Origin of the sequence: Klenkia brasiliensis (genome assembly GCF_900100695.1) — a bacterium.
Taxonomy (GTDB): Bacteria; Actinomycetota; Actinomycetes; order Mycobacteriales; family Geodermatophilaceae; genus Klenkia; species Klenkia brasiliensis.
Genome location: NZ_FNCF01000005.1, coordinates 56,533 through 169,963, shown reverse-complemented (window position 1 = coordinate 169,963; position 113,431 = coordinate 56,533). Strand labels below are relative to the sequence as shown.

107 protein-coding genes, 3 tRNA genes and 1 pseudogene (1 of these 111 cut by a window edge) are annotated in these 113,431 nt (G+C 75.6%); 47 read left to right on the top strand and 64 right to left on the bottom strand.

What is annotated here, in order from left to right; translation table 11 throughout:
- Positions 1-27: 27 nt before the first annotated feature.
- From atpE to BLT39_RS16010, 6 genes are all read right to left on the bottom strand, one after another.
- On the bottom strand, positions 28-264 hold the full coding sequence (gene atpE, locus BLT39_RS16035) for an ATP synthase F0 subunit C (RefSeq protein ID WP_091065686.1): 237 nt from the start codon (positions 262-264) through the stop codon (positions 28-30).
- Positions 265-358: 94 nt separating this feature from the next.
- A complete protein-coding gene (atpB, locus tag BLT39_RS16030; RefSeq protein ID WP_091065683.1) occupies positions 359-1,192 on the bottom strand; it encodes a F0F1 ATP synthase subunit A in 834 nt (277 codons plus the stop codon).
- Positions 1,189-1,572 (bottom strand): AtpZ/AtpI family protein, encoded by a 384-nt coding sequence (locus BLT39_RS16025; protein ID WP_091065681.1) that lies wholly within the window; start codon positions 1,570-1,572, stop codon positions 1,189-1,191. The genes atpB and BLT39_RS16025 overlap by 4 nt, the downstream gene beginning before the upstream one ends.
- A gap of 14 nt (positions 1,573-1,586) precedes the next feature.
- A complete protein-coding gene (locus BLT39_RS16020) occupies positions 1,587-2,108 on the bottom strand; it encodes a Cg1360 family ATP-synthase-associated protein (RefSeq protein WP_242658475.1) in 522 nt (173 codons plus the stop codon).
- Complete coding sequence (locus BLT39_RS16015) at positions 2,105-3,361, bottom strand: glycosyltransferase family 4 protein (RefSeq protein ID WP_091065677.1); 1,257 nt, start codon at positions 3,359-3,361, stop codon at positions 2,105-2,107. The genes BLT39_RS16020 and BLT39_RS16015 overlap by 4 nt, the downstream gene beginning before the upstream one ends.
- 80 nt (positions 3,362-3,441) lie before the next feature.
- The gene (locus BLT39_RS16010) at positions 3,442-4,083 is read right to left on the bottom strand and encodes an L-threonylcarbamoyladenylate synthase (RefSeq protein WP_091065674.1); all 642 of its coding nucleotides are present in this window, start codon (positions 4,081-4,083) and stop codon (positions 3,442-3,444) included.
- Between the two features lie 34 nt (positions 4,084-4,117).
- On the opposite strand from BLT39_RS16010, the gene BLT39_RS16005 reads away from it, so the two are divergent.
- A complete protein-coding gene (locus tag BLT39_RS16005) occupies positions 4,118-4,888 on the top strand; it encodes an endo alpha-1,4 polygalactosaminidase (RefSeq protein WP_207508055.1) in 771 nt (256 codons plus the stop codon).
- Here the strand turns inward: BLT39_RS16005 and prmC are convergent.
- The 9 genes from prmC to argS form a co-directional block, all read right to left on the bottom strand.
- Complete coding sequence (gene prmC, locus BLT39_RS16000; protein WP_278247003.1) at positions 4,864-5,706, bottom strand: peptide chain release factor N(5)-glutamine methyltransferase; 843 nt, start codon at positions 5,704-5,706, stop codon at positions 4,864-4,866. The genes BLT39_RS16005 and prmC overlap by 25 nt on opposite strands.
- 14 nt (positions 5,707-5,720) lie before the next feature.
- Complete coding sequence (gene prfA / locus BLT39_RS15995; RefSeq protein ID WP_242658473.1) at positions 5,721-6,791, bottom strand: peptide chain release factor 1; 1,071 nt, start codon at positions 6,789-6,791, stop codon at positions 5,721-5,723.
- 85 nt (positions 6,792-6,876) lie between these two features.
- Positions 6,877-7,101, bottom strand: coding sequence for a 50S ribosomal protein L31 (gene rpmE, locus BLT39_RS15990; RefSeq protein ID WP_091065667.1), 225 nt, complete (start codon positions 7,099-7,101; stop codon positions 6,877-6,879).
- A gap of 135 nt (positions 7,102-7,236) precedes the next feature.
- A complete protein-coding gene (gene rho, locus BLT39_RS15985) occupies positions 7,237-9,645 on the bottom strand; it encodes a transcription termination factor Rho (protein ID WP_091065663.1) in 2,409 nt (802 codons plus the stop codon).
- Between the two features lie 253 nt (positions 9,646-9,898).
- A complete protein-coding gene (gene thrB / locus BLT39_RS15980; RefSeq protein WP_091065661.1) occupies positions 9,899-10,825 on the bottom strand; it encodes a homoserine kinase in 927 nt (308 codons plus the stop codon).
- Positions 10,822-11,886 carry a threonine synthase gene (gene thrC / locus BLT39_RS15975; protein WP_091065657.1) on the bottom strand — a complete coding sequence of 355 codons (1,065 nt, stop codon included), beginning with the start codon at positions 11,884-11,886 and terminating at the stop codon, positions 10,822-10,824. Before thrC ends, thrB begins: the two co-directional genes overlap by 4 nt.
- Positions 11,883-13,178, bottom strand: a complete 1,296-nt coding sequence (locus BLT39_RS15970; RefSeq protein ID WP_091065653.1) for a homoserine dehydrogenase — start codon at positions 13,176-13,178, stop codon at positions 11,883-11,885. The genes thrC and BLT39_RS15970 overlap by 4 nt, the downstream gene beginning before the upstream one ends.
- Positions 13,175-14,656, bottom strand: coding sequence for a diaminopimelate decarboxylase (lysA, locus tag BLT39_RS15965; RefSeq protein ID WP_091065650.1), 1,482 nt, complete (start codon positions 14,654-14,656; stop codon positions 13,175-13,177). Before lysA ends, BLT39_RS15970 begins: the two co-directional genes overlap by 4 nt.
- On the bottom strand, positions 14,653-16,314 hold the full coding sequence (gene argS / locus BLT39_RS15960) for an arginine--tRNA ligase (RefSeq protein ID WP_091066272.1): 1,662 nt from the start codon (positions 16,312-16,314) through the stop codon (positions 14,653-14,655). Before argS ends, lysA begins: the two co-directional genes overlap by 4 nt.
- A gap of 194 nt (positions 16,315-16,508) precedes the next feature.
- On the opposite strand from argS, the gene BLT39_RS23375 reads away from it, so the two are divergent.
- From BLT39_RS23375 to BLT39_RS15930, 6 genes are all read left to right on the top strand, one after another.
- Positions 16,509-17,450 (top strand): DUF3105 domain-containing protein, encoded by a 942-nt coding sequence (locus tag BLT39_RS23375; RefSeq protein ID WP_278247000.1) that lies wholly within the window; start codon positions 16,509-16,511, stop codon positions 17,448-17,450.
- A gap of 66 nt (positions 17,451-17,516) precedes the next feature.
- On the top strand, positions 17,517-18,203 hold the full coding sequence (locus BLT39_RS15950) for a DUF305 domain-containing protein (RefSeq protein WP_091066264.1): 687 nt from the start codon (positions 17,517-17,519) through the stop codon (positions 18,201-18,203).
- Between the two features lie 38 nt (positions 18,204-18,241).
- A tRNA-Arg gene (locus BLT39_RS15945) sits at positions 18,242-18,313 on the top strand.
- A gap of 72 nt (positions 18,314-18,385) precedes the next feature.
- Entirely contained in the window at positions 18,386-18,889 is a 504-nt protein-coding gene (locus BLT39_RS15940) for an SRPBCC family protein (RefSeq protein WP_091065647.1), read from the top strand.
- Positions 18,886-20,088, top strand: coding sequence for an MFS transporter (locus BLT39_RS15935; RefSeq protein WP_207508053.1), 1,203 nt, complete (start codon positions 18,886-18,888; stop codon positions 20,086-20,088). The genes BLT39_RS15940 and BLT39_RS15935 overlap by 4 nt, the downstream gene beginning before the upstream one ends.
- A gap of 70 nt (positions 20,089-20,158) precedes the next feature.
- Entirely contained in the window at positions 20,159-20,953 is a 795-nt protein-coding gene (locus BLT39_RS15930; RefSeq protein ID WP_091065643.1) for a lysophospholipid acyltransferase family protein, read from the top strand.
- Here BLT39_RS15930 and BLT39_RS15925 read toward each other — a convergent pair.
- From BLT39_RS15925 to BLT39_RS15915, 3 genes are read right to left on the bottom strand one after another with little or no spacing between them, the layout of a single operon-like run.
- Positions 20,925-22,556, bottom strand: a complete 1,632-nt coding sequence (locus tag BLT39_RS15925; RefSeq protein ID WP_091065639.1) for an ABC-F family ATP-binding cassette domain-containing protein — start codon at positions 22,554-22,556, stop codon at positions 20,925-20,927. The two genes, BLT39_RS15930 and BLT39_RS15925, sit on opposite strands and share 29 nt — an antisense overlap.
- Positions 22,553-23,572: an adenylate/guanylate cyclase domain-containing protein gene (locus BLT39_RS15920; protein ID WP_091065634.1), complete on the bottom strand. Its 1,020-nt coding sequence runs from the start codon at positions 23,570-23,572 to the stop codon at positions 22,553-22,555. Before BLT39_RS15920 ends, BLT39_RS15925 begins: the two co-directional genes overlap by 4 nt.
- Positions 23,573-23,627: 55 nt before the next feature.
- Positions 23,628-24,086, bottom strand: coding sequence for a universal stress protein (locus BLT39_RS15915; protein ID WP_091065631.1), 459 nt, complete (start codon positions 24,084-24,086; stop codon positions 23,628-23,630).
- Positions 24,087-24,172: 86 nt separating this feature from the next.
- Between BLT39_RS15915 and BLT39_RS15910 the strand changes: the two genes are divergently transcribed.
- From BLT39_RS15910 to BLT39_RS15875, 8 genes are all read left to right on the top strand, one after another.
- Entirely contained in the window at positions 24,173-25,159 is a 987-nt protein-coding gene (locus BLT39_RS15910) for an ABC transporter ATP-binding protein (protein ID WP_341349872.1), read from the top strand.
- Entirely contained in the window at positions 25,156-25,944 is a 789-nt protein-coding gene (locus BLT39_RS15905) for an ABC transporter permease (protein WP_091065627.1), read from the top strand. The genes BLT39_RS15910 and BLT39_RS15905 overlap by 4 nt, the downstream gene beginning before the upstream one ends.
- Positions 25,945-26,016: 72 nt before the next feature.
- On the top strand, positions 26,017-26,868 hold the full coding sequence (locus BLT39_RS15900; protein WP_091065624.1) for an ankyrin repeat domain-containing protein: 852 nt from the start codon (positions 26,017-26,019) through the stop codon (positions 26,866-26,868).
- Between the two features lie 151 nt (positions 26,869-27,019).
- Positions 27,020-30,853, top strand: coding sequence for a multifunctional oxoglutarate decarboxylase/oxoglutarate dehydrogenase thiamine pyrophosphate-binding subunit/dihydrolipoyllysine-residue succinyltransferase subunit (locus BLT39_RS15895; RefSeq protein ID WP_242658472.1), 3,834 nt, complete (start codon positions 27,020-27,022; stop codon positions 30,851-30,853).
- Positions 30,854-30,859: 6 nt separating this feature from the next.
- The gene (locus BLT39_RS15890; protein WP_091065618.1) at positions 30,860-31,048 is read left to right on the top strand and encodes a DUF6104 family protein; all 189 of its coding nucleotides are present in this window, start codon (positions 30,860-30,862) and stop codon (positions 31,046-31,048) included.
- A gap of 26 nt (positions 31,049-31,074) precedes the next feature.
- A complete protein-coding gene (locus BLT39_RS15885) occupies positions 31,075-32,406 on the top strand; it encodes an MFS transporter (protein ID WP_091065614.1) in 1,332 nt (443 codons plus the stop codon).
- A complete protein-coding gene (locus BLT39_RS15880; protein WP_091065611.1) occupies positions 32,393-33,847 on the top strand; it encodes a pyridoxal phosphate-dependent decarboxylase family protein in 1,455 nt (484 codons plus the stop codon). The genes BLT39_RS15885 and BLT39_RS15880 overlap by 14 nt, the downstream gene beginning before the upstream one ends.
- Before the next feature lie 92 nt (positions 33,848-33,939).
- Positions 33,940-34,644: a metal-dependent hydrolase gene (locus tag BLT39_RS15875; RefSeq protein ID WP_091065606.1), complete on the top strand. Its 705-nt coding sequence runs from the start codon at positions 33,940-33,942 to the stop codon at positions 34,642-34,644.
- Between the two features lie 3 nt (positions 34,645-34,647).
- Here the strand turns inward: BLT39_RS15875 and BLT39_RS15870 are convergent, their stop codons facing one another.
- A complete protein-coding gene (locus BLT39_RS15870; protein ID WP_091065604.1) occupies positions 34,648-35,823 on the bottom strand; it encodes an NAD(P)-dependent malic enzyme in 1,176 nt (391 codons plus the stop codon).
- A gap of 63 nt (positions 35,824-35,886) precedes the next feature.
- The gene (locus tag BLT39_RS15865; RefSeq protein WP_242658471.1) at positions 35,887-36,252 is read right to left on the bottom strand and encodes a S26 family signal peptidase; all 366 of its coding nucleotides are present in this window, start codon (positions 36,250-36,252) and stop codon (positions 35,887-35,889) included.
- 52 nt (positions 36,253-36,304) lie between these two features.
- Between BLT39_RS15865 and sodN the strand changes: the two genes are divergently transcribed.
- The 5 genes from sodN (at position 36,305) to BLT39_RS15840 (ending at position 39,528) form a co-directional block, all read left to right on the top strand.
- Positions 36,305-36,709: a superoxide dismutase, Ni gene (gene sodN / locus BLT39_RS15860; protein ID WP_091065598.1), complete on the top strand. Its 405-nt coding sequence runs from the start codon at positions 36,305-36,307 to the stop codon at positions 36,707-36,709.
- A 77-nt stretch (positions 36,710-36,786) separates the two neighbouring features.
- Complete coding sequence (locus BLT39_RS15855; RefSeq protein ID WP_091065594.1) at positions 36,787-37,470, top strand: phosphatidylserine decarboxylase; 684 nt, start codon at positions 36,787-36,789, stop codon at positions 37,468-37,470.
- Positions 37,467-38,273, top strand: coding sequence for a CDP-diacylglycerol--serine O-phosphatidyltransferase (gene pssA, locus BLT39_RS15850; protein WP_091065591.1), 807 nt, complete (start codon positions 37,467-37,469; stop codon positions 38,271-38,273). Before BLT39_RS15855 ends, pssA begins: the two co-directional genes overlap by 4 nt.
- Positions 38,270-38,752 (top strand): GNAT family N-acetyltransferase, encoded by a 483-nt coding sequence (locus BLT39_RS15845; RefSeq protein WP_091065587.1) that lies wholly within the window; start codon positions 38,270-38,272, stop codon positions 38,750-38,752. The genes pssA and BLT39_RS15845 overlap by 4 nt, the downstream gene beginning before the upstream one ends.
- Complete coding sequence (locus BLT39_RS15840; RefSeq protein WP_091065584.1) at positions 38,749-39,528, top strand: HAD-IIA family hydrolase; 780 nt, start codon at positions 38,749-38,751, stop codon at positions 39,526-39,528. Before BLT39_RS15845 ends, BLT39_RS15840 begins: the two co-directional genes overlap by 4 nt.
- Positions 39,529-39,531: 3 nt before the next feature.
- Here the strand turns inward: BLT39_RS15840 and BLT39_RS22525 are convergent, their stop codons facing one another.
- A complete protein-coding gene (locus BLT39_RS22525; RefSeq protein WP_165640292.1) occupies positions 39,532-40,008 on the bottom strand; it encodes a hypothetical protein in 477 nt (158 codons plus the stop codon).
- A 69-nt stretch (positions 40,009-40,077) separates the two neighbouring features.
- Between BLT39_RS22525 and BLT39_RS15830 the strand changes: the two genes are divergently transcribed.
- Together BLT39_RS15830 and BLT39_RS15825 are read left to right on the top strand one after the other, a co-directional pair.
- The gene (locus BLT39_RS15830) at positions 40,078-41,052 is read left to right on the top strand and encodes a diacylglycerol/lipid kinase family protein (RefSeq protein ID WP_091065580.1); all 975 of its coding nucleotides are present in this window, start codon (positions 40,078-40,080) and stop codon (positions 41,050-41,052) included.
- A 312-nt stretch (positions 41,053-41,364) separates the two neighbouring features.
- Positions 41,365-41,616, top strand: a complete 252-nt coding sequence (locus tag BLT39_RS15825; RefSeq protein ID WP_091065577.1) for a WhiB family transcriptional regulator — start codon at positions 41,365-41,367, stop codon at positions 41,614-41,616.
- A 69-nt stretch (positions 41,617-41,685) separates the two neighbouring features.
- On the opposite strand, the gene BLT39_RS15820 is transcribed toward BLT39_RS15825, so the two are convergent.
- Genes BLT39_RS15820 through BLT39_RS15810 form a run of 3 tightly spaced genes read right to left on the bottom strand, consistent with a single transcriptional unit; the run spans position 41,686 to position 44,513 of the window.
- Positions 41,686-43,176, bottom strand: a complete 1,491-nt coding sequence (locus tag BLT39_RS15820) for a sensor histidine kinase (protein WP_091065574.1) — start codon at positions 43,174-43,176, stop codon at positions 41,686-41,688.
- 8 nt (positions 43,177-43,184) lie between these two features.
- Complete coding sequence (locus BLT39_RS15815; RefSeq protein ID WP_091065570.1) at positions 43,185-43,445, bottom strand: biotin/lipoyl-binding carrier protein; 261 nt, start codon at positions 43,443-43,445, stop codon at positions 43,185-43,187.
- A 36-nt stretch (positions 43,446-43,481) separates the two neighbouring features.
- A complete protein-coding gene (locus tag BLT39_RS15810) occupies positions 43,482-44,513 on the bottom strand; it encodes a biotin carboxylase N-terminal domain-containing protein (RefSeq protein ID WP_091065567.1) in 1,032 nt (343 codons plus the stop codon).
- Between the two features lie 165 nt (positions 44,514-44,678).
- On the opposite strand from BLT39_RS15810, the gene BLT39_RS23530 reads away from it, so the two are divergent.
- On the top strand, positions 44,679-44,753 hold the full coding sequence (locus BLT39_RS23530) for a 50S ribosomal protein bL37 (RefSeq protein ID WP_369299104.1): 75 nt from the start codon (positions 44,679-44,681) through the stop codon (positions 44,751-44,753).
- Positions 44,754-44,798: 45 nt separating this feature from the next.
- Here the strand turns inward: BLT39_RS23530 and rsrA are convergent, their stop codons facing one another.
- A complete protein-coding gene (rsrA, locus tag BLT39_RS15805; protein ID WP_207508051.1) occupies positions 44,799-45,125 on the bottom strand; it encodes a mycothiol system anti-sigma-R factor in 327 nt (108 codons plus the stop codon).
- On the bottom strand, positions 45,122-45,817 hold the full coding sequence (locus tag BLT39_RS15800; RefSeq protein ID WP_278246999.1) for a sigma-70 family RNA polymerase sigma factor: 696 nt from the start codon (positions 45,815-45,817) through the stop codon (positions 45,122-45,124). The genes rsrA and BLT39_RS15800 overlap by 4 nt, the downstream gene beginning before the upstream one ends.
- A gap of 204 nt (positions 45,818-46,021) precedes the next feature.
- On the opposite strand from BLT39_RS15800, the gene ybaK reads away from it, so the two are divergent.
- Positions 46,022-46,498, top strand: a complete 477-nt coding sequence (ybaK, locus tag BLT39_RS15795; protein ID WP_091065561.1) for a Cys-tRNA(Pro) deacylase — start codon at positions 46,022-46,024, stop codon at positions 46,496-46,498.
- Positions 46,499-46,502: 4 nt separating this feature from the next.
- Here ybaK and BLT39_RS15790 read toward each other — a convergent pair whose 3' ends face one another.
- Both BLT39_RS15790 and BLT39_RS15785 read right to left on the bottom strand, forming a co-directional pair.
- The gene (locus BLT39_RS15790) at positions 46,503-48,032 is read right to left on the bottom strand and encodes a fused MFS/spermidine synthase (protein ID WP_091065558.1); all 1,530 of its coding nucleotides are present in this window, start codon (positions 48,030-48,032) and stop codon (positions 46,503-46,505) included.
- Position 48,033: 1 nt separating this feature from the next.
- Complete coding sequence (locus tag BLT39_RS15785) at positions 48,034-48,819, bottom strand: SOS response-associated peptidase (protein ID WP_242658470.1); 786 nt, start codon at positions 48,817-48,819, stop codon at positions 48,034-48,036.
- A gap of 93 nt (positions 48,820-48,912) precedes the next feature.
- On the opposite strand from BLT39_RS15785, the gene BLT39_RS15780 reads away from it, so the two are divergent.
- The 4 genes from BLT39_RS15780 (at position 48,913) to BLT39_RS15765 (ending at position 54,598) form a co-directional block, all read left to right on the top strand.
- A complete protein-coding gene (locus tag BLT39_RS15780; protein WP_091065550.1) occupies positions 48,913-50,337 on the top strand; it encodes an NAD-dependent succinate-semialdehyde dehydrogenase in 1,425 nt (474 codons plus the stop codon).
- Between the two features lie 48 nt (positions 50,338-50,385).
- Positions 50,386-51,663: a 3-phosphoshikimate 1-carboxyvinyltransferase gene (gene aroA / locus BLT39_RS15775; RefSeq protein WP_242658469.1), complete on the top strand. Its 1,278-nt coding sequence runs from the start codon at positions 50,386-50,388 to the stop codon at positions 51,661-51,663.
- 13 nt (positions 51,664-51,676) lie between these two features.
- On the top strand, positions 51,677-52,681 hold the full coding sequence (gene rsgA, locus BLT39_RS15770) for a ribosome small subunit-dependent GTPase A (protein ID WP_091065542.1): 1,005 nt from the start codon (positions 51,677-51,679) through the stop codon (positions 52,679-52,681).
- Positions 52,682-52,747: 66 nt separating this feature from the next.
- The gene (locus tag BLT39_RS15765) at positions 52,748-54,598 is read left to right on the top strand and encodes a putative bifunctional diguanylate cyclase/phosphodiesterase (RefSeq protein ID WP_091065539.1); all 1,851 of its coding nucleotides are present in this window, start codon (positions 52,748-52,750) and stop codon (positions 54,596-54,598) included.
- On the opposite strand, the gene BLT39_RS15760 is transcribed toward BLT39_RS15765, so the two are convergent.
- Complete coding sequence (locus tag BLT39_RS15760; protein ID WP_207508049.1) at positions 54,523-55,071, bottom strand: DUF2087 domain-containing protein; 549 nt, start codon at positions 55,069-55,071, stop codon at positions 54,523-54,525. The two genes, BLT39_RS15765 and BLT39_RS15760, sit on opposite strands and share 76 nt — an antisense overlap.
- Positions 55,072-55,113: 42 nt before the next feature.
- On the opposite strand from BLT39_RS15760, the gene hisN reads away from it, so the two are divergent.
- Positions 55,114-55,914, top strand: a complete 801-nt coding sequence (gene hisN, locus BLT39_RS15755; protein ID WP_341349871.1) for a histidinol-phosphatase — start codon at positions 55,114-55,116, stop codon at positions 55,912-55,914.
- On the opposite strand, the gene BLT39_RS22520 is transcribed toward hisN, so the two are convergent.
- The 4 genes from BLT39_RS22520 to BLT39_RS15740 form a co-directional block, all read right to left on the bottom strand.
- The gene (locus tag BLT39_RS22520) at positions 55,915-56,088 is read right to left on the bottom strand and encodes a hypothetical protein (RefSeq protein ID WP_165640291.1); all 174 of its coding nucleotides are present in this window, start codon (positions 56,086-56,088) and stop codon (positions 55,915-55,917) included.
- An 83-nt stretch (positions 56,089-56,171) separates the two neighbouring features.
- Positions 56,172-56,681, bottom strand: a complete 510-nt coding sequence (locus BLT39_RS15750) for an XdhC family protein (RefSeq protein ID WP_091065534.1) — start codon at positions 56,679-56,681, stop codon at positions 56,172-56,174.
- Positions 56,678-57,670: an aldo/keto reductase gene (locus BLT39_RS15745; protein ID WP_091065532.1), complete on the bottom strand. Its 993-nt coding sequence runs from the start codon at positions 57,668-57,670 to the stop codon at positions 56,678-56,680. Before BLT39_RS15745 ends, BLT39_RS15750 begins: the two co-directional genes overlap by 4 nt.
- Positions 57,667-58,458: an aldo/keto reductase gene (locus BLT39_RS15740; RefSeq protein ID WP_242658468.1), complete on the bottom strand. Its 792-nt coding sequence runs from the start codon at positions 58,456-58,458 to the stop codon at positions 57,667-57,669. The genes BLT39_RS15745 and BLT39_RS15740 overlap by 4 nt, the downstream gene beginning before the upstream one ends.
- A 100-nt stretch (positions 58,459-58,558) precedes the next feature.
- On the opposite strand from BLT39_RS15740, the gene BLT39_RS15735 reads away from it, so the two are divergent.
- The 5 genes and pseudogenes from BLT39_RS15735 to nhaA form a co-directional block, all read left to right on the top strand.
- Positions 58,559-59,971 (top strand): cystathionine beta-synthase, encoded by a 1,413-nt coding sequence (locus BLT39_RS15735; RefSeq protein WP_091065528.1) that lies wholly within the window; start codon positions 58,559-58,561, stop codon positions 59,969-59,971.
- Entirely contained in the window at positions 59,968-61,107 is a 1,140-nt protein-coding gene (locus BLT39_RS15730; RefSeq protein WP_091065523.1) for a cystathionine gamma-synthase, read from the top strand. Before BLT39_RS15735 ends, BLT39_RS15730 begins: the two co-directional genes overlap by 4 nt.
- A 75-nt stretch (positions 61,108-61,182) precedes the next feature.
- Positions 61,183-61,983 carry an IclR family transcriptional regulator domain-containing protein gene (locus tag BLT39_RS15725; protein ID WP_091065520.1) on the top strand — a complete coding sequence of 267 codons (801 nt, stop codon included), beginning with the start codon at positions 61,183-61,185 and terminating at the stop codon, positions 61,981-61,983.
- Between the two features lie 42 nt (positions 61,984-62,025).
- A complete protein-coding gene (locus tag BLT39_RS15720; protein WP_242658467.1) occupies positions 62,026-62,520 on the top strand; it encodes a VOC family protein in 495 nt (164 codons plus the stop codon).
- 94 nt (positions 62,521-62,614) lie between these two features.
- A pseudogene (gene nhaA, locus BLT39_RS15715) lies at positions 62,615-63,760 on the top strand (Na+/H+ antiporter NhaA); the annotation flags it as partial.
- Between the two features lie 24 nt (positions 63,761-63,784).
- Here nhaA and BLT39_RS23080 read toward each other — a convergent pair.
- Genes BLT39_RS23080 through BLT39_RS15685 form a run of 6 tightly spaced genes read right to left on the bottom strand, consistent with a single transcriptional unit; the run spans position 63,785 to position 69,107 of the window.
- Positions 63,785-64,441 (bottom strand): DsbA family protein, encoded by a 657-nt coding sequence (locus tag BLT39_RS23080; protein ID WP_242658466.1) that lies wholly within the window; start codon positions 64,439-64,441, stop codon positions 63,785-63,787.
- Between the two features lie 23 nt (positions 64,442-64,464).
- Positions 64,465-65,469 (bottom strand): branched-chain amino acid ABC transporter permease, encoded by a 1,005-nt coding sequence (locus tag BLT39_RS15705; RefSeq protein WP_091065515.1) that lies wholly within the window; start codon positions 65,467-65,469, stop codon positions 64,465-64,467.
- Complete coding sequence (locus tag BLT39_RS15700) at positions 65,466-66,335, bottom strand: branched-chain amino acid ABC transporter permease (protein WP_091065512.1); 870 nt, start codon at positions 66,333-66,335, stop codon at positions 65,466-65,468. The genes BLT39_RS15705 and BLT39_RS15700 overlap by 4 nt, the downstream gene beginning before the upstream one ends.
- Positions 66,332-67,039, bottom strand: a complete 708-nt coding sequence (locus tag BLT39_RS23370; RefSeq protein WP_207508047.1) for an ABC transporter ATP-binding protein — start codon at positions 67,037-67,039, stop codon at positions 66,332-66,334. The genes BLT39_RS15700 and BLT39_RS23370 overlap by 4 nt, the downstream gene beginning before the upstream one ends.
- Complete coding sequence (locus tag BLT39_RS15690; protein ID WP_091065510.1) at positions 67,036-67,794, bottom strand: ABC transporter ATP-binding protein; 759 nt, start codon at positions 67,792-67,794, stop codon at positions 67,036-67,038. The genes BLT39_RS23370 and BLT39_RS15690 overlap by 4 nt, the downstream gene beginning before the upstream one ends.
- Positions 67,794-69,107, bottom strand: coding sequence for an ABC transporter substrate-binding protein (locus tag BLT39_RS15685; RefSeq protein ID WP_207508045.1), 1,314 nt, complete (start codon positions 69,105-69,107; stop codon positions 67,794-67,796). Before BLT39_RS15685 ends, BLT39_RS15690 begins: the two co-directional genes overlap by 1 nt.
- A gap of 241 nt (positions 69,108-69,348) precedes the next feature.
- Between BLT39_RS15685 and BLT39_RS15680 the strand changes: the two genes are divergently transcribed.
- From BLT39_RS15680 to BLT39_RS15670, 3 genes are read left to right on the top strand one after another with little or no spacing between them, the layout of a single operon-like run.
- Complete coding sequence (locus BLT39_RS15680; protein WP_091065507.1) at positions 69,349-71,133, top strand: FAD-dependent oxidoreductase; 1,785 nt, start codon at positions 69,349-69,351, stop codon at positions 71,131-71,133.
- Positions 71,130-71,999 (top strand): intradiol ring-cleavage dioxygenase, encoded by an 870-nt coding sequence (locus BLT39_RS15675; RefSeq protein WP_091065504.1) that lies wholly within the window; start codon positions 71,130-71,132, stop codon positions 71,997-71,999. Before BLT39_RS15680 ends, BLT39_RS15675 begins: the two co-directional genes overlap by 4 nt.
- Positions 71,996-73,048, top strand: coding sequence for a maleylacetate reductase (locus BLT39_RS15670; RefSeq protein WP_091065500.1), 1,053 nt, complete (start codon positions 71,996-71,998; stop codon positions 73,046-73,048). Before BLT39_RS15675 ends, BLT39_RS15670 begins: the two co-directional genes overlap by 4 nt.
- A gap of 43 nt (positions 73,049-73,091) precedes the next feature.
- On the opposite strand, the gene BLT39_RS15665 is transcribed toward BLT39_RS15670, so the two are convergent.
- The 4 genes from BLT39_RS15665 to BLT39_RS15650 all read right to left on the bottom strand — a co-directional run bounded on the left by BLT39_RS15665 (position 73,092) and on the right by BLT39_RS15650 (position 77,668).
- Positions 73,092-73,168 (bottom strand) — tRNA-Met (locus tag BLT39_RS15665).
- Positions 73,169-73,295: 127 nt separating this feature from the next.
- A tRNA-Met gene (locus BLT39_RS15660) sits at positions 73,296-73,369 on the bottom strand.
- Between the two features lie 48 nt (positions 73,370-73,417).
- Positions 73,418-76,423 carry a UPF0182 family membrane protein gene (locus BLT39_RS15655; RefSeq protein WP_242658500.1) on the bottom strand — a complete coding sequence of 1,002 codons (3,006 nt, stop codon included), beginning with the start codon at positions 76,421-76,423 and terminating at the stop codon, positions 73,418-73,420.
- A gap of 210 nt (positions 76,424-76,633) precedes the next feature.
- Positions 76,634-77,668, bottom strand: coding sequence for a YlbL family protein (locus tag BLT39_RS15650; RefSeq protein ID WP_207508043.1), 1,035 nt, complete (start codon positions 77,666-77,668; stop codon positions 76,634-76,636).
- Between the two features lie 119 nt (positions 77,669-77,787).
- Here BLT39_RS15650 and BLT39_RS15645 point away from each other — a divergent pair, with 119 nt between their 5' ends.
- A complete protein-coding gene (locus tag BLT39_RS15645) occupies positions 77,788-79,209 on the top strand; it encodes a zinc-dependent metalloprotease (protein ID WP_091065487.1) in 1,422 nt (473 codons plus the stop codon).
- A 10-nt stretch (positions 79,210-79,219) separates the two neighbouring features.
- Here BLT39_RS15645 and BLT39_RS15640 read toward each other — a convergent pair whose 3' ends face one another.
- Positions 79,220-79,750, bottom strand: a complete 531-nt coding sequence (locus BLT39_RS15640) for a M48 metallopeptidase family protein (protein ID WP_091066240.1) — start codon at positions 79,748-79,750, stop codon at positions 79,220-79,222.
- Positions 79,751-80,044: 294 nt separating this feature from the next.
- On the opposite strand from BLT39_RS15640, the gene BLT39_RS15635 reads away from it, so the two are divergent.
- On the top strand, positions 80,045-81,160 hold the full coding sequence (locus BLT39_RS15635) for a ThiF family adenylyltransferase (protein WP_091066237.1): 1,116 nt from the start codon (positions 80,045-80,047) through the stop codon (positions 81,158-81,160).
- Entirely contained in the window at positions 81,157-82,479 is a 1,323-nt protein-coding gene (locus tag BLT39_RS15630; protein WP_207508041.1) for an ABC1 kinase family protein, read from the top strand. Before BLT39_RS15635 ends, BLT39_RS15630 begins: the two co-directional genes overlap by 4 nt.
- A 129-nt stretch (positions 82,480-82,608) precedes the next feature.
- On the opposite strand, the gene BLT39_RS15625 is transcribed toward BLT39_RS15630, so the two are convergent.
- From BLT39_RS15625 to BLT39_RS15610, 4 genes are all read right to left on the bottom strand, one after another.
- Positions 82,609-82,791, bottom strand: a complete 183-nt coding sequence (locus tag BLT39_RS15625; protein WP_091065484.1) for a hypothetical protein — start codon at positions 82,789-82,791, stop codon at positions 82,609-82,611.
- A 47-nt stretch (positions 82,792-82,838) separates the two neighbouring features.
- The gene (locus BLT39_RS15620) at positions 82,839-83,132 is read right to left on the bottom strand and encodes a WhiB family transcriptional regulator (protein ID WP_091065480.1); all 294 of its coding nucleotides are present in this window, start codon (positions 83,130-83,132) and stop codon (positions 82,839-82,841) included.
- A gap of 138 nt (positions 83,133-83,270) precedes the next feature.
- Entirely contained in the window at positions 83,271-83,546 is a 276-nt protein-coding gene (locus tag BLT39_RS15615; protein WP_091065476.1) for a hypothetical protein, read from the bottom strand.
- 103 nt (positions 83,547-83,649) lie between these two features.
- Positions 83,650-85,677: an ATP-dependent helicase gene (locus BLT39_RS15610; RefSeq protein ID WP_278246998.1), complete on the bottom strand. Its 2,028-nt coding sequence runs from the start codon at positions 85,675-85,677 to the stop codon at positions 83,650-83,652.
- A 126-nt stretch (positions 85,678-85,803) separates the two neighbouring features.
- Here BLT39_RS15610 and BLT39_RS15605 point away from each other — a divergent pair, with 126 nt between their 5' ends.
- From BLT39_RS15605 to BLT39_RS15595, 3 genes are all read left to right on the top strand, one after another.
- A complete protein-coding gene (locus tag BLT39_RS15605; protein WP_091065470.1) occupies positions 85,804-86,067 on the top strand; it encodes a mycoredoxin in 264 nt (87 codons plus the stop codon).
- A 104-nt stretch (positions 86,068-86,171) separates the two neighbouring features.
- Positions 86,172-86,756 (top strand): ANTAR domain-containing protein, encoded by a 585-nt coding sequence (locus BLT39_RS15600; RefSeq protein ID WP_242658465.1) that lies wholly within the window; start codon positions 86,172-86,174, stop codon positions 86,754-86,756.
- A 95-nt stretch (positions 86,757-86,851) separates the two neighbouring features.
- A complete protein-coding gene (locus tag BLT39_RS15595; protein WP_242658464.1) occupies positions 86,852-87,397 on the top strand; it encodes a nucleoside/nucleotide kinase family protein in 546 nt (181 codons plus the stop codon).
- Here BLT39_RS15595 and nudC read toward each other — a convergent pair.
- The 6 genes from nudC to BLT39_RS15565 are packed head-to-tail and all read right to left on the bottom strand — an operon-like array spanning position 87,388 to position 95,005.
- Complete coding sequence (gene nudC / locus BLT39_RS15590) at positions 87,388-88,362, bottom strand: NAD(+) diphosphatase (protein ID WP_091065466.1); 975 nt, start codon at positions 88,360-88,362, stop codon at positions 87,388-87,390. The two genes, BLT39_RS15595 and nudC, sit on opposite strands and share 10 nt — an antisense overlap.
- Entirely contained in the window at positions 88,359-89,705 is a 1,347-nt protein-coding gene (locus tag BLT39_RS15585) for a M16 family metallopeptidase (protein ID WP_091065464.1), read from the bottom strand. Before BLT39_RS15585 ends, nudC begins: the two co-directional genes overlap by 4 nt.
- On the bottom strand, positions 89,702-91,012 hold the full coding sequence (locus BLT39_RS15580) for a M16 family metallopeptidase (RefSeq protein ID WP_091065461.1): 1,311 nt from the start codon (positions 91,010-91,012) through the stop codon (positions 89,702-89,704). The genes BLT39_RS15585 and BLT39_RS15580 overlap by 4 nt, the downstream gene beginning before the upstream one ends.
- Positions 91,013-91,035: 23 nt before the next feature.
- On the bottom strand, positions 91,036-91,905 hold the full coding sequence (locus BLT39_RS15575; protein ID WP_091065458.1) for a DUF2510 domain-containing protein: 870 nt from the start codon (positions 91,903-91,905) through the stop codon (positions 91,036-91,038).
- Positions 91,906-91,933: 28 nt separating this feature from the next.
- Positions 91,934-93,577 (bottom strand): serine/threonine-protein kinase, encoded by a 1,644-nt coding sequence (locus BLT39_RS23365; RefSeq protein WP_207508039.1) that lies wholly within the window; start codon positions 93,575-93,577, stop codon positions 91,934-91,936.
- A gap of 9 nt (positions 93,578-93,586) precedes the next feature.
- Positions 93,587-95,005: a M20/M25/M40 family metallo-hydrolase gene (locus tag BLT39_RS15565; RefSeq protein WP_091065455.1), complete on the bottom strand. Its 1,419-nt coding sequence runs from the start codon at positions 95,003-95,005 to the stop codon at positions 93,587-93,589.
- Between the two features lie 51 nt (positions 95,006-95,056).
- Between BLT39_RS15565 and BLT39_RS15560 the strand changes: the two genes are divergently transcribed.
- A complete protein-coding gene (locus BLT39_RS15560) occupies positions 95,057-95,890 on the top strand; it encodes an alpha/beta fold hydrolase (protein WP_091065453.1) in 834 nt (277 codons plus the stop codon).
- 18 nt (positions 95,891-95,908) lie between these two features.
- Here the strand turns inward: BLT39_RS15560 and BLT39_RS15555 are convergent, their stop codons facing one another.
- From BLT39_RS15555 to BLT39_RS15515, 9 genes are all read right to left on the bottom strand, one after another.
- Entirely contained in the window at positions 95,909-99,262 is a 3,354-nt protein-coding gene (locus tag BLT39_RS15555) for an ATP-dependent helicase (protein ID WP_091065450.1), read from the bottom strand.
- Entirely contained in the window at positions 99,259-102,516 is a 3,258-nt protein-coding gene (locus tag BLT39_RS15550) for an ATP-dependent helicase (protein WP_091065447.1), read from the bottom strand. Before BLT39_RS15550 ends, BLT39_RS15555 begins: the two co-directional genes overlap by 4 nt.
- A 43-nt stretch (positions 102,517-102,559) precedes the next feature.
- Positions 102,560-102,889, bottom strand: coding sequence for an MGMT family protein (locus BLT39_RS15545; RefSeq protein WP_091065445.1), 330 nt, complete (start codon positions 102,887-102,889; stop codon positions 102,560-102,562).
- Positions 102,890-102,893: 4 nt separating this feature from the next.
- Positions 102,894-103,976 (bottom strand): hypothetical protein, encoded by a 1,083-nt coding sequence (locus tag BLT39_RS22515; RefSeq protein WP_091065441.1) that lies wholly within the window; start codon positions 103,974-103,976, stop codon positions 102,894-102,896.
- An 89-nt stretch (positions 103,977-104,065) separates the two neighbouring features.
- Positions 104,066-104,638 carry a TIGR03086 family metal-binding protein gene (locus BLT39_RS15535; RefSeq protein ID WP_091065437.1) on the bottom strand — a complete coding sequence of 191 codons (573 nt, stop codon included), beginning with the start codon at positions 104,636-104,638 and terminating at the stop codon, positions 104,066-104,068.
- A gap of 64 nt (positions 104,639-104,702) precedes the next feature.
- Positions 104,703-105,863: an adenylyltransferase/sulfurtransferase MoeZ gene (moeZ, locus tag BLT39_RS15530; protein WP_091065433.1), complete on the bottom strand. Its 1,161-nt coding sequence runs from the start codon at positions 105,861-105,863 to the stop codon at positions 104,703-104,705.
- Between the two features lie 73 nt (positions 105,864-105,936).
- Positions 105,937-107,379 (bottom strand): hypothetical protein, encoded by a 1,443-nt coding sequence (locus BLT39_RS15525; RefSeq protein ID WP_091065429.1) that lies wholly within the window; start codon positions 107,377-107,379, stop codon positions 105,937-105,939.
- Entirely contained in the window at positions 107,376-108,464 is a 1,089-nt protein-coding gene (locus BLT39_RS15520) for a DUF3152 domain-containing protein (protein WP_242658463.1), read from the bottom strand. Before BLT39_RS15520 ends, BLT39_RS15525 begins: the two co-directional genes overlap by 4 nt.
- Before the next feature lie 116 nt (positions 108,465-108,580).
- A complete protein-coding gene (locus tag BLT39_RS15515; RefSeq protein WP_242658462.1) occupies positions 108,581-109,612 on the bottom strand; it encodes an alpha/beta fold hydrolase in 1,032 nt (343 codons plus the stop codon).
- 71 nt (positions 109,613-109,683) lie between these two features.
- Here BLT39_RS15515 and BLT39_RS15510 point away from each other — a divergent pair, with 71 nt between their 5' ends.
- A complete protein-coding gene (locus BLT39_RS15510; RefSeq protein ID WP_091065426.1) occupies positions 109,684-110,346 on the top strand; it encodes a TetR/AcrR family transcriptional regulator in 663 nt (220 codons plus the stop codon).
- Positions 110,347-110,450: 104 nt separating this feature from the next.
- A complete protein-coding gene (locus BLT39_RS15505; protein WP_091065422.1) occupies positions 110,451-110,687 on the top strand; it encodes a DUF3107 domain-containing protein in 237 nt (78 codons plus the stop codon).
- Positions 110,688-110,729: 42 nt separating this feature from the next.
- Here BLT39_RS15505 and BLT39_RS15500 read toward each other — a convergent pair whose 3' ends face one another.
- Complete coding sequence (locus BLT39_RS15500) at positions 110,730-111,434, bottom strand: ferritin-like fold-containing protein (RefSeq protein WP_242658461.1); 705 nt, start codon at positions 111,432-111,434, stop codon at positions 110,730-110,732.
- 206 nt (positions 111,435-111,640) lie between these two features.
- On the opposite strand from BLT39_RS15500, the gene BLT39_RS15495 reads away from it, so the two are divergent.
- Positions 111,641-113,431, top strand: the 5' portion of a protein-coding gene (locus BLT39_RS15495; protein ID WP_091065418.1) for a DEAD/DEAH box helicase. 36 nt of this gene lie beyond the right edge of the window; 1,791 of the gene's 1,827 nt are visible here — the first part of the coding sequence; the start codon lies at positions 111,641-111,643; its stop codon lies off the right edge, out of view.

Genomic DNA, 113,431 nt, shown 5'->3' with positions numbered 1-113,431 from the left:
TGGTCTCGGTGCCGGGGTCAGCCGGGATCAGGGCTGGCCGGCGCCGAAGATGAAGGGCACGACCAGGCCGATGAGCGCGAGCGCCTCGGACAGGGCGGCACCGAGGAAGGCGTAGGTGCGGGTCAGGCCGGCCGACTCGGGCTGGCGGGCGGTCGCCTGGATGTAGGCGGCCCACACGATGCCCACACCGATGCCGGGGCCGATGGCGGCGAGGCCGTAGCCGACGGAACCGATGCTGCCGTAGATCTCCGCGAGAACGTCCATTGCGGGGTGTTCCTCCTGTGTCGGTCACCCGGGGTGGTCCCGGGCGGCTGGCGGGGTGGTGCGTCTGGGGGTCGAACGGGCGTCGCGGGTGGGCTCAGTGGCCCTCCTCGACGGCTCCGTTCAGGTAGGTGGCGGTGAGGACGGTGAAGACGTAGGCCTGCAGCACGATCACCAGGACCTCGAAGAAGGTCATGAACAGCGCCATGAGGAAGGAGAACGGCGCGAACACGAAGGAGAAGTTCTCGCCGACCTTGCCCAGCAGGTAGACCGTGCCGAGCGAGAACACCACCAGCAGCATGTGGCCGGCGAACAGGTTGGCGAAGAGTCGGACCGCCAGGGTGAACGGCCGGATGATGAACACCTGGAGCAGCTCGATCGGCGTCACCAGGATGAGGAAGACCGGCGGCACGCCCGGCGGGACGGCGACCTCCTTGAGGTAGCCCCCCAGACCCTTGTTCTTGATCGCGACCGCGTTGTAGAGGATGTAGACCAGGATCGCCAGCACCAGCGGGTAGGCGAACTTGCTCATCGGCGAGATCTGGAAGAACGGGATGATGCTCATCGCGTTGTTGGCGATGATGAAGAAGAACAGCGCGCCCAGGAACGGGACGAACGGCTTGTACTTCGGCCCGATCACGTCGCGGGCGATGTTGTCCCGGACGAGGGAGTAGCCGCCCTCGAGCAGGAACTGGGACTTGCGCGGCACCACGGTCATCCGCCGGCTGGCCAGCACCAGGAAGGCGAGGATCGCGGCGGTGGCGATCCAGGAGATCACCGTGATGCGGGTGATCGTGAAGTCGATCCCGAAGATCGAGAACTCGGCCAGCGCCGGCGGGTAGAACTCGGCGATGCTCGGCGACACGAAGCCGCCGCCGGGGTCGCTCTCGACCGCGAGCACGCTGGCGAGCGCGGAGGCGCTGGAGGTCACCGGTGTCCCTTCTGCGTCATCTGCTGCGCCCGTGGCCGGCTCCGTCGTCCGCCCGGGGTCCTGCGGTAGGTCGTGTAGCTCTTCGAGCTGATCTTGCTGTAGCTGGTCGAGCTGATCCTGACCGGCTCGTCGCCGGCCGCACCGTACTTGACGACGACCAGGTAGATGGCCGACGCCAGCCCGAGGAGCATGCCGACGACGACGAACAGACGGGTGTCCAGCCAGCGGTCCAGCAGCCACCCGGCCCCGCCCCAGACGACCAGCCCGGACAGCAGGGTCCCGGTGATCCCCCAGCCTGCGTCGGCACCGCTGCGGTGCGTCTGCGCGGACGGGGAGGGGTCAGGTCGGCGGCCACCGTTCTGCGGGGAGGCGCTGTCCATCACATCGGACACTATCAGCCGCCTGTGGACGCCTGACCGGGGTCTTCTACAGGCTGTCGCAGAACGCCCGGATCGGGTGACTCCGCAGGTCGGGTGGGTGGTGCCGGCGGGGTGGTGTAGTAGAGCTGCCGGGTCCACACCCAGCGCGCCTGCACCCCGCTCCACAGCAGCGCCCCGGCGACGACCGCCCAGGCGGTCGCCGTGCGGTCGGGCACGCCGTCGGCGGGCAGGGCCGACAGCAGGGCGAAGAACCCGATGATCTTCACCATGAAGGCGCCCAGGGCCGCGGGCAGGGTGAACGAGTCGTCGATCTTGCCGGCCCACGCGATGGCGTAGCCGGACAGGCAGAAGAACGCCGTGGTGATGACGGCGCCGAGCACGACGCCCAGCGCCTCCGGCCAGCCCGCGCCCAGCCCGACCACGGGGACGGCGACCAGCGTGACCGCACCGGTGACCAGGGCACCCACCCGCAGGAAGGACAGGTCCCAGGGCCCGGCGGCGCTGCGCGGCCGGGTGCTGGGCGCCGGTCGGGTCATCGGGGTGCTCCGGTGGGGTCGGGCGTGCGGGTGGGCGGGGTGGTTCCTCCCCGTGACGGTACGGCGGGGCGCCGCCGGGGCCCCGGCCGGCGGTGCCACCAGCGGCCCGCGCGCGCGGCCCGGGCCTCCGAGGCGGCCACCGACGCCGCCGTCCGCTCGGCCCGGCGGGCCCGGGGGCTGAGCACCACGACGACGCCCACCACGAGCAGCGTGCCCACCACGACCAGCAGCTCCACCCGGCCGCCGGAGATGGACAGCCCGATCGCGCCGAAGCTGAGCAGCGCGGCCCAGAAGTACATGATCAGCACGGCGCGGCGGTGCGAGTGGCCGATCGAGAGCAGCCGGTGGTGCAGGTGCATCTTGTCCGGGCTGAAGGGCGACTGGCCCTTGCGGGTGCGGCGCACCACGGCCAGCAGCAGGTCGGCGAAGGGGATGAAGAGCACCGCGAGCGGGATGAGCAGCGGCAGGGCCAGCGGCAGCACGCTCGCGGCGGAGTCGAAGCTCTGGGTGTCCACCCGGCCGGTCGCCGACACCGCGGCCGCCGAGAGCATCAGACCGACCAGCATCGACCCGGAGTCGCCCATGAAGATGCGCGCCGGGGAGAAGTTGTGCGGCAGGAAGCCCAGGCACGCCCCGGCCAGCACCGCGGTGATCAGCGCCGGGGCCGACGCGGTGTCGTCGTAGCCGACCAGGCCGAGGTTGTAGCTGTAGGCGAACAGCGCGATGGCCGAGATCGCCGAGACCCCGGCGGCGAGGCCGTCCAGGCCGTCGATGAAGTTCAGCGCGTTGACCACCAGCACCGTGGTGAGGATGGTCAGGGGGACGCCGGTGTCGCCGAGGATCAGCGTGCCGATGTTGCCGAAGGGCAGGAAGACGTAGAGGAACTGCACACCGAGCAGCACCATGACCCCGGCGCAGGCGATCTGGCCGGTGAGCTTGGTGAGGGCGTCGATCTCGAACCGGTCGTCGAGCACCCCGAGCAGGCAGATCAGCCCGCCGGCCACCAGGACGGCGTAGGTCTGGGAGTCCTCGAAGGTGCGCTGCAGCGCCGGTAGCCGGCTGGCCACCAGGACGGCGGCGGCCACCCCGGCGTACATGGCCACCCCTCCCCCGCGCGGGGTCGGGATGACGTGCACGTCGCGGTCGCGGACGGCGGAGACCACCTTCAGCCGCATCGCCAGCACCCGCACCACCGGCGTGGTCAGGTAGGTGACCAGCGCCGCGGTGAGGCAGACGACGACGTACTCGCGCACGGGGGGATCGGGCTCCTGCCGGGAGGGGCGACGGTGGCGCCCACGGTATCCCGCGGGGCCGGGTGCGCCCGGGACGTCGGCTACTCCACGAGGGTGGGCACGAGCGCGCGCAGCGCCTCGACCTCCACGGCGCCCACCCGGAGCACCCGCGGCCGGTCGCCGGTGCAGTCCACGATCGTGCTGGGGGCGCCGACCTCGCGGGGGCCGTCGTCCAGGATGACCGCGGCGTGCTCGCCGAGCTGGTACTCGGCCTGCTCGGCGGTGGTCGCGGCGGGCCGGCCCGACCGGTTGGCGCTGGACACCGCGAGCGGTCCGGTGCGGCGCAGCAGGTCGCGGGCGACGTCGTCGTCGGGCAGCCGGACGGCGACCGTCCCCTCGGACTCGCCCAGGTCCCACGACAGGGTCGGGGTGTGCTCCATGACCAGGGTCAGCCCACCGGGCCAGAACTCCCGGGCCAGGGCGTGCGCGTCCGGCGGGACGACGGTGACCAGGCCGGCCAGCGTCGAGGCCTCGGGCACCAGCACCGGCACCGGCATGTGCCGGCCGCGGTTCTTGGCGGCGAGCAGCCGGGCGACGGCGTCGGGGGTGAAGGCGTCGGCGGCCACCCCGTAGACGGTGTCGGTGGGCAGCAGCACGAGCTCCCCGCGGGAGAGGGCGGCAGCGGCGGCGGCGATGCCCGCGGCGCGCTGCTCGGGGTCGGTGCAGTCGTAGACGTCGGCCACGGGTGCCCAGTCTCCCCCACCTAGGCTGCGACGCGTGCGCGGGTGGCTGCTGGTGGTCCTGCTGCTGCTGACCGCGTGCTCGGCACCCGCGGACGACGACGCGGCGGGGCCGCCCTGGGGCCTGCACGTGGACTACCAGCTCGGGGGCGCCTACGAGCCGGCCGACGGCGTCACCGGTGTGGTCCGCGACCGCACCGACGCGCCGGCGCCCGGCCTGTGGTCGGCCTGCTACGTCAACGCCTTCCAGACCCAGCCCGGCACCGACGAGGTGCCCAAGGACCTGCTGCTGCACACGGCCGACGGCGCGCGGGTGGAGGACCCGGACTGGCCCGGGGAGTTCCTGCTCGACATCTCCACCCCGCAGCAGCGCGACCGGGTCGCCGGGCTCGTGGGCTCCTGGATCGACGGGTGCGCCGAGGACGGGTTCGACGCCGTCGAGCCGGACAACCTGGACAGCTGGACCCGGTCGGCGGGCCTGCTCACCCGCGCCGACGCCGAGGCCACGACCCGGCTGCTGGTCGACCGCGCGCACGCCGCGGGCCTGGACATCGCGCAGAAGAACGCCGCCGAGCTCGACGGCGCCGCCCTGGGCCTGGACTACGCGGTGACCGAGCAGTGCCAGGTGTACGACGAGTGCGACGTCTACACCGACGCCTACGGCGACCGGGTCATCGAGGTGGAGTACACCGACGACGCCTTCGAGTCCGCCTGCGCCGCGCGGGGCGACCGGGTCGCGGTGCAGCGCCGGGACCTGGACGTCTCGGTGCCGGGCAGCGAGGGCTACACGTCGCGGTTCTGCAGCTGAGCCGTGGTGAACCGGGGCCGGCCGGCCAGGTCGGGGTGGTCGACCACGCCGGTGAACCCGCCGTGCGCGCGCACCAGCGCCGGCAGCGACGTGCCCTGCGCGTCGGCGTGCTCGATCGCCAGCAGCCCGCCGGGCCGCAGCAACCGGGCCGCCGTCCGCAGCAGGCCGCGGACGACGTCCAGGCCGTCGGGACCACCCCACAGCGCCAGCGGCGGGTCGTGGTCGGCGACCTCCCGGGGCAGCCGCGCGTCGTCGGGCACGTAGGGCGGGTTGGACACGACGACGTCGACGCCGCCGTCGAGGTCGGTCAGCAGCCCGGGATCGGTCATGTCGCCGGCCAGCACGGTGACCGGGGTGTCCCCCGCGTCGGCGCGGGCGGCGGCGTTGACCCGGGTCCAGGCGATGGCGTCCGGGTCGCGCTCCACGGCGGTGACCTGGGCGCCGGGGTGCTCGTGGGCGACCGACAGCGCGATCGCGCCGGACCCCGTGCCGAGGTCGACGACGACCGGCGCCGGCAGCTCGGCGACGCGGTCGAGCACCCACCCGGCGACGAGCTCGGTCTCCGGGCGGGGCACGAAGACGCCGGGGCCGACGGCGAGCTCGAGGTGCCGGAACGGCGCGCGGCCGGTGAGGTGCTGCAGCGGCACCCGGTCGGCGCGCTGGGCGACGAGGTCGTCGAACCGGCCGGGGTCGGCGACGTCGGCGAGGGTGAGCAGCCGCTGCCGGGGGACGCCGAGGGCGTGGGCGAGCAGCAGCTCGGCGTCCACGCGGGGGGACTCGACGCCGGCGTCGGCCAGCCGCCGGGTGGCGGTGGCCAGCAGGTCGCGCGGGGTCAGCTGCCGGCCTCGAGCAGCTCGGCGGTGTGCGCGGTGACCAGGGCGTCGACGACGGCGTCCAGGTCGCCGTCCAGCACGGCGTCCAGGTTGTGCGCCTTGAACCCGACGCGGTGGTCGGAGATGCGGTTCTCCGGGTAGTTGTAGGTGCGCACCCGCTCGCTGCGGTCGACGGTGCGGACCTGGCTGCGCCGGGCGTCCGACGCCGTCGCCGCCGCCTCCTCGCGGGCGGCGGCCAGCAGCCGGGAGCGCAGCACGCGCAGCGCGGACTCCTTGTTCTGCAGCTGGCTCTTCTCGTTCTGCGAGCTCACCACGGTGCCGGTGGGCAGGTGGGTGATCCGGACGGCGGAGTCCGTGGTGTTCACGCTCTGCCCGCCGGGGCCCGACGAGCGGAAGACGTCGATGCGCAGGTCGTTGGGGTCGACGACGACGTCGACCTCCTCGGCCTCGGGCAGCACCAGGACGCCGACGGCGGAGGTGTGGATGCGGCCCTGGCTCTCGGTGACCGGGACGCGCTGCACGCGGTGCACGCCGCCCTCGAACTTCAGCCGGGACCAGATGCCCTCGTCGCCGCGGGCCTTGATCGCCACGGCGACGTCCTTGTAGCCGCCCAGCTCGGCGTCGACGGCGTCGAGGACCTCGGTGGCCCAGCCGCGCCGTTCGGCGTAGCGCAGGTACATGCGCAGCAGGTCCCCGGCGAACAGCGCCGACTCCGCGCCGCCCTCCCCCGCCTTGATCTCGAGGATGACGTCCTTGTCGTCGTCGGGGTCCTTGGGCAGCAGCTGCTCGCGCAGCCGGTCCTCCAGGCGGGCTATCTCGGTCTCCAGGCCGCTGGCCTCGGCCGCGAACGCGGGGTCCTCGTCGGCGAGCTCGCGGGCCGCACCCAGGTCGGCGCGGGCCGCCTCCAGCGCGGTGGACGTCGCCACCACCGGGGCGAGCGCGGCGTAGCGGCGGGCCAGCCGGCGGGCGCGCGACTGGTCGGCGTGCACCGAGGGCTCGGCCAGCTCGAGCTCCAGGGAGGCGTGCTCGGCCAGCAGGTCGGCCAGGCCGCCGTCCGGGGTGCCGCTCACGGGTCCTCCTGGTCATCGGTCCGGGACATGACGACGGCGCCCGCGCCGCTCCCGGTGGGGAGCGGCGCGGGCGCCGTCGGTGGTGCTACTTGCTCGCGCCGGCGGTGCGCTTGCCGAAGCGCTTCTCGAAGCGGGCCACGCGGCCGCCGGTGTCCAGCACGCGCTGCTTGCCCGTGTAGAACGGGTGGCAGGCCGAGCACATCTCGACGGACAGCGTGCCGCCGGGGATGGTGCTGCGGGTGGTGAAGGTGTTGCCACAGCCGCAGGTCACAGCGGTCTCGTGGTAGTCGGGGTGGATGCCGGGCTTCATGTCCCTCGCCCTCTCTCTAGGTCTGTCGCGTGGGCTCCAGGACCGGGCGGGTCCATCGGCCGTGCATGGGGTTGAACGTCGTCGGCGGGCTGGTATTCCGCCTGCGCCGGGGCTCGGTCGACCAGTCTCCCACACTCAGGAGCTGCGGCCGCCCTGGGGCTGCTCGTCGCGCAGGGTGGTCTTCTGCACCTGCATGAGGAACTCGATGTTGTTGCGGGTCTTCTTGAGCTGACCCAGCAGCAGCTCGAGGGCCTGCTGCGGCTCCAGGCCGGCCAGCACCCGGCGGAGCTTGATGACGATGGCCAGCTCGTCCGGGCTCATCAGCAGCTCCTCCTTGCGGGTGGAGGAGGCGTTGACGTCGACGGCGGGGAAGACCCGCTTGTCGGCCAGCCGGCGGTCGAGCTTGACCTCGGCGTTCCCGGTGCCCTTGAACTCCTCGAAGATGACCGTGTCCATCGTCGACCCGGTCTCCACCAGCGCCGAGGCGATGATGGTCAGCGAGCCGCCGTTCTCGATGTTGCGGGCGGCACCCAGGAAGCGCTTGGGCGGGTAGAGCGCGGTGGAGTCCACGCCGCCGGACAGGATGCGCCCGCTGGCGGGGGCCGCCAGGTTGTAGGCGCGGCCCAGCCGGGTGATGGAGTCGAGCAGGACGACGACGTCGTGGCCCATCTCGACCAACCGCTTGGCCCGCTCGATCGACAGCTCGGCGACCGTGGTGTGGTCCGACGGCGGCCGGTCGAAGGTCGAGGCGATGACCTCGCCCTTCACCGAGCGCTGCATGTCGGTGACCTCCTCGGGCCGCTCGTCGACCAGGACGACCATGAGGTGGCACTCGGGGTTGTTCGTGGTGATCGCGTTCGCGATCGCCTGCAGCACCATGGTCTTGCCGGCCTTGGGCGGGCTGACGATGAGCGCGCGCTGGCCCTTGCCGATGGGCATGACCAGGTCGATGACCCGGGTGGTGAGCAGGTGCGGCTCGGTCTCCAGCCGCAGCCGGTCCTGGGGGTAGAGCGGGACCAGCTTGGTGAACTCCGGGCGGGTGCGGGCCTGCTCGGGGTCCAGCCCGTTGACCGAGTCCAGCCGGACCAGCGCGTTGTACTTGTCCTTGCGCTCGCCCTCGCGGGGCTGGCGGACCGCACCGGTGATGGCGTCGCCGCGGCGCAGGCCGTAGCGGCGCACCTGGGACAGGGAGACGTAGACGTCGTTGGGCCCGGTCAGGTAGCCCGAGGTGCGGACGAAGGCGTAGTTGTCCAGCACGTCGAGGATGCCGGCGACCGGCAGCAGGACGTCGTCCTCGGCGACGGTGGGCTCGCCCTGGTCGTAGCGGTCGCGCCCGCCCTGGGTGCCGCCGCGCCGGTTGCGGTCGCGGTAGCGGCGACCGCGACGCCGGCCGTTGCCGTCGAAGTCGTCGTCGTCCTCGTCGTCGCGGGTGTCGCGGCCCTGGTCCCGGGTGTCGACGCGCCCGTCGGTGCGGTTGTCGGTGCGCTCGCCCCGGTTGTCGTTGCGGTTGCGGCCGCGCCCGCGGTCGTCGTCCCCGGCGTCCCGCCCGTTGTCCCGGCCGTTGTCACGGCCCTGGTTCCGGTCGCGGCCGGTGTCGCGGTCCTCGTCGCGGTCGCGGCCCTGCTCGCGGCCGCCGTCCCGCCCGTTGTCCCGGCCCTGGTCGCGGTCGCGGCCCTGGTCCCGGCCGCCGTCGCGGTCCTCGCCGCGGTTGCGGGTGCGGGTCCGGCCGCCGCGGTCGTCGCGGTCCTGGTCGTCGCGCTCGGACCGGTCGGTGCGCTCGCCACGGTCGGTGCGGGCCTCGCCGCCCTCGCGGGCGTCGTCGCGGTCGGCCCGCTCGGTGCGCGCGCGGCCGCGGCTGCGCTGCGGGCGGCCGCCGTCCTCGTCGCGCTGCTCGGCACGGGCCTGGGCGCGGTCCTGGTCGCCGCGACCCTGGGGGGCACGGTCCTGGGGGGCACGGTCCTGGTCGGCGCCGCCCTGCTCGGTGCGGGCCTGGTCGGCACGCCCCTGGTCGGCACGGCCCTGGGGGGCACGGTCCTGGTCGGCACGGTCGGCCGGCGCCTCGGCGGGCTGCTCGGCCGCGACGGGGGCACCGGCCGGGCGGCTCGCGGCCCGGCGACGGCGGGTGGTCGGCGCGGGCGCGCCGGACTCGGCGGTGCCTGCGTCCTGGGTGCCGGTCGACGGCGCGGGCGCCTGCGCGGTCGCCGGGGTGCTGTCGACCGCGGTGTTCGCGGCGGCCGTTGTCCCGGCTGCCTCGGTCGCGGCCGCGCCGGTCACGGGCGGGGTGCTGTCGGCCGGCGCGCTGGGGGCCGGGGCGTCCGCGGCCGGGGCGGTGGCGCGCGGGGCGCCGACCTGCCGCTCGGAGATGGCGGCGACCAGGTCGCTCTTGCGCATCCGGGCGGTGCCGGGGATGCCGAGCTCGGCGGCCAGGCGCTGCAGCTCCGGCAGCAGCATGCCCGACAGGCCGGCGCCGCGGCGGCGCTTCCCGGCTGCGGCCGCGGCGTCCCCGGTCGGGGCGTCGTCGACCAGGGAGGTGGTCTCGCTCACGTACAGGTCCTTCCCTGCGGTGACCCGCGCCTCCTGGCGCAGGAGATGACCCCCGGACCTCTCGGGTTCGCCCGGGTGAGGACCGGGCGGGACCGAGGAGGGGTGGGTCTGTGGGGAGCGAGGCGGAGGACGGCGGTTCGGCGCGTCGGGTACGTCTCGCGTGGTGCTCGCCCGAGGGCGGCTGTGCAGCCAGCCTAGACACGACTGGCGGTGCCTTACAACACCGGCTGTCCCCGGTGCCGTCCCAGGCAGGTCAGGACGATACAGCACCGTTCTCGTGCACGGCCCCGTGCCGCACGCGCGCGCCGCGCGGCTCGACCGGCAGGTCCAGCACCTGCCACCCCTCGGGGACGACGGTGCGCACCAGCGGCACGTGGTCGGGCTCGGCGCCCAGCACCAGCACGCTGGGGCCCGCGCCGGAGACCACGGCGGCGTGGCCGGCGTCGCGCAGGTCGCCGACCAGGGCGGCGGTGGCCGGCATGTGCGGCCCGCGCTGGTCCTGGTGCAGGCGGTCCTCGGTGGCCGGCAGCAGCAGCTCGGGCGCGGCGGTGAGCGCGTGCACGAGCAGCGCTGCGCGGCCGGCGTTGAAGGCCGCGTCGCCGTGCGGCACGGTCGGCGGCAGCAGCGCCCGCGCGACGTGCGTGGACAGCGTCGCGTCGGGCACGCAGACCACGGGGGTGACCCGGGGGTCGACCGCCAGGGAGGTGGCGCGGGCGCCCTCGGCGTCCGACCACGACAGGGTCAGCCCGCCGAGCAGGCAGGCGGCGACGTTGTCGGGGTGGCCCTCGATGACGTCGGCGAGGGCCAGCACGCGCTCGTCGTCGATGCCGGTGACCGCCGGGCACAGCGCCCAGGCGGCGAGGATCCCGGCGACGACGGCGGCGGCGGACGACCCCAGCCCGCGCCCCTGCGGGATGGCGTTGCGGGCGTGCAGCCGCAGGCCGGGGGGCAGCCAGCCCAGGTCGTCGCAGGCGGCCTGGAAGGCGCGCACCACGAGGTGGGACTCGTCCCGGGGCAGGTCGGCGGCGCCGATGCCCTCGACCTCGACGGAGTACCCGTCGGCGACGGAGACCTCGACCTCGTCGTAGACGGCCAGGGCGAGGCCGGCGCTGTCGAAGGCCGGGCCGAGGTTGGCGCTGGTGGCCGGTACGCGGATGCGCACCGGGGCGGGGCCGGTCACAGGCCCAGCTGCGCGGCGGCAGCGGCGGCGTCGACCGGGACGGTGACCGGCGCGGGTGCCCCGGAGATCGCCCACTCCGGGTCCTTGAGGCCGTTGCCGGTGACCGTGCAGACCACCCGCTGACCGGGCTCGAGCTCCCCGGCCTCGGCGACCTGCAGCAGGCCCGCGACCGAGGCGGCCGACGCGGGCTCGACGAAGACCGCCTCGGTGCGGGCCAGCAGCCGGTAGGCGGCCAGGATCGCGCGGTCGGTGACGGCGTCGATGCGCCCGCCGGACTCGTCGCGGGCGGCCAGCGCCTTGGTCCAGGAGGCGGGGTTGCCGATCCGGATGGCGGTGGCGATGGTGCTGGGGTTCTCGACCACGGACCCGCTCACGATGGGGGCGGCGCCGGCGGCCTGGAACCCGAACATGCGGGGCCGCCGGGTCGCCGGGCCGTCGTCGGCGTACTCGCGGTAGCCCTGCCAGTAGGCGGTGATGTTGCCGGCGTTGCCGACCGGCAGGCAGTGGATGTCCGGGGCGTCGCCGAGCACGTCCACGATCTCGAAGGACGCCGTCTTCTGGCCCTCGATGCGGAACTGGTTGACGCTGTTGACGAGGCTGACCGGGTAGTCGATGGCCAGTTTCGACGCCAGCGCCAGGCAGTCGTCGAAGTTGCCCTGCACCTGCAGCAGCTTGGCGCCGTGCACCAGCGCCTGGGCGAGCTTGCCGGTGGCGATCTTGCCCTGCGGGACGAGGACGGCGCAGACCAGGCCGGCGCGGGCGGCGTAGGCCGCGGCGCTGGCCGAGGTGTTGCCCGTGGAGGCGCAGATGACCGCCTGGGCACCCTCCTCGACGGCCTTGGTGATGGCCATCGTCATGCCGCGGTCCTTGAACGACCCCGTCGGGTTGGCGCCCTCGACCTTCAGGTACACGTCGCACCCGGTGCGGCGGGACAGCTCGGGGGCGGGCACCAGCGGGGTGGCGCCCTCCTGCAGCGTCACCACCGGGGTGGACGCGGTGACCGGCAGCCGGTCACGGTAGGCCTCGATCAGCCCCGGCCAGAACGGCGAAGCGGCGGTCATGCCAGTCCCTCCACGCGCAGCACGCTGGTCACGGCCCGGACGGCCGGCATCTCGCGCAGCCGGGAGATCGTGGCAGACAGGGCGGAGTCGGGGGCACGGTGGGTGACGATCACCAGGGTCGCGGCCTCGCCGGCGCCGTCCTGGCGGACGGTGGAGATGCTCACGTCGTGCGCGGCGAACTCCTGCGCGACCTGGGCCAGCACGCCCGGGACGTCGGCCACGTCGAGGCTGACGTGGTACCGCGTCGGGGTATCCGCCATCGGCGCGACCGGCAGCCCGGCGTAGGCCGTCGTCCCCGGCCCGGCGACCCCGGCCACCCGGTTGCGGGCCACCGCGACCAGGTCGCCGAGCACCGCGGAGGCGGTGGGCTCGCCACCGGCGCCCTGGCCGTAGAACATCAGCTGGCCGGCGGCCTCGGCCTCGACGAAGACCGCGTTGAACGCCCCGCCGACCGAGGCCAGGGGGTGCGAGGTCGGGATCATCGCCGGGTGCACCCGGACGGCGACGGAGGCACCGCGCTCCCCCTCGACCTTCTCGCAGATCGCCAGCAGCTTGACGGTGCAGCCGATCTCGGCGGCCCGGGCGACGTCGGTGGCGCTGACCGCGGCGATGCCCTCGCGGTGCACGTCGGCGGCGGTCACCGGGGTGTGGAAGGCCAGCGAGGCCAGGATGGCGGCCTTGGCGGCGGCGTCGAAGCCGTCGACGTCGGCGGTGGGGTCGGCCTCGGCGTAGCCCAGCTCGGTGGCCTCGGCCAGGGCCTCGGCGAACCCGGCGCCGGTCTCGGCCATCCGGGACAGGATGTAGTTCGTCGTCCCGTTGACGATGCCGACCACCCGGGTCAGCTGGTCACCGGCCAGCGACTCGCGCAGCGGGCGCAGCAGCGGGATGGCCCCGGCGACGGCGGCCTCGTAGTACAGGTCCACGCCTGCCTCGGCGGCCGCGGCGTGCAGCGCGACCCCGTCGTCGGCCAGCAGCGCCTTGTTGGCGCTGACCACGCTCTTGCCGGCCGAGAACGCCGCGAGCATCAGCTCGCGGGCCGGGTCGATGCCGCCGATGACCTCGACGACCAGGTCGACGTCGTCGCGGGTGACCAGCGCGTGCGCGTCGGTGGTGAGCAGCTCGGCGGGCACGCCGGGGTGCCGGTCGGGCCGGCGGACGGCAACCCCGGCCACCTCGACCGGCCGCCCGACGCGGGCGGTGATGTCCCCGGCCTGCTCCGCCAGCAGCCGCAGCACCGCCGAGCCGACGGTGCCGCAGCCCAGCAGCGCGACCCGCAGCGGCGCGCCGCTCACGACGCCACCCCCACGGAGGGCTGCGACGGCGGGACGGCGGGCGCGGGGACGTCGGCGAGGACGGCGTCGAGGGCGAACACGTCGGACAGTGTCTGACGCCGCACCACCTCGGTGGACACCCCGTCCCGCACGGCGACCACCGGCGGCTTGAGCAGGTAGTTGTAGTTCGAGGCCATCGACCAGCAGTAGGCCCCGGTGGCGGCCACGGCGAGCAGGTCACCGGGGACGACGTCCGAGGGCAGCCACAGGTCGCGCACCAGCACGTCGCCGCTCTCGCAGTGCTTGCCCACCACCCGGCACAGCGCCGGCGGGGCCTCGGAGACCCGGTTGGCCAGCACGCAGGTGTAGGCGGCGTCGTAGAGGGCGGTGCGGATGTTGTCGCTCATCCCGCCGTCGACCGAGACGTAGTTGCGCACACCCGGCGTCCCCGGGGCACCGGAGGCACCCAGCCGGACCGGCTTGATGGTGCCGATCTCGTACAGCGTCACCGTGCCCGGGCCGGCGATCGCGCGGCCGGGCTCGACGGCCAGCCGGGGCACCGGCAGGCCCAGCGCCGCGCACTCGGCGGCGACCACCGCGCGCATCCGCGCTGCGACGTCGGCCGGGGCGACCGGGTCGTCGTCGGCGAGGTAGGCGATGCCGAAGCCACCGCCCAGGTTGAGCTGGCCCAGCACCACGCCGGTGGCCTGCTCGACCTGGGCCATCAGCCCGACGACGCGGTGCGCGGCGGCCTCGAAGCCCTGGGTGTCGAAGATCTGCGAGCCGATGTGGCTGTGCAGCCCGGCCAGCTCGAGCGCGGGCTCCCGGATGACCCGGACGGCGGCGGTCAGGGCGTCCCCGGTGGCGAGGGAGAACCCGAACTTCTGGTCCTCGTGCGCGGTGGCGATGAACTCGTGGGTGTGCGCCTCGATGCCCACCGTGGTGCGCACCAGCACCGACACCGGTGCTCCCCCGGCGGCCACCCGGGCGGCGGCCAGCGGGACCAGCCGGTCGACCTCGTCGAAGCTGTCCAGCACCACGTGGCCCACGCCCGCGTCGACGGCCAGGGCCAGCTCCACGAGGGACTTGTTGTTGCCGTGCAGCGCGATCCGGTCGGCCGGGAACCCGGCGGCCAGCGCGACCGAGAGCTCGTTGCCGCTGCAGACGTCCAGGTGCAGCCCGTCCTCGGCGACCCAGCGGGCGACCTGACCGCACAGGAACGCCTTGGAGGCGTAGTGCACGTCGGCGCCGGCGAAGCCCTCGCGGAAGTCCGCGGCTCGGCCGCGGAAGTCGGCCTCGTCGAGGACGAACAGCGGCGTGCCGTGCTCGCGGGCCAGCTCGGTCACCGGCCGGCCGGCCAGGTGCAGCTCGCCGTCGACCCGGGCCGCCCCGCGGGGCCAGACCGCCGCGTCGAGGTGGCCGAGGGAGGCCGGGGGCGCGCCGGCGGCCGAGGGCGGGGTGATGTTCCCGTGCAGCGGCCCCGCCGGGTGCGCCCTCACATCCGCTCCGGGGCGTGCACGCCGAGCACGGCCAGGCCGTTGCGCAGCACCGTGCGGGTGGCCGAGCACAGCCACAGCCGGGCGACCGTGGTGGCCGTGGCCTCCTCGTCGCCGCGGGGCAGCACCCGGCAGGCGTCGTAGAAGCGGTGGTAGGTGCCGGCCAGCTCCTCCAGGTAGCGGGCCACCCGGTGCGGGGCGCGCAGCTCGGCGGCGGCGGTGACCACCCGGGGGAACTCCGCGATCGCGCGCAGCAGGTCGACCTCGCGCGGGTGGGCCAGCTGGGCGGCGTCCACGGTGTCGGCGGTGCCCAGGTCGATGCCGAGGTCGGCGGCGCCGCGCAGCAGCGAGCAGATCCGGGCGTGCGCGTACTGCACGTAGAAGACCGGGTTGTCGCTGGCCTGCGTGCTCCACAGGTCCAGGTCCAGGTCGATCTGCTGGTCCACCGAGGCCCGGGCCAGGGCGTACCGGGCGGCGTCGGCGCCGACGGCCTCGACCAGGTCGGCCAGCGTGATGACCGTGCCGGCCCGCTTGCTCATCCGCAGCGGCTGGCCGTCGCGGACCAGGTTGACCAGCTGGCCGAGCAGGATCTCCAGGTTCTGCGCCGGGTCGTCGCCCAGCGCCGCCACCAGCGCCTTGTACCGGCCGACGTAGCCGGCGTGGTCGGCACCCAGCATGATCACGACCCGGTCGAAACCCCGGTCCCGCTTGTCCTGGTAGTAGGCGCAGTCGGCGGCGAAGTAGGTGTAGTCGCCGTCGCTCTTGACCAGCGGCCGGTCCTTGTCGTCGCCGAACTCGGTGGTGCGCAGCCAGGTGGCGCCGTCGGCCTCGTAGACGTGGCCGCGCTCGCGCAGCGTGCCGATCACCTTCTCCAGCGCACCGGAGGCGTGCAGCGTGGCCTCGGAGAAGTAGGTGTCGAAGACGACGCCGAACTCGGCCAGCGAGGCCTTGATCTCGGCGAACATGAGCTCGACGCCGCGCACCCGGAAGCGCTCCTGCTCCTCGGCGGCGGGCAGCTCGGTCACCCCGGGCTCCGCGGCCACGACCTGCCCGGCGATCTCCCCGATGTAGTCACCGGCGTAGCCGTCCTCGGGCGCGGGCCGGCCGTGCGCGGCCGCGACCAGGCTGCGCGCGAACCGGTCGATCTGGGAGCCGGCGTCGTTGAAGTAGTACTCGCGGCTGACGTCGGCGCCGCTGGCGGTGAGCAGCCGGCCCAGCGCGTCGCCGACCGCGGCCCACCGGGTGCCGCCGATGTGCACCGGGCCGGTCGGGTTGGCCGACACGAACTCGAGGTTCACCCGCTGGCCGGCCAGGGCGTCGGTGCGGCCGTAGGCCTCCCCCGCCGTCACCGCGTCGACGGCGATGCGGCCCAGGGCGCCCTGCGCGAAGGTGATGTTGAGGAAGCCGGGGCCGGCGACGTCGACCCGGGCGATCCCCGGCTGCTCGCGCAGGTCGGCGGCCAGCACCTCGGCCACCTCGCGCGGCGGGCGGCCGGCCTGCTTGGCCAGCTTCAGGGCCACGGTGGTCGCGTAGTCGCCGTGCTCGGGGTTGCGCGGGCGCTCCACGACGACGTCGGCGGGGACGTCGACGGACAGGGCCCCGCGCTCGACGGCCCCGCCGACGACGGCACGGACGAGGGCACTGAGCTGCTCGGGTGTCACCTGGTGATCGTAGGTGGCCGGAACCAGCGACTTCCCCGCGACGTTGCACACCCCGGGGCCCCTGTGGGGGTCCTCACGTCCCGGTCCCGCACAGGTGCGGCACCTAGACTCGCGCGCCGGACGGGCTCCCGCTGGGCCGTCCCACCGGTGACCGGGCGCGGACGCGCCGGACCCACGACCCACCTGGAGAGGCCTTGCCCGAGGACCGCACGCCCGACGACGCCGCCGCGAAGAAGGACGCCCCGGCCCGGCGCACGCCCGGCAAGGGCGCCGGTGGCCGGCAGGCCACCGGCTCGGGGCTGGGCAAGGGCGCGTCCGCCCGCGGCACCGGCTCCCGCCCCGGCGGGAAGGGACGAGGCGCGTCGGGCCAGGGCGGGCGCACCCGGCCGCAGCAGGCCGCCGTCGCCAAGCCCAAGCCGTGGGGCCTCATCGCCGCCGCCGTCGCCGTCGTCGTCTTCGCCGGCGCGGTCATCGGCTACGCCGTCTACGCGGTGGACAAGAGCAACGAGAACCGGATCACCGCCGCCGACCAGATCCAGGGCGTGCAGGCCTTCGACTACGCCGCCGGCCAGCAGCACGTGACCGAGAACGTCTCCTACGAGGAGAACCCGCCGGTCGGCGGCCCGCACGACCCGTTCTGGGCCGACTGCACCGGCACCGTCTACGACATCGACATCCGGCACGAGAACGCCGTGCACTCCCTCGAGCACGGCGCCGTGTGGATCACCTACGACCCCGACGTGCTCAGCCAGGACGACATCTCGACGCTGGCCGACATCGTGCAGGGCAACTCCGGCCTGATGCTGTCCCCCTACGCGGGCCTGTCCTCCTCGGACCTGGGCACCCCGATCAGCCTGGAGTCCTGGAACCACCGGCTGGGCGTGGACTCCGTCGACGACCCCCGCATCCAGCAGTACGTGGACTTCTTCACCTACGGCACCGACGAGGACGGCACCTCCCTCTACCCCGAGGTCGGCGCCAGCTGCCAGAACCCGGACTTCGCCGCCAACCCCCTACCCGCCGACGCCAGCAGCGAGCCGATCGGGAACAGCGACGCCCCCACCACCGACTCGGCCGCGCCCTCGACGGCCTCGACCGAGCCCACCGCCGAGCCCACCGCCACGACGGCCCCCTGACGGCCCCCTGACGGCGGCCCCTGACCCGGGCCGGGCCCCGTGCCCGGCCTGACCGAGGTGATCGAGATGTCCTCCACCCTGACCGACCGGCCGGCCGGCGAGCTGGCCGACCAGGCGCCCGCCCCGCGGCCCCGGCGCCGGCTGGCCGCCGTGCTCGTCGCGGTGATCGCGGCCGGCCTGCTGGTCATCGGCGGCGGGCTGGCGGTCGCCCTGGGCATCGGGCGCACCGACACCCCGGCGGCGGACTCGGTGGACGCCGGGTTCTCCCTGGACATGTCCCACCACCACCTGCAGGCCGTGGAGATGGCCAACCTGGCGCCCGGGCGCACCACCGACCCCGAGGTGCTGTCGCTGGCCTTCGACATCTCCCAGACCCAGCTCAACCAGGTCGGGCGGATGCAGGGCTGGCTGACCCTGTGGGGCCTGCCGATCACCGGCCCGAACGACATGTCCTGGATGGGGTCGTCCATGCACGACCACTCCTCGGACGGGCTCATGCCGGGCATGGCCACCGACGACGAGCTGACCGCGCTGCGGGCGGCGACGGGCAACGACTTCGACGTGCTGTTCCTGCAGCTGATGATCCGGCACCACCAGGGCGGGCTGGAGATGGCCCAGTACGGGCAGGCGCACGCCTCCGAGGCCGTCGTCCGGGGGCTGGCGGGCTCCATCGTGGCCACCCAGACCGCGGAGACCACGACCATGGCGAGCATGCTCGCCGCCCGCGGGGGGTCCCCGCTCCCGGCGCCGTGAGCGGCTGCTAGCGTTCTGCTCGCTTCCCCACCACACGAGCCCCCGTAGCTCAGGGGATAGAGCACTGCCCTCCGGAGGCAGGGGCGCAGGTTCGAATCCTGCCGGGGGCACGCACCGACCGGGCCGGATCCTCCACGGATCCGGCCCGTCGTGCGTCCAGCACCGGGCGACGGGGGTCCTCCATGGCACGACAGCGCACCGTCACCGACTCCGTCGTCGTGGCGGTCCCGCCGGCGGCGGTCTACGCACTGGTCGCCGACCCCACCCGGACACCGGGCTGGAGCCCGGAGAACCGCGGCGCCCGCACCGACCGCCCCGGTCCCCTCCCGGTGGGCGCGGTGTTCACCGGCCTGAACGAGCGCCGCGGCGTCCGCTGGGTCACCGAGTGCGTGGTCACCGCGGCCGACCCCGGCGCGCGCTTCGCGTTCCGGGTGCGCGCCATCGGCGGCGCCCGCCGCCGGCTGCGGGCCCGGATCGCCTCGTGGGAGCACCGGCTCGAGCCCGTCGAGCTGCCCGGCGGGGGCGCCGGCACGCGGGTCACCCAGACCTGGACCGACGAGCGGACCATGCCCGACGCCGTCGCCCGGGTGTTCGACGCGGTGGCCACCCGCGGGCCCTTCGCGGACTTCCAGCGCCGCAACCTGGCCGAGAGCCTGCAGCGGCTGCGCGCCGTGCTCGAGGCGTGAGCGCCCCGGCGACCCCGCGCCCTCGGGCGTGGCTGCCGGTGGCGCTCACCATGTTCGCCATCGGGTGGGGCGCCAACCAGTTCGTCAGCCTGCTGGTCGCCTACCGCCGGGACGAGGGCCTGTCCGCCGTCGACGTCGCCGCCCTGGTCGGGGTCTACGCCCTGGGCCTGATCCCCGCCCTGCTCCTGCTCGGCCCCGTCTCCGACGCCCGCGGCCGCTCCCCCGTGCTGCGGGCCGCCGCCGTGGTGTCGGTCGCGGCCACCGGAGTGCTGCTGCTGGACCAGCTCTGGGCCCTCTACGCCGGCCGGCTGCTCGCCGGGGTCGCCAGCGGCGCCGCGTTCGCCGCCGGCAGCGCCTGGGTGCGGGAGCTGTCGGGTCCGGCGTGGGACCCCACCACCGTGCCCGGCACCGGCGCCCGCCGGGCGGCCACCGCGCTGTCGGCCGGCTTCGGGCTCGGCCCGCTGGTGGCCGGCCTGGTCGCGCAGTGGGCGCCCGACCCGCTCACCACGGCCTACCTGCCGCACCTGGTCCTCGCCCTCGCCGTCCTGGTGCCGCTGTGGCGCGCGCCGGAGACCGTGCCGCGCGCCGAGGCCGCCGTCCCGCTGCGCCAGGCACTGCGGGTGCGGTCGGTGGCGCGGCCGCGCTTCCGCCGGCTGGTCGTCCCCGTCGCGCCGTGGGTGTTCACCGCCGCCACCGTGTCGCTGGCCGTGCTGCCCGGCCTGCTCGTGGCGCGCGGCGGGACGGCGGCCGAGTACGCCGTCGCGGTCAACGCCGTCGTCGCCGGGCTGACCCTGGGCACCGGCGTCGCGGTGCAGCCGCTGGCCCGGCGGCTGGCCGCGCAGGACACCCGCCCGGCCGCCCGGCTGGGCTGCGCCGCGGTGCTGGCCGGCCTCCTGGTGGCCGCCGGGTACGCGGCCTCCCCCGTCCCGTGGCTGCTGCTGCCCACCGCGCTGCTGCTGGGCGCCGGCTACGGCTGCTGCCTGGTCGCCGGGCTGCTGGAGACCCAGCGGGTGGCCGCCCCGCACGAGCTGGCCGGCCTGACCGGGGTGTTCTACGCGCTCACCTACCTCGGCTTCGCCGCCCCGCTGGTGCTCGCCGCGCTGACCGCCGTGGCGCCCTACCCCGTGCTGCTGCTGGTGCTGGCCGCCCTCGCCGCGGCCACCCTGGCCTGGACGACGGCGGACCGCCGCACAGGTTGACCGCCGACGGACGTGTCGTGGTGGGCCCGGCGACACCTGGGCGACACCTGGGGGCCCGACCGTTGCGCGCATGAGCACCGGCCCCTGCTCGACCGACTGCCTCGCCGACGTCGTCCCCACGGCGCCGGCCGGGCTGCGCCGGCGCCGCGCCGCGGCCCTGGCCGTCGCGCTGGCCCGCGCGTCGGCCCGCCCCCCGGCCGGGGACGGCCGCCGGCACGCCGTCTGCACCGCCGCCCGGCTGCTGACCGCGGCCGGCGTCCGGGTGTCCGTGCTGCCCCCGGTGACCGCGTGGCCGACCGGACCGCGGCTCGTCGTGGCCAACCGGGTGTCCTGGGTGGACGACCTGGCGCTGCGCACGGCCGTCGCCGCCGTCCCCGTGGCCGACGGCACGGTGTGGCCGGGGCTGCCCACCGTCCCGGCCGACCTGGTCGGTGCCGCGCTCGCCGCCGGCCGCAGCGTGCTGGTCCGCCCCGAGGCGGCCGCCAGCTGCGGCACCGAGCTCGGCCGCTTCGACCCCGCGGCGCTGCAGCCGGCGGTCGAGGCCGGTGTGCCGGTCTGCCCCGTCGCCGTCCGGGCCCGGCTCGCCGGCCGGCCGACGACGGCCACCGCGCAGCTGCCCGGGGAGTCCTGGTGGTCCAGCGCCGCGCGGGTGCTGGGCGCGGTGGACCTGGTGCTCGAGGTGCACGCGCTGCCGGCCATCGACCCCCGCGGCGGCACCGCGGCCGAGGTGGCCGCGCTCGCCGAGTACGCCGTCGCCGGGTTGCTGGAGGCCGACCCGCCGCGGCCGGTCAGCCACCCGCGCCGGCCGCGCACGCACGCCGCGGCCGCCGCACCGGTCAGCCCTCGGACACCCGCCCCCCGCTGACCACCAGCCGGCGGGTGACCGCCACGGTGTCCAGCATCCGGCGGTCGTGGGTGACCAGCAGCAGCGTCCCGGCGTAGTCGGCCAGCGCCTGCTCGAGCTGCTCGATGGCCGGCAGGTCGAGGTGGTTGGTCGGCTCGTCGAGCACCAGCACGTTCACCCCGCGGGCCTGCAGCAGCGCCAGGGCCGCCCGCGTGCGCTCCCCCGGGCTCAGCGACCCGGCCGGGCGCAGCACGTGGTCGGCGCGCAGGCCGAACTTGGCCAGCAGCGTGCGCACCTCGGCGTCGGGCAGGTCGGGCACCTCGGCACCGAACGCGGCGGCCAGCGGTGCGTCGCCGAGGAAGCTGCGCCGGGCCTGGTCCACCTCGCCCAGCGCCACGCCCGAGCCCAGCGACGCCGAGCCCTCGGCCAGGGCCGCCCGGCCCAGCAGCGCCGCCAGCAGGGTGGACTTGCCGGCCCCGTTCGCGCCGGTGATGGCCACCCGGTCGCCCCAGTCGACCTGCAGGTCCACCGGGCCCAGGGTGAAGTCCCCCTGCCGGACGACGGCGCCGCGCAGGGTGGCGACGACGGCACCGGCGCGGGGCGCGGCGGCGATGCCCATCCGCAGCTCCCACTCCTTGCGCGGCTCCTCCACCACGTCCAGCCGCTCGATCATCCGCTGGGTCTGCCGGGCCTTGGCCGCCTGCTTCTCCGAGGACGCCCGCTGAGCGGCCCTGATGTGCTTGTCGCCGTCCTTGCTCTTCTTGATCGAGTCGCGGACGCCCTTGGCCATCCAGTTCTTCTGCATCCGGGCCCGTGCCTCCAGCGAGGCCTTGGTCCCGGCGTACTCCTCGTACTCCTCCCGGGCGTGCCGGCGGTCGACCTCCCGCTCGGTCAGGTAGGCCTCGTAGCCGCCGTCGTGCACCCGGACCAGCTGCTGGGCCAGGTCCAGCTCCACCACCCGGGTCACCGTGCGGGCCAGGAACTCGCGGTCGTGGCTGACCAGGACCACGCCGGTGCGCAGGCCCGCCACGAAGGACTCCAGCTGGTCGAGCCCGGCCAGGTCCAGGTCGTTGGTGGGCTCGTCGAGCAGCAGCACGTCGTAGCGGGACAGCAGCAGCGCGGCCAGGCCCACCCGCGCCGCCTGCCCCCCGGACAGGCCGGTCATCGGCGCGTCCGGGGCGACCCCCGGCGCCACCGACGCCAGCACCTCCCCGGCCCGCTCGTCCAGGTCGGCCCCGCCCAGGGCCAGCCAGCGCTCCAGGGCGTCGGCGTAGCCGTCGTCGGGCTCGCCCGCGGTGAGCGCGACCAGCGCGGCGTCCATGGCCGCCTGCGCCTCGGCGACGCCGGTGCGGCGGGCCAGCGCGCCCAGCACGGTCTCGCCCGCGCGGCGCTCGTGCTCCTGCGGCAGGTAGCCGACCGTGGCCGTGGGCGGGGACAGCACGACCCCGCCCTGCTCGGCGGGCAGCAGGCCGGCGAGGGTGCGCAGCAGCGTGGACTTGCCCGCCCCGTTGACCCCGACCAGCCCGACGACGTCCCCCGGCGCCACCACCAGGTCGAGGTCGGCGAACAGGACCTTGGTGCCGTGCCCGGCGGCCAGCCCGCGGGCGACCAGAGTTGCGCTCACGTGGGAGGAGTGTCCAGGACGTCGTCGGTGAGCTCGTCGAGGAAGTCCTCGAAGGGGCCGGTGTCCTCGCCGGGGACGGGGACGCCGGGACGGCGGCGGACCAGCCAGGGCTGCAGGTGGTCGTAGCCGCGCACCGACACCCGGCGCAGCGGCCGCACCCGGTAGGCGCGCCTCCCGCGCAGCAGCCGGGCCAGCTCCTGGTCCACCAGCAGCGTGCCCGGCCGGGCCAGCGAGGTCAGCCGGCTGGCCAGGTTGACCACCGGGGAGTAGACGTCGCCCAGCCGGGTCAGCACCGCGCCGAACGCCGCACCGGTGCGCAGCGGCGGGCGGTCCTCGGCGGCCCACTCCTCGGGCAGCCGCAGGCCGATCTCGACCGCGTCGACCGCCGAGGCGCAGGTGAACAGCACCCCGTCGCCGACGGTCTTCACGACCCGGCCGTGGTGGCGGGCGACCAGGTCGGCGGCCAGGCCCTCGAAGTCCTCGACCATCGCGCCGAGCTCGCGGCCGCCCATGCCCCGGCTGCGCGAGGTGTAGCCGACCAGGTCGGCGAACCCGACGGCGAGCTCGCGCCGGTCGGCCGCGGTGTCGGGCCCGGCGGCCAGCAGCCGCTCGGCGTTGGCGGCCAGGTGCCGGCGCCAGACGTAGTCCTGGACCTCGCGCATCAGCGGCAGCAGGGTCTGCGCCGCCGCCACCGCGTCGACCGGGTCGTCGGGGTGCTCGCGCAGCAGCGCGGCCAGCATGTCGGTCTGCCAGTCGGCCAGCCGGGACAGCGACTGGCCCATGGCCCGGGCGATGGAGGCCTCGGTGGCCAGGTCCACGAACCCGGAGTCGATCAGCCGGCCCAGGGTCTGCAGCGCCTCGACGTCGGCGTCGGTGAAGACCGCCTCGTCGTCCCCCACGTCGGCGAACCCGAGCGCCCGCCACAGCCGTTGGGTGCGCTCCGGGTCCACCCCCGAGCGCCGCGCCACCTCCCGCCGGGTCCACCGGCGGGGCCCGCCCAGCAGCAGCCGGTCCATCGCCTCCCGGGCGTCGGGGACGGCGTCGGCGGGTTCGCTCAGCGCGGCTCCCCGGTCAGTCCGTGGTGTGCACGACGAGGACGTCGACCGCCGAGCGGCGGGTGGCGTCGGCGGGCACCGAGCCCAGCAGCCGGCCCTTGATGCCGTTGAGCCCGCGGTTGCCCACCACGAGCAGGTCGGCGGACTCGCGGCGCACGACATCCAGCAGCGCCTCCACCGGCGACCCGACGACGGCGACGGTGCGCACCTGGCCGGCCCCGGAGGCGGTGGCCCGCTCGTGCGCGGTGCGCACGGTCTCCTCGGCCGGGGAGGACCCCATCACCTGGTACGCCTCGTCCTTGAGCACCTCGGTGGCACCGCGGATCTCGCGGTCGTCGGGCTCGGTCGGCAGGTAGGCGCAGGCGATCACCAGGGTGGCGCCGCAGGCACCCGCGAGAGCGCCGGCCCGGGCCACCGCGCGCAGCGAGGACTCCGAGCCGTCGGTGCCGACGACGACGGTGCGGTAGGCAGTCACGGGGCGGAACCTAGCGGACGCACCGGCGGCCCGCGCGGCAGGTGTGTCGGGAGGTAACAGGAACGCGCCGGTACCGGTGCGTGCGGTTGGATGGGCGCCGACGCGGGGGGACCGAGCGAGGAGGCGTCATCAGCAGCGAGGCAGCAACCGCCGAGGGCCGCGTCGAGGTCCGCGACCTCACCAAGACCTTCGGGTCGGTCACCGCCGTGGACTCCCTGAGCTTCACCGTCGAACCCGGGCAGGTCACCGGGTTCCTCGGCCCCAACGGCGCGGGCAAGACCACCACGCTCCGGATGGCGCTCGGGCTGATCACCCCCGACCGCGGCACGGCGACCATCGGCGGCACCCCCTACGCCGCGCTCCCCCGGCCGGCCACCCGGGTCGGCGCGGTGCTGGAGACCGCCTTCCACCCCGGGCGCAGCGGCCGCGACCACCTGCGCGTCTACTGCCGCGCCGCGGGGCTGCCCACCCGCCGGGCCGACGACGTCCTGGCCCAGGTCGGGCTCACCCCGGCCGGCGGGCGCCGGGCCGGCGGGTACTCCCTCGGCATGCGGCAGCGGCTGGGCCTGGCCACGGCCCTGCTCGGCGACCCCCGGGTGCTGGTCCTCGACGAGCCGGCCAACGGCCTGGACCCCGAGGGCATCCAGTGGCTGCGCGGGTTCCTCCGCCACCTCGCCCACGACCAGGGCCGCACGGTGCTGGTGTCCTCGCACCTGCTCGCCGAGGTCGAGCAGACCGCCGACCGGGTGGTGATCGTGGGTGCGGGCAAGCTGGTCCGCGAGGGCAGCCTGGCCGAGCTGCGGGACGAGTCCGCGGGCACCGTGCTGGTGCGCACCCCGGCCTCCGCGCAGCTCGCCGCGGCGCTGACCGGCGCCGGCGCGGCGGTGGAGTCCACCGCCCCCGACGCCCTCACCGTCACCGGCATGACCACCGAGCAGGTCGGCGCCCACGCCTTCTCCGCCGGTGTGGAGCTGCACGAGCTGCGGGCCCGCACCACCGGGCTCGAGGAGGTGTACTTCCGGCTCACCAGCGGCGCCGAGCAGTACGCCGCGACCGGTGGGGGCGCCTCGTGAACGCCGCCGTCGACCTCGTCCGCGCGGAGTGGACCAAGCTGCTGACCACCAAGGTCGGCTACTGGCTGGTGGCGGTCGGGGCGCTGATGGCCGCCGGGTTCACCGCCCTGTTCACCGCCTTCGCCGGCGACCAGGGCAGCGGCCCGGGCGGGCCCGGCGGACCCGGGCTCCCCGCGGTCGGGACCGAGGCCTACGCGTCGCTGGTGGCCGGCATCCCCGCCCAGGTGGTGGTCATCGCCGTCGTGCTCGGCGTCATCGGGACCACCCAGGAGTACCGGCACCGCACCGCCACGCCGACCTTCCTGGTCACCCCCCGGCGGGGCCGGGTCGTGGTGGCCAAGCTGGTCGCCTACGCCGTCGCCGGGCTGGTGCTCGCCGTCGCCGCGGTCGCGGCCACGGTGCTGGTGGCCACCCTCTACGGCGGCGCGCGGGGCGGCGCACCGGACTGGACCGCCGACGCCGTGGGCACGCTGCTGCGCTCGGGCCTGGCGCTGGTGGTCTACGCCGTCATCGGGGTCGGCGTGGGCGCGCTGGTGCGCAACCAGGTCGGCGCCGTCGTGGGTGCACTGGTCTACCTGTTCGTCGTCGAGCCGATCGTCGCGAGCGTCCCGGCCACCGCCGACGCCTACCGCTGGCTGCCCGGCGGCGCGCTGGCCGCGCTGACCGGCGACGGCCGCGGGACCGATCTCCTGGGCACCTGGGAGGGCGGGGCGCTCCTGCTCGGATACGGTCTGCTCGCCGCCGTGCTGGGCACCGTCCTGGCCGTGCGCCGCGACGTGGTCTGACCGCCGTCCGACCGCACCGGCCCCGACCGCCCGCCCGAGACACCTCACCGACGAGCGAACGAGGTCCCCGCGATGCCCGAGCAGACACCCCCCAGCGGCCCGAGCACCGGCGAGCTGCGCGCCCTGCGGATGACCGCCCAGCGGCTGGCCGGCCTGGTCGCCGCGCGCGACGCCGACGCCGTCGGCGCCGCGGTGCGCGCCCAACCGCGACTGCTGACCACCACCGTCGAGCACGTGGGCGACGACTGGCCGCCGCTGCACCTGGCCGTCGCGACCGGCGACCTGGACCTGGTCGACGTCCTGCTGGCCGCCGGCGCGCCGCTGGAGGCCACCAGCGCGCACGGCCGGACCCCGCTGCACGTGGCGCTGGAGTTCGCCCCGCACCTGGTCGACCCGCTGATGGAGCGCGGCGCCGAGCCCGACGGCGCGGCTGCGGCCTACCTGGGCGACAGCGCGCGGCTGGCGGCGCGGCTGGACTCCGGCGCCTCCGCGGTCCGGGACGACGCGGACGTGTCGCTGCTGGGCTGGGCGGCGCTCGGCGGGTCGGTCGACGCCGTCCGGCTGCTGCTGGACCGCGGCGCCGACCCCGACGACGGTGCCCTGCGGATGGCCGCCGGGGCCGCCCACCCCGAGGTCGTCGCCCTGCTGCTGGACGCCGGCGCCACCGTCGGCCGGCGCGACGCCGACACCGGCCGGACCGCGCTGCACGCCGCCGTCGACGCACCCCCCGGCGACGCCCGGCTCACCGTGGTGCGGGCCCTGCTGGCGGCCGGTGCCGACGTGGAGTCCACCACCTCCGACGGGGCCAGCGCGGTCGACATCGCGCGGGTCGCGGCCGCCCGCGACCGGGCCGGGGACGACGCCCGGTCCGCGGCCCACGACGACCTCGTCGCGCTGCTGGAGAGCGCCGCCGTCGCGCACTGAGCGGCCGCGCGGGTCCCGGGCCGCGGTCCGTGACCCGCACCACGTCGCACGCGCCACCTCGACGACCGCTGCCCCCCGCACGGGCCGGTACAGTCGGCAACCGGTCCAACGACGTCCATCGACGAAGAAGGCACTCGACCCCGTGTCAAGCGTGAACGCATCCCAGCCCTCCCCCACCGCCGCCGCAGCCGGAGGGTTCGGCGCCAACGAGTGGCTCGTCGAGGAGATGTACCAGCAGTACCTCGCCGACCCGGGGAGCGTCGACCAGGCCTGGCACGACTTCTTCGACGACTACAAGCCCGGCGGCGACAACGGCGCTGCCGCCGCCGCCGAGCAGCCGGCCGCCCGGCAGGAGCCCACCGCGGCGGTGCCCGCCGCCCCGGAGCCCGCCACGCAGAAGGCGGCCCCCGCGCAGAAGCCGGCCCCCGCCGAGGCCGAGGCCTCGGCCACCCGCCCGGCGACCACCGCCACCGCGCCGGCCGCGGCGCCGCAGCGGCCGGCCACCCCCGCGCCCGAGCCGAAGGCCACCGCCCCCGTCGTCGCCCAGGCCGCCGCCAAGGCCGCCGACCAGCGCCCGGCCACCAAGCCCGCGCCCGCCGCGAAGCCCGCCGCCAAGGCCGCCGCCGCGGAGGGCCCGCGCACCAGCGTGCTCCGCGGCGCCGCGGCCAGCGTCGTGAAGAACATGAACGCGTCGCTGACCGTGCCCACGGCCACCAGCGTGCGCGCCGTCCCCGCCAAGCTGCTGGTGGACAACCGCATCGTCATCAACAACCACCTGGCCCGCTCCCGCGGCGGCAAGGTCTCCTTCACCCACCTCATCGGCTACGCGCTGGTGCGGGCGCTGGACGACTTCCCCGAGATGAACGCCTCCTTCGCCGAGGTCGACGGCAAGCCCACGCTGGTGCAGCCCGAGCACGTCAACTTCGGCCTGGCCATCGACCTCCCGAAGGCCGACGGCACCCGCTCGCTCGTGGTGGCCAACATCAAGGCCTCCGAGGAGATGGACTTCGCCGCCTTCTGGGGCGCCTACGAGGACGTCATCCGCCGGGCCCGCGGCGGCAAGCTGACCATGGACGACTTCACCGGGACGACGGTCAGCCTGACCAACCCCGGCACGGTCGGCACCAACCACTCCGTGCCCCGGCTGACCACCGGCCAGGGCACCATCGTCGGCGTCGGGGCCATGGACTACCCGGCCGAGTTCCAGGGGATGAGCCCCGAGACGCTCACCGACCTGGCGGTCGCCAAGACCATCACGCTGACCTCGACCTACGACCACCGGATCATCCAGGGCGCGCAGTCGGGTGACTTCCTGCGCCGGCTGCACGGGCTGCTGCTGGGCGAGGACGGCTTCTACGACGGCGTGTTCGCCTCGCTGCGGATCCCCTACGAGCCGGTCCGCTGGGTCCCCGACGTCACCGTCCGGCACGAGGGCCAGATCGACAAGGGCGCCCGGGTCGTCGAGCTCATCGAGGCCTACCGGCGCAACGGCCACCTCATGGCCGACACCGACCCGCTGGAGTTCAAGGTCCGCACCCACCCGGACCTGGACATCACCCAGCACGGCCTGACGCTGTGGGACCTCGACCGGCAGTTCCCGGTCGGCGGGTTCGCCGGCGAGAAGGTGATGCCGCTGCGCGACGTCCTCGGCGTGCTGCGCAACTCCTACTGCCGCACGGTCGGCGTCGAGTACATGCACATCACCGACCCCGAGGAGCGCGAGTGGCTCCAGCAGCGCATCGAGGTCAAGCACGACACACCTGACCGCGACAAGCAGAAGCACGTGCTGGCCCGGCTGAACGCCGCCGAGGCCTTCGAGACCTTCCTGCAGACCAAGTACGTCGGGCAGAAGCGCTTCTCCCTCGAGGGCGGCGAGTCGGTCATCCCGCTGCTGGACGAGGTGCTCGTGGCCTCCACCGAGCACGAGCTCGACGAGGTCGCCATCGGCATGCCGCACCGCGGCCGGCTCAACGTGCTGGCCAACGTGCTGCAGAAGCCCTACGCGAAGATCTTCGGCGAGTTCGAGGGCAACATCGACCCGGGCACCGTGCAGGGCTCGGGCGACGTGAAGTACCACCTGGGCGCCACCGGGCACTTCCAGCACCCCTCCCGCGACGCCGGCATCACCGTCTCGCTGACCTCCAACCCCAGCCACCTGGAGGCGGTCAACCCCGTCCTCGAGGGCATCGTGCGGGCCAAGCAGGACATCCTGGACAAGGGCGAGCGGGGCTTCACCGTGCTGCCGGTCCTGCTGCACGGCGACAGCGCGTTCGCCGGCCAGGGCGTGGTCGCCGAGACCCTCAACCTGTCGCAGCTGCGCGGGTACCGCACCGGCGGCACGGTGCACGTGGTCGTGAACAACCAGGTCGGCTTCACCACCAGCCCGGCCGCGGCCCGCTCGAGCCTGTACTCCACCGACGTCGCGCGGATGATCGGCGCGCCGGTCTTCCACGTCAACGGCGACGACCCCGAGGCCTGCGTGCGGGTGGCCCGGCTGGCCGTGGACTACCGGCAGGCGTTCCGCAAGGACGTCGTCATCGACATGGTCTGCTACCGCCGCCGGGGCCACAACGAGGGCGACGACCCCTCGATGACCCAGCCGCTGATGTACGACATCATCGACCGCAAGCGCTCGGTCCGGAAGCTGTACACCGAGGCGCTGGTCGGCCGGGGCGACATCACCCTGGCCGAGGCCGAGGAGGCGCTGAAGGACTACCGCGGGCAGCTCGAGCGGGCCTTCGCCGAGACCCACGACGCGCAGGACTCCTCCAAGCAGGTGCGCCCGGTCGACCAGCGGCCCTCCGAGTCGGCCACCACCGCGATCACCCGCGAGGTGCTCAAGGCCGTCGGCGACGCCCACGTCTCCCTGCCGCAGGGCTTCACCGCCCACCCCAAGCTGCAGAAGATGCTCGAGCGGCGCGCGGCGATGGTCAGCGAGGGCGGCATCGACTGGGCGATGGGCGAGCTGCTGGCCTTCGGGTCGCTGCTCATGCAGGGCGTCCCGGTGCGGCTGGCCGGCCAGGACTCCCGCCGCGGCACGTTCGTGCAGCGGCACTCGGTGCTCATCGACCGGGAGACCGCGGCCGAGTACACCCCGATCGCGAACCTGTCCGAGGACCAGGCCCGGTTCTTCGTCTACGACTCCCTGCTCAGCGAGTACGCGGCGGTCGGCTTCGAGTACGGCTACTCCGTGGCCCGCCCCGACGCCCTGGTGCTGTGGGAGGCGCAGTTCGGCGACTTCGTCGACGGCGCCCAGCTGATCATCGACGAGTTCATCTCCTCGGGCGAGGCCAAGTGGGGCCAGCGCTCGGGCGTGGTGCTGCTGCTGCCGCACGGCCTGGAGGGCCAGGGCCCCGACCACTCCAGCGGTCGGCCCGAGCGGTTCCTGCAGCTGTGCGCGGAGAACAACATGACCGTCGCCAACTGCTCGACCCCGGCGAACTACTTCCACCTGCTGCGCCGCCAGGCGCTGTCGGACACCCACCGCCCGCTGGTGGTCTTCACGCCCAAGTCGCTGCTGCGCGCCAAGGCCGCGGTCAGCCCGGTGGAGGACTTCATCGACGAGCGGTTCCGGCCGGTCCTGGGCGACCCGGGCGTCGGCGGCGAGCCGCTGGACGACGCCGCCGTGCGCCGGGTGCTGCTGTGCAGCGGCAAGGTCGCCTACGACCTGCTCGCCGCCCGCGAGGCCGAGGGCAGCGACGACGTCGCCGTCCTGCGGGTCGAGCAGCTCTACCCGCTGCCCACCGGCGAGCTGGTGCAGGCCCTCGAGCGCTACCCGAACGCCGCCGAGGTGGTCTGGGTGCAGGAGGAGCCGGCGAACATGGGCGCCTGGCAGTTCATGGCGGTCAACCTGCCCGCCGACCTCCCGGCCGGGAAGACGCTGTCCGTCGTCAGCCGCAAGGCCTCGGCCAGCCCGGCCGTCGGCTCGGCCAAGGTGCACGAGGCCGAGCAGAAGGACCTGGTCGCCCGCGCCCTCGCCCGGTAGCGCCCGGTGTACTTCACCGACCGCGGCATCGAGGAGCTGGTCACCCGCCGGGGCGAGGAGGAGGTCTCCCTCGCCTGGCTGGGTGACCAGCTGCAGGCCTTCGTCGACGAGTTCCCCGACTTCGAGGTGCCCGTCGAGCGGCTGGCCACGTGGCTGGCCCGTGGCGGCACGGGCGACGACGACGAGGACGAGTAGCCGCCGAGCAGGCTAGGTTGCCCGCCGTGGCCACCTCCACCCGCAGCGCACCCGGCCTCGGGCGGGGCGTGCACCTGGGCTACGCCGCGGGGTCGATCGGGACGGCGGCCTTCGGCACCGTGCCCGGTCTGCTGCTGCTGTTCTACCTGACCGACGAGCTCGGCGTCGGCGCCGGCCTGGCCGGGCTGGTGGTGTTCGCGCCCAAGGCGTGGGACGTGCTGCTGAACCCGTGGATCGGTGCCCGCTCGGACGCCACGGTGCACCGCTGGGGTCCGCGCCGGCCGTGGATGCTGGCCGGCGGGCTGGCCCTGCCGGTGCTGTTCGTGCTGGTCTTCGCCGGGCCCTCCGGCGCCGGGGCGGCGGCCTGGGTGGCGGTCACCTTCCTGCTGGCGGCCACCGCCTACGGCTGCTTCCAGGTGCCCTACGTGGCCCAGCCCGCCGAGATCACCGCCGACCCGGCGGAGCGGTCGACGCTGATGTCCTGGCGGGTGGCCGCGCTCGCCCTGGGCATCCTGCTGGCCGGTGCCGGGGCGCCCGCGGTGGTCGACCTGGCCGGCGGCGGGCGCACCGGGTACCTGGCGATGGCCTGCTCCGTCGCCGTCCTGCTGGCCGGGGGGATGCTCGGCGCGGTGGTGGGCACCCGGCGGGCGCCGACGCTGACCCGGGTGACCAGCGAGGGCAGGCTGCTGGCGACGCTGCGGGTCGCCGCGCGGGTGCGGCCCTTCCGGCTGCTGCTGACCGGGTTCGTCGTCCAGGCCCTCGGCGTCGGCACCATGCTGGCCGGCGTGCCGTACTACGCCCGGCAGGTGCTGGGCGACCCGACGGCCGGGACGCTGCTGTTCGCCGCGCTGGTCGGGCCGGCGATCCTGGTCATGCCGCTGTGGCTGCGGGTGGCCCGCCGGGCGGGCAAGCGGACGGGCCTGCTGGCGTCCTCGGCGCTGTTCGTGGTCGGCGCCGCCGCGCTGGCCCTCGGCGCCCCCGGCCGCACCACGCTCGTGCTGGCGCTGGTGGTGCTGGTGGGCGTCGGCTACGCCGGCATGCAGATGTTCCCGCTGGCGATGCTGCCCGACGTGGTCGCCGCCGACGAGGCTGCGTCGGGCCGGCGGCGGGCCGGGGTGTTCACCGGCGTCTGGACCGCCGCCGAGACCCTCGGGCTCGCGATCGGCCCCGGGCTGCTCGGCCTCCTGCTCTCCCTCGCCGGCTACCGGTCATCCACGGGGGACGCCGTGGCCCAGACCCCTGCTGCCGACACCACCGTCCTGCTGGGCTTCAGCCTGCTCCCCGCCCTGCTGGTGCTGGCCTCGCTGCCGGTGCTGGCCCGCTACCGGCTCGCGGAGGCCGCCGATGACCCCCGATGAGGTACTGGCCGAGCTCACCGCGCTGACGGCGGGCGACGTCCCCACCCACGGCGGGGCCACCATGGCCTACGTCTACGACTCCGGCCTGGCCGAGGTGGACCGGCTGGCCGCCGAGGCGCAGGCGGCCTTCCAGTGGACCAACGCGCTGGACCCGACCGCCTTCCCCAGCGTCGCCCGGATCGAGGACGACCTGGTCGGGGCCGCCGCGGCGCTGCTGGGCGGCGGTCCGGGGACGGTCGGCACGGTGACGTCGGGCGGCACGGAGAGCTGCCTGCTGGCGGTGCTCGCGGCCCGCTCGCGCTGGCGGGCCGCCCACCCGGAGGACCACTGCCGGCCGCAGCTGCTGCTGCCGGTGACCGCGCACGCCGCCTTCCGCAAGGCCGCGCACCTGTTCGACCTGGCCGTCGTCGACGTCGGTGTGGACCCGGTCAGCTGCCGGGTCCGCCCGGACGACGTCGCCGCACTGCTCACCGACCGGACGGCGCTGGTGGTGGTCAGCGCGCCGTCCTACCCGCACGGCGTGCTCGACCCGGTGGCCGAGATCGCGGCGCTGTCCGCAGCCGCCGGGGTGCCCTGCCACGTCGACGCCTGCATCGGCGGCTGGCTGCTCCCCCACCTCGACGCCGGCCCCTTCGACCTGTCGGTGCCCGGCGTCAGCAGCCTGTCGGTGGACCTGCACAAGTACGGCTACGCCCCCAAGGGCGTCTCGGTCCTGCTGACGGCCGACCCGGAGCTGCGGCAGGGCCACTGGTTCGCCACCGCGGGGTGGCCGGGCTACCCGGTGGTCAACCCGACCCTGGCCGGCACCCGCCTGGCCGGGCCGATGGCCGCGGCGTGGGCGGTGCACCGGTGGCTGGGCACCGAGGGCTACGCACGGCTGGCCCGCGAGGCCAGGACGGCGACCGAGCAGCTGGTGGCCGGGTTGGCCGCCGTCCCCGGGGTCGTGGTGGTCGGAGAGCCGGTGACCACGCTGGTGGCGCTGGCCGGCACCGACGGGCTGGACGTGCTGCACCTGGCCGACGAGATGACCGCCCGCGGCTGGCTGCTGCAGCCCCAGCCGCCGTTCACCCAGCCCGACGGCTCCCGGTTGCCGGCCACCCTGCACCTGACCGTCACCGCGGCCACCGCCGGCCGGGTGCCGGCGCTGCTGGCCGACCTCGCCGACGCCGCCCGTGCCGCCGCGCAGCTGCCCGCCCCAGCGCCCGACCCGGGCCTGGTCGCGGCCGCCGCCGACCTCGACCCGGCCGCGCTCACCGTCGCCGAGGTGGACGGCCTGCTGGCCTTCGCCGGCCTGGACGGCGGCCCGCTCCCCGAGCGGATGGCCCCGGTGCACGCCCTGGTCGCCGCCCTCCCGAGGCCGGTCGCCGAGCGCCTGCTGGCCGGCGTCCTGGACCGCGTCTACCGCCCCACCCAGCCCGTTCCGCCCCCGCCCCCTCGGTGATCATGGGGTCGGTGCCGGTCGGCGCGCGGGGCAGCGGCGTGTCACCGGACCACAACCCCATGATCACCGGGTGCTGAGCTGACCATGGGTAGGTGCTCGGTCACTCCCACGCCCTGTCCGGGCTCGCCGTCGGCGCGGCCACCCTGCCCGTCGCCCCGGTCTCCGGCACGGTCGCCCAGCTCAGCTGGGTGGCCGCGGTCGGGGGCATGGCGATGCTGCCCGACCTGGACCAGCGCGGGTCGACCATCTCCCGGATGTGGGGCCCGCTGACCGAGGTGCCCGCGGGCCTGGTCGGGAAGCTGTCGGGCGGGCACCGGCACGGCACGCACGACGCCGTCCTCGCCCCGCTGGCCCTCGGCGGCCTCGCCCTCGCCGCCGCGCAGGCAGCCTGGTCCGCGCTGCTGCTGCTCGCGCTGGCCATCGGGCTGGGGCTGCGCGCGCTGCACGTCGTCATCCCCGGCCGGTTCGAGGAGACCGTGGTCGGCAACCTGGTGCTGTCCTGGGGCGGGGCCTGGCTGCTGCTCGCGCACAGCCCCGGCCCGGACTGGCTGCCGTGGGCGGTGGGCCTGGGCGTGCTGGTGCACATCGCCGGGGACTTCCTGACCTGCGGCGGGGTGCCGGTGCCCCTGGTCTGGCTGGCCCGCCCCCGGGCGACGGTGGCCTTCTCGCCGATGCAGACCGGCGGCTTCACCGAGAAGGTGCTGCTGGTGCCGGCCTTCGTGGTGGCCACGCTGGTGCTGCTGTGGCTGAACCTGCCGGCGGCGGCGGTCCTGCAGGGGCTCACCGCCGCCGGCTGATCCTCAGCCCCGGACGACGCCCTCCGCGCGCGCGGCGTCGGCCACCGCGGCGGCGACGGCCTCGGCGACCCGGCGGTCCAGCGGCGAGGGCACGATGCACTCCGGCGTGAGGTCCTCGCCCACCACCCCGGCGATGGCGGTCGCGGCGGCCAGCTTCATGCCCTCGGTGATCGCGGTCGCGCCGGCGTCGATGGCCCCGCGGAACACCCCGGGGAAGGCCAGCACGTTGTTGATCTGGTTGGGCAGGTCGCTGCGCCCGGTCGCCACCACGGCGGCGTACTTCGCCGCCATCTGCGGGTCGACCTCCGGGGTCGGGTTGGCCAGGGAGAACACGATGCACCCCGGGGCCATCGCCGCGATCGCCTCCTCGGGCACCGAGCCGCCGGACAGGCCCAGGTAGACGTCGGCGCCGGAGAGCGCGTCGGCCATCGACCCGGTGCGCCCGGTCGGGTTGGTGTGCTCCACCAGCCACTGCTTGGTGCCGGTGAGCCCCTCCCGCCCGGCGTGCAGCAGGCCCTGGGAGTCCGCGACCGCGATCTCGCCGATGCCCGCCTCCAGCAGGATCTTCGTGCACGCCACCCCGGCCGCCCCGGCGCCGGAGACCACCACGCGCAGGTCGCCCAGCGTGCGGCCGGTCACCGTGGCGGCGTTGCGCAGCGCCGCGAGCACCACGATCGCCGTCCCGTGCTGGTCGTCGTGCATGACCGGGATCTGCAGGGCCTCCTTGAGCCGGGCCTCGATCTCGAAGCAGCGCGGGGCGCTGATGTCCTCGAGGTTGATCCCGCCGAAGGACGGCGCGATGGCCCGCACCGCCGCCACGACCTCGTCGGGGTCGGTGGTGGAGAGCACGACCGGCACCGAGTCCAGGCCGCCGAACTCCCGGAACAGGCAGGCCTTGCCCTCCATCACCGGCAGCGCGGCGGCCGGGCCGATGTCGCCCAGGCCGAGGACGGCAGTGCCGTCGGAGACCACCGCGACCACGCGCGGCGCCCAGGTGTAGCGGCGGGCGAGCTCGGGCTCGGCGGCGATGGCGCTGGAGACGCGGGCTACACCCGGGGTGTACGTGAGGGCGAGGTCCGCGATGGACGTGATCGCGCCCTTGGTCTGCACCGACAGCTTGCCGCCCTCGTGCACCGCGAAGGCGGGGTCGTCGGCGAAGCGGTCGGTGGAGCCGGTCATGACACTCTCCGTTGAGCTCATGGACACCGGAGCGTAGGGCAGCCCGGGCGGGCCCGAACCGGCTCAGGGACGTGATCTGGGCAACCTGCCCGGCCGCGGCCAGAGCCGCAGCAGGACCCGCCCGACCACCGTGGCCGGCCCGAAGGCCCGGCTGTCGTCGGCGACGAACGGGCTGTCGCCCTCGACCCACCAGCCGCCCTCCACCTCGCGGACCACCCGCTTGACCACCAGCAGCTCGGGCCGGGCAGGGAACCGCGCGAGCACCACGTCCCCGGGGTGTGCGCGGTCGGCGCGGGCCACCAGCAGCCGGTCGCCGTGCTTGACCGTGGGCGACATCGACGGCCCGCTGACCCGGGCCAACGCCCAGCGCGAGGGCAGCGCGGGCACCCCGCCCACCGGCCCTCGTCCCGACATGTCGCCCCTGATCACCGCGAGTAGGGTCGCAGACGACCCACTCCCACGATCTTTGCGAGGACATCCCATGCGGCTCACCCGCCTGTTCTCCGCCGTGGAGGCCACCGCGCACTGCGACCTCCCCTGCGGCGTGTACGACCCCGCCCAGGCCCGCATCGAGGCCGAGTCGGTGAAGGCCCTGCAGGAGAAGTACCAGGGCAGCGACGACGAGGTCTTCAAGACGCGTGCGCTGATCATCAAGGAGCAGCGCGCCGACCTGGTCAAGCACCACCTGTGGGTGCTGTGGACCGACTACTTCAAGCCCCCGCACTTCGAGAAGTACCCGCAGCTGCACGAGCTGTTCAACAAGGCCACCAAGCAGGCCGGTGCCTCCGGCGCCAAGCAGTCGGTCGACCCCGCCGAGGGCCAGAAGCTGCTGGACTACATCGCCGAGATCGACAAGATCTTCTGGGAGACGAAGGCCGCCGCCTGACGGTGCACCACCCCCGACGCCGGGTCGTCCCTTCGGGGTCGGCCCGGCGTCGTCGTGCCCGGTAGCCTCGGGCCACGATGCGCATCGACCGGGCCGGCTGGCCCTTCATCACCGGCCCCCTGGCCCCCGCCGTGGCGCTCGGCCTCCTCGGCCGCCTGACCGGGCGGCGTGCGCCCCGGGCGGCCGCCTGGCCCCTGCTCGGCCTGTCGGCCTACATGGCGCTGTTCTTCCGCGACCCGCAGCGGGCCTGCGACACCGCCCCGCCCGGCCCGGACGACGTGCTGTCCCCCGCCGACGGCATGGTCATGGTCGCCGGGCCCGCGCAGGACGGCGTGGGCCCCGAGCCGGCACCCGAGGGCGGCTGGCAGCAGGTGAGCATCTTCCTGTCCGTCGTCGACGTGCACGTCAACCGCTCGCCCTACCGCGGCACGGTGACCAGCACCAGCTACACCCCCGGCAGCTTCCTGGCCGCCTACCGGGCCGAGAGCGCGCACCGCAACGAGCGCAGCGAGATCTGGCTGGCCGACGGCGACCGCACCGTGGTGTTCCGGCAGCTGGTCGGCGTGCTGGCCCGCCGGATCGTCACCCGCACCTCCGCGGGCGCTCAGCTGGCCACCGGCGAGCGGATGGGGCTGATGAAGTTCGGCTCCCGGATGGACGTCTTCCTGCCCGCCGACGCCACCCTCGTGGTGCGCAAGGGCCAGCGCGTGCGGGGCGGGGAGAGCGTGATCGCCCGCTTCGGCCCGGGGAGCCGGTCGTGACCCGACCGGCCAACCGGCGCAACCAGACCGTGGAGTTCGTCCGGGCCTCCTCCCGGCGCGGGCGCAGCCGCGCGCGGTCCTGGCTGCCCAGCCTGTTCACGCTGGGGAACATGCTCTGCGGCTTCGCCGCGATCCTGGTCTCCTTCCGCGGCCAGTACGGCCTGGCCTGCGTGCTCATCGGCGCCTCGGTGGTCCTGGACATCGCCGACGGCGCGGTCGCCCGGCTGGTCGGCGCGGTCTCGCCGTTCGGCCTGCAGTTCGACTCCCTGGCCGACCTGGTCTCCTTCGGCCTGGCCCCGTCGCTGCTGACCTTCGCGCTGTTCTCCGCCGGCCGCGACGGCTTCGACCCGCTGGGCTGGATCGCCTGCTTCATCTGGGTGGCCTGCGCGGCCATCCGGCTGGCCCGCTTCAACGTCACCATCGACCCGACAGCCGACAAGCGCTTCTTCGTCGGCCTGCCCTCCCCCGGCGCGGCCGGGGTGGTGATGGCCAGCGTGTTCGCCTTCTCCGACGTCCTCGAGGGCCGGGACCGGCTGTGGGTGCTGCTGGTGGTCGTCGTCCCGGGGCTGCTGATGGTCTCCAACATCCGCTGGCGGTCCTTCCGGTCGCTGGTGAGCCCGAAGAGCCGCCGTCCCTACGGCCTGGTCACCGCCGCCGTGCTGATCATCGTGGGGCTGGCCACCGTGCCGGTGCTGACGTTCTGCCTGGTCGCCTACGGCTACCTGTTCTCCCCGCTGCTCGTGCCGCTGGTCTCCCCGCTGGGCCGGCTGGTCCCCGCCCGGGCCAAGGAGCTGCTGTCGTGATCCGCCCGGTCACCCCCGCGGACGTCGACGCCGTGGTCGCGCTGGTCCGCGAGCTCGCCGACTACGAGAAGAGCCTCGACGAGGCGCGGATGACCCGGGAGCAGCTGCACGACGCGCTGTTCGGGCCGGCGCCGGCGCTGTTCGGCCACGTGGCCTGCGACGCCGGGGGCACCGTCGTCGGGTTCGCGCTGTGGTTCCGCAACTTCTCCACCTGGCGCGGCACCCACGGGGTGTACCTCGAGGACCTCTACGTCTCCCCCGCGCACCGCGGCACGGGCCTGGGCCGCGAGCTGCTGCGCACCCTGGCCGCGATCTGCGTCGAGCGCGGCTACGCCCGGCTGGAGTGGTCGGTGCTGGACTGGAACACCCCGTCCATCGAGTTCTACCGGGCCGCCGGTGCCCGTCCGCAGGAGGGCTGGTCGGTCTTCCGGCTGACCGACGCGGCCCTCGCGCAGTTCGCCCAGGAGAGGACGAGATGACCGACCGCGGGCCCAGCGAGTGCTGGCTGACCGACATGGACGGCGTGCTGGTGCACGAGGGACAGGCGCTGCCCGGCGCCGCGGACTTCCTGCAGCGGCTGGTCGACCGCGAGCGCCGCTTCCTGGTGCTCACCAACAACTCGATCTTCACCCCGCGCGACCTCGCCGCCCGGCTGCAGCGCTCCAGTCTGCACGTGCCCGAGGAGGCCATCTGGACCTCGGCGCTGGCCACCGCGGACTTCCTGGCCGCGCAGCTGCCCGGCGGCTCGGCCTACGTCATCGGGGAGGCGGGGCTGACCACCGCGCTGCACGAGGCCGGCTACACCATCACCGACACCGAGCCCGACTACGTGGTGCTCGGGGAGACCCGCACCTACAGCTTCGAGGCCATCACCCGGGCCATCCGGCTGGTCGAGGACGGCGCCCGGTTCATCGCCACCAACCCCGACGCCACCGGCCCCTCGGCCGAGGGCTCCCTGCCGGCCACCGGCTCGGTCGCGGCGCTGATCACCAAGGCCACCGGGGCCGAGCCCTACTTCGTCGGCAAGCCCAACCCGATGATGTTCCGCTCGGCGCTCAACCGGATCGACGGGCACTCCGAGTCCACCACGATGGTCGGCGACCGCATGGACACCGACATCGTCGCGGGCATCGAGGCCGGCCTGGACACCGTGCTGGTGCTCACCGGCTCCACCCGGGCCGAGGACGTCACCCGGTTCCCCTTCCGGCCCGGCCGGGTCGTGGACTCCATCGCCGACGTCATCGACCTGGTCTGACGGTCACCTCTCCGTGTAGGCCAGCCGGGCCTCGGGGGTGGCCAGGAACCACAGCACGCCGGCCACGCAGGCCAGCAGGGCCACCCCCGCCACCGGCTGCCCGCCGCCGAAGGCGGTGACGTAGCCGAGCAGGCCCAGCAGCAGCTGCAGGACGACGACCGGGCCGCGCGCCCAGCCGGCGACCCGGTGCAGGCCGACCGCACCCGCCGCGAGCGCGGCCGCGCCGATCAGCACGTAGACGACCTCGGCCAACGCCCGGCCGGTGCTGTCGGGGCTGCCGGTGAGGGTCAGCCAGAGCACCGTGCCGGCCACGCCCACCAGCCCCAGGGCCTCGACCCCGACCAGCAGCGCGGCCAGCCGCAGGGAGCGCGGGGCCCGTGCGGTGCGGCGCGGGGCGGCCGGTGCGGTGCGCGAGGCGGATCCGCCGAGCAGCCGCTCGGCCCAGCCGCGCCGACCGGGGTGCTCGGGTCCTGCTGCCACGGTCCCGAGGCTACGTGGACCGCGGAGCGGACGACGGGGCCGCCCGCCCCGCTGGCTACTGTCGAGGTCGTGCGCGCACTCCTGGTGACCAACCCGGCGGCGACGACCACCACCGCCAAGGTGCGCGAGGTGCTCGTCCGCGCACTGTCCACCGACCTCAAGGTCGACGTCGCCGAGACCACCCACCGCGGCCACGCCCGGGAGCTGGGCCGGCAGGCCGCCGTCGACGGCGTCGACGTCGTGGTCACCCTGGGCGGGGACGGCACGGTGAACGAGACCGTGGACGGGTTGCTGGCCGACGGGCCGGGCGCGCACGTGCCCACCCTGGCCGTCGTCCCCGGCGGGTCGACCAACGTCTTCTCCCGGGCCCTGGGGCGCTCCCGCGACCCGGTCGAGGCCACCGCGGAGATCCTGGACTCGCTGCGCGCCGGCCGCACCCGGCGGGTGTCGCTGGGCACCGCCAGCGCGCTGGTCGACACCGGCACCGACATCGCCTGGGGCCCGGGCTGGACCCCGCCGCGGTGGTTCGTGTTCTCCGCCGGGCTCGGCTTCGACGCCGAGGTCATCCGCCTCGTGGAGGAGCAGCGCGCCCGCGGCCGCCGGTCCAGCGGGCGGCTCTACGTGCGCGCCGGCTTCCGCACCTTCCTGCTCGGCCACGACCGCCGGCACCCCTCGATGACGCTGCGGGTGCCCGGTGAGCAACCGCTGGAGCGGCTGTTCCTGTGCCTGGTGTCCAACGTCAACCCCTGGACCTACCTCGGCGACCGGCCGATCGTGCCGAGCCCGGAGGCCGGGTTCGAGAACGGGCTGGCGGCCTTCGCCATGGGCCGGCTCGGCCCGCTGGCCATGCTGCGCCACCTGCGCGCCACGATGGCCGAGCGCCCGGACGCCCGGGGCCGCGGCGTGCACCGGCTGCACGACCGCGCGGAGCTGGAGATCACCTCGACCAGGCCGCTGGAGTGGCAGCTGGACGGCGACCACCTGGGGCCCGCGACCGGGCTGCGGGTGCGCAGCGTGCCCTCGGCGCTCGACGTCGTCGTCTGAGCGGTTCCCCACCGGGTCGCCAGGTCGCTGCCAGCTACCCCCGGGAGGGTGACGGGGACCCGGTCACCCGCAACGGTGGCGGTTCTGCTAGGAGCGTGGTGAGGTTGCTCATACGGGGCGACGGCAGGCGGGTGAACCGCTTGACAGACCCTCAGCGCGTGAAACGATCGACCACGAACGCAACCCGCTGGTAACACCAGCGTGCGGGGTGCCGCCGACACCGGACAAGGACGACGTCGGCAGACCAGGCCCGGTCGCCGACCGGGCCACGGGTGCGGGCACACCGTAGACGACACCGAGGAGCACACCGACATGGACTGGCGCCACCGCGCCCTCTGCCGGGACGAAGACCCCGAGCTCTTCTTCCCCATCGGGACCACCGGGCCCGCGGTCACCCAGATCGAGCAGGCCAAGGCCGTGTGCCAGCGCTGCCCGGTCGTGCAGTCCTGCCTCGAGTGGGCGCTGACCTCGGGTCAGGACTCCGGTGTCTGGGGCGGGCTGAGCGAGGACGAGCGCCGCGCGCTCAAGCGCCGCACCCAGCGCGCCCGCGTCCGCACCGCCTGACGCCGCACGGCACCACCGGGAGCCGGTCACCTCGTCCGAGGTGACCGGCTCCCGTCGTCGGTGGGCCCGTCAGCGGCGGGCGCGGCCGGCCCCGGGCAGCGTGAGGACGGCGACCGTCCCCGGTCCGGTGTCCGGCGCGGTGATCTCCAGCCGGCCGTGCAGCTCGCTGGTGACCAGGGTGCGCACGATCTGCAGGCCCAGCCCCTTGCTGGCCCGCACGTCGAAGCCCGGTGGCAGGCCGCTGCCGTCGTCGGCGATGGTCACCAGCAGGTCGTGGCCGTCGCGCCGGGCGGTGAGCTCGACCCGGCCGGGCACCCCCTCGGGGAAGGCGTGCTCGACGGCGTTGTGCAGCAGCTCGGTCACCGCCATCACCAACGGGGTGGCGCTGGCCGCCGGGAGCTCGCCGAAGCGGCCCACCCGGGTGATTCGCGCGGCCGGCCCGACCGACGCCACGTCGCCGAGCATGGGCAGCACCTGGTCCAGCACGTCGTCGACGTCCACGACGTCCTCGCGGCTGCCGGCCAGGGTGTCGTGCACGACGGCGATCGAGGCGACCCGCCGCACCGACTCCAGCAGCGCCTCGCGGGCCGCCGGCTCGGACACCCGGCGGGCCTGCAGCCGCAGCAGCGCGGCCACCGTCTGCAGGTTGTTCTTCACCCGGTGGTGGATCTCCCGGATGGTGGCGTCCTTGGTCATCAGCGCCCGGTCGCGGCGGCGCACGTCGGTGACGTCGCGGACCAGCACCAGCGCGCCGTGCTCGCCGCCGGGGGCCTGCAGGGGCAGCGCACGCACCAGCAGGGTGGCCGCCTCGCCCTCGACGTCGAGCGGGTCGGGGAACCGGCCGGACACGGCGGCGGAGATGTGCGCGGCCACCACCTCGCCGGTGACCCGGTCGGTGGCCGCCCGCCGGGTCAGCTCGGCCAGGTCGGCCCCGACGACGTCACCGGTCAGGCCCATCCGGCGGTAGGCCGACAACGCGTTCGGGCTGGCGTAGACCGCCCGGCCGGCGCCGTCCAGCCGCACCAGCCCGTCGCCCACCCGGGGGCTCATCTCGGCGTCCTCGAGCATCCGGGGCGGGAAGGTCCCGGCCGAGACCATCGCGCCGAGCTCGGCGGCGATGTCGAGGTAGGTCAGCTCCAGCTGCGACGGCGGCCGGGTGGCCGACAGCCGGCGGTCCCGCGCCAGGACGGCGACGACGGCGCCCTCGTGGCGGACCGGGAGCACCTCCCGGCTGCGCGGGGCGTTGCCGGTGCCGTCGGGCTCCTCGACCACCGGCTCGCCGCCCTGGTGCACCTGCACGAAGGAGGCGGCGTCGGCGCCGGTCAGCTCGACGCCGACCAGGTCCTCGGGCTGCGTGGTGGGCGCGGTGAGCGGGCGGACCTGCGCCACGCACCACCAGGCGCCACCGGCCAGCGGCACCCACAGGGTGAGGTCGGCGAAGGACAGGTCGGCCAGCAGCTGCCAGTCGGCCACCAGCCGGCGGGCGTGGTCGGCCTGGGAGGGGCTGACCGCGGGGGCGCGCGAGAGCCGGTCGGACAGGCTGCTGCGCGGCTGGGTCACGGGCTGCGTCAGCTGGTGACGGTGGCGATGAGGTCGCCCTCCTGGAGGACCTCGCCCTCCACGACGTGCAGCTCGGCGACGGTGCCCGCGCGCTCGGTGAGCACCGGGATCTCCATCTTCATCGACTCCAGGATGACCAGCGTGTCGCCGGCGGCCACCTCTGCGCCGGGGGCCACCAGGACCTTCCAGACGCTGGAGACCATCTCGGCGTGGATCTCCTCGACCGCCACCGGCGCTCCTCCTCCTGCTGAACGGTTGACGGTGGTCATCCAACCACCTCGCCCCTGCCCGGGCCGGGCCCGCGGTCAGCCGGCGGCGAGGCGGTGAAGCACCTGGCAGACGGCCGCCCCGTCGTGCGGCACACCGGTCTCGGGCAGCCCGGTGAGGACGTCGGCGGCGCGGCCGGCCGCGGTGGCCAGGTCCGGCCCGCCGGCGCTGACCGTGGCCAGCAGCGCGTCGTACCAGCCGTCGAGGCGGTCCCCCGGTGCGTAGCCGCCGACCGCGCGGACGTCGGCCCCGGCGGGCCCGTCGACGTCGGGCAGCCGGCCGCTCACCCGGCCCGCCGTCCCCGGCGGCAGGGTGGCCCGCAGCTGCGCGGCGAGCGCGGGGCGGGGGGCCGGCCGCGGCTCGGGGCCCAGCCGCCCGGTGGCGCAGCGCAGCGCGAGGTCGACGGCGTCCACGCCGTGGGCCCGCTCCAGCACGCCCAGGTCCAGGGAGAAGCCCGCGGCCACCTCGGCCAGCTCGCCGTCGGGGTCGATGCCCACCGTGACCGGGCCCCGCCACCCCAGGTCGGGGAGCCGCTGCGCCGCCCGCGGCAGCACCGGTCCGCCGTCGCCGGGCCAGCCGGGCGGGGTCCAGGAGACCCGGGCGGTGCCGGCGTCGCGGTCGCGCCGCACCGGCGTCACGTGCCGCAGGCCACCGGGGGTGACCACGGCCAGGAAGCCCTGCGCGCTCGCCGGCTCCACGCCGTCGCCGCCGAGCCGCTCCAGCACGGCCGCCGGCGGACCCACCCAGGTGAGCCCGACCTTGACCACCGTCGCGGCCAGCTCGGCGTTGCCGGCCAGCGCCGGGGGGACGGCGAGCACCGCGTCCACGCCGCTGCGGCGGGCCGCCTCCACCAGCCGCGGGACCGACAGGTAGGACTCCGCGGCCGGCGACGGGCCCAGCAGCACCGCCTCGTCGGCGAGCCGGACGTGCCGGGCCCCGGCCTCGCTGGAGGAGTGCACGGCCACGGTCTTCACGCCCAGCGCCCCGGCGGCGCGGATGACGCCGCAGGCCACCGGTCCGCGCCCGGCGACCAGCACGCTGCCGATGCCGGTCCCGCCCGTGTCGGCCACGTCTCCCCCGTCCCGGCGCGCCCCCCGCGCCGTCCTGTCGACCCTGCCACGACCGGGCGCACCGTGCCCGCCGCGGCGCGGCGGGCAGGCCGCTGCCCGGTCGTGAGACCCTGGACGGCCGGGGCCCGAGGAGCTCGGACCCGGCACGAGGAGAGGAGGGCAGCGATGTCCAAGCGTGGACGCAAGCGGCGCGCCCGCAAGAAGAACGGCGCCAACCACGGCAAGCGGCCCAACGCCTGAGCCGCGCGGCGCGGGCCCTGCCGGGCCCGCGCCGTAGCCCGCCGGTCAGTCGGCGGTGCGCTCCACGGTCACCCGCTCGACCGAGACGGTCGTGCCGTCCTCCTCGAACGACACCTGGGTCAGCTGCAGCTTGATCCGGTCCTTGAGACCCATCGGCGTGGGGTCACCGCCGCAGCGGCGCCGGACCAGCGCCTTGAACTCCTGCTCGATGCCGAACTCGCGCAGGCACGGAGCGCACTCGTCGAGGTGCTCAGCGATCACCGCGCGGCGCTCGTCGCCGGTCTCGTGGTCCAGGAACTCGAACACGTGGCTGAGCACGTCGTCGCAGCTGCTGATCTGCACGTCGCTGCGCTCGCTGGGTGCGTCGGTCACGACGTCCCCTCCTCTCCGGCCCCGGCACGGGCGAACCCGCGCTCCCGGGCGTAGTCGGCGAGCAGCTTCTGCAGCCCGCGCCGACCGCGGTGCAGCCGGGACATCACCGTGCCGATGGGCGTACCCATGATCTCGGCGATCTCCTTGTAGGCGAAGCCCTCGACGTCGGCGAGGTACACCGCCAGCCGGAAGTCCTCCGGCAGCTGCTGCAGCGCTTCCTTGATGTCGGTGTCGGGGAGGTGGTCCAGGGCCTCCATCTCCGCCGACCGCAGACCGCTGGAGCTGTGCTCCTCGGCGGCGAACAGCTGCCAGTCCTGCACCTGGTCGGTCGGGTACTGCTGCGGCTGCCGCTGCTTCTTGCGGTAGTTGTTGATATAGGTGTTGGTCAGGATCCGGTACAGCCAGGCCTTGAGGTTGGTGCCCTCGGCGAACTGGTGGAAGGCCGAGTAGGCCTTCACGAACGTCTCCTGCACCAGGTCCTCGGCGTCGGCCGGGTTCCGGGTCATGCGCAGCGCCGCCGGGTACAGCTGGTCCAGGAAGGGCAGGGCGTCGCGCTCGAAGCGGGCGTCGCGCTGGGCGCGCGTCTCGGCCTGCTCGGTGCGGCTGCCGTCGGCGCGGGGCTCGGGGGTCTCCACGACCTGCGGGCCGGCGGTCTGCTGCTCCGGGGTCTGCTGCGTGCTGTCGTCGGGCACCGACCGTCCTCTCTGCGGCGACCGCAGACGGGACACCACGTCGCTCGATGCTAGTCGCGCCGTCGTGGCGCGGCCGGGCGGACGACGGGTCGCCAGGGGCACGGCCGCGCAGGCGCGCGGGCGGGCCCGGGTCGGGACGGCTGCACTGGTCACGGTCCCTGCAGCGCCGCGGCCGCCCGCGTTGTTCCCCCTAGGCTCGGGCACATGGCGGCGACCCCCGCGGTGCGGGTGCTGGAGCGGGCAGGTGTCCGGTTCGAGCTGCGCAGCTACGACGCCGACGACCACGAGGACGGCGTGGGCTACGGCGAGGCCGCGGTGGCGGCGCTCGGCCAGGACCCGGCGACGGTGTTCAAGACGCTGGTGGCCCGGGTGGACGGCGCCCTGGTGGTGGCCGTCGTGCCGGTGTCCGGGCAGCTGGACCTCAAGGCCCTGGCCGCCGCCGTCGGGGGCCGGAAGGCGGCGATGGCCGACCCGGCCGACGCCGAGCGCAGCAGCGGCTACGTGCGCGGCGGGATCAGCCCGCTGGGCCAGCGGAGGGCGCTGCCCACGGTCGTGGACGACTCCGCGCTCGCGCTGGCGACCGTGTGCGTCAGCGGCGGCCGCCGGGGCCTGCAGCTGGAGCTGGCCCCGGGTGACCTGGTGGCGCTGACCCGGGCCCGCACCGCGCCGATCGGGCGGTGACCGCTCAGCCGTAGGGCGTGAGCAGCTGGTCGACCGGCGCGAGGTCGTCGGTGAGCACGGGTGCGTCGCCGACGAAGGCGGTCAGCTCGTCGCCGGTCACCACCTGCCAGGCCAGCCCGCGGCCGGCCAGCGCGGTGGCCAGCGCGCCGGTGTCCAGCGGCCGGCGCGAGGCCACGGCGACCACGTTGCCGCCGTCCTCGCCGGCGACGACGGGGGCGCGGGCGAGCAGCGCGACGTGCGGGAAGACCGCGCGCATGGTGGCCAGCTCCGCGCGCAGGAACGACAGCGGGCCGTGGTCGATGAGGTTGACCGCGTAGACGCCGTCGTCGGTCAGCGCCCGGTCGACGAGCCCCAGCGCCTCGGTGGTGGTCAGCTGCCAGGGCACGGCCAGCCCGCCGAAGGCGTCGCCGACCACCAGGTCCCGGGTGCCGCCGGGCTCCTCGGCCAGCCCGGTCCGGGCGTCGCCGACGTCGACCTGCAGCTGCGGGCCGGTCCGGAGGCCGAGCTCGGCGCGGTCGAGGGCCAGCACGCCGGCGTCGACCTCCAGCACCCGGCTGGTGCTGCCCGGCCGGACCGCGGCCAGGTAGCGGGGCACGGTGAGCCCGCCACCGCCGACGTGCAGCGCCGACACCGGCTCACCGGCGGGCGCGGAGACGTCGCTGACCGACGCGACGGCCTGCACGTAGGCGAACTCCAGGTACGTCGGGTCGTCGAGGTCGACGTAGGAGTGCCGCAGCGTGTCCAGCACCAGCGTGCGCCCGCCGGGCCGGTCGGGGTCGGCCACCACCCGGGCGCAGTGGTAGGTGGTCTCGACCTCGCACGGGTCGGGCGCGACCACCGCCAGGCCGGTACCGGCCAGGGCGGCGACCAGCAGTGCGCCGGGGAGCCGGGCACCGACGGTGCGGCGCAGCAGCAGCCACAGGCCGACCCCGCAGGCGACCACGACCAGCCCGGTGCCGACCAGGATGGTGCTGGTGGGCAGCAGCGCCACCAGCACGAACCCGGTGCCGAACGTGGCGGCGATGCCGCCGAGGGTGCCGATGCCCGACAGCTTGCCGACCACCGACCCCGTCTCGCGCAGGCTGCCCAGCTGCAGCGCGACCACCATCGGCGGGACCGCCGACAGCAGGGCGGCGGGCACGACGACCGCGACGGCGGCCAGCAGCAGCACGCTGCCGGCGTCGGCCCCGGTCAGCGCTGCCCCGGCGAACCGGACGACCGGCACCACGGCGACCAGCAGCGCCCCGCCGCCGACGAGCAGGGGGGCCAGCAGCCCGCGCGGGTCGCGGCGGTCGGCGACCGCTCCCCCGGCCCAGGCGCCGATCGCGATGGCGGCCAGGGCGAACCCGATGACCGCGGTGTTGGTCTGCAGGGTGATGCCGACGTAGGGGGCGATCAGCCGCAGCCCGGCGATCTCGAGCACCAGCACGGCCCCCGACGACAGGAAGGTGACCACGGCGGCGACCCAGCCGGGCAGCGCGCGGGACCCCGGCTGCACGGGGTCGGCCCCGGGGACGGTCTCGGGTGCGGCCACCTCAGAACAGCGCGGGCTGGTCGGCCGGCGGGGAGACCGGGTCGACGCGGGCGGTGAGCTGCTCGCCGCCGTGCGCGACGTTGCCCACCGCGGGCCCGACCGGGCGGATCTCCAGCTGCTCCACCACCTCGGGCGGGGTGGGCGCGGCGAGGGCCTCGACGTCGTCGCGGCCCAGGTCGAGCCAGTCGGCCCAGCGCTCGCGCGGCAGGACCAGCGGCATCCGGTCGTGGATGGTCGCCAGCGCGCCCACCGCCGGGGCGGTCACCACGGTGCAGGAGTAGAGCCGGTCCTCCCCGCGCCCCCAGACCTCCCAGAGGCCGGCGAAGGCGAGCCCCCCGCCGTCCTGGGGCGTGATGTACCAGGGCTGCTTGCCCGGCGCGTGCTCGCGCGGGGACCACTCGTACCAGCCGTCGGCGGGCACCAGGCAGCGGCGGGCGCGGGCGGCCTTGCTGAACGCCGGCTTGCTGGTCAGCGACTCGACGCGGGCGTTGAGCATGCGGTTGCCGACCGACACGTCCTTGGCCCAGGAGGGCACCAGGCCCCAGCGGACCACCCGGAGCTCGCGGTGGGAGGCGCCGGTCGGGGCCCCCTCGGCGTCGCGCTCCCGGGCCTGCCGGACCACGTAGACGTCCTTGGTCGGTGCCACGTTCCAGTCGGCGCCCAGCGGCGGCTGTCCCGGTACCGGGACGGCCTCGAAGTCCGCCGCCAGGTCCTCCGGCCGGCGGCTGGATGCATAGCGCCCGCACATCGCGTCCTCGCTCCCGTCGTCCGGTCCCGTCTGGGCCACGACTCTAGGTGCGGGGTAGGACAGCGGTGTGCCGTCGGAGGCGTCGGGTAGGCAGGGGCCCGACCGCACGAGCGACCGGAGAGGCACGACGACGTGACGAGCACGCAGGACCACCCGAAGACCGACAGCGGCACCGCCGACCGTCCCTACGCCACGGTCAACCCCTTCACCGGGGAGACCGAGCGGGAGTTCGAGGCGCTGCCCGGGGACCAGGTGACCGCGGTGGTCGACCGGGCGCACACCGCGTTCCTGGACTGGCGGCGGCGCACCGTGGCCGAGCGGGCCGCCGTCGTCGGCCGGGCCGCGGACCTGATGACCGAGCGCAGCGACGCCCTGGCCGCGCTGATCACGAAGGAGATGGGCAAGCGGATCCAGGAGGCCGCCGGCGAGGTCGCGCTGGCCGCCAGCATCCTGCGGTACTACGCCGACAAGGCCGAGCAGTTCCTCGCCCCGCGCACCATCGAGGTGATGAAGGGCGAGGCCGTCGTGGTCAACGAGCCCACCGGCGTGCTCTTCGCCGTCGAGCCGTGGAACTACCCGCTCTACCAGGTGGTCCGGATCGCCGGCCCGAACCTGACCCTGGGCAACACCATCGTGCTCAAGCACGCCGAGAACGTGCCGCAGTGCGCGCTGGCTCTCGAGGAGCTCTTCCGCGACGCGGGCGCCCCCGAGGGCGTCTACACCAACGTCTTCCTCCGGATCTCCGACACCGAGCGGGTCATCGCGCACCCCGCGGTGCAGGGCGTCACGCTCACCGGCAGCGAGCGCGCCGGCTCCTCGGTCGCCGCGCTGGCCGGCAAGCACCTGAAGAAGTCGGTGCTGGAGCTCGGCGGCAGCGACCCCTTCGTCGTGCTGGACACCCCCGACCTGGCCCGCACGGTCAAGGCGGCCACCATGGGCCGGATGGCCAACACCGGCCAGGCCTGCATCGCGGCCAAGCGGATCATCGTGCTGGCCGACGTCTGGGACGAGTTCGTCGCCGGCCTGCAGCAGGCCTTCGGCGGCTTCACCCCCGGCGACCCGGCCGACCCGTCGACGACGCTGGGCCCGCTGTCCACCGAGAAGGCCGCCGCCGACCTGCACGCCCAGATCACCGACGCCGTCGAGAAGGGCGCCACCGTGCTCGCCGGCGGCGGGCGGCCCGACCGGCCCGGGGCCTTCGTCGACGCCACCCTGCTCACCGACGTCACCCCCGGCATGCGGGCCTTCTCCGAGGAGCTCTTCGGCCCGGCCGCGGTGCTGCACAAGGTCGACACCGAGGACGAGGCCGTCGCGCTGGCCAACGACAGCGCCTACGGGCTGTCCGCGGTCGTCTACTCCGGGGACGTCGAGCGGGCCCGCGCGGTCGCCGACCGGCTGGAGTCGGGCATGGTCTGGATCAACCAGCCCTCCGGGTCATCGGCCGAGCTGCCCTTCGGCGGGGTCAAGCGCTCCGGGTACGGCCGCGAGCTGTCCGAGCTGGGCATGTTCGAGTTCGCCAACCGGCGCCTGGTGCGCACCCTGCCCGCGAGCCGGTGACCGGCCGGCGGTGAGGGGCGCGGGCGTCGACCGGGCAGGATGGGCGGCATGAAGAGCTGGTCGACGCCGTCCGCGCCCGGTCCGGTCGACGCCGTCGTGGCCCTGCCCGGGTCCAAGTCGATCACCGCGCGCGCCCTGGTGCTGGCCGCGCTGTCCGACGGCCCGTCCCGGCTGGTGCGCCCGCTGCGGGCGCGCGACACCGACCTGATGGCCGCCGGCCTGCGGGCCCTCGGCGTCGGCGTCGAGGTCGACGGGGACGACTGGCTGGTCACCCCCGGCCCGCTGCGCGGACCGGCCACGGTCGACGCGGGCCTGGCCGGCACCGTGCTCCGCTTCCTGCCGCCGGTGGCCGCCCTCGCCGACGGCCCGGTGACCCTGGACGGCGACCCCCGCCTGCGCGAGCGCCCCAACGCCGGGCTGCTGGACGGGCTGCGCGGCTGCGGGGTGCAGGTCTCCGACGACGGCCGCGGCCGGGCACCGTTCACCGTGCACGGCACCGGCGCGGTGCGCGGGGGCACCGTCACCGTGGACGCCAGCGAGTCCAGCCAGGTGGTCAGCGGGCTGCTGCTGGCCGCTGCCCGGTTCACCGACGGCCTGGACCTGCGGCTGGCCGGCGGGGTGCCCTCGATGCCGCACGTGCAGATGACGGTGGAGACCCTGGCCGAGCACGGCGTCGCGGTCGAGCGCACCGGCGCGGGCTGGCGGGTCGCCCCGGGCCCGGTGGCCGCGGTCGACCGGGTCGTCGAGCCCGACCTGTCCAACGCCGCCCCGTTCCTGGCCGCCGCGCTGGTCACCGGCGGCCGGGTCACCGTCCGCGACTGGCCGCACCGCACCACCCAGCCCGGCGCCCAGCTCGAGCAGCTGCTGCCGGTCATGGGCGCATCGGTCGAGCGCACCGCCGACGGGCTGCAGGTCACCGGCGGGACGACGATCGCCCCGCTGGTGGCCGACCTGTCCGAGGTCGGCGAGCTGACCCCGGTGCTCGCGGCGCTGTGCGCGCTGGCCGACGGCCCCTCCCGGCTGACCGGCATCGCCCACCTGCGGGGCCACGAGACCGACCGGCTGCAGGCCCTCGACGAGGTGCTCACCGCGGTGGGCGCGCAGGTCACCCAGCTCCCCGACGGGTTGGCCATCACCCCCGGCCCGCGCCGGGCCGCCGAGGTCGACTCCTACGCCGACCACCGCATGGTCATGGCCGCCGCGGTCCTCGGCCTCGCCGTCCCCGGGGTCGTCGTGCGCGACCCGGGCACCGTGGCCAAGACCCTCCCGGACTTCCTCGACCGGTGGGCCGGCCTGCTCGGCGAGCACGCAGGAGCGGTCAACTGAGGGGGGCGGCCTGATGGCGGGCAGGAAGTTCGACGGCCGCTCCGACGAGGACGACGTCCGGGTCCGCCCCGGCCGGCGCGGGTCGCGCCCCCGCACCCGCACCCGGCCCAGCCACGACGACGCCGTCCCCGGGCTGGTGGTCGGTGTCGACCGCGGCCGGATGACCGTCCGGGTGGACGGCGACGGCGGGCCCGTCGAGGTCACCGCGATGCGCGCGCGGGAGCTGGGCAAGCACGGCGTGGTCACCGGCGACCGGGTGCGGCTCGTGGGCGACACCAGCGGCCGGGTGGACACCCTGGCCCGGATCGTGGTCATCGAGCCGCGCACCACGATCCTGCGGCGCACCGCCGACGACACCGACCCGACCGAGCGGGTGGTGGTGGCCAACGCCGAGCAGCTGGTGGTGGTCACCGCGGTCACCGACCCGCCGCCGCACACCGGGTTCCTGGACCGCTGCCTGGTGGCCGCCTTCTCCGGTGGGCTGACCCCCCTGCTGTGCCTGACCAAGGCCGACCTGGGCAGCCCCGACGACCTGCTGGCCCGCTACGCCGGGCTGGAGGTCGAGGCGATCGCGGTCAGCCGGGAGACCGACCTCGACGAGCTGGCGCCGCGGCTGGCCGACCGGGTCTCGGTGCTGGTCGGGCAGTCCGGGGTGGGCAAGTCCACGCTGGTGAACCGGCTGGTGCCCGACGCGGCGCGGGCCACCGGCGGGGTCAGCAAGGTGGGCAAGGGCCGGCACACGTCGTCCTCGGCGGTGCTGCTGGACCTGCCCGGCGGCGGCATGGTCATCGACACCCCCGGCATCCGCAGCTTCGGGCTGGCCGACACCGACCCCGCCGACGTGCTGGCCGCCTTCGACGACCTCGCGGAGGTGGCACGGGCCTGCCCGCCCGGCTGCGCGCACACCGACGGCGACCCGGACTGCGCGCTGGACGCGTGGGCCGAGGAGGGCCCACCGGCGCGGGCGGCCCGGCTGGCCTCCTTCCGCCGGCTGGTCGCCGCGGTCACCGCCGGCTGATCCCCCGCAGGGGGGAGCCCGGCCCGCCGACTTCAGGACGGATTCGTTCCGGTCGATGTCGGTCCCGTGCAGCAGAACCGGTTCCGGGCGCCCGCGGTGGCGACCCCGCGCGTGATGGCGGCGGTGACCGGTTTCCTCTACCTCACCGGCGGGACGGCGGTGGGCGTCGCCGGGCTGGACGCGCTGCGGCCGTGGCTGCCGGGCCGCCACCCCGACCCCGCCGGCCCGGTGGGGCTGCTGGTCGTCGGGGCCGTCGCGCTGGTCACCGGCGCGGCCGTGCTGCGCTGGGGACGCCGGCTGCCGCGGGCGGCCTACCACCTGCTGGTGGGCGCCGGCACCGCGCTGATCACCCTGGCCGCCCTGCTGGCCCCGGGCCCGTCGAGCGCGACGGCTGCCGCCGGGGTCATGGTGTTCGTGGCCCTGGACGCCTTCTTCTACTTCGCCTGGCCCGCCGCGCTGGCCCACCTCGGGCTGGCCATCGCCGGCGGCACCGTCGCCCTCGCGCACCGCTCGGAGCTGCCGGTGGCCTCGTCGGTGATCCTGGCGCTGGTCTGCGTCAGCATCGCCGCGGTGGTCGGCGTGCTCGTCGACCGGGCCTCCAGCGCCGGGGTGGACCAGCTGACCGGGCTGGCCAACCGCCGAGGGCTGGACGAGGGCCTGGACCAGGCGCTGGTCGTCGCCGGCCGGACCGGGGCCCCGCTGGCTGCGGTGCTGGTCGAGCTCGACGGCTTCGACGACGTGCAGCAGGAGGCCGGGGACGACGCCGCGGCGGACCTGCTGCGCACGGTGGCCCGCCGGTGGTCGGCGCAGCTGCCCCCGGGAGCGCTGCTGGCCCGCCGCGACGGCGCCGAGTTCGCCGTGCTGCTGCCCCGCCACGACGGGCCGGTCGCGCTCGCCGTGGTCGAGCAGCTGCGGGCGGCGCTGCCGCGGGTGACCACCGCCGCGGGCGTCGCCGTGCTGCACGAGGGCGAGACCGCCGCCGGGCTGCTCCGCCGCGCCGACGCCGCGCTCGCCCGGGCCCGGTCGGCCACCCCGCGGCGCACGGTCCTCGACGACGCCCAGCCCGACCCGCTGCTCCCCGAGCTGCGCACCGCCCTGGCCACCGGCCGGACCGCCCGGGTCGGCCTGACCGTGCACTACCAGGCGGTGGTCTCGCTGACCGACGGGTCGGTGGTCGGCGCCGAGTGCCTGGCCCGGTGGGAGCACCCCGTGCTCGGGTCGGTCAGCCCCGCCCGGTTCATCCCCCTGGCCGAGCAGCACGGCCTGGTCGGCGCGCTCGGCGAGGTGGTGCTGCGGCAGGCCTGCGCCGAGATGGCCGCGCTGCGGGCCGCGACCGGACGGCAGCTGCTGCTCACCGTCAACGTCTCGGGCCAGCAGTTCTGCGACCCGGCCTTCCCGGCCGTGGTCGCCGGGATCCTGGCCGGCACCGGCTGGCCGGCCGCGGCCACCGTCCTGGAGGTCACCGAGAGCCTGGTGGAGGCCGACTCGCCGGTCGCGGTGGCCGCGCTGCGCGCGCTGCGGCAGCTGGGCGTGCAGGTCGCCATCGACGACTTCGGCACCGGCTACTCCTCGCTGGCCCGCCTGGACACGCTGCCGGCGGACTACCTGAAGCTGGACCACACCTTCACCGCCACGGTGACCACCTCGACCCGGCGGGCCCGGCTCGTGCGCAGCGTCGTGGCGCTGGCCGAGGGCCTGGACCTGCTGGTCATCGCCGAGGGCGTCGAGACCGCCGAGCAGGCCGAGCTGCTGCGCGGGCTGGGCTGCTCGCTGGCCCAGGGGTTCCTGCTGCACCGGCCCTCGCCCGTCGCCGGGCTGGCGGCGCTGCTGGGGGGCGCCGGTCAGACCTCGACGGTGCCGCCGCTGCGCCAGTACACCCCGTCGGACCGGGTCAGCAGCCCCTCGTCGACCAGGTAGCGCCGCAGCGCCGCGGTGTCGGGGTGCCAGACCGCCAGCAGCGCGTTCACCTCGCGCTCGGGGTAGCGCACGCCGGGCTCGAAGACCCGCACCAGGTGGTCCAGCACCACCAGCCGCTTGCCCCGGTGCGCCGGGATCGAGGTCAACCGCCCGTCGGCGACGAAGGCCTGCAGCACGGCGTCGGCGGCCGGGTCGGGCGAGAGCGGCTCCGGGGGCGGCCGGTGCTCCCCCGCCGTGCGGGCCGCGGCGGCGAACAGCTCGGCGCGCAGCGCCAGCGAGGCGCCGTCCCTGCGGACCAGCCCGCCCCGGCCCAGCCGGCGGGCGGCCAGGGCCACCTCGGTCTGCGACAGGCCGGTCGCCCCGGCCACCCCGGCGATGTCGGTCGCCCCCAGCGCGAGGGCCGCGACCACGGCCAGCCGGTCGGGGTCGGCCAGCAGGCCCACCAGCTTCGCTGCGTCCGGGTCGCCTCCCACGGCGCCCAGGCTAGGTCGCGCACCGCCAGCTAGGTTGCGGGAGTGACCGGGCGCGGGTGGACCGAGGACATGCAGCTGGCCCACGTGCTGGCCGACCAGGCCGACGCGATCAGCACGGAGCGGTTCCGGGCCCAGGACCTGGTGGTGGACACCAAGCCCGACCTCACGCCGGTGACCGACGCCGACCGGGCGGTGGAGCAGCAGCTGCGGTCCTCCCTGGCCCGGGTGCGCACCCGCGACGCGGTGCAGGGCGAGGAGTTCGGCACCACCGGGCACGGGTCCCGCCGGTGGGTGGTCGACCCGATCGACGGCACCAAGAACTTCGTCCGGGGGGTGCCGGTCTGGGCCACCCTGATCGCCCTGCTGGACGGCGACACCCCGGTGGTCGGGATGGTGAGCGCCCCGGCGCTGGGCCGCCGCTGGTGGGCCGCAGCCGGCGTCGGCGCCTACACCGGCCGCCGGCTGGAGTCGGCCACCCGCTGCCATGTCTCGGGGGTCACCGCCCTGGGTGACGCGTCGCTGTCCTACTCGTCGCTGTCGGGCTGGGAGGAGCGCGACCGGCTCGACGGGTTCCTCGACCTGACCCGGTCGGTGTGGCGCACCCGTGCCTACGGGGACTTCTGGAGCTACACGATGGTGGCCGAGGGCGCCGTCGACGTGGCGTGCGAGCCCGAGGTGTCGCTGTGGGACATCGCGGCCCTGGACGTCATCGTGCGGGAGGCCGGGGGCACGTTCACCGACGTGGACGGCGCCCCCGGGCCGGCCGGCGGCAGCGCGGTGGCCAGCAACGGCCACCTGCACGCCGCCGTGCTGGGCGCGCTGCGCGCCCAGCACGGGGACTGATCAGCGCAGGCCCTTCCCGCCACCGCCCTGCAGCTTGGCGCGGACCTGGTCGATCTTGGCCCGGTTCTTGGGGTCCTTGGCGAACTGCTGGGCCTTCTGGGTGGCCTGCTGGATCGCCCGCTGACCCTGGGGGCTCTTCGCGAACTTGGCGATCCTGTCGAACAGCGATGCCACGGGGCTCACCTTCCGTCGTCCTGCGGACCTGCCTGCGGGCCCGCTCCGGGTGGTCAACGGTGGCACGGCCCGCGGCGTTCCGCTCAGCGCGCCAGCTGGCCACCCGACCGGCCGTTGCGGTCGGCCAGCAGGCCGGCCAGCGTGGACACGGCGATCTCCGCCGGTGCGCGGGAGCCGATGTCCAGCCCGATCGGCCGGTGCACCCGGGCGACCTCCTCGGCCGGCACCCCGAGCGCGGCGAGGGCCGCGACGTGCGGGCCCTCGTGGCGGGGGTTGCCCATCAGCCCGATCCAGCGGGTGTCGGTGGCCAGGGCGTCGCGCAGCACCTCGCCGAGCTCGTCCCGGTGGTGGTCGCAGACGACGACGTCGGCGTGCGGGTCGGCCGGCACCGCCGCCAGCCGGGCGGTGCCGTCGGGCAGGCCGTCGACGTCGCGGTCGGTGGGCTCGACCAGCACGGGGGCGAACCCGCACTCGACCCCGAACCGCAGCAGGGCCGCCGCGACCGGTGAGGCGAAGACGGCCACCAGCACCCGGTCGCCGGCCGGCTCGCCGGGGGTGTGGCCGTGGGCGACCCCGCAGGTCGGGTCGCTCACCGGGACGGGCTGTCGCCGTAGGAGTAGCCGGCGTTGGGGTACCGGCCGCCCTCGGCCACCCCGGGCGGGGCGATCGCGTCCAGCCGGGCCAGGTCGTCGGCGGTGAGCTCGACGTCCCCGGCGGCGGCGTTCTCCTCCAGGTAGGCGACCCGCTTGGTGCCGGGGATGGGGACGACGTCGCGGCCCTGCGCCAGGACCCAGGCCAGCGCGAGCTGCCCGGCGGTGGCGCCCTTCTCCTCGGCCATCGCCCGGACGGCGTCGACCAGCCGCAGGTTGGCCGCGAACGCCTCCCCCGTGAACCGCGGGTGGTCCTTGCGGAAGTCGTCGTCGGCGAAGTCGTCGGGGCTGGTGATCGCGCCGGTGAGGAACCCGCGCCCCAGGGGCGAGAACGGGACCAGCCCGATGCCGTGCTCGCGGGCCACCGCCGCGACGCCGGAGGTCTCCAGGTCGCGGGTCCACAGCGACCACTCGCTCTGCAGCGCGGTGATCGGGTGCACCGCGGCGGCCCGCCGGACCGACTCGGCGGAGGCCTCCGACAGACCGAGGTACCGGACCTTCCCGGCCTGCACCAGCTCGGCCATGGCGCCGACGGTGTCCTCGATCGGCACGGTCGCGTCGACGCGGTGCTGGTAGTAGAGGTCGATGGTGTCCACGCCGAGCCGGCGCAGGCTGGCCTCGCAGCGGGCGCGCACGTTCTCCGGGCGGCCGTCGATCTGCATCCGGCCCTCGTCGTCGCGGGAGATGGAGAACTTGGTGGCCAGCTGCACGGCGTCGCGGCGCCCGCGCAGCGACTCCCCGACCAGCTCCTCGTTGTGCCCGTCGCCGTAGACGTCGGAGGTGTCCCAGAAGGTGGTGCCCAGCTCCAGGGCCCGGTCGAGGGTCGCCAGGGACTCCCCCCGGTCGGCGGCGCCGTAGGACTGGCTCATCCCCATGCAGCCCAGTCCCTGCGCCGACACCTCGAGCTCGCCCAGCATGCGTCGGTCGGTCATGACGCCATCCTGCCCAGCGCGTCCACCCGGGCGCGCTCGTCGTCGGTGAGGGCCCAGGACAGCACCTCGGCGTTGGCGGCGATCCGCTCCGGCGTGACCGACTTGGGGATGACGACGACGCCGTGGTCCAGGTGCCAGCGCAGCACGACCTGGGCGGGGGTGACCCCGTGCGCCTCGGCGACCTCGGCGAGCACCGGGTCGGCCAGGTCGGTGCTCTTGAAGGGGCTGTAGCCCTCCAGCACCACGCCGCGCTCGCGGTGGCCCTCGAGCACCTCGGGGTCGAACAGCGCCGGCGCCCAGCGCACCTGGTTGACCGCCGGCGTGACGCCGGTGGCCTCGGTGAGCTCGTCGAGCTGGGCCAGGGAGTAGTTGCTGACGCCGACGTCGCGGGCCTTCCCGGACTCCCGCGCGGCGACGAACTCCCGCCAGAGGCCCACCCCGGCGCCGCCGGGCGGCCAGTGCACCAGCCACAGGTCGACGGCGTCCACGCCGAGGGCGGCCAGCGACGCGTCGAGGGTGGGGCCGGCGGCGTCCGCCCGGTCCGGCGGCAGCTTGGTGGTCACGAAGACGTCCTCGCGCGCGACGCCGGACTCCGCCAGCGCCCGGCCGACCTCGGCCTCGTTGCGGTACATCGTCGCGGTGTCCAGGTGCCGGTACCCGGCATCGAGGGCGGCCCGGACGGCGTCGGTGCAGGCGCTGCCGGTGATCTGCCAGGTGCCGAACCCGAGCAGCGGCATCGCGCCGCCCCCGGGCAGCTGGGCGGTGGGCTGGTCCGTGGCTGGTGGCATGGCCGGTGACCTGCCCGCGACCGCACCGGATGACACGTGGGAAGGTCGCAGGTGACCGGAGGACCCCGGTTGCCCCGCTGCCCCTGCTGGAGGACCTCCCGTGCAGTACGCCGAGTCCGTCGTCGACCTGATCGGGAACACCCCGCTGGTCCGGCTGAACAAGGTCACCGCCCACCTCGGGCCCGACGCCCCGCTGGTGCTGGCCAAGGTCGAGTACGTCAACCCCGGCGGCTCGGTGAAGGACCGGATCGCCGTCCGGATGGTCGACGCGGCCGAGAAGTCGGGCGCGCTGCAGCCGGGCGGCACGATCGTGGAGCCCACCAGCGGCAACACCGGCGTCGGCCTGGCCATCGTCGCCCAGCAGCGCGGCTACCAGTGCATCTTCATCTGCCCGGACAAGGTCAGCGCGGACAAGATCAACGTGCTGCGGGCCTACGGCGCCGAGGTCGTGGTCTGCCCGACCGCGGTCGACCCGGCCGACCCCCGCTCGTACTACTCGGTGTCCGACCGGCTGGCCCGCGAGACCCCCGGCGGCTGGAAGCCCGACCAGTACTCCAACCCGGCCAACCCGCAGTCGCACTACGAGACCACCGGCCCCGAGATCTGGGCGCAGACCGACGGCCGGGTCACCCACTTCGTCACCGGGGCGGGCACCGGCGGCACGATCTCCGGCGTCGGGCGCTACCTCAAGGAGGCCTCGGGCGGGACGGTGCAGGTCATCGGGGCCGACCCCGAGGGCTCGGTGTACTCCGGCGGCACCGGGCGGCCCTACCTGGTCGAGGGCGTCGGCGAGGACTTCTGGCCCACCACCTACGACCAGACGGTGGCCGACGAGATCGTCGCGGTCAGCGACGGCGACTCCTTCGCGATGACCCGCCGGCTGGCCCGCGAGGAGGGCCTGCTGGTCGGCGGCTCCTGCGGGATGGCGGTCGTCGCGGCGCTGCGGGTCGCCGAGCGGCTGACCAAGGACGACGTCCTGGTGGTGCTGCTGCCCGACAGCGGCCGCGGCTACCTGAAGAAGATCTTCGACGACGAGTGGATGGCCGACTACGGCTTCGTCGAGGCCGCCGACGGCGAGACGGTGGGCGAGCTGCTGCGCGGCAAGTCCGGCTCCGACGGGCTGCCCGCGCTGGTGCACACCCACCCCACCGAGACCGTGCGCGAGGCGATCGACATCCTGCGCGAGTACGGCGTCAGCCAGATGCCGGTCGTGCGCGCCGAGCCGCCGGTGACCGCCGGCGAGGTGGTCGGGTCGGTCGCGGAGAAGACCCTGCTGGACAAGCTGTTCTCCGGCGCCGCGTCGCTGTCGGACACCCTGGAGAAGCACATGAGCGCACCCCTGCCGATCATCGGCTCCGGCGAGGCGGTGTCGGCCGCGGTCGCCGCGCTCGGCGACGCCGACGCGCTGCTGGTGCACGAGGACGGCAAGCCGGCCGGCGTCGTGACGCGGCAGGACGTCCTCGGCCACCTCGCCGGCATCCCCGCAGGCAGCACGGCGGGGGTGCAGGCGTGAGCGGCTTCAACACCCGGGCGATCCACGACGGCCAGGAGCCCGACCCGACGACCGGAGCCGTCGCCGTCCCGCTGCACCTGACCAGCACCTACAAGCAGGACGGCGTCGGCGGGCTGCGCAACGGCTACGAGTACAGCCGCAGCGCCAACCCGACCCGCACCGCGCTGCAGGAGGCGCTGGCCTCGCTGGAGCAGGGCGCCGCCGGGCTGGCGTTCGCCTCGGGGCTGGCCGCCGAGGACGCGCTGCTGCGCACGGTGCTCGACCCGGGTGACCACCTGGTCATCCCGATCGACGCCTACGGGGGCACGTTCCGGCTGATCAGCAAGGTGCTGCAGCGGTGGGGGGTCGAGCACACCCCGGTCGACCTGTCCGACCTCGACGCCGTGCGCGCGGCCTTCCGGCCCACCACCAAGCTCGTCTGGTGCGAGACGCCCACCAACCCGCTGCTGGGCATCGCCGACATCGCCGCGCTGGCGCAGCTGGCGCACGAGCACGGTGCACTGCTCGCGGTGGACAACACCTTCGCCTCGCCCTACCTGCAGCAGCCGCTGACCCTGGGCGCCGACGTCGTGGTGCACTCCACGACCAAGTACCTGGGCGGGCACTCCGACGTCGTCGGCGGTGCGCTGGTCGCCGGCACCGCCGAGCTGGGTGAGCGGCTGGCGTTCCACCAGAACGCGATGGGGGCCGTCGCCGGGCCGTTCGACGCCTGGCTGGTGCTGCGCGGCATCAAGACCCTGGGCGTGCGGATGGACCGGCACCAGGCCAACGCGACGAAGGTCGCGGAGTTCCTGGTCGAGCACCCCGCCGTGTCGACGGTGCTCTACCCGGGCCTGCCCACCCACCCCGGCCACGAGGTGGCGGCCCGGCAGATGTCGGGCCCCGGCGGCATGCTGTCCTTCCGGCTGCGGGCCGGCGAGGAGGCGGCGCTGGCCGTGTGCGAGCGGGCGCAGGTGTTCACCCTCGCCGAGTCCCTCGGCGGCGTGGAGTCCCTCGTCGAGCACCCGCACCGGATGACGCACGCCTCGGTGGCCGGCAGCGCGCTGGAGGTGCCCGCCGACCTGGTGCGGCTGTCCGTCGGGATCGAGGACGTCGAGGACCTGCTGGCCGACCTGGACCGGATGCTGGCTGGCTGAGCGCGCCGGGGCCTCGTCAGCGGCCCCGGCGTGCCGTACCGTTCGCCTGCCGAAGCCGCCCACCGAGGGAGCCCGATGACCGCCGCACCCCGGCTCGTCGACGCGCAGACCAGCGAGCCCACCGAGTACGTCCGGGCCCTGGACCGCGGGCTGGCCGTCATCCGGGCCTTCGACCGCGACCACCCCCGCCGCACGCTGGCCGAGGTCGCCCGGGCCGTGGGCCTGGCCCCGGCGACCGCGCGCCGGCTGCTGCACACCCTGCAGGCGCAGGACTACGTCAGCACCGACGGGCAGACGTGGGTCCTGCGCCCCCGGGTGCTCGAGCTCGGGCAGGCCTACCTGGCGACCACCACGGTGTGGGACGTCGTCCGGGACCGGCTGGCCCGCCTCGCCGCCGAGGTCGAGGAGACCGCGTCCGCGGGGGTGCTCGAGGGCACCGACGTGCTCTACACGGTGCGCGTGCCCTACCGCCGCATCATGAGCATGAACGTGGAGGTCGGCACCCGGATCCCGGCGTTCGCCTCCTCCATGGGCCGGGTGCTGCTGGCGGCCCTGCCCCCCGCCGAGCTCGACGCCGTGCTGGCCGCCGCCGACCTCGCCCCGATCACCCCGCAGACGGTGACCACCCCGGCGGCGCTGCGCGCGGTGGTCGACCAGGTGCGGGAGTCCGGCGTCTGCGTGCTGGAGCAGGAGCTGGAGGCCGGGGTGCAGTGCGTGGCCGCCCCGGTGCACGGTGCCGACGGCTCGGTCGTCGCGGCGGTCACCGTCTCCTCGCACACCACCCGGGTCTCCCCCGCCGAGCTGCGCAGCCGGCTGCGGCCGGCCCTCCTGCAGGCCGCCGCGGACATCACCGAGGACCTGCGCCACCGGGGGTGACCGGGCTGGACGGCCGCGCCGGGCGGTGAGATGGTTGAACGTATGACCATCGACCTGGACACCATCGAGTCGACCCGCGCGCGGCTGCGGGAGACCTACCTGCGACCCGCGGCCGACCGGCCGGCGTCCACCGCCCGCGGGCTGCACCACACCGCGCTGATCAGCAGCGACGTCGAGGCCACCATCGCCTTCTACCAGGGCGTGCTCGGCTTCCCGCTGACCGAGCTGATCGACAACCGCGACTACCCCGGCAGCACGCACTTCTTCTTCGACATCGGCCACCAGAACCTGCTGGCCTTCTTCGACTTCCCGGGGCTGGACGTCGGCCCCTACGCCGAGGTGCTCGGCGGGCTGCACCACGTCGCGATCAGCGTGGAGCCGGCCCGCTGGGAGGCGCTGGTGGAGAGGCTGACCGAGGCCGGCGTCGAGCACGTCGTGCACTCGGGGGTCTCGGTCTACTTCCGCGACCCCGACGGCGCACGCATCGAGCTCATCGCCGACCCGCTGGGCGAGATGTACGGGGAACACGTCCTCTGAGCGGACGGTTGGTCGGCGCGTGACCCAGGCACCCCGCCCCGGCCCGGCGCTGCGCGTCTCGGTCCCGACCCTGTCGCCGTCCTCGAGGCTCTACATGGGCACCGAGGCCGGCGGCTCCGCCCTCCTGCTGGTCGGCACCCTGCTGGCACTGGCCTGGGCGAACTCGCCGTGGGCGGGCGGCTACGAGTCCTTCTGGTCGACCACGGCGAGCCTGGGCGTCGGCGACGCCGTCCTGTCGATGGACCTGCGGCACTGGGTCAACGACGGCGCGATGGCGCTGTTCTTCCTCGTCGTCGGCCTGGAGATCACCCGCGAGGTGGCCACCGGCGAGCTGCGCGACCGGCGCACCGTGGCCGCCCCCGCCCTCGGCGCGCTGGGCGGCCTGGCGGTCCCGGCCCTGGTCTACCTGGCGTTCAACCCCTCCGGCGAGGCGGCGTCGGGCTGGGGCATCGTGATGAGCACCGACACCGCCTTCGTGCTCGGCGTCCTGGCGCTGTTCGGCCCGCGCTGCCCCGACCGGCTGCGGCTGTTCCTGCTGACGCTGGCCATCGTCGACGACATCGGCGCGATCACCGTGATGGCGCTGTTCTACTCCGACGAGATCGTGCTGCCGGCGCTGGCCGTCGCCGGGGTGCTGGTGCTGGTCCTGCTGCTGCTGCGCTGGCTGGGCGTGTGGACGCTGACCCCCTACGTGCTCACCGGCATCGCGCTGTGGCTCGCCGTCCACGAGTCGGGCGTGCACGCCACGCTGGCCGGCGTCCTGGTCGGCCTGCTGCTGCCCGCCCGACCACCCAGCCGCCGCGAGATCGACCGGACGGCGGCCTTCGGCCGGGCCCTGCGCGAGGACCCCGACGCCGCCAAGGCCCGCACCACCAAGCTGGCCGTCGCCTCCACCGTCCCGGCCAACGCCCGGCTGCAGGAGTCGCTGCACCGGTACACGGCCTACCTGGTGGTGCCGGTGTTCGGGCTGGCCAACGCCGGGGTCGTGCTGGACGGGGAGACCCTGCGGGCCGCGGCGACGTCCACCGTCACGCTCGGGGTGGCGGTGGCGCTCGTGGTCGGCAACGCCGTCGGCATCACGCTCGGTGCGTTCGTCGCCCTGCGCACCGGGTGGGGCGTGCTGCCCGGCGGGGTCCGCTGGTCGCACCTCATGGCCGGCGCCACCCTGGCGGGGATCGGCTTCACCATCTCGCTGTTCATCACCGACCTGGCCTTCGACGACGAGCTGCTGCGCGAGCAGGCCAAGATCGGGATCCTGCTGGGGTCACTGACCGCAGCGGTCCTCGGCACCCTGCTGCTGCGCACCCTCGGCGAGCGTTTCCCGCTGTGCTCGCCGGCGTCCGAGGAACCCCCGGCGCTGCCCCCGCGCCCCTGGCTCCAGCCCGGCGTCCGCGCCTGACGGGGTCGCCGCCGCGCCGATCGCGCGGCGCAGCGCGGCCAGGTCGGGCCGGCCGCTGAACAGCTGGCGCTCCACGAAGACCGTCGGGGTGCCCGGCACCTCCAGGGCCACCCCGGTGGCGAAGTCGGCCTCGACCTTGTCGCCGTAGGGCTGCGCCGCCTCCCCCACCACCCGGGCGGGGTCCAGGCCCAGCTGCTCGGCGTAGCCCACCAGGTCGGCGTCGGCGAGCCGGTCCTGGTGGCCGAACAGCAGGTCGTGCATCTCCCAGAACCGGCCCTGCTCGGCCGCGGCCTCGGCGGCCAGGGCGGCGGTCAGCGCGTACGGGTGCACCTCGTGCAGCGGCCAGTGCCGGAACACCAGCCGGACCCCGCCGCCGGACCCGTCGACCAGCGCCTTGAGCACCGGGGCGGCGGCGGCGCAGTACGGGCACTCGAAGTCGCCGTACTCCAGCACGGTCACCCCCGCGGCGGGGTCGCCGTAGACGTGGTCGTCGGGCCGGACGACGAACGGGTCGCTGCTCATGGCCGCCGCAACGCCGGCCCCGGTCAGCGGCTTCCCGTGCGGTACCCGGTCGGGAAGAGCTCCACCCGGCCGCGGGTGAGGCCCCACAGGCCGCGCGGCGCCAGCAGGGTCACCGCGATCGCCACGACGCCGACCACCACCAGGTACCAGTTGCCCAGGTCGGCGAGGGAGTCCTGCAGCGCGTAGAAGACCAGCGCCCCGATGATCGGGCCCTCGATGGTGCCGATGCCGCCGATCACCACGATGAAGATCATCATCGCGGAGTAGTCGACGGAGAAGGCCGAGCCCGGCTGCACGCGCAGGGTGTTGGCCACGACCATCGCCCCGGCCAGGCCGCAGCCGGCGGCCGCGGCCACGTAGACCAGCCGCTTCGCCCGGGTCACGGCCACGCCGAGCGACCCGGCGGCGGTGGGCTCGTCGCGGATGGCGGTGAGCGCCAGGCCCAGCCGCGAGCGCATGAGCAGGTACACCCCGCCGACCACGAGGACGACGATGCCCAACGACATCCAGTAGACGTAGGCGATCCGGTAGGTGGGCTCCAGGCCGGCGAAGCCGGTCAGCGAGGCGCCCGAGCCGGCGCCCAGGGCGTCGACCTGGGTGACCAGCAGCCGGACGACCTCCGCGATCACCCAGGTGCCGATGGCGAAGTAGCCCCCGGCCAGCCGGAAGGCCAGGTAGGAGATCGGCCAGGCGACCACCGCGCAGACCACGGCGGCGACCGGGACGGCGAGGAAGGGGTCCACGCCGACGGTGGAGGCCAGGTACACCAGCCCGTAGCCGCCGATGCCGATGTAGGCCTGCTGGCCGATGGACACCATGCCGCCGTAGCCGGCCAGCAGGTTCCACATGGTGCCGAGCACGACCAGGCTGAACAGCCCGACCAGCTGCACCTGGGTGCCGCGGGTGGTGAGCAGCGGCAGGTAGCCGAGCACCGCGACCACCACCACGGCCAGCCCGGCGCCGGCCCAGGCCGCCCGCCCGCCGCGGCGGACCCGGACGGCGGCCGGCCGCTGCGCGACGGCGGTCACGCGGTCACCGCCGAGGGCAGCAGGCCGCGCGGGCGGGTGGCCAGCACGACCAGGAACACCACGTGCCCGGCGAGCACCCCGTACGCGGGGTCGACCGCGGCCCCCACCGCCTGCGCGACGCCGAGCACCACCCCGCCCAGCAGGGTGCCCCACAGCGACCCGAGCCCACCGATGACCACGGCCTCGAAGGCGAAGATCAGGGTGGTGCCGCCCGCGGCCGGGTCGAAGGTGCTGCGGGCACCGAGGAAGACGCCCGCGATCGCGACCGTCGCCAGCGCGATCGCGGTCGCCACCCCGTAGAGGTGCCGTCCGTCGATCCCCATGAGCGCCGCGGCGTCCCGGTCGTCGCTGGTGGCGCGCATCGCCCGACCGGTGGCCGTGCGGGCCAGGAACTGCCCGATGGCGGCGATGACCACCACGCCGGTGACCGCGGCCAGCAGGGGGAAGACCCCGACCGCCAGCCCGTCGGTGACCGGGATGCTCGCCGTGCCCAGCGACCCGAGGTCCAGCCGGCGGCTGTCGGCGGAGAACGCCTCCAGCAGCGCGTTCTGCAGCACCACCGCCAACCCGAACGTGACCAGCAGCGGGGCGAGCTCGCCGCCGCCGAGGGCCCGGTTGAGCAGCCCGCGCTGCAGTCCGTACCCGACCGCCGCCATGACCGGCACGACGACCAGCAGCGCCAGGAACGGGTGCAGGCCGAGGGTGTCCCCCAGCACGTAGGCGCCGAAGGCGGCGAGCACCGCCAGCACGCCGTGGGCGAGGTTCACGATCCGCATGACCCCGAAGACCAGGGACAGCCCGGCCGCGACCAGCGCGTAGAGGCCGCCGAGCAGGATGCCCTGCACGACGGCGTTGACCCAGCTCATGCATCCACCCCGAAGTAGGCCGCCGACAGCGCGGCGGTGTCGACCCGGTCCGCCGGGCCCTCCAGCACGGTCCGGCCCTCCAGCAGGCACTGCACCCGGTCGGCGACGGCGAGCGCCTGGTGCACGTCCTGCTCCACCACCAGCACGGTGGTGCCCTGGGCGGTGATCTGCGGCAGCGCCGCGTACAGCTGGGCGACCACCACCGGCGCCAGGCCGAGGGACACCTCGTCCAGCAGCAGCAGCCGGGGGTTGGCCATCAGCGCCCGGCCGATCGCCACCGCCTGCTGCTCACCGCCGGACAGGTTGGCCGCCGAGCGGGCGCGCCGCTCCGCGACCAGCGGGAACAGCGCGTAGACCGCGTCCAGGGCCCAGGGTCCTGGACGCCTGCTGTGCGCACCGACCAGCAGGTTCTCCTCGACGGTCAGGCTCGGGAACAGCCGCCGGCCCTCCGGGCTCATGGCGATGCCCCGGCCGACCCGGCGGTGCGCGGGCACCCCGGACAGGCTCGCGCCGTCCAGCCGGACATCGCCGCGCCGGGGCCGGACGACGCCCGCGACGGTCTTGAGCAGGGTGGACTTGCCCGCCCCGTTCGCGCCGATGACGGCCAGCGTCTCGCCCTCGGCCACGGTGACCGACAGGCCGAACAAGGCCTGCGCGTCGCCGTAGGAGACGTCGACGGCGTCGACCTCGAGCAGCGCGCTCACGCCGTCTCCCCCAGCTCGGGTTCGTCGCCGGCGATGGTGGAACCGAGGTAGACCTCGACCACCCGCGGGTCGGCCAGCACCGCCCGCGGCTCCCCGACCGCCAGGACCTCGCCGTAGGTCAGGCACATCAGCCGGGTGACCACGGCGACCAGCGCGTGCACCACGTGCTCGATCCAGACCACGGCGACGCCCTCGCGGACCAGCTGCTGGATGGTCTCGACCAGGGCCGGCACCTCGGCCTCGGTGAGCCCCCCGGCGATCTCGTCGAGCAGGACCACCCGCGGGTCGGTGGCCAGGGCCCGGGCCAGCTCCAGGCGCTTGCGGTCCAGCAGACGCAGCGACCCCGCCGGGGTGTCGGCGTGGTGGTCCAGCCCGGCGGTGACCAGCGCGGCGAAGGCGGCGTCGGCCGCCGCCCGGCTCCGCAGGCCCGCCCCGAAGGAGGCGGCCACCAGCGTGTTCTCGAAGACCGTCATCCCGCTGAAGGGACGGGGCACCTGGTAGCTGCGCCCGATGCCGCCCCGGCACCGGGCGGCGGCCCCGGTGCCGGTGACGTCCTGGCCGTCGAGCACGACCCGGCCGCCGTCCGGGGGCAGCGTCCCGGCGACCACGTTCAGCAGGGTGGACTTGCCGGCCCCGTTGGGGCCGACGATGCCCAGCGCCTCCCCCGGCGCGAGCGCGAACGACACGTCGTGCAGCACGGTGAGCGAGCCGAAGCGCTTGCCGACGCCGGTGACCTCCAGCAGCGGGGCGGTCATCAGCCCAGCGGCTCGACGGTGCCGGCGGTGGGGATCTCCGGGGCCTCGGAGTTGCTGACCACGACCAGGTCGAAGGGGTGCTCGCCGCCGTCGGAGGCCCGCCACTGACCGCCGACCAGCGGGGTCTTGGCCACGTTGGGCACCGGGCCCGACGTCCAGTCCAGGTCACCGGCGATGGTCGAGACCTGCAGCGAGGACAGCGCGTCCACCACGGCTTGCCCGTCGGTGCTGCCGGCCTCGGTCAGGGCGGCGACGGCCACCTCGAACAGGGCGTGCACGAAACCGATCGGCTGGGTCCACTGCCGGCCGGTCGCCTCCTCGTAGGCGTCGGCCAGCTCCTGGGCCGACTGGCCGGTGAGCGAGCTGGTGAACGGGTGCTGCGGGCTCCACCAGACCTCGGTGCACAGGCCGTCGGCGGAGTCGCCGATCGCCTCGACGGCCGAGGGGAACAGCAGCGCCTTGGCCACCGTCGCGATCCGCGGGGTGTACCCCTGCTGCTGCGCCTGCTGCCAGAAGGTGGCGAAGTCCGGCGGGATGGGCACGCCGAGCAGGATCTGGTCGTCGGCGGCCTGGAACGCCGAGATCTGCGCGCTGTAGTCCTGGGTGCCGTTCTCGTACAGACCGGGGTCGGTGATGCTGTAGCCGTTCTCCCCGACCACGCCGGGGAAGTCGGCCGACCAGGCGTTGCCGTCGGGGTCGTTGGGCCACAGGGCACCGGCCTGGCGGTTGGTGTCCACCTGGCTCCACATGTCCTGGTAGACCGCCTCGACGTCCTCCAGGCCCCAGAAGAAGTGGTAGGTCCAGTCGAAGCTGCTGCCCTCGGTGCCGCCGCGGCCGAAGAAGTAGGGCTGCCACGGCGCGGCCGTGGTGATGCAGGGGACGCCGTTGGCCTCGCACTGGTCGGCGACCGGGTTGACGGTGTCGGGCGTGGACGCGGCCAGCACGAGGTCCGCGCCGTCGTCGTTGATGAGCTCCGCGGTGACCTCGCCGGCCCGGACCGAGTCCGACTGGGTGTCCTTCACGACGATCTCCACGTCGTAGGAGGTCCCGCCGATCTCCAGCGGGTTGTCCGCGAAGTAGGCGGTCATCTGGTCCACCACGAAGCTGTCGGCCTCGCCGAAGGCGGCCAGCGGCCCGCTCTGCGGGGTCACGTAGCCGATGGTCAGCGTGTCCCCGCCGTCCCCGCCGTCCCCGTCGGCGGAGCCCAGGCCCCCTCCGCAGGCGGAGAGGGTCAGCAGGCCGGCGCCGGCCGCGGCGACCGCGCGGACGGCGGTCCGGGCCGGGCCCGGTCGGGAGGGGGTGCGACGGTGCACGAGGACTCCTGGGGATGGGAGGGGCTTCGCTGTGCGAACGGTTCTGCGCAGAGCGGAGGCAGTGAAGTACGACACGTCGCGCCGTGTCAATCAGCCGCCGCACCGCCGTTGCACAGCCGTGACCTTGACCACGCGCCCCGTTGACGCCGTCGGGACCGGGCGCTTCACTGGCGCCGATCGAGCCGTCCAGCGAAGGGCTGTTCGGCAGACGAACGGCCACCTGCCGTGGAGGAGCTCCCCGATGACGTCGCCCCACCCCACCACCGACGCCCCGCGGACGGTCGTCGAGACCGACGTCCTGGTCGTCGGCAGCGGCCCGGCCGGGTCGGCCGCGGCCCTGGCGCTGGCCACGTACGGGGTGCGCACCCTGGTGATCACCAAGTACGGCCGGCTGGCCGACACGCCCCGGGCGCACATCACCAACCAGCGGACGATGGAGGCGCTGCGCGACCTCGGCGTCGAGGAGGAGGTGGCCGCCCAGGCCGCCCCGCAGGAGCTGATGGGCAACCTCGTCTACTGCACGTCGCTGTCCGGCGAGGAGCTGGGGCGGCTGCACAGCTGGGGCACCCGCCCGGACCGGCTGGCCGACTACACCGCGGCCTCCCCCAGCCGCATCTGCGACATGCCGCAGGACCTGATGGAGCCGGTGCTGCTGCACAACGCCCAGTCCCGGGGCGCGAAGGTCCGGTTCGACACCGAGTACCTGTCGCTCACCCAGGACGACGACGGCGTCACCGTGCGGGTGCGCGACCGGGCCCGCGGCGACGAGTACGACATCCGCGCCCGCTACGTCGTGGGCGCCGACGGCGGCCGGTCCCAGATCGCCACCGACGTCGGCCTGCCGCTCGTGGGCCGGATGGGCGTCGGCGGCTCGATCAACATCGTCTTCGAGGCCGACCTGAGCCACCTGGTCGCCGACCGGCCCTCGGTCCTGTACTGGGTGCTGCAGCCCGGTGCCGACGTCGGCGGCATCGGCGCCGGCCTGGTCCGGATGGTCCGCCCGTGGCACCGGTGGCTGATCGTGTGGGGCTACGACATCGACGGCCCCGCCCCGGACCTCACCGAGGAGTACGCGCTGTCGATCGTCCGCAAGCTCGTCGGCGACGACGAGGTGCCGGTGCGCATCGAGTCCTCCTCGGCCTGGACGGTGAACCACCTGTACGCCGAGCAGTACTCGGCGGGGCGGGTGTTCTGCGCCGGCGACGCCGTGCACCGGCACCCGCCGTCGAACGGCCTGGGGTCCAACACCTCGATCCAGGACGCCTACAACCTGGCGTGGAAGCTCGCCGCGGTGGTCAAGGGCCAGGCCGGCCCGGGTCTGCTGGAGACCTACTCCGCCGAGCGGGCACCGGTGGGCAAGCAGATCGTGGACCGGGCGAACCAGTCGATCGGCGACACCGCGCGCATCTTCGACGCCCTGGGCCTGCTCGACGCCGCCGACCCCGAGCAGATGGTGGCGCACATGGCCGCCCGCAAGGAGGCGACCCCGGAGGCGGAGAAGCAGCGGGCCGCGCTCCGCGAGGCCATCGCGTTCAAGGACTACGAGTTCAACTGCCACGGCGTGGAGATGGACCAGCGCTACGCCTCGACCGCCGTCGTCCCCGACGGCACCCCGCCCGAGGAGCCCACCCGCGACCCGGAGCTGTACTCCCACCCCACCTCCCGGCCCGGCGCGAAGGTGCCGCACGCCTGGCTGACCGCCGACCACCGGCGCCAGGTCTCCACGCTGGACCTGGTCGGGCACGGCCGGTTCACCGTGCTCACCGGCATCGGCGGCGAGGGCTGGGTCGACGCCGCCGCGGCGGTCGGCGGGGAGCTCGGCCTGGAGGTGGCCAGCGCCGTCGTCGGACCGGGCCGGGCCCACGACGACCTCTACGGCGACTGGGCCCGGGTGCGCGGCACCTCCGACGGCGGCGCCCTGCTGGTGCGCCCGGACGGCTACGTCGCCGCCCGCTGGGCCGGCCCGGTCGACGACGCGACCGGCGCCCTGGGCGCCGCCCTGCGCACCGTGCTGGACCGGGCATGAGCGCCGAGCTGTTCAGCGAGGAGCGCTCGGCCGAGGTGGTCGCGGCGGCCTTCGCCGGCACCCCGGACCCGCGGCTGCGGCAGGTGATGACGTCGCTGGTGCGCCACCTGCACGACTTCGTCAAGGACGTCGAGCTGACCGAGGCCGAGTGGGAGGCCGCGATCGGGTTCCTCACCGAGACCGGCCAGACCTGCACCCCGACCCGGCAGGAGTTCATCCTGCTGTCCGACGTCCTCGGGGTGTCGATGCTGGTCGAGACCGTCAACCACCGCACCGGCGGCACGGCCACCGAGTCCACCGTGCTGGGCCCCTTCCACATGGTCGCCTCCCCGCCGCGGGAGCTCGGCGACGACATCGCCCTGGACGGCAAGGGCATCCCCTGCCTGGTGTCCGGCCAGGTCACCGGGCCCGACGGCGAGCCGCTGGCCGGGGCCACCGTGGACGTCTGGCAGACCAACGAGGACGGCTTCTACGACGTCCAGCAGCCCGACGTGCAGCCGGCGGGCAACCTGCGCGGGATCTTCACCACCGACGCCGAGGGCCGGTTCTGGTTCCGGTCGGTGGTGCCGCGCTACTACCCCATCCCCGACGACGGCCCGGTCGGCCGGCTGCTGGCGGCCACCGGCCGGCACCCCTACCGGCCCGCGCACCTGCACTTCATCGCCGCGGCGGAGGGCCACCGGCCGGTGACCACGCACGTGTTCGTCGCCGACAGCCCCTACCTGGACTCCGACGCCGTCTTCGGGGTGAAGGACTCCCTGGTGCGCGAGGTCCCCGAGGTCGACGACCCGCAGCGGGCCGCGCAGGTGGGACTGGCCAACCCCTTCCGCACGCTGACCTTCGACCTCTCGCTGCTGCGGTCATGAGGGCCTTCACCTACGCCGCGCTGCCGATGCGGGTCGTCTTCGGCCCGGGGTCGCTGGCCCGGCTGCCCGAGGAGGTCACCGCGGTCGGCCTGGACCGGGTGCTGGTGCTGTGCTCCCCCGAGCAGGCCGACCTCGGCGAGCGGGTGGCCGGGGTGCTCGGGGACCGGTGCGTCGGGGTGCTCCCCGGTGCCCGCATGCACGTGCCCGTCGAGGTCGCCCGGACCGCCCGCGACCGGGCCACCGAGCTGGGCGCCGACGGCTGCGTGGTCGTGGGCGGCGGCTCGGCGGTCGGGCTGGGCAAGGCCGTCGCCCTGGAGCACGGCCTGCCGGTGGTCGCCGTCCCCACCACCTACGCCGGGTCGGAGATGACCCCGGTGTGGGGCCTGACCGAGGACGGCACCAAGCGCACCGGCCGGGACCGCCGGGTGCTGCCGGTGTCGGTGGTCTACGACGCCGAGCTGACCACCACCCTGCCGGTGGGCATGACCGTCACCAGCGGCATGAACGCCGTAGCGCACGCCGTCGAGGGCCTCTACGCCCCCGACGCCAGCCCGGTCGTCTCGCTGATGGCCGCGGAGGGTGCCCGGGCGCTGGTCGACGCCCTGCCCCGGCTCGTCGCCGCCCCCACCGACCTCGAGGCCCGCGGCGACGCCCAGTACGGCGCCTGGTTGTGCGGTGCGGTGCTCGGGGCGACCACGATGGGGCTGCACCACAAGCTGTGCCACGCCCTCGGCGGCACCCTGGACCTGCCGCACGCGCCCACGCACACCGTCGTCCTGCCGCACGCCCTGGCCCACAACGCCCCGGCCGCCCCGGACGCCGTCGCCGCGCTGGGCCTGGGTCCCGACCCCGCACGCACGCTGTGGGAGCTCGCCGGTTCCCTCGGTGCGCCCCGGTCGCTGGCCGAGCTCGGCATGGCCGCCGGCGACGTCGACCGGATCGCCGACCAGGTGCTGGCCGCGCCCTACGCCAACCCCCGCGAGGTGACCCGCGACGGGCTGGTCGCCCTGCTGCGCCGGGCGCACGCGGGCGAGCCGCCGGCCGCCTGACACGACGAAGGCCCGGACTCCGAGGAGTCCGGGCCTTCGTAGTTGGTAGCGGGGACAGGATTTGAACCTGTGACCTCTGGGTTATGAGCCCAGCGAGCTACCGAGCTGCTCCACCCCGCGTCGCACGCAGAACACTACCCCGTCACCGGGGCGTCGTCGAACCGGGGGTCCGTGACGGTCGCCACCGTCGCGGCCGGGCCGGGGACGACGGAGGCCCGGTCCCTGTCGGGACCGGGCCTCCGGGTCGTAGCGGGGACAGGATTTGAACCTGTGACCTCTGGGTTATGAGCCCAGCGAGCTACCGAGCTGCTCCACCCCGCGTCGGTGGGACCACCCTACCCCGGGTGCGGCGGGCGGTCCCACCGGGGGTCACCCCGTCGGGCTGGCCGGCGCGCTGGACGCCGACGCCGAGGCCGAGGACTGCGCCGCCTCGAACGCCGCCGCCGCGCTGGCCAGCGCCGCCTGGGCGTTGCCGACCGCGGCGAAGTCCCCCGACCGCTGCGCGTCGGCGAGGTCCTGCAGCGCCTGCTGGATCGCCGCGACCGCCTGGGCGGTCGAGTCGTCCACCACCGTGCCGCCCCCGCCCCCCGTCGGCGGGGCCGTCGTGGTCGGTGCAGAGGTGGACGGCGGACTGGTGGTCTGGTCGCCACCGGTGTCGCCGTTGCTGGTGCCGCCGTCGGGTGCCGAGTCCCCCGCCCCGGCGCCGAACACCTGGTCGAGGCCCTGCGCGAGGGTGTCGCCGTACCCGATCCGGCCCTGGTAGTTGACGATCACCTTCTGCAGCAGCGGGAACCCGTTGTTGTCCTGGCTCTGCACGTACACCGGCTCGACGTAGAGCAGCCCGGCGTTGCCGATCGGGAGGGTGAGCAGGTTCCCGAACTGGACGGTGCTGCCCTGTCTCAGGATGTTCAGGTTCGAGGCCACCGTCTCGTTCGACGTCATCGCGTTCTGCACCTGGCTGGGCCCCTGGTAGGGGGTGTTGCCCGGTAGCCGCAGCACCTGCAGCTCCCCGTACGTCGCCGGGTCCGCCGAGGCCGAGATGAAGGCCGAGAGGTTCTCCCGGTTGAACGCGTTCAGCGCGCTGGTCAGCTGGAAGGTCGCCCCGGAGTCACCGGGCCGCTGGCTGAGGATGTAGTACGGCGGCTGCGCCTGGTCGGTGTTGCGCGTCGGGTCGCTGGGGATCTGCCACCGGTCGTTCTGGTTGTAGAAGTCCCCGGCGTCGCTGACGTGGTACCGGGTGAGGACGTCGCGCTGCAGCTTGAACAGGTCCTCCGGGTACCGGACGTGGCTGACCAGGTCGTCCGACATCTCCGACTTCGGCTTGATGATGCCGGGGAAGGCCTTCATGTAGGTCTGCAGCACCGGGTCCTGGTCGTCCCAGGCGTACAGCGTCACGGTGCCGTCGTAGGCGTCGACGGTGGCCTTCACCGAGTTGCGCACGTAGTTGAACGTCTCGTTCGGCAGCGCGGTCGTGCCGGTGCCGGTGAGCGCGTCGGTGGTGGCCTCCCCGAGCTCCATCTGCTCGGCGTAGGGGAACGCGTCCGAGGTGGTGTAGCCGTCGAGGATCCAGGTCACCCGGCCGCCGACGACCGCCGGGTAGGGGTCGCCGTCCACGGTCAGGAAGGGCGCGGCCTTCTCCACCCGGTCCAGCGGGTCGCGGACGTAGAGCACCCGCGAGTTGTCGTTGACCGCACCGGAGAGGATGAAGTTCCGCTCGCGGTAGTAGATGGCGAAGGTCAGCTGCCGGAAGAAGCTGCCGATCGACACCCCGCCCTCGCCGTCGTAGGTCGAGTTCACCTGGCCCTGGTCGTCGCCGCCGGACTCGGGCCGGTCGAACTCCCGCGGCGCCTCGCCGTCGGCCGCCCCGACGACCGAGTAGACGTCGGTGCCGTTGTCGTTGAGCAGCTCGCCGTAGTAGATGCGGGCCTGGTCCACCGGGATGTCACCGGTGGTCGGCAGGTCGCTGGCGCCGGTGAAGTTCGGCTGGCCGCCGTCGTTCTGGCCGGTCACGACCTGGTTGGCGGGGGCGGCGACGAAGCCGTTGCCGTGGGTGTAGACGGTGTGCCGGTTGATCCAGCTGCTCTGGTTGTCCGACAGGTTGGTCTGGTCGAGCTCGCGGGCGGCGACCACGTAGTCCTGCGTCACCCCGTCGACGGTGTACCGGTCGACGTCCAGCCGCTCCGGGAAGCCGTAGACGTTGCGGATCTGCTGCAGCGCGGTGAACGTCGGGGCGAGCACGTTCGGGTCCAGGAGCCGGATGTTCTCCACGGTCGGCGACCCGGCGAGCTCGGCGGCGGCCTGGGCGGCGTCGGCGTCGCTGGTCGAGCCGCCGGTCTGGTCCTGCGCGTAGTTCACGTAGTCGACGTCGGCGATGTCGTAGGCCTCGCGGGTCGCGTCGATCGCGCGGGCGATGTAGGGCGCCTCCCGCTCGTCGGGGGTCGGGCGGACCACGAACTGCTGCACGATCGCCGGGTAGGCCACGCCGATGACCAGCGAGGACAGCATGAGCAGCACCAGCGAGGCGGCCGGCAGCGCGAAGTTGCGGACGACGATGTTGGCGAAGAACGCGATGGCGCAGATGACCGCGACGAACACCAGGATGGTCTTGGCCGGCAGCAGGGCGTTGACGTCGGTGTAGCTGGCGCCGGTGAACACCCCGCCGCGGTCGGAGTAGACCGTGCCGTAGCGGTCCAGCCAGTAGGCGACCGCCTTGAGCGCGACGAAGACGCCCAGCAGCACCGACAGCTGCACCCGGGCCGCACCGGACAGCTTCTGGCCGGGGGTCTGCAGCCGCAGGCCACCGAAGACGTAGTGGGTCAGCAGCGACCCGATGAGCGCCAGGATGACGATCGCGAACCCGAAGCCCAGCGCCAGCCGGTAGAACGGGTAGTCGAACACGAAGAACGAGTTGTCCAGGCCGAACTGGGGGTCGACGGTGCCGAAGGGGGTGCTGTTGCGGAACTGCAGCCACGTCTCCCAGCTGCCCTGCGCGGTGAACCCGGCGAACAGGCCGAGGACGACGGCGACGGCGCTGAGCACCACGACCCGCCGGGGCTCCAGCGACTGGCGGTAGCGCTCCAGGTTCTGCTGCTCCAGGCTCATCGGCCGGAAGGTGGGCCGGAACCGGTAGGCCAGGTAGACCGACAGGGCCACCAGGCCCCCGGTGGCCACCCCGGCGACGGCGAACAGCAGCGCGCGGGTCTGCAGCTCGGTCCAGAAGACCTCGGTGTAGCCGGTCTCGTCGAACCACAGGTAGTCGACGTAGACGTTGGTCAGGGTGCCGATGACGGTGAACAGCACCAGCAGGACGGCGATGACGCCGATGACCAGCTTGGCGCGCCGGGACAGGGTCGGCACCGGCACGGGTGGCCGCATGGTCACGGGCGGGCTCCTTCGTTCGAGCGTTGGCGTCGTCCCGCTGCCGCCACGGCCGGGTGCACAGCACCCGGATCCGTCGCCGACAGCCGCCCGACAGGTGCGAGGGGCAACCTGGGCCGGGGACGACTGCTCAACTCGTGCGGTCGCCCCGGGGTTCCCGGGTCGGCGCCAAGCACACCACGGCTGCCCGGGAGGCCGCCGGTGTGGTCAGTCGCCGGACGTGCAGGGCGTCGGGGTACCGCCGTCGCGGAAGGTCTGCAGGGCGGTCAGGGCGTCCTCGAGCGTGGCCACCCGGGCCATCGGCAGGCCGGGCTGGGCGTTGGCCAACGCCTCCTGGCAGTTGTCCGCGGGCACCAGGAACAGCTCCGCGCCGATGTCGCGGGCGGCGATCATCTTGAGCGGGATGCCGCCGATCGGGCCGACCGTGCCGGCGGCGTCGATCGTGCCGGTGCCGGCGATGACCGCGCCCTGGGTCAGGTCGGTGTCGCCGACGAGGTCGATGATCCCCAGCGTCAGCATCAGGCCGGCCGAGGGCCCGCCGACGTCGTCGACCCGGATGGACACCGTGAACGGCGCGGACGGCGTCTGCAGCACCCCGATGCCGAGGAAGGAGCCCGGGCGGCTGTCGTTGGACGTCGTGGTGACGGTGGTCGAGCCCGCCTGGCCCAGCCGGGTGTAGTCCACGGTCACCGCGGTGCCGGCCGGGATGGCGGTCAGCACCGAGTCCAGGGTGTCGGTGTCCGGGGTCGGCGACCCGTCGACCGCCTCGACCGCGTCGCCGACCTCCAGCTGACCGGCCGACGGCGACCCGTCGGCCACCGACTGCACGACCACCTTGTCCGGGTAGCCGAGCTCGCCCAGCGCGGCGGCGTTGGCCGACTGCTCCGAGGTCAGGAAGGCCTGCCGGTTCTGCTGCTGGGTCTCCTCGACGGTGCGGTCGGGCGGGTACACGGTGTCGCGGGGCACCACCGACACCTCGTCGGAGAACCAGCCCTGCACCGCCCCGACCAGCGTCAGCGGACGCTGCGGCACCCCGACCGTGGTCAGGTTGAGGTTGCCGCTGACGTCGTTGCGGTCGCGGCCGGCCACGCTGATGATCGGCTCGCCGTCGAGGTCGCCGAGGGTGTTGTAGGTGGGGCCGGGCACCTGCGCCACGTAGGGCACCGGCACGAGCGTGCCCACCAGCCCGAACCCCAGCAGGAGCACCACACCCGCCACCAGGACGGTCACACGACGGCTCACGGGGGCCGACAGTAGGTGACGGGCCCGCCCCCGGCCCGGGCATCGGTGCCCGCGCTGTGTTCACCCAGGGCTTGCTGTGCGGCCCTCCCGGGCCGCCCGGCGCGGCTACCGTGGTGACCATGAGCGACCTCCCCTTCGGTTTCGGACCCGCCGACCGCGACCCGCAGCGGCGTGACCAGGGCGGCGGTGGCCAGGACCCGGCCGACCCGTTCGGCTTCGGCGCGCTGTTCGGCGGTGCCGGGGGCGGGTCGCCGGAGGACCTGCTGGGCAAGATGCCGTTGTTCGCCGAGCTGCAGAAGCTGATGACCTGGTCCGGGGGGCCGGTCAACTGGGACCTCGCCCGGCAGGGCGCGATCAGCCAGCTGGCCGCCGGGCACCAGCCCACCTCGGCCGCCGAGCAGGCCCAGGTCGCCGAGGCGCTGCGGCTGGCCGACCTGTGGCTGGACCAGGTCACCGAGCTGCCGTCGGGCATCGAGCGCACCGTCGCCTGGTCGCGGGTGGACTGGCTGGAGCAGACGCTGCCCGCCTGGGGCGCGCTGGTCGACCCGCTGGCCGAGCGGGTGGTCGCGGCGATGACGTCCGCGCTGCCGGCCGAGGCCGCCGCGATGGCCGGGCCGCTGTCGGGGGTCATGGGCCGCATGGGCGGGGTCATGTTCGGCGCCCAGGTCGGCCAGGCGCTGGGCAAGCTGGCCGACGAGGTCGTCACCAGCACCGACGTGGGCCTGCCGCTGGCGCCGGCGGGGACCGCCGCGCTCGTGCCGCAGAACGTCGACGCCTTCCGCGAGGGCCTGGACCGCCCGGCCGAGGAGGTGCGGCTGTTCCTGGCCCTGCGCGAGGCCGCCCACCACCGGCTGTTCGCGCACGTGCCGTGGCTGCGCCAGCAGCTCACCGACGCCGTGCACGCCTACGCCCGCGGCATCCACGTCGACGCCGACGCCATCCAGCGCGGTCTCGAGGACGCGATGGGCGGCATGGAGGGCGGCTTCGACCCGCAGGACCCCGACAAGCTGCAGCAGCTGCTGGGCAGCGGGGTGCTGGAGCCGGCCGAGACGCCGGAGCAGAAGTCCGCGCTGCGCCGCCTGGAGACGCTGCTGGCCCTGGTCGAGGGCTGGGTCGACGTCGTGGTCGCGGAGGCCGCGGGGCAGCGGCTGCCCGGCCACGGGGCCCTGGCCGAGACGATGCGCCGCCGCCGGGCCTCCGGCGGGCCGGCCGAGCAGACCTTCGCCACGCTCGTCGGGCTGGAGCTGCGGCCGCGCCGGTTGCGCGACGCCGCCGCGGTCTGGGGCGCGATGGCCGCCCAGCACGGGACGGAGGCCCGCGACCAGCTGTGGTCGCACCCGGACCTGCTGCCCACCGCCGACGACCTGGACGAGCCGCTGGACTTCGTCGGCCGGCAGGGCCGCCGGTCCGAGGAGGAGGACGAGTTCGACCGGCTGACCGCCGGCCTGGACCTCTCGGGCGACGCGTCCGGCGACGGGCCCGCGCCGGAGGAGGAGGGGCCGGACGGCGACCGGGACGGCCGGGGCCCGCAGGTCGGCTGACCGCCCCCGGTCAGCCGACGGAGCCGGCCTCGACCGCCTCGAGGTAGCCCAGCGCGCGCTCGGCCTTCGGGTAGCGCTCCACCAGCGCCCAGAAGGCCTGGTCGTGCGCGGGCCGGTGCAGGTGCGCGAGCTCGTGGACCAGCACGTAGTCCACGACGTACTCGGGCATCGCCCGCAGCCGGCTGGACAGCCGGATGGTGCGGTCGGCCGGGGTGCAGGAGCCCCAGCGCCGGTTCTGGTTGTCCACCCAGCGCACGCTGGCCGGCAGCACCCCGTCGAGGTAGGCGGTGGACAGGGCGCGGGCGCGGACCATCAGCTCCTCGTCCCCGCCCAGCGCGCGCCGGCCCCGGCGCTCCCGGGTCTCCAGCTTGGCGACCATGCGGTCCACCCAGGTGCGCTCCTCCGACCGGCTGAACGACGCCGGGATGAGCACCACCGTGCGTCCGTCCTGCCGGTAGGCGGTCACCGTGCGGCGGCGCCGGGCGCTGCGCCGGACCTCGACCGGTTCCGGGGTCGGACAGGGGCTGGACGTGGACGGCACGCACGCACCGTAGCGACCGACGCCGGCACCGCCCACCCCGCCGACACCCGGTCGGGTGCAGGTCCACACCGTCGGTGGACAGCGGCCGCCGTCCACACCCGTCCGGGTCGCGGGCCGGCCCCGGCCGGGCGGCCCACCGGCGGATCGGGGGACGGGGTGGGCACCGCCGCGGTCGGCCCGTCCCCGGTCCGTGCACAGCGCCACGCCGAGCGCTCAACACGTGCTCCACACCCTTGTCCACAGGTTGTGGAGCACCGCGCGGCGACTGCCGCCCCCGGTGCGACGCTGCCGGGCGTGACCGACAGCGACCGGCCCCTGCTGCTCCCCGGCACCCCCGTGCTGCGGGTCGACCCGGTGACCGTCCGGGTCGGCGGGACCGACGGCGACCCGGGCGTGCAGCTCGGCCCGCTGCCGGCCGGTGCGGCGGGCGCGGTCGCCGACCTCGTCCGCGGTCTGGACGGCGCTCGCACCACCCGGTCGGTGCTGGCCGGGGCGGTGGCCGCCGAGCTCGACCCCGGCGTCGTCGAGGACCTGCTCACCGGTCTGCGCGCGGGCGGGCGGCTGGTCGACCTGGCCTCGGCCGACCTCCTGGCCACCTCCGCCACGCCGGCGGCCCGCTCGCGCACCGCTGCCGAGGTGGCCGCCGCGGTGGGCGCCGGCGGTGCCGGGGCGTGGGCCCGGCGCCGCACGGCCGCCGTCGTGGTCGACGGCGCCACCCGCGTGGGCGTGCCGCTGGCCGCCCTGCTGGCCGCCAGCGGCGTGGGCCGGGTGCACGTGCGCGACCGCGGTGCCGCCGGCGCGGCCGACACGGTGGTCGGCGGGCTGTGCGCGGCCGACGAGGGGCGCCCGCGCACCCTGGCCGCCGCCGACGCCGTCCGGCGGGCCGTGCCCGAGGTCGACCTGCGGCCGCTGCCGGCGGGCACCGCGCCCGACCTGCTGGTGCTCACCCGGCCCTGGGCGGCCCTGGACCCGGTGCCGGTGCACGGGGAGCGCGGTCCGCACCTGGTGGCCACGGTCCGCGGGCAGGTGGGGGTGGTCGGACCGCTCGTCGTCCCCGGGCGCACCGCCTGCCTGCGCTGCGCCCAGCTGCACCGCACCGACGCCGACCCGGGCTGGCCGGCGCTGGCCGCCCAGCTGCACGCGCCCCCCGACCACGCCGTCGGCGGCGGCACGGCGCTGTGCCTGGCCACCGCGCTCACCGCCCTGGGCCAGGTGTTGGCCCACCTGGACGGGTCCGCGGCACCGGCGGCGCTGGAGGCCACCCTCGAGCTGCGCGCGCCGGACCTGCTGCCCAGCCGGCGGCGCTGGCCACCGCACCCGGCCTGCGGCTGCCGGCCGGGCACCGGCCCGGCGGGGCACCCGGGGTCGTCCCGGCGCGCGGGCGCGCGACCAGGGACACTGGGGCCGTGACCGACGACGGACGGGTGATCCCCCGCGGCAGCGTGTCGCGCACCGCCCGGCTGGCCTCGCTGCCGCTGGGTGCGGCGGGCCGGGCCACGATCGGGCTGGGCCGGCGGTTGTCGGGGCAGTCCGCCGAGCAGGTGTCGGCGGACCTGCAGCAGCGCACCGCCGAGCAGCTGTTCGCCGTCCTGGGCCAGCTCAAGGGCGGCGCCATGAAGCTCGGGCAGACGCTGTCGGTGTTCGAGGCCGCCGTCCCCGAGGAGCTCGCCGCCCCCTACCGCGAGGCCCTCGTCAAGCTGCAGGAGGAGGCCCCGCCGATGCCGGTCCGCACCGTGCACGCGGTGCTGGCCCAACAGCTGGGCGGTACCTGGCGCACGCGGTTCGCCGACTTCGACGACACCCCCGCCGCCGCGGCGAGCATCGGCCAGGTGCACCGCGCGACCTGGCGCGACGGCCGCGACGTGGCGGTCAAGATCCAGTACCCGGGTGCCGGGGCCGCCCTGATGGCCGACCTCAACCAGCTGGCCCGCTTCGCCCGGATGTTCGCGGTGCTCTTCCCGGGCATGGACGTCAAGCCGCTCATCACCGAGCTCAAGGCGCGGGTCGCCGAGGAGCTGGACTACGCGATGGAGGCCGACTCCCAGCGCGCCTTCGCCGCCGCCTACGCCGGGGACGAGCAGATCGCCGTCCCGCGGATCGTGGCCAGCGCGCCCAAGGTCATCGTCTCGGAGTGGATGGAGGGCACCCCGCTCTCGAGGATCATCGCGTCGGGCACCAGGGAGCAGCGCGACCGGGCGGGCCTGCTGCTGTCCACCCTGCACTTCTCCGGGCCGCGCCGCTCGGGCCTGCTGCACGCCGACCCGCACCCGGGGAACTTCCGGCTGCTGCCCGACGGCCGCTTCGGCGTCATCGACTTCGGTGCGGTGGCGCGGCTGCCCGACGGCTACCCCGAGCCGATCGGCCGGCTGGTGCGCTGGGCGCTGGAGGGCCGGGCCGACGACGTGCTGGCGGACCTGCGCACGGAGGGCTTCGTCAAGCCGTCGGTCGAGGTCGACGCGCAGGCGGTGCTGGACTACCTGCTGCCCCTGCTGGAGCCGGTGGCGCGCGACCGGTTCCACTTCACCCGGTCCTGGATGCAGGACCAGGCCAACCGCATCGGCGACCCGCGCAGCGAGGCCAGCCGGCTCGGCCGGCAGCTGAACCTGCCGCCGGCCTACCTGCTGATCCACCGGGTGACCATCGGGTCCATCGGGGTGCTGTGCCAGCTCGACGCCGAGGCCGACTTCCGCTCGGTCATCACCCGCTGGCTGCCCGGCTTCGCCGACTGACCGCCCGGCCCCCGACGGTGATCAGGTGACCTGGTCCAGGTGCGGCCACCCGCACCGACGTCGGTGTGGTCGGCCGGACAGTGATCAGGTCACCTGATCACTGTCCGGCCTGATCACTGTCCGGCCTGATCACCGGACGGCGGCGCTGGCCCGGGCGGCGCGCCGGGACGCCCGCTCGGCGCGCCGGGCCCAGCGCCGGGCGGCCAGCACCCGGCGGGCGCGGGCCGCGGCGTCCGCGTCGGCCAGCAGGTCGGCCTGCCGGGCGCGGGCCAGGAACAGGTCGCCGGCGAGCCGCTCGTGGTGGAGGTCCATCTCTCCCCCCTCCGGGGTGTCGTGAGTGGTGTGGGTGGGTGGGTGGGTCAGGCCGCGACCTTGCGCGGGCGGCCACGCGGGCGCTTGCGGGCGATCACGACCCCGTGGTCGAAGATCTGCCCGCCCCAGACGCCCCAGGGCTCGCCGCGGTCCAGCGCGCCGGCCAGGCAGGAGGCCTGCAGCGGGCAGGACCCGCAGAACTCCTTGGCCTGCTCCAGCTGCGCCGGCGCCTCCGCGAACCACAGGTCCGGGTCCTGCACCCGGCAGGGCAACGCCGTCCGCTCCGCCCGCTCGAGCTCGGCGCGCGGGACGGACACCGGTCGCTCGATCGTGTGCTGCACGGTCGTTCCTCTCTCCTCGTCGTGCTCCGGCGGCGGAGGTCCCGCCGACCGGTCAGGTCGGTGGGATCGACGGCACGAAGAAGGCCGCGGATCCCGGTTGTCCGGGTTCCGCGGCCTCGAGGGGACCGACCGAGCTGCCTAGCTCGGTGGGTCTCCCGGAGGCAGGTCACCCGGGGTGTCGCTGTTCAGCTGGACGGCGGCGGTGCCACCGGTGGCGTCGTAGGCCTGGTGGGCCGGGGCGCCGAGGGTCATCGCCTCGACGCGGGGCCGCAGGGCCGGGCCGGTCGGCAGACCGGTGGCGCCGAACGGGGCGGTGCGGCCGTCGACGGCGCCCCAGGCGGCGGGCAGACCGGTGCCGCGCACGACGAGGACCCCGGTGCAGGACGGGGTCGTCGAGATGTCGGTGCCGATCACGTGGACCCCTCCTTCCGGGGCTCGGGGTGCAGCCGGTGGGCTGCGACCCTCCGTGGGTGCGTGCAGGTGAGGTTAGGGGCCCCGTCGGAGCCGGTCAACGCAATTAACGGGAGGTCGTCGCAGCGACCTCGGCGAGCACCTCGGCGCCGTACATCTCCAGCTTCCGCGCGCCGATGCCGGGCAGCGCCGACAGCTCGGCGAGCGAGCCCGGGCGGGTCTCGGCGACGGCCTGCAGGGTGGCGTCGCCGAGCACCACGTAGGCCGGGACGGAGGCCGCCGAGGCGGTGGCCGACCGCCAGGCCCGCAGCCGCTCGAACAGCTCGGCGGCCGCGCCGTCGAGGACCACCTCGGCCCGGCGCGGCGACGGTCGGCGCACGCGGGTGCCGGTGTCGGGTGCCAGGCCCTCGAGGAACCGGCTGCGCGAGCGGGGCCGCTTGCCCCCGGGCTGCCGGGACAGCGACCAGGACAGGGTGAGCTGCTCGCGCGCCCGGGTGACCGCGACGTACAGCAGCCGCCGCTCCTCCTCCACCGCCTCGGGGCGGACCAGCGACTGCGCGATCGGCACGACGCCGTCGACCAGGCCGACGACGAAGACCGCGTCCCACTCCAGGCCCTTCGCCGCGTGCATCGACGCCAGGGTCACGCCCTGCACGGTCGGGGCGTGCTGGGCGCCGGCCCGCTCGGCCAGGTGGGTGACGAAGCCGGCCATGGTGAGCACGGGCTGCTCGGCGACCAGGTCGACGGCGAGGTCGACCAGCGCCGAGAGCGACTGCCAGCGGTCGCGGGCGGCCCCGCCCGGCGGCGGGCGGTGCTCGGCCCAGCCGACCGAGGCCAGCACGTCGCGGACGGCGGTGACCAGCGGCGTGCCGTCGTCCCGGCCGGCCGCGGCCCCGCGCAGCAGCAGCACCGCCTCGCGGACCTCGGGCCGCTCGAAGAACCGCTCCCCGCCCTTGAGCACGTAGGGCACGCCGACGTCGGTGAGGGCGGCCTCGTAGACCTGGGACTGCGCGTTGATCCGGAACAGCACCGCGATCTCGGCGGCGGGGACCCCGGAGTCGACCAGCGCCCGGCAGGCGGCGGCGACCGCGGCGGCCTCGGTGGGCTCGTCGGGGTGCTCGACGAACCGCGGCTCGGGGCCGGCGGCGCGCTGGCCGCGCAGCCGAAGCGACGGCAGCCCGGCCCGGCGCGGTGCCATGCCGATCAGCCGGTTCGCCAGCCCCACCACCTCGGGCGTGGACCGGTAGTCGCGCTCGAGGGCCACCACCTCGGCGTCGGGGTAGCGGTCGGGGAAGCCCAGCAGGTAGTCGGGGTCCGCCCCGGTGAAGGAGTAGATGGTCTGGTGCGGGTCACCGACCACGCACAGCTCGGCCCGCCCGCCCAGCCAGGCGTCGAGCAGCCGCTGCTGCAGCGGGTTGACGTCCTGGTACTCGTCGACGACGAAGTGCCGGTACTGCCCGCGCACCTCGGCGGCGACGTCGCGGTGCTCCTCGAGGGCGAAGGCGGTGACCAGCAGCAGGTCCTCGAAGTCCAGCGTGCCGTCGCGCTGCTTGGCCTGCTCGTAGCTGGCGTAGACCGCCGCGACCGCGGCCGGCTCGAAGGGCGTCTCCCGGCCGGCGGCGCGGGCCCGCGCCGGGTAGTCGTCGGGGGTGGCCAGGGTGGTCTTGGCCCACTCGATCTCCCCGGCCAGGTCGCGCAGGGAGGTGCGGTCGGTGGTCAGCCGGTGCCGGGTCGCCGCCCCGGCCACCACGCGCAGCTTGTTCTCCACCAGCTCGGGCATGGGGCCGCCGAGCACGCGGGGGGCGAAGTAGCGGAGCTGGCGCAGGGCCGCGGCGTGGAAGGTGCGCGCCTGCACCCCGCCGACGCCGAGCCCGGACAGCCGCCCCCGCAGCTCCCCGGCGGCGCGGGCGGTGAAGGTGACGGCGAGGACCTGCTCGGGGGTGTAGACGCCGCTGTGCACGCCGTAGGCGATGCGGTGGGTGATGGTGCGGGTCTTGCCGGTGCCCGCGCCGGCCAGGATGCAGACCGGCCCGCGCACCGCGGCCGCCGCGGCGCGCTGCTCGTCGTCGAGCCCGGCGAGCACCGCCTCGGCACCGGTCACCGCCCCGGCGCCCACGCGCTCCCCCACTGCCACGCCCCGAGTCTGGCAGCCGGGTACGACGGTCCGGGGAAGCATCCCCGGGGCAGCGGCGTTCTCCCCAGCACGAGCCGGTCCACCCCTCGACGTGCGCCGGCGCCGACAGCATGGAGGATCAAGACCATGACCGCCCCGACCGCAGCCGTGACCATGTACACCACCAGCTGGTGCGGGTACTGCGTGCGCCTCAAGAAGCTGATGCAGCGCGAGGGCATCGAGTGGGCCGAGGTCAACATCGAGCACGACGAGTCCGCCGCCGAGCTGGTCATGAAGGCCAACGGCGGCAACCAGACCGTTCCGACGCTGGTCTTCGCCGACGGCACTGCGCTGACCAACCCCAGCATCGACCAGGTCAAGAGCCAGCTCTCGCGGTCCACCGGCGCGTGATCCCCCACCCGCGGCCGTCCTCGGGCGATGATCACGAGGACACCGGCCGTGGGGAGCAGGTGCGCGCGCGGCCAGGTCGGTCGCGGGCACCGGAGGAGGACCTGGTGGCGGACACCCCCGTGGGCGCGCTCGCACCCGACGACGTGGTGCGGACGGCGGCCGGTGACCCGGCCTTCGTCGTCACGCGCACGACCCGCGGGTGGGCGGTGCTCACCCCGGCCGGGTCGGAGCACGCCGCCGACCTGGTCGAGGCCATGGTGCTGGCCGACCTGATCGCCGAGGACCTCGGCGCCTCCCCCGAACCGGGGCGCGACGTGCGCCGGGCCGCCCGCGGGTCCGCCGGCGACGAGCCGTCCGGCGACCCGCGGGAGGCCGAGCTGGCCGCGCTGCACCGCCAGGTGGCCCAGCTGGAGCACGCCCTGGCCACCCGGGTGTCCACCGAGCGCGCCATCGGGGTGCTGGCGGTGCGCGGGGGGACGACGCCGCGCGAGGCGTTCGAGCAGCTGCGCCGCGAGGCCCGCGCCGTGGGCCGGCCGGTCCACGACCTGGCCCGCGAGGTGCTCGACGGCCTGGGCGGTCCCCCGCCCGTGCCTGCCCCGGCAGCGCCGCCCGTCGTCGAGCGCTCCACCCGACGACGGGTCGAGCGCACCCGCGCCCGGCACGCCGTCCTCGTCGAGGGCGAGCGCTGAGCACCCCGGTCCCGCTCTCCCCCGCCGCGCTCGCGCAGCGGCTGGCCGACCTCCTCGCCGCGACCGAGCCGGAGCCCGGCGCCGGCGCGCTGCGGGTGGCGGTCGACGGACCCGACGTCGCGGCCCCCGAGCGGCTGGCCGCCGACGTCGCCGCCCTCCTCCCGGCCCTGGGCCGGCGGGCGGCCGTGGTGCCCGCCGCGGGGTTCCTGCGGCCGGCCTCGGTGCGCCTGGAGCACGGCCGGACCGACCCCGGTGCCCGCTACACCGACTGGCTGGACGTGTCCGCGCTGGCCCGGGAGGTCCTCGACCGCGTCGGCCCCGGCGGCCCGGGCGACGTGCTGCCCGAGCTGTGGGACGTCGACCGTGACCGCGCCACGCGGGCCGCCCGGGTCCCGGTGTCCGGCGTCCTGCTCGTGCCCGGCGCGCTGCTGCAGGGCGTCGGGCTGGCCTTCGACGTCGTCGTCCACCTCCGGGTGTCCGCGGCCGCCCGGCGGCGGCGGACACCCGCCGAGCAGCAGTGGGAGCTGCCCGCGTTCGACCGGTACGACGACGAGGTCGACCCGGCCGCCCTGGCCGACGCCGTCGTGCTGGCCGACCACGCCGACCGGCCGGCGCTGGTCCTGCAGGGCCGCTACGCCTGAGGCCCCTCGGACAGCCACCCGTCGATGATGTGCCGGGCGATGGAGACCGGCGGCGGCAGCGCGGCCGGGCCCGTGCCGCTGCGCAGCTCCTCGCGGGTGAACCAGCGCGCCTCCTCGATCTCGTCGTGGTCGACGTGCAGCTCGGTGCTCACCGCCCGCGCGGTGAACCCGAGCATGAGCGACTGCGGGAAGGGCCAGGGCTGACTGCCGACGTAGCGGACGTCGGTGACCTCGACGCCCACCTCCTCGGCGACCTCGCGGGCCACCGCTGCCTCCGCGGACTCCCCCGGCTCGACGAACCCGGCCAGGATGGAGAACCGGCCCGGCGGCCAGACCGCCTGCCGGCCCAGCAGCACCCGGTCGCCGTCGTGCACGAGCATGATCACCGCGGGGTCGGTCCGCGGGAAGACCTCCTGGCCGGTGGTGGGGTCGCGCTGGGTCCAGCCAGCCTTCTCCACCACCGTGGCCGCACCCGTGTAGGGGCTGAACCGGTTGCGCTCGTGCCACTCGACGATGCCGGTGGCCTGGGCGAGCAGCCCGGCGTCCCGGTCGCCGAGGTCGGACCCGATCTCGCGCAGCCCGCTCCAGCCGTCCACCGGCGTGCCGCCGACGCTCAGCGACCGCTCCCCGCGCAGCACGGCGTAGGCGACGTCGTCGGCGTGGCCCAGGTAGATGCCGCCGGCCGGGAACCCGGCCCGCTGGTCCCACAGCAGCTCGGGGCCCTCGGCGCCCTCCCGCACCGGGACCTGACGGCGCTCGTCCATGACCAGCACCCGGACCGGGCGGCCGCGGGCCGGGTCGTCGAGGGAGCGGTCCAGGTGCCCGCGGTCGTGCCCGACCCGGGAGAGCACCGGCACGTCGTCCGTGGTCGCCGACGTGTGCTCGGGCCAGACGGCCACGTCGACCGGCAGCTCGCTGGGCGGCGGGTTGTCCGCGGGGGTGCTCCCACCCGGCGGGACGCTCACCGCTGCACCGGGCCCAGCGCCTCGAGCTGGTCGGCGACCCGCTCGGCGTCGCCGACGACGACCGTGGTCAGCCCGGCGGGGTGCAGCCAGCGGCGGGCGGCCGCGGTGACCTCGTCCAGGGTGGTGGCGGCCAGCGCGGCCTGGTGCTCGGTGAGCCACTCGGCCGGCAGGCCCGACCCCACCAGCGCCGAGAGCGTGCTGGCCAGGCCGGCGTGGGTGGCGGTGGCCAGCGCCGTGGTGCCCAGCAGGTAGCGGCGGGCCGCCTCCAGCTCGGCCTCGGTGACCGGCAGCAGCGCGATGCGGCCCAGCTCGTACTGGGTCTCCAGCAGCGCCGGCCCGGTGACCTCGGTGGCGACATCGGCCTCGACGAGGAAGGACGACCCGGCCTGCAGGTGGTCCACCGAGCTGCGCGGGCTGTAGGTGTAGCCGCGGCGCTCGCGGATGTTCTCCACCAGCCGGGAGGAGAAGTAGCCGCCGTAGACGGTGCTGGCCAGCCGGACGGCGGGCAGCTCGGGGTCGCGGCGGCCGGGGGCCGGGCCGCCGATGCGCAGGTTGGACTGCACGGCGCCGGGCCGGTCGACCAGCTGCAGCGGGCCGGCCGGGGTGGCCGGCAGCGGCGGGGCGTCGACCGCGGCGCCGGTGCCGGTCCACCCCGACAGCGCGGCGGCCACGGCGTCGGTGGCCGCGGCGGGGTCGACGTCGCCGACCAGGACGAGGGTGCTGCCGGCGGGCAGCACCCGCTCGCGGTGCAGCTTGCGCAGCGCGGCGGGCGTGAGCGCCTGCACCTGCTCGGTCTCGGGCAGCTGGACGGCGTAGGGGTGCACCCCGTAGCGGCGGGTGGCCAGCGCCGTGCGGGCGACCACGCCGGGCTGGGAGCGGGCGATGGCGATCCGCTCGGCGACCCGCGCCTTCTCCGCCGCGACCGGGCCGGCCGGGTAGGTCGGCGCGGTGAGCAGCTCGGCGAGCACCGCCAGGACGGCGGGCAGGCCCGAGGGCAGCATCGTGGTGCCGAGCAGCAGCCGGTCGGGGTCGGCGGAGACCGACATCTCCGCGCCCTCGGCCTGCAGCAGCTGGGCGATCTGCACCTGGTCGTGGGCCTGGGTGCCCAGCAGCACGGCGCCGGTGAGCACCGAGGTGCGGGCCACGTGCGCGGCCGCGGTGCGCGCCGAGGCGGCGGCGAAGGGCACCCGCAGCCGCAGCTCGACCAGCGGGACGCCGGCCCGGGGCACCACGGCGACCCGCAGGCCGGAGTCCAGGGTGGTCAGGTGGACCTCGGGCACCGGCTGCGGGCGGGGGTCGCCCAGCGGCGGGACGAGGGAGAGGTCGAGGACGGGCGCGCTCATGCGGTGCCTCCGGCGGTGTGCAGCTCGAGGACGGCGGCGGTGTCGCGGGCCAGCCCGCGGGCGGCGTGCTGCACCTGCTCGGGGGTGACGGCGGCCAGCCGGGCGGCGAGCTCGCCGGCCAGCTCGGCACGGCCGTGGATCAGCTCCGCCGAGGCGAACCCCAGGGTGCGGCCGAGGACGGAGTCGGCACCGCGCAGCAGCTGGGTGCTGGTGCGGGCCTGCACGCGGCTGAGCTCGTCGACCCCGACGCCGTCCTGGGCGACCCGGTCGACCTCCTCGTGGACGGCGTCGAGGACCCGCTGCGCCGCGACGTCGGCGGGGTGGTGCACCTGGGTGGTGAGCAGGGTGGCGTCGCGGACGTCGAAGGGGTCGCCGAACAGCCCGACGTAGGAGGACTGGGCGATCGCCAGGTGGTCGCGGTGCACCAGGCGGAGCTCGAGGCGGGAGGCGTCGCCCTCGCTGAGCAGCTCCGACAGCAGGACCGTGCCGAGGTAGGTGTCCAGGTCGCCGACCGGGTCGGGCACCCGCCAGCCGATCGCCACCGCCGGGGCCGGGGCGAGGGCGTCGACGACCACGCCGTGCCGGGGACCGGTGGGCGAGGGCTCGCCGGTGTAGGGGGTCGGCGGGGCGGCGCGGTGCGGGACGGCGTCGAAGTGCCGGCGCACCAGCCGTTCGGTCTCCGCGACGTCGAGGTCGCCGCCGATGCACAGCACCGCGTTGGCCGGGGCGTAGTAGCGGTCGAAGAAGTCCTGCGCGTCGGCGACCGTGGAGGACTCCAGGTCGACGAAGGAGCCGTACCCGTCGTGGGTGTTGGCGAAGGACCCGAAGGCGATCTGCGGGAGCTGCAGCCAGGGGAACGCGCCGTAGGGCCGGTTGAGCACGTTGACCCGGATCTCCTCCTTGACCACGTCGATCTGGTTGCGGAGGTTCTCCTCGGTGATGGCCGGGGCCGCCATCCGGTCGGCCTCCAGGAACAGCGCACGCTCCAGCGCCTCGGCGGGCAGCGCCTCGTAGTAGTTCGTGTAGTCCTGGTGGGTGGAGCCGTTGAAGCTGCCGCCGGCGGCCTGCACCAGGCGGGCGTGCTCCATCTTCGGCACGTGCGCCGAGCCCTGGAACATGACGTGCTCGAAGAGGTGCGCGAACCCGGTGCGGCCCTCGGGCTCGGACCGCATGCCGACGTCGTAGAAGACGCTGACGGCGACCACCGGGACGCTGGTGTCGGGGGCGAGCACGACCCGCAGCCCGTTGTCGAGGGTGAACCTCTCCACCGGGTGCCGCAGGGTCAGTTCCGCAGGAGGAGAGCTCACCGCCCGAGCCTAGGCGCTGGGCGTCACAGGACGTCGACGGCCTCGATGACCCGGTCGATGACGCCGTAGAGCTCGGCGTGGGTGTTGGGGATCGACAGGTAGAGCAGCGCCGGGGCCGGGCGACCGGTGTCCACCAGCAGCAGCGCCGCACGCTCGCCGGTGGCGTCGTAGCCCTCGGCGTCCCAGCTCAGGGTGAACTCGTAGAGCCAGCCCGGTGCGCCGTCGACGGTGACCGCCTCGTCGCGCAGCTCGTCGCGCTCGTTGGGCCCGGGGTAGTAGTTGGCCCGGACGCTCTCGGCGAGGGTCTCCACGGTGGCCTGCTCGCTGCCCGGGCCGGTCCAGCCGTAGCCCTCGGCGACCGGGCCGGAGGTGATCTGGGCGATGAACTCACCGCCGTCGGGGACGGCGTCCTGGGTGACGAAGTACTGCCCGCGCACCGACGTGGTCTCCAGGGGCGGGGTGAGCACGTACTCGTACCAGCCGTCGCCCAGGAACGGGTAGGCGATGCCGGCGGCCTCGTCGACGATCTGCACGGTGCCGGGGGCGAAGGTGGGGCCGGTGGGGACCGGGCCGGCGAGACCGGTCGGCCCGGGGTCGGTGGCCGGCCGGCTCGCCACGACCCCGACGACGACCACGGCCACCACGACGACGACCGCGACGACGGCGGCCACCGCGATGCCGACCGCCCGGCCGGGGCCGCGGGGCGCCACCGGCGGAGATTGCCAGGACGGGGCCGGCGGGCGGTGGACGGCCTCCCCCAGCCCGGTGGTGACGCCGGGGCCGGCGGGGACGGTGACGTCGGACCAGGTGGTGCCGTCCCACCAGCGGACCATCCCGGGCGCGCCGTCCGGGTCGGGGTAGTAGCCGGCGGGGGCCGGCCCCGGTCCGCTCATGCCCCGAGCCCCGAGCGGTGCGGGCCGCTCACAGGTCGTCCCGGTCGACCTCGTCGCGCCACCAGCCCAGCAGCTCGGACAGCCCCTGCTGCCCGCCCCGGCCGGTCACGGTGGCGTAGCCCGAGCGGTCGTCCCAGGTCCAGGTGAGCCGGGGCGCGCCGTCGGCGTCGACCGAGCAGGACAGCCGGCCGCGGGGCTGGCCGTCGAAGTCGGTGAGCCGGACCCAGCCCTGGTCGCCGTCCAGGCCGGAGCAGTCCGAGGAGCTGTCGCCGTCGAGCTGGGTGAGCCCGTCCTGCGCGACGAGCGCGTCGAAGGCGGCCGCCGCGGCGCCGGGTGAGGCGGAGAGGGCGTAGGACTGGCTGCTGGGCCCGTCGGCGGACGGGCTGACGCCGCAGTCCAGGCCGATGAGCACCCCGTCGCCGGGGTCGGTGCGGGTGCACGAGGCGGGGTCGACGTCGCGCGGCAGGTCGACGGCGAGCAGGGCCTGGCGGGCGTCGGCGAGGTCGGCGCGCGCCTGCCCGCCGCGGACGGTGGCGATCGCCGCCCAGGTGCCGAGGCCCACCGCGAGCACGGCCAGCGCGGCCAGGGCGACCTGCAGCCCGCGGCGGCGGGGTCCGCCGCCCGTGGGCGCCGCCGGCGACGGTGCCCACGGCGGCGGACCCGGGAACGCCGGGGGCGGGGCGCTCGTCCGCGCGGGGCCCAGCGCGGTGACCGGGCGGCCGGCGTCGGGCGCTCCGCCCACGACGGTCGGGGCGGTGCCGTGCGGACCCGGGGGCCGCTCGGCGGGACGGGGCACCTCGATCCCGCTGACGCCGAGCGCGGCACGGGCGGCCGCGGCCATGCCCCCGGCCGACGTCCAGCGCTGGGCGGGGTCCTTGGCCAGCCCGCGCAGCACGACGCCGTCGAGCACCTGCGGCAGGCCTGGGCGCAGCGCGCTCGGCGGCGGCGGGGTGGCGTCGAGGTGGGCGTGCATCTGCGCGACCGCGTCCCCGGGCGGGAAGGGCCGGCGGCCGGTGAGGGCCTCGAACAGCACGCAGGCCAGCGAGTAGACGTCGGTGGCCGGGGACAGCTCGCGGCCCTGGAACCGCTCGGGGGCCATGTACTCGGTGCTGCCGATCGTCAGCCCGGTGCCGGTCAGCGAGGGGCCGGTCTGCTCCCCCACCGGCCGGGCGATGCCGAAGTCGACGAGGTAGGCGAAGTCGTCCCCGGCGACGGAACCCGCGAGGTCCCCGCCGTCGGCGCGGGCCACCAGCAGCACGTTGGACGGCTTGACGTCGCGGTGCACCAGGCCGTCGGCGTGCGCGGCGTCCAGCGCCCGGGCGACCTGGCCGACGACGTCGACGGCGCGGGCCGGGTCCAACGGACCCGTGCGGCGCAGCAGGCCCGCCAGGTCCTCGCCCTCGACCAGCCGCATGTCCAGGAACAGCCGGCCGTCGACCTCGCCGTAGCGGTGGATGGGCACCACGTGCGGTTCGCGCAGCCGGGCCACCACCCTGGCTTCCCGGCGGAACCGTTCGCGGTAGGACTCGTCGCCGGCCCACTGCGGGTGCAGGACCTTCAGCGCCACCTCGCGCTCGTGCTCGGCGTCCAGCGCCCGCACGACCTCGCCCATGCCGCCCCGGCCCAGGACGCCGAGGACCCGGTAGGGGCCGAAGGTGTCACCCGCGTCCACGCCGGTCCCTCAGCGGGCGAACGGCACGGTGGCCAGCTCGCGCCACAGGTGCGCGGCCGCCTCGGCGCCGCGGTGCAGCATCGGCAGCAGCACCCGCTCGTTGGGGGCGTGGATGCGGTCGGTGGGCAGCCCGACGCCGAGGAACAGCAGGGGTGCGCCGAGGACGTCGACGAGGTCGGCCTCGGGGCCGCTGCCGCCCTCGCGGGTGAACAGGACCTCGTCGGCGCCGCGGTCGAAGGCCTGGCCGATGGAGGTCAGCAGGGCGGCCATCGCCGGGTGGTCGAGGTCGCTGGCGCAGGGGCTGACCCCGCCCGGCGGGACGTGGACGTCGGCTTCGATGCCCTCGGGCAGGTTCGCGTCGACCCAGGCCCGCACCTGGTCGGCGAGGTCGGCGGGCACCTGGTCGGCGACCAGCCGGAAGGTGACCTTGGCGTGCGCCTCGGCCGGGACGATCGTCTTGTGGCCGGGGCCGGTGTACCCGCCCCACATGCCGTTGACCTCGGCGGTCGGCCGGGCACCGATCCGCTCCAGGGTGCTGAAGCCGGTCTCGCCCGCGGCGGTGCGCGAGGCGGCCGGGCCGGCCAGCCACGCGGCCTCGTCGAAGGGCACCCGGCCCATCAGCTCGCGCTCGCGGTCGGTGAGCGGGCGGACCTTGTCGTAGAAGCCCGGCAAGGTGACCCGGCCCTGCTCGTCGTGCAGCGCGGCGAGCAGGGCGGCCATGGCGTGCAGCGGGTTGGGCACCGCGCCGCCGAAGGAGCCCGAGTGCAGGTCCACGCCCGGTCCGCGCAGGGTGATCTCGGCGTCGGCCAGGCCGCGCATCGCGGTGACGGCGCTGGGGACGTCGGGGGCGGCCATGCCGGTGTCGCTGACCACCACCACGTCGCAGGCCAGCCGGTCGCGGCGCTCCTCGAGCAGCGTGCGGAAGTGCGGCGAGCCGGACTCCTCCTCGCCCTCGACGAGCAGCTTGACCGTGACGGCGGGGGTGTCGCGGCCGGTGGCGGCCAGGTGCGCGCGCATGCCCAGCAGGTGGAAGGCGACGTTGCCCTTGTCGTCGATGGCCCCGCGGGCGTGCAGCTCGGGGCCGAGGTCGGTCTCGACGACGGTGGGCTCGAACGGCGGGTGGGTCCAGGCCTCCTCCGGGGTGACCGGCTGCACGTCGTGGTGGCCGTAGACCAGCGCGACGGGGGCACCGGCGTCGGCGGAGGGCCACTCGGCGTAGACGGCGGGGGCGCCGGCGGTGGGCCAGACCTCGACGACGGGGAAGCCCACCCCGCGCAGCGCACCGGCCAGCCACTCGGCGCTGGTGGCGACGTCGGGGGTGTGCGCCGGGTCGGCGGAGATCGACGGGATGCGCAGCCAGGCGTCCAGGTCGGCGTGCAGGTCGTCGAGGTGGCCGGTGACGAAGTCGCGTTCGGGGTTGCTGCTCACGCAGGCGACCGTAACGCGCCCGCCGGGCGGGCCCGGGCTACGTTCGCGGGCATGAGCGCGGGCCTGCTGCAGGTGGACGTCGGCGACCTGGTCTTCGACGTGCGGACCGACGGACCCGAGGACGGCCGGCCGGTGCTGCTGCTGCACGGGTTCCCGGAGACCTCGCTGTCCTGGTCGGCGGTCACCCCGCTGCTGGCCGAGGCCGGGCTGCGCACCTACGCCCCCGACCAGCTGGGCTACTCCCCCGGCGCCCGGCCCGGCGAGACCGACGCCTACGCGCTCCCGGCGCTGGCGGCCGTGACCGCGGACCTGATGACCGCGCTGGACCTGCCCACCGCCGACGTCGTCGGGCACGACTGGGGCGCCAACGTCGCGTGGGCGCTGACCGCCTGGCACCCCGACCGGGTGCGCACCCTCACCGCGGTGTCCGTGCCGCACCCCACCGCCTACACCCTGGCCTACCGCGCCGATCCGGAGCAGAAGGAGCGCTCGGCCTACATCAAGCTGTTCTGGCAGCCCGGGAAGGCCGAGCGGGTGCTGCTGGAGGACGACGCCCGCCGGCTGCGCCGCATCCTCGGTGACGTCCCGCCGGAGGCCATCGAGGACTACGTGGCGCACCTGTCGGCGCCGGGCGCGCTGACCGCGGCGCTGGACTGGTACCGCGCCATGAGCTCCTCCACCCCGGTGGACCCGGTCGACGTGCCGACCACCTACGTGTGGAGCGACCAGGACATGGCCGTGGGCCGGACCGCGGCGCAGGCGTGCGCGGACCAGGTGACCGGGGACTACCGGTTCGTCGAGCTCACCGGCGTCTCGCACTGGGTGCCCGAGACCGCGCCCCGCGAGCTGGCCGCCGCGGTGCTCGACCGGGTCGCGACCGGCTGACCCCACCCCGGGCCGCCCTCAGCCGCCGGTCACCAGGGCCACCAGCCCGGGCTCGTCGAGCAGGTCGACCGGGCGCAGGGTCTCCTGCGCCAGCACGTGGTGGAAACCGGCGCTGACCTGCTCGACCGGCACCCCGGCCAGCCGGGACCAGCCCAACCGGTAGGCCGCCAGCTGCACCCCCACCGCGGCCAGCTCGGCGGCGCCGGGGACGGGTCCGGTCTTCCAGTCGATGACCTCGTACCGGGCCCCCGGGCCCACCCCGCCGTCGGAGTAGACGGCGTCGATGCGCCCGCGCAGCGTCAGCGGGCCCAGCGGGGTCTCGAACGGTGCCTCGACGTCGACCGGCTGCCGGTGCGCCCAGGGACTGGCCAGGAAGGCCTCCTGCAGCGCGGTCAACGCCTCGTCGGGCGCCGCCGCCGCGTCGCCGGACCCGGGCAGCTCGTCCAGGTCGATCAGCCGGGAGGCGCCGAAGCGCTGCTCCAGCCACAGGTGGAACGCGGTGCCGCGGCGGGCCAGCGGGGCGGGCGCGGCCGGCAACGGACGGCGCAGCCGCCGGGCCAGCGCGGCCGGGTCGCGGCGCAGCGCCACCAGCGCGGACACCGACAGGTGCCCGGGCAGCACCACCTCCGTGGCGCTGCGGCCGGACTCCGCCCGCTCCCGCAGCAGCAGCTGGGCATCGCGGACCCAGTCGGTGACCACCGGGTCGTCGGCGGCACCCAGGCCCGGCTCGCCCAGCGGGTGCGGCCGGGTGGCCCCGACGAGCTCGGCCGCAGCCGACAGCGACCGGCGGCGACCCGCCGACAGCGGGTCGGCCGGCCAGACGCCGACCGGCCACTCCGCCAGGGCCGGGTTGGTGGCACCGTCGGGCGGCGGGTCGGCCCAGGCGTCGACCCCGCCCCGCTCCGGCCCGACCGCCTCGACGGCATCGCGGACGGCGAGCAGGAGGCTGGACGGGCCGTTGGGCTTCACGCCGTCGCGCCACCAACTGCCCGAGCACAGCAGCAGCCGCCGGGCCCGGGTGACCGCGACGTAGCCCAGCCGGACCTCCTCGGCCGCGCCGAACTCCTTCCAGGCCACGACGTAGTCGGCGAGGGCGTCGCGGACCTGCGCCTGGTCACCGGACCCCGGCACCGGCAACCGGAGGCCGGGCAGGTCCGCCCGGTCGGTGACCCGCAGGTCGACCGGGACCGCCCCGGGGTCGTTGATCCAGGAGTCGGCGGTGTCGGTGCGGCTGGGGAACTGGCCGACCGTCATGCCCGGCACCGCCACGACGTCCCACTCCAGGCCCTTGGCCGAGTGCGCGGTGAGCAGCTGCACGGCCTCGGGGTTGACCGCGACCTCCCCGGGCTCCAGACCGCGCTCGCGCACCTCGGCGTCGGACAGGTAACCCAGGAACGCCGGCAGCGACGGCAGCTCGGCCAGGTCGGCGAACTCGGCCGCCACCGCGTGCAGGGCGTCCAGGTGGGCCCGGGCGCCCCCCGGGCTGGCGTCGGGGTGGCTGGCCAGCTCGGTCTCCAGGCCGAGCACCCGGACCACCTCGTCGACGAGGTCGGGCAACGGCTCGCCCAGCCGGCCGCGCAGCAGGGACAGCTCGGCCCCCAGGCGACGCAGCCGGCGGTGCCCCTCGGCGGAGTAGGCCCGAGCCGGGCCCAGGTCGTCCAGCGCCTCGACGATGCTGCCGCGCTCGCCGGCCGGCGCCGGGGCGGGCACGCCGGCACCCGGTTCGCCGACCGTGCCCTCCGCCGGGGCGGGGCGGCGCTCCTGGACCAGGTGGCGCGCCCGGGCCTCGAGGGCGGCCAGGTCACGGGGGCCGATGCGCCAGCGGGCCCCGGTGAGCAGCCGACCGAGCGCGTCGCCGGCCGTGGGGTCGACCAGGACGGTGAGGGTGGCGACGACGTCGGAGACCTCCGGGACGTCGAGCAGCCCGCCGAGGCCGACGACCTCCACCGGCAGCCCACGCTCGCGCAGGGCGGCGGCGATGCCGGGCAGCTGGGCGCGGCGGCGGGCCAGCACCGCGACCGTCGGGCGGGACCCCGACCCGTCGCCGGCCGCGTGCCACTCCGCGGCCAGCCGGTCGGCCAGGGCAGCCGTCTCCTCGGCCACCGTCGGGTGCAGCGCGACGCGGACCTCGCCGGGGCCGGCCGTGGGGGCGGCGGTGAGGTCGGGCAGCGGGGCGGCGTGCTCGGGCTGGGGCAGGTCGGCGGCGACCCGGTTGGCGACGGCGAGCACGGCGTGGTCGTTGCGCCAGCTGGTGGACAGCGTCAGCCGGTCGGCGGGGCGGTCGGGCGCCCCCGGGAAGGTGCGGGGGAACCGCTCGATGGTGCCCGACGAGGCGCCCCGCCAGCCGTAGATCGACTGCCGGGGGTCGCCGACGGCGAGGACGGGGTGGTGGCTGGCCCCGCCGAACAACGCCTCCAGCATGCGCAGCTGGCCCACCGAGGTGTCCTGGTACTCGTCGAGCAGCACCACCCGCCACCGGGCCCGCTCCCGGCGGCCGACGTCGGGCGCACCGGTGGCGACCCGGGCGGCGGAGGCGACCTGGTCGGCGTAGTCGATGGCGCCGGCGGCCCGCTTGCGGGCCTCGAACGCCTCGACCATGGGCAGCAGCGCCACCCGGGCCCGCTGCCGGCCGAGCATCTTGAGCACGTCGGCGTAGGGCCCCTTCGTCCGGCCGGTCACCGGGTAGGCGTGCACCTGGGCCTGCAGCCGCTCGGTCCAGCGGCGCAGCTGGTCGGGGGTGACGTCGTGCTCCCCCAGCTCCGCGGCCAGCTGCAGGACGTCCTCGGTGGTGCTGACCAGGCCGAGGGCGACGTCGGCCATGTCGCCGGTGTGCGCGGCCACGACGGTGGCGGCCTGGCCCCAGCACATGGCCGGGCCGAGGACGCCGGCGCCGGGCTCCACCCCGATCCGCAGACCGTGCTCGGCGACGATGCCGGCCGCGTAGCCGTGGTAGGTGGCCACGGTGGGGGTGGCCACCTCGAGGCGGGCCCGCAGGTCGGGGTCGGTGTCGGGGTGCGCGGCCAGCGCCGTGAGCCGCAGCCGGATGCGGGCGCCGAGCTCGCTGGCCGCCTTGCGGGTGAAGGTCAGGCCGAGCACCGCCTCGGGGGCGACCAGCTGGTTGGCCACCAGCCAGGCGACGCGGGCGGCCATCGTCTCGGTCTTGCCCGACCCGGCGCCGGCGACGACGACCATCGGCCGGTCGACCGGGGCCTGCACCACCGCGGCCTGCTCGGCCGACGGGGCGTAGGACAGCCCGCACCGGCGGGCCACCTCGGCCGGGTCGAGCAGCTCGGGGAGGGCGGCCGGCCCGGGCGCGACGAAGCCGGGCAGGTCGAGGGCGAGCTGCCCCTCGGCCCCGCCGCGGCGACTCACCGGGTCACCTGCCGGCCGGACTCCTGCAGCGGGCAGCTGCGGCGGAAGGAGCACCGGTCGCAGTCGGCGTCGGTGCGCACCGCGAAGGTGGCCGCACCCATGCCCTCGCCGACCTCGGCGACCAGCTCCCCCGCCCAGGTGGCCGCGGCGGGCACGTCGGCCGGCAGGGCCGGCTGGGCGTGCTCCTTGGCCGACTTCTGGGAACCGCCGACCTGCAGCAGCGCCGCACCGCCGGGCACGGTGCCGTGCCCGGCGAAGGCGCCCTCGGCCACGGCGACCTGGTAGGCGGCCAGCTGACCGTGCTCCTCCACGGTGCGCGGCGCCGTCTTGCCGGTCTTGAGGTCGACCACCACCAGCCGGCCCTCGGCGTCGCGCTCGAGCCGGTCGACCTGACCGCGCAGCCGGGCCCGCCCGACCACGACGTCGAAGTCCTCCTCCGCGGCGACCAGTTCGCGGTCGGCGCGGGCGTGCCAGGCGAGGAACTTGCCGAGCATCTCCTGGGCGCGCTCGCGCTGCCGCTGGTCGAACCAGCCCGGGCCCAGGTCGAGGCGGTCGAGCTCGGCGGCGAGGACCGCGGGCGCCTCGTCGGCGGACAGGCCCTCGGCGACCTGCTGGGCGACGTCGTGCACCGCGGAGCCGACCGTGCGGGTGGTCTCCGGCGACGCCTCGGCGCCGACCGACCCCAGCACCCAGCGCAGCGGGCAGCGCTGGAAGGTGTCGATGGCCGAGGGCCGCACCCGCACGACGGTGTCGTCGGCGGCGAGCGGGGCGTCGTCGGACAGCTCGGGCAGCCCCCACCAGCCGGCCGGGTCGGCGCCGGGGACGCGCTCGTGGGCCAGCCGGCGCAGCACCGCGGCCGCGCTGGTGCGCCGGGCGGCCGGCGTCTGCGGGTCGGTGAGGGCCCGGCGCAGGTCGGCGACCAGGGCGGGCAGGGTGAGCGCCCGGGGCAGCGGGGTGTGCGGGCGCACGCCGTCGCCGTCGACCGGCGGCGGGGCGACCAGGTCGAGGAAGCGGGAGGCGTTGGCGCCGACGTCGCCGCCGTCGAGGCCGGCGTCGACGGCGGTGACGACCAGGCGCCGGCGGGCCCGGGTGACCGCGACGTAGAACAGCCGGCGTTCCTCGGCCAGGGCCAGGGTGCGCCGGTCCAGCGCGGCCGGGTCGGCGCCGGAGGCGACGTCGACGAGGTCCTCGGCCCCCAGCAGGCTGGCCCGGGTGCGCAGGTCGGGCCAGACGCCCTCCTGCACGCCGGCCACGCACACCAGGTCCCACTCCAGCCCCTTGGACGCGTGGGCGGTGAGCACCCGCACGGTCTCGCCGGCCGGGGCCCGCGCCGCCCCGCCGTCGCCGGGCAGCTCCTGGGCGCCGAAGTGGTCGACGAAGTCGGCGACCTGCGCGCCCGGGAGGCGGTCGACGAACCGGGCGGCGGCGTCGAACAGTGCCACCACGGCGTCGAGGTCGCGGTCGGCCACCGCACCGGCGGGGCCACCGGCCGCACTGGCCGCCGCCCACCTCGGGGACAGGCCGCTGGCCTGCCACATGGCCCACAGCACGTCCTCGGCCGACCCGCCGCGCAGCAGGGCGACCCGGCCCGCGGCCAGCACGGCGGCCACCCGGGTGGCCGGCCGGGCCACCGGCTGCGGCACCTCGTCCAGGAGGGTGGCGTCGGCCAGCAGGTCGGCCAGCGGCGTGCCGCGCTCAGCGGGGTCGACGCGCCGGTCGACGAGCGCCCGCCGGGCGGCGCGGCGCAGCCGGCGCAGGTCGAGCACCGTGGCGCCGCCCAGCGGCGAGGCCAGCAGCGCCTCGGCGCCGGGCTCGGTCAGCCCGGTCTCCGGCGGCGGTGCACCCGGGCTGCGCCCCGCCCCGGTCGGGTGGGCACCGTCCGGCGCCGGCACGTCGGGGGTCGCGGCACGGGGTGGCAGGAGGGCGCGCAGCGCGGCCAGCAGCGGCTCGACGGCGGGCTGGCGGGCCAGCGCCAGGTCGTCGGAGGAGACCGCCACCGGCACCCCGGACTGCGCCAGCGCCCGCCGCACCGGCCCGAGTGCGGCCGACCCGCGGACGACCACGGCCATCCGCGACCAGGGCAGACCGTCGAGCAGGTGGGCCCGGCGCAGGGTGTCGGCGACGTGGGCGGCCTCCACGGCGGGGGTGTCGAACACGTGCACCTCGACCTCGCCCGCGGGGGTGCCCTCGGCGGAGGTCAGCCGGCGGTGCTCCCACGGACCCGGCAACCCCTCGGCGACCCGCCGGCCGACCCGCAGCAGCTCAGCACCCGAGCGGCGGCAGGTGCCGAGCGCGACCCGGGCGGCGGGCCGGCCGTCGGCGTGCCGGAACCGTTGCGGGAACTCCAGCAGGCCGCGCGGCTCGGAGCCGCGGAAGGCGTAGATCGCCTGGTCGGGGTCGCCGACCACGACCAGGTCGCGGCCGCCGCCGGCCAGCAGCTGGAGCAGCTCGACCTGCGCGGGGTCGGTGTCCTGGTACTCGTCGACGAACAGCCAGCCCGCGCGGGCCTGCTCGGCGCGCAGCAGCGCGTCGTCGGCGCGCAGCTCCTCGATGGCCTCGCGGACCAGCTCGGCGGGGTCGTAGCCGCTGCCCGACCCGCCGAACAGCGTCTCGAACGCGGTGACCTCGGCGTACTGGCGGGCGAACCGGGCCGCGGCGACCCAGTGCGGCCGGTCGTGGTCGCGGCCGAGCTCGGCGAGCCGCTGCGGGGGCAGGCCCCGCTCGGTCGCCCGCAGCAGGAGCTCGCGCAGCTCGCGGCGGAAGCCGGCCGTGGCCAGGGCGGGGTGCAGGTCGGCGGGCCAGCGCACGCCGTCGTCCTCCGCGTCGCCGGCGAGCAGCCGGCTGACCGTGAGGTCCTGCTCGGCGGAGGTGAGCAGCCGCGGCGGGGGGTCGCCGCGCAGCGCCGCGGCGCGGTGCAGCACCCCGAAGGCGTAGGAGTGGAAGGTGCGGGCGACCGGCTCGCGGACGGTGCGGCCGACGCGGGCGGTGATCCGGGTGCGCAGCTCGGCGGCGGCCTTGCGGCTGAAGGTGAGCACCAGCACCTGCTCGGGGTCGTGCCCGGCCTCGATGCGGGCGGCGACCGCCTCCACGATGGTGGTGGTCTTGCCGGTGCCGGGCCCGGCGAGCACCAGCAGCGGACCGCCCGGGTGGTCGACGACGGCGCGCTGCGCCGGGTCGAGCACCGGGGGCGCCGCTGCGGTGCCCGACGGCAGGACGAGCCGGTACGCCGGTTCGGCGGTGCCCGTCGCGCTCATGCCCCGATGACACCACGGGGGTACGACAGGACCGGGGCCGGCGTCAGTCGTCGGGCCAGCCGACCGCGGCCAGGTCCACCCGCTGCCGGCGGACCGGGACCCCCTCGGCGGCCAGCAGGGCCAGCTGCCGGGCGCGCACCGGTTCTGCGGCGGTGCCGTCGGCGCGCACGACCCGGTGCCACGGCACGGCCGCGCCGCCCTGCGACAGCGCACGGGCGACCCGCCGGGGACCCACCCCGACGAGCCGCCCGACCGCGCCGTACGTGCTGACCCGCCCGGGCGGGATGCCCTCCACGACGTCGAGGACGGCCTCGTCGACGTCGGCGGGGTCCGGGCCGGGGCGGGCCGACCCGGTGAGGTGGTCGGCCCGCACCGGCTCAGTTGTAGTTGCTGTTGGTCAGCCACCAGTCGTAGAGCGCAGAGACCTCGGTCTGCGTCGAACCGGTCAGCCGGACGATCCCCTCGGTCAGGTACTCGTCGTCGGTCCACGCGATGAACACGTAGCCGTCCGGCGAGATGCCGCAGCCGACCTGCCCGCCGGGCACGCCGCCGGCGGTCCAGGTGCCGCTGCCCACGGCGGTGCTGCAGTCCTGGCCGTCGGGGATGGGCTGCACGCCGAGCGCACCGATGTCGGTGGCGAACACCGAGTCCAGCGTGGACTGGCTGTCGTACAGGTAGAACCGCGCGGCGTCCGGGCCGGGCTGGGTGGTGGCCGGCCCGCACTCCGCGGCGGCGGTGGCGCCGTCGGTGGGCAGGTCGATCGGACCGCAGTCGGTGAAGTCGGTGGGCAGGATCGACAGCAGGTCGTCCTCGCCGCCGGTGCTCGAGCTCGAGGACGTGGTGTCCTCGCTCGAGGAGGTCGTCTCCTCGCTCGAGGACGAGGAGGACGACGACGTGGTCGTGGTGGCGGTGCTGGTGCTCGCCGTGTTCTCGGAGTCGCCACCCTGGGTCAGGACCAGGACCAGGACGACGGCGATGATGATCACGAGGGCGGCGACACCGCCGATGATCAGGCCCTTCTTGTTCCCGCCCGACCCGCCGGGCTGACCGCCGTAGGGGCCACCGGGCCCACCGGGACCACCCGGACCACCGGGACCGCCGAAACCGGGCCCGCCCTGGCCGGGCTGACCCGGCTGGCCGTAACCGGGCTGGGAGTAGCCGGGCTGGCCGAACTGCTGCGTCGGGGGCTGCTGGCCCCACCCGCCCTGCCCGGGAGCCTGCTGGCCCGGCCCCTGCTGGCCCGGCCCCTGCTGGCCGAACTGCTGGGTGGGCTGCTGGCTCCCCCAGCCACCCTGCTGACCCGGCCCCTGCTGGCCCGGACCCTGCTGACCGGGGCCCGAGGAGCCCTGCTGGCCGAACACCTCGGTCGGCTGGTCACCACCGGGCTGCTGGCCGTACGGCGGCTGCCCGCCCTGCGACGGGTTGCCGTAGGGCGGCTGGCCCTGGGGCGGCTGACTCATGGGGAGGACCTCCACGTCGTGCGGACTGTGCCGAACCGGATCGTAGGGCCGGCCAACCACATCGGCCGAGCGGGATGATCACGGGTCGGTCACGCTCGGCGGCCGGTCACCGCGAGCAGGCGGACCAGCGGGTCGGCGTCCGCGGCGGCGTCCACCGGCGGGGCGTAGGCGCCGGGCAGCCCGTCGGGCCCGGCCCGGCGCTGCGCGTCGGCCAGCCCGGCCGCGACCAGCTCGCCGTCGAGCCGGGTGTCCCCGCCCGTCGCCCGGGCCAGGTCCCAGGCGTGCACGGTGAGCTCGGTGGTCAGCGCCGCGAGGTGGTCGGCGGCCGGGACCGGCCCCGCGGGCAGCTCCAGCGGGCCGGCGAGCGCCCCGGGCTGGGCGACGGCGGTGAGCGCGGTGTCCGCGGCGTCCTCCCAGGACCCGAGCGGGTCACCGGCGAGCAGCTCCTCGGTGTCCTCGGGGACGGACCCCGTCGGGTCGCCCGCCAGCGCCGCGGTCAGCCCGCGCTGACCGGCGACGAGGTGCGCGACCAGGTCGGCCACGTCCCACCCGGGCAGGACCCCGGCGTCCCACTGCTCGCGCTCGACCGCGTCGACCAGATCGGTGACCTGGGCCTGCGCCCGTTGGAAGAGGCCCAGCAACCGGGCGTGCTCCGCGTCCACCGGGCCAGTCAAACGCAGACGGGACCGGACCCGCAGGTCCGGTCCCGTCTGTGCGCGCGGTGGATCAGTAGGTGGGCAGCGCCTTGTCGATGCGCGTGGCCCACGCGGTCACGCCGCCCTGCACGTGGACGGCGTCCCGGAAGCCCGCGGCCTTGACCGCGGCGAGCGCCTCGGCCGAGCGGACCCCGGTCTTGCAGTGCAGCACGATCGGCTTGTCCTGCGGCAGCGAGGACAGCGCCCGGCCGGACAGGATCTCGTCCTTCGGGACGAGCTTCGCGCCGGGGATCGACACGATCTCGTACTCGTTGGGCTCGCGGACGTCGATGAGCTCGAAGTCCTTGCCGGCGTCCATCATGTCCTTCAGCTCGTCGACGGTGATCGTCGAGCCGGCGGCCGCCTCCTGGGCCTCCTCGCTGACCACGCCGCAGAAGGCCTCGTAGTCGATGAGCCCGGTGATGGGCTCCGCCTCGGGGTCCTTGCGGATCTTGATGGTGCGGAAGGTCATCTCCAGGGCGTCGTAGACCATCAGCCGGCCCAGCAGCGTCTCGCCGATGCCGGTGATGAGCTTGACCGCCTCGGTGGCCTGGATGGCGCCGATGGTCGCGCACAGCACGCCCAGCACACCGCCCTCGGCGCAGGAGGGGACCATCCCGGGCGGCGGCGGCACCGGGTACAGGTCGCGGTAGTTGGGGCCGTGCTCGTCCCAGAACACCGACACCTGGCCGTCGAAGCGGTAGATCGAGCCCCAGACGTAGGGCTTGCCGAGCAGCACGCAGGCGTCGTTGACCAGGTAGCGGGTCGCGAAGTTGTCGGTGCCGTCGACGATCAGGTCGTACTGGCTGAAGATCTCCTCGACGTTGGAGGAGTCCAGCCGCACCTCGTGCAGCCGGACGTCGACCAGCGGGTTGATCTCCTTGATCGAGTCGCGCGCGCTCTCGGCCTTGGAGCGGCCGACGTCGGACTGGCCGTGGATGATCTGCCGCTGCAGGTTCGACTCGTCCACGACGTCGAACTCCACGATGCCGAGCGTGCCGACACCGGCGGCGGCGAGGTACATCAGGGTGGGCGAGCCGAGGCCACCGGCCCCGACGGCCAGCACCTTGGCGTTCTTCAGCCGCTTCTGCCCGTCCATCCCGACGTCGGGGATGATCAGGTGGCGGCTGTAGCGGCGGACCTCGTCGATCGACAGGTCGGCAGCGGGCTCCACCAGCGGTGGCAACGTCACGACGGGCTCCTAGCGTGCTGGGTACGGCGTCCTCACGAGCCCCAACAGCCTGCCAGCCCTCCCTCTTCCCGCGTCAGGCACCACGGGTCAGCCGCCTCCGCACCGCCCCCGCCCGGGCCCGCAGCGAGGGCCTCCCCGGCGGGTCGGCGCGCATCACCACGAGGTCGCCGTGCGTGCCGTAGCCGAGGACGTCGTCCCCCCACGGCGTCCCGTCGAAGGTGACCACCCACCACGCGCCCGCGGCGGGGACGACCATCGGGTGCGGGATGTTGGTGCCGTAGGGCGCCTGCAGCAGGCCGCGCTCCCGCAGCTGCGCGTCGTAGACCGGGTAGGTGCGCGCGTCGCCGTCACTGGCCAGCAGATACCAGCCGTCGCCGAAGCGCTGCCACACGGTGCCCTCGGTCTGGCTCCGGCCGGGGTCGCCGCCCACGCGGCGCAGACCGCGCAGCGGGTCGGGGTCGTCGGTGGCCGCGAGCGCGGGGTGGAACTCGTAGCGCGGGGGGCCGAAGGACGGGCACTCCACGAAGCCCAGGTGCCACCGGCCCCCGACCCGGGCCAGCGTCGGGTCCCAGGCGCTGACCTCGGTGGGCAGGTCGACCCGCTCCGTCCCGAGGACGTGCGTCCCCAGGAGGACGTCGGCGGTGGTGCGGACGGCGCGGACGTGGACGCCCCGGCCGGGGTCGTGGTCGCCCCAGGTCGAGACCAGCACCGTGGCGACGCCGGTGTCCTCGTCCACGACGACGTGGCCGGCGTGGTCGCCGAGCACCAGGCCGTCGCGGCGGGAGAACAGCTCCCCCACCTGCTCCAGGCTGCCGGGGTCGGCGGGGTCCAGGGCCCACACGCCCCAGTGCGCCTGCTGGAAGAAGCCGAGCCCGGCGCAGGTCATCGTGAGCAGCAGCCGGCCGTCGCGCACGAGCGGCCGGCCGTCGGTGGTCGTGACGACCTGGGGGTCGCGGACACCGGCCGCGCCGAAGGACCCGGCCAGCAGGTCCGCGAGCTCCACCGTCCCGGTCCCGTCGGCCTCGACCACGAACCGCAGTCCGGCCAGGACGTCGGCGCGGCGCAGGTCGAGCACCCGGCGGACCGCTTCCCGCTCGGTCACCAGCGGCCGCCAGCTGCCCTCGTCGGAGGACCCCGCGGGCGCGGTCAGCACCGTCACCTGGTTCTCGTTGCCCACGACGGCCACCCGGTGCGCCGGCTCCGGCGGCAGCGGCGCGCTGCAGACGACGACGCCGGAGACCTCGACCAGCCACCGGTCGCCGTCCGGGGCGCGGCGCAGCAGGACCGACCCACCGGGGCCGGCGACGCCGAGGGCCACCCCGGCACCCGGGTCGATCCGCGCGACGTCGGCGGTGACCGCCCAGAACGGCGCGGGCGGGGCGGACCCCAGGTCGGTGCGCGCCCCGGGGACGAGGTGCAGCGGCCCGGGCCGGTGCACCCGGCCGAACGGGGACACCAGGGCGCGGGGCCGGGAGCGGTGGACCTCGGCGAAGGCCAGCCGGAGCGGGTCGGTCACGGGAAGGGCCAGGCGTTCTTCGCGCAGCCCTGCAGGCCCAGGGTCTGCTGCTGCATCACCGGGGCCAGCTGCCCGGGGCCGGGGCAGGGCTGGTGGCCGTTGCCGAGGGCGTGCCCGACCTCGTGGTTGACCACGTACTGCCGGTACGTCGCGATGTCCCCGGCGTAGTCGGGGACGGCGGTCTCCCAGCGGGCCAGGTTGATCACGGCGCGCTCGCCGTACCGGCAGGAGGTGTAGCCGCCGGTGCCCACGCCGGGGCAGTAGGTCTCCATGCTGCCCGGGCTGACCAGGCTGACCCGGAAGTCGTAGTCCCCGGCCGCGGCCTCGGCGGCGCCGACCCGCTGGAAGCTCATCGCGCCGTCGTGGCCCCACGAGCGGGGGTCGCCCAGCGTGGCCTCGACCGCGGCGGCGAAGGCCGGGCCGTCCATGCCGATGCCGTCCTCGACCTCCACGACGAAGCGCCGCAGCGGCCCGGTGCCGTAGACCGCCGACGTGCCGTCGACGACGCTCACCGTCCCGGCCCCGGTCTCGACGTAGCTGGCCGGGCCGGTGGTCGCGACCAGGTCGGTGGGGTCGGCCTCGCCCTCCGCCGGCGCCGGCGGCTGATCCAGCACGGCGGCCGCGGGGCTGGTCGGCGCGGCCGAGGAGGAGGACGCCGGGGCACCCACCGAGGGCGCCGACGCCCCCGAGGCCGAGGCGGCCGGCTCGGTGCCGGTCACCGCGACGTCGACCAGGGCGAGCACGGTCAGCACCGACAGCAGCGGGACGGCGTAGGCCCGCCAGCCCCAGCGGGCGACGAACCGGGCGAAGCGGCCCCCCGCGTGCGCCCGGCGCGGACCGCGGCGGCCCACCGGGTCGCGGCGCGCCACCAGGGGCCCGGCCGTGGTGCGCAGCCCGGTGCCGGCCACCGGGCGGGGCAGCGGGTCGGGCGCGGGCGGGAACGTGCCCCGCGGGCGGCCCCGGGAGCCACCGCGGTGCCGCGGGCCCACCAGCGGCGGCGGCACCGGCGGGCGCCCCTGCGCGTCGCGGGGTCCGGCCGGGTCGCGGTCGACGGCACGGTCGACGGCGCGGTCCGGCGGGGTCACGCCGCCCAGGTTCTCACGACCCCCGTCGCGGACCGGTCCGTACGGGGCGCGCCGGGTCCCGTGTCCGCCCGTGCCCGTCCGTCCCGTCGCACCCGTCCCGCCAGGCGCGCGCGGGGTCAGCCGGGGGCCACCTCGTCCAGCAGGGCCAGGACCGCGCGGGCGGTGTCCTCGGGTGCCTCCATCATCGCCACGTGGCCGACCCCGGTCTGCACCTGCAGCCGGGCGTCGGGCAGCGTCGTGGCCAGCCGCGGCGCGAGACGCGGGTCCACGAGCTTGTCGCGGTCGCCCCAGACGACCAGCGCCGGGGCGGTGACGCCGCGGGCCGCCCGCCAGGCGTTGGCCCGGCCGACCCGCAGGTAGGAGGTCATCAGCCCGCGCATGGTGCGGGTCAGCGCCCGTCCGGCCCAGGCCTGCTCGTCGCGCAGCCGCGCCTCGTCGACCGCCTCGCGCAGCCGCACCTCGGGCACCCGGGCGGGGTCCCCGAAGCACATCTCCAGCGTCGCCCGGACCCGGTCCTCGGGCGCCCCGAGCCGGACCCGCTTCTCCGCCAGCGCCGGGATGCCGGGCAGCAGCAGGAGGGCGATGGCCCGGTCGAAGGCGGCGGGGACCCGGTAGACCGGCATCGCCGGGGAGATCAGGGTGAGGGTGGCGACGAGGTCGGGACGGCGGGCCGCGACCAGCAGGCTGACCAGCCCGCCGAGGGAGTTGCCCAGCAGGTGCACCGGCCCCCCGGCACCGGGCCCCGGGCGGGCCGACACGTCGGCGAGCACGGCCTCGACGGCCTGCACGTGCCGGGCCACGGCGTACCCGCCGTCGGCCGGCGGGGCGGAGCGCCCGAAGCCGGGGAGGTCGAGGGCGTACCCCTCGAGCCGGCCGGAGAGCAGCCCGGCCAGGTCGGTCCAGTTCGTCGACGCCCCGCCCAGGCCGTGGACGTACAGGGCCCGTGCCCGGGGGCCGTCGTCCGGGCCGGCGTAGGGGGTGTGGCGCAGGAAGACCGTGCCGCCGTCGGCGGGCAGCTCCTCGCCCGGCCACGGCGGGCGCCAGCCCTCGTACACCGGCAGCACCGCGGTGGACCGGCCGGCCGCCCGCGGCTCGCCCGGGCCGCTGCCGGTGGGGGCGGCCTCCGGGACCGGACGGACGTCGTGCACCCGCGGGACGGTAGACCACCCCGGCCGCCCGGGCACGGCCGGCCGAACCCGCCGGTAACATCTGCCGGGCCATGCAGCCCTCCCGACCGTCCGCGCCCGCCGACGACCCCGTCCGCCGGACCTCCCGCCTGCCCCGCGGGGCCCGCCGGCTGCAGCTGCTGCGCGCCGCGCAGGAGGTCTTCGTCGCCCAGGGGTTCCACGCCGCGGCGATGGACGACATCGCGGTGGCCGCCGGGGTCAGCAAGCCGGTGCTCTACCAGCACTTCCCGGGCAAGCGGGAGCTGTACCTGGCCCTGCTGGAGCAGCAGGTCGGCGAGCTGACCGAGCGCATGCGCCAGGCGATGAGCGGCACCGACGACAACCGCACCCGGGTCGACGGCGCGGTCGGTGCCTACTTCGACTTCATCGACGCCGACGGCGAGGCGTTCCGGTTGGTCTTCGAGTCCGACCTGCGCAACGACGACGAGGTCCGCCGGATCGTCGACGCCGGCACCCGCGGGTGCGTCGAGGCCATCGCCGAGGTGATCGCCGCCGACACCGGCGTCGACCAGGAGCGCGCCCTGCTGCTCGCCTCGGGCATGACCGGCCTGGCCGAGACCAGCGCCCGCTGGTGGCTGCCCCGCAAGGGCACCGTGTCCCGCGACGAGGCCGTGGCCCTGATGAGCTCCCTGGCCTGGCGAGGCATCTCCGGTTTCCCCCGCCTCGGCGACGCCGACCACCCCACCCGCAGCTGACGTTCGCCGACAGCGCAGCCCGCAGCGCCGCACGCGTCCGCGGGCTCGGCTAGCGTCGATCGGGTAGCGGCACCGGCCGCCAGACCTGAGGAGGCATCTCCAGCGTGGAAGTCAAGATCGGTGTCCAACACTCCCCCCGCGAGCTGGTCATCGACAGCCCGAAGACCCCCGACGAGATCGCGGACGAGGTCTCCAAGGCCATGACCGGGTCCAAGGACGGGCTGCTGACCCTGGTCGACGAGCGCGGCCGCCGTGTCGTCGTCCCGACCGACCGGATCGCCTACGTCGAGATCGCCGAGGCCGACGTCCGCCGCGTCGGCTTCATCGCCGGCGGCGCCTGAGCCCGGCGAGGTCCGCCGGGGCCGGCCCGGCCCCGGCGGACCTCACCCGTTCAGACCCAGCGCCCGCATCCGCTCGCCGTGGGCGTCCATGAGCCGCTGCAGCAGGTCCGCGACGCCGTTGAGGTCGCCGGTGCCGGTGATCAGGAGCTCGGCCAGGTCGTCGCGCTCGGCGATGACCGCCTGCGACTGGGTCAGCGCCTCCCCCACCAGCCGCCGCGCCCACAGCGCCAGCCGGCCGGACAGCCGGCGGTCCTCGGCGATGGCCGCGCGGACCTCCCGGACGGCGAAGTCGGCGTAGCCGGTGTCGGCCAGCACCTCCAGTACTAGCCCCCGGTCGGGCTCGGGCAGGAACGCCGCGACCTCGCGGTGGAAGTCGCGGGCCAGGCCGTCGCCGACGTAGGCCTTGACCAGGCCCTCCAGCCAGGTCCCGGCCCGGGTGCCGTCGTGGAAGGCGTCCAGCGGCGCGGTGAACGGCGCCATCGCCGCAGCGGGGTCGTGGCCCAGCTCGGCCAGCCGGTCGCACAGCCGCTGGTGGTGGCCGATCTCCGCCGCGGCCATCCGGGCCAGCGCGGCCCGTCCGGCCAGCGTCGGGGCCAGCCGCGCGTCCTCCGCCAGGCGGTCGAAGGCGGTCAGCTCCGCGTAGGCCAGCACGCCCAGCAGGTCGACCACCGCCCGGTCCCCCGCGCCCCCCGCGCCGCCGCCGACGCCGCCGTCCACCCCGTCGTCCACCGCGTTCGCCGAGCTCACCCGGGCACCCCCTCCACGCCGCCGGACCCGTCCCCGGCGGGGGCGGGCACGCCCGCGCGCTGCCGCGGGACCTGTGCGGACCGTATCCCGAGGTAGGATGTGCCGCGGCGAGCCGCACGGCTCGCTCTCCGTGTGCGCTGATGACCGCTGGACGACGACCGCCGACCCGCCTGACCGCGGGTGCACGGTCGGTCTCCCGGGTGAGGATGCCCCACGACGCCCGGTCCGCTGGCCGCGTCGGCGCTGGATCAACGAGACGACCGGGCCGCGGTGCGCCACTGGCAGCACGCGGCCCCCTCCGGACCGAGGCGAGAGCACTGACCACCCTGAACCAGCCCCAGGACGACGACACCACCCCGCAGACCCCCGAGGTCGACCACGCCGAGAGCGGCGCGCCCGACCCGGAGCAGCTCGAGCAGCAGATCGACGACCTGGGCGGCGCCCCGGTCACCCCCGACGCCCCGCTGTTCAGCGAGTTCGACGTGCACCCCGACATCGTCGCGGCGCTCGCCGACGTCGGGATCACCCGCACCTTCGCCATCCAGGAGCTCACCCTGCCCCTGGCGCTGGCCGGCAACGACCTGATCGGCCAGGCTCGCACGGGCACCGGCAAGACCCTCGGCTTCGGCGTCCCGCTGCTGCAGCGGGTCACCCCGCCGTCCGAGGGCGCCGACGGCGTCCCGCAGGCCCTGGTCGTCGTCCCCACCCGCGAGCTGTGCGTGCAGGTCTCCCGCGACCTGGCCGCCGCCGGCGCGCGCCGCGGCATCCGCGTGCAGGCCATCTACGGTGGCCGCGCCTTCGAGCCCCAGGTCAGCGCGCTGCAGGCCGGCGTCGAGGTCGTGGTCGGCACCCCGGGACGGCTGCTGGACCTGGCCCAGCAGGGCCACCTGGTGCTCGGCAAGGTCCGCGGACTGGTGCTCGACGAGGCCGACGAGATGCTCGACCTGGGCTTCCTGCCCGACATCGAGCGGATCCTCGCGATGGTCCCCGACCAGCGGCAGACCATGCTGTTCTCGGCCACCATGCCCGGCCCGATCGTGACGCTGTCGCGGTCGTTCATGAGCCAGCCCACCCACATCCGGGCGCACGGCAACGACGAGGGCTCGACGGTCCCGCAGACCACCCAGTTCGTCTACCGGGCGCACAACCTGGACAAGCCCGAGCTGCTGTCCCGCGTGCTGCAGGCCCGCGACCGCGGCCTGGTCATGGTGTTCTGCCGGACCAAGCGCACCGCGCAGAAGGTCGCCGACGAGCTGGTCGACCGCGGGTTCGCCGCGGCCGCCGTGCACGGCGACCTGGGCCAGGGCGCCCGCGAGCAGGCGCTGCGGGCCTTCCGCTCCGGCAAGGTCGACGTGCTGGTCGCCACCGACGTCGCCGCCCGCGGCATCGACGTCACCGGCGTCAGCCACGTGGTGAACTACCAGTGCCCCGAGGACGAGAAGACCTACGTGCACCGGATCGGCCGCACCGGCCGGGCGGGCAGCACCGGCGTCGCGGTCACCCTGGTCGACTGGGACGACATCCCGCGCTGGCAGCTGATCAACAAGGCGCTGGACCTGGACTTCACCGACCCGCCGGAGACCTACTCCACCTCGCCGTGGGTCTACACCGACCTCGACGTGCCCGAGACCGCCACCGGTCGTCTCCCCCGCGCCCAGCGCACCCGCGAGGGCCTGGACGCCGAGGTGCTCGAGGACCTGGGCGAGACCGGCAAGCGCCAGCGCGGTGGCGAGCGCGGCGGTGAGCGCGGTGGCCGGGGCGGGCACGGCGGCTCCTCCGGCCCGGGCCGCGAGGCCGCCGCGGACGAGACGCCGGTCGTCGGCCCGCGCAAGAGCCGTCCCCGGCGCCGCACCCGCGGCAACGGGGAGGCCGCCGCCGGTGCGGCCGCAGCGGGCGAGGGCTCGCCGGCCGCGGCCCCGACCGACGCCGCCGACGGCTCGGCCGCTGCCGGGGACGGTCCGCGCCGGCCGCGGCGCCGTCGTCGTCGCGGGGGCGCC

What these genes read in the sequence shown, in the direction of transcription:
- ybaK (WP_091065561.1), top strand. Translation starts at nt 46,022, where the DNA reads ATGGCGGCGACCCCCGCGGTGCGGGTGCTGGAGCGGGCAGGTGTCCGG.
- BLT39_RS15840 (WP_091065584.1), top strand. Translation starts at nt 38,749, where the DNA reads ATGACCGACCGCGGGCCCAGCGAGTGCTGGCTGACCGACATGGACGGC.
- BLT39_RS15575 (WP_091065458.1), bottom strand. Translation starts at nt 91,905, where the DNA reads ATGAGCGGACCGGGGCCGGCCCCCGCCGGCTACTACCCCGACCCGGAC.
- BLT39_RS15605 (WP_091065470.1), top strand. Translation starts at nt 85,804, where the DNA reads ATGACCGCCCCGACCGCAGCCGTGACCATGTACACCACCAGCTGGTGC.
- BLT39_RS15745 (WP_091065532.1), bottom strand. Translation starts at nt 57,670, where the DNA reads ATGACCGACCGACGCATGCTGGGCGAGCTCGAGGTGTCGGCGCAGGGA.
- BLT39_RS23080 (WP_242658466.1), bottom strand. Translation starts at nt 64,441, where the DNA reads ATGAGCAGCGACCCGTTCGTCGTCCGGCCCGACGACCACGTCTACGGC.
- BLT39_RS15855 (WP_091065594.1), top strand. Translation starts at nt 36,787, where the DNA reads ATGCGCATCGACCGGGCCGGCTGGCCCTTCATCACCGGCCCCCTGGCC.
- BLT39_RS16020 (WP_242658475.1), bottom strand. Translation starts at nt 2,108, where the DNA reads ATGACCCGACCGGCGCCCAGCACCCGGCCGCGCAGCGCCGCCGGGCCC.
- BLT39_RS15725 (WP_091065520.1), top strand. Translation starts at nt 61,183, where the DNA reads ATGACCGCCGCACCCCGGCTCGTCGACGCGCAGACCAGCGAGCCCACC.
- BLT39_RS15585 (WP_091065464.1), bottom strand. Translation starts at nt 89,705, where the DNA reads ATGAGCGCGCCCGTCCTCGACCTCTCCCTCGTCCCGCCGCTGGGCGAC.
- thrC (WP_091065657.1), bottom strand. Translation starts at nt 11,886, where the DNA reads ATGACCGCCGCTTCGCCGTTCTGGCCGGGGCTGATCGAGGCCTACCGT.
- BLT39_RS15655 (WP_242658500.1), bottom strand. Translation starts at nt 76,423, where the DNA reads ATGCGGCCACCCGTGCCGGTGCCGACCCTGTCCCGGCGCGCCAAGCTG.
- atpE (WP_091065686.1), bottom strand. Translation starts at nt 264, where the DNA reads ATGGACGTTCTCGCGGAGATCTACGGCAGCATCGGTTCCGTCGGCTAC.
- BLT39_RS15740 (WP_242658468.1), bottom strand. Translation starts at nt 58,458, where the DNA reads ATGCCACCAGCCACGGACCAGCCCACCGCCCAGCTGCCCGGGGGCGGC.
- BLT39_RS15880 (WP_091065611.1), top strand. Translation starts at nt 32,393, where the DNA reads ATGACCCCCGATGAGGTACTGGCCGAGCTCACCGCGCTGACGGCGGGC.
- BLT39_RS15930 (WP_091065643.1), top strand. Translation starts at nt 20,159, where the DNA reads ATGAGCACCGGCCCCTGCTCGACCGACTGCCTCGCCGACGTCGTCCCC.
- aroA (WP_242658469.1), top strand. Translation starts at nt 50,386, where the DNA reads ATGAAGAGCTGGTCGACGCCGTCCGCGCCCGGTCCGGTCGACGCCGTC.
- BLT39_RS15670 (WP_091065500.1), top strand. Translation starts at nt 71,996, where the DNA reads ATGAGGGCCTTCACCTACGCCGCGCTGCCGATGCGGGTCGTCTTCGGC.
- BLT39_RS15675 (WP_091065504.1), top strand. Translation starts at nt 71,130, where the DNA reads ATGAGCGCCGAGCTGTTCAGCGAGGAGCGCTCGGCCGAGGTGGTCGCG.
- BLT39_RS15920 (WP_091065634.1), bottom strand. Translation starts at nt 23,572, where the DNA reads ATGGACCGGCTGCTGCTGGGCGGGCCCCGCCGGTGGACCCGGCGGGAG.
- BLT39_RS15940 (WP_091065647.1), top strand. Translation starts at nt 18,386, where the DNA reads ATGGCACGACAGCGCACCGTCACCGACTCCGTCGTCGTGGCGGTCCCG.
- BLT39_RS16025 (WP_091065681.1), bottom strand. Translation starts at nt 1,572, where the DNA reads ATGGACAGCGCCTCCCCGCAGAACGGTGGCCGCCGACCTGACCCCTCC.
- sodN (WP_091065598.1), top strand. Translation starts at nt 36,305, where the DNA reads ATGCGGCTCACCCGCCTGTTCTCCGCCGTGGAGGCCACCGCGCACTGC.
- rpmE (WP_091065667.1), bottom strand. Translation starts at nt 7,101, where the DNA reads ATGAAGCCCGGCATCCACCCCGACTACCACGAGACCGCTGTGACCTGC.
- BLT39_RS15825 (WP_091065577.1), top strand. Translation starts at nt 41,365, where the DNA reads ATGGACTGGCGCCACCGCGCCCTCTGCCGGGACGAAGACCCCGAGCTC.
- BLT39_RS15950 (WP_091066264.1), top strand. Translation starts at nt 17,517, where the DNA reads ATGTCCTCCACCCTGACCGACCGGCCGGCCGGCGAGCTGGCCGACCAG.
- BLT39_RS15815 (WP_091065570.1), bottom strand. Translation starts at nt 43,445, where the DNA reads ATGACCACCGTCAACCGTTCAGCAGGAGGAGGAGCGCCGGTGGCGGTC.
- BLT39_RS22515 (WP_091065441.1), bottom strand. Translation starts at nt 103,976, where the DNA reads ATGAGTCAGCCGCCCCAGGGCCAGCCGCCCTACGGCAACCCGTCGCAG.
- BLT39_RS15700 (WP_091065512.1), bottom strand. Translation starts at nt 66,335, where the DNA reads ATGAGCTGGGTCAACGCCGTCGTGCAGGGCATCCTGCTCGGCGGCCTC.
- BLT39_RS15870 (WP_091065604.1), bottom strand. Translation starts at nt 35,823, where the DNA reads ATGACCGGCTCCACCGACCGCTTCGCCGACGACCCCGCCTTCGCGGTG.
- BLT39_RS15625 (WP_091065484.1), bottom strand. Translation starts at nt 82,791, where the DNA reads ATGGACCTCCACCACGAGCGGCTCGCCGGCGACCTGTTCCTGGCCCGC.
- BLT39_RS15690 (WP_091065510.1), bottom strand. Translation starts at nt 67,794, where the DNA reads ATGACCGCCCCGCTGCTGGAGGTCACCGGCGTCGGCAAGCGCTTCGGC.
- rsgA (WP_091065542.1), top strand. Translation starts at nt 51,677, where the DNA reads ATGGCGGGCAGGAAGTTCGACGGCCGCTCCGACGAGGACGACGTCCGG.
- BLT39_RS15560 (WP_091065453.1), top strand. Translation starts at nt 95,057, where the DNA reads ATGAGCGCGGGCCTGCTGCAGGTGGACGTCGGCGACCTGGTCTTCGAC.
- BLT39_RS15645 (WP_091065487.1), top strand. Translation starts at nt 77,788, where the DNA reads ATGAGCGACCTCCCCTTCGGTTTCGGACCCGCCGACCGCGACCCGCAG.
- BLT39_RS15510 (WP_091065426.1), top strand. Translation starts at nt 109,684, where the DNA reads ATGCAGCCCTCCCGACCGTCCGCGCCCGCCGACGACCCCGTCCGCCGG.
- BLT39_RS15720 (WP_242658467.1), top strand. Translation starts at nt 62,026, where the DNA reads ATGACCATCGACCTGGACACCATCGAGTCGACCCGCGCGCGGCTGCGG.
- BLT39_RS15680 (WP_091065507.1), top strand. Translation starts at nt 69,349, where the DNA reads ATGACGTCGCCCCACCCCACCACCGACGCCCCGCGGACGGTCGTCGAG.
- BLT39_RS15550 (WP_091065447.1), bottom strand. Translation starts at nt 102,516, where the DNA reads ATGAGCGCGACGGGCACCGCCGAACCGGCGTACCGGCTCGTCCTGCCG.
- BLT39_RS15900 (WP_091065624.1), top strand. Translation starts at nt 26,017, where the DNA reads ATGCCCGAGCAGACACCCCCCAGCGGCCCGAGCACCGGCGAGCTGCGC.